Genomic DNA, 115,343 nt, shown 5'->3' with positions numbered 1-115,343 from the left:
GCGATGCGAGCACCGTCTTGAAATGGCACCGGACCCAGCTCAACCTTGCCGCCGTTTTCTCGCGCTGAGGCCACCGCCGCATCAGCATCCCCAACCTCGATGTATCCCATCCAGAAGCTCGGGAGCTTCATCTCCTGGAATTTTCTGGGCATTTCGAAAATGCCAGCAGCTTCACCAACCCTGCTTTCAGCTACGGCATAGTCAGAGCCATCTGGCAGCTGGTTGACCGAATAGTCCCAACCAAAAAGGTCTCGATAAAAATGCCTGGTTGTCTCAGGGCGCAAGGTGGACAGGTCACACCAAACAAAGTCTCCGACCGCCATCATTCCTCCAACTCTCACTTAGCCCGAGATGGGCGTTGTTATGGCTGGATGCAATGGCAGTGTTTATCCGGCTTTGGCTGCGCGCATCCGTTTCCGGAGATATTTGACAGCCGACCGGTAGTGGCTTGCACCGGCAGCTTCTGCAAAACGACCAGCGGCCCATTTGCTCCGGCTTCCCTTCATCGGCGCACCATAGAGCTCTTTGTCAGTCAGATTTTCGACAAGGGCCAGCAATTCAAAATGGTTGGCCTCAAGCAGTGTGCGGACAGAGACCCAAGAAAAGCCGGATTGACGCGCTCTCAAATCGGCATTGTAGCGCGGCGTTTCCGACCATTTGTAACCTTCAGCGGGGATGTGGACCGGGACGCCCGATTGACCATCCTGATACCATTTCAAGAACAACTCGATCCAGTGCGCACGGTGTCCCACGATATCCTTGGGGCTGATGCCGTCTTCATCCTTTTCCAGGCGCTGCATAGCCGGAAAGGCATCAAGCACATCCTTGAGTTTGCTCCATTCCTTTTCGGTGATCTCAAGAAGCTCTGATTTTGACCCTGCCGCCATCTTTGACCTGCGATACCAAACTGGATTTCCTCAAAACCTTACCGATCCTTATATCCGTACCACCAGTAGGCTCCTTGCAGATAGAGCTTGCGCAACGAAGGCAGCGGGAAACGTTTGAACGGTTGTTGCAGAGCGGCGGGCAGGTCTTCAGGGAGCACGGTGCCCAATATCAGACCAGCGGCTTTTTCTCCGGACAAGGAGGCCATGGCAATTCCGCTTCCATGCCAGCCCATTGCCGCATAAACACCGTCCATCCCGGGGATTTCACCGACAAACGGGGTCAGGTTGCGGGAAAGGCAGACGCGGCCGTACCACTGATATTCACTCTCAACATTCTTCCAGGCGGGAAACATCTGATCGAAATCCTGCCTTGCGCGCTTGTGCATGGCTTTGAGGGACGGATCGGTCTCGAATATTCCGCCGCGCGTTCCAAACAGGAACCTTCGGTCGGGCATCAGCCGGAAGTAATGCAGCAAAATACGGGAGTCCGACGCCATCGTCTGCGACGTCCAGCCTTGAGCGGACAACTCATCCTCGGACATTGGGCGCGTAACATGGATGGACGACATGACCGGGAGCGTTCGGCCGTGAAGCCATTTGGGCACGCTCTCCTTCGCATAACCGTTGCCGGCAAGCACGACACCTTTTGCGCGCACGAAGCCATGTTCGGTATCAAGCCGCCACCGGTCCCCATCGCGGCTCATACCATTCACCGGGGACTTTCCGTAGATCCGCCCCCCCTTCCTGCGCACTTGATCGGCAAGGCCAAAGAGATAGGCCATCGGATTGAGCGCAAACCCGTACGGGATGTGAAGACCGCCGTGAAAGCCGGGACCGCCGTAACCTTCTTCGTCCAGCGCTGCTTTGTCCAGCACCCGGGACTTGATCCCGAATTTCTCCTTCAGGTAGGCCGCTTCAGCCTTCAAACCGTCAAGGTCTTTTGGCCGGTGCGCCAGAGTGATTTCGCCTTTGGAATGGCAGTCGGCGTCAATCCCCCAAGTCTCCAGCCGCTGAGCGACCTGGTTGATGCCGGCGACTTGATAGGCAAGAAACTTGCGTGCTTCTTCCAAACCGAAACGCCGGACAAGCTGGTGCACACTCAGTTTGGTCCCACCCAAACAACAAAATCCACCGTTCCGGCCTGAGGCTCCGTAGCCGACATGCTCTGCTTCCAGGACGCAGACCGAAACACCAGCCGCTGCCAGTTTCATCGCAGCACTCAACCCGGCAAATCCGGCACCGATCACTGCAACATCAAACAACGCATTGCCCATCAGTTGACGGTCCGTGCGCACTGCGGGCCTGCTCGCCTCCCAATAGCTTCCCGCCAGTCGCCGCTGATCTTGTGTCTTTTGAAGCATTTTAGATGCCGAGCCGATCCCTCAGTGAGAACCATGTCATAGCTAGGACGAGCAGCGGAAAACGCAACTTGTCGCCCCCCGGGAACGCCGGAATATCAAGCCGTTCAAAGACATCAAAACGCCCTGCGGTTCCAGCAATGGCTTCGGCCAGAAGCAGCCCTCCAAGCGTTGCCATTGCAACGCCGTGTCCGGAATAGCCCGTCGCGGTCAGTATGTTGGGTTTGACGCGTGCGAAATAGGGCATCCGCTTTGGGGTGATGGCGAGAGTACCACCCCAGCCATAGTCGATTTCGACGTCCGTCAGCTGCGGATAAATCTCAGTCATCGGCCTGCGGACAAACGACTTGATGTCCTCCGGGAAGCGATAGCCATAGTTCTCGCCGCCGCCGAACAACAGACGCCGATCAGCAGACAGACGGAAGTAGTTGATCACGAACTTGCTGTCGGCGACTGCGACATTGTCGCGGATCAGGGCCCGGGCTTCGTCCTCAGAAAACGGCTTCGTCGCAACAATGAAGTTGTTGATCGGCATGACATGGGCTGCCGTTTCCCGATTGAGTTTGCCGAGATAGCCATTGCAGGCAAGGATAAGGTGACGGGCTTTCACAGTGCCGGTGTCCGCTGTGACCTGCACACCGCCGGAAGCATGCTCTTCTATGCCAGTCACCTTGGTTTCTTCAAAGATCTTTGCGCCCGCCTTATCTGCAGCAAGAGCCAGGCCCAGCGCGTAGTTCAGCGGATGGAGGTGTCCGGCACCCATATCCAGCGATCCGCCGAAATACTTCGGACTGCCGACCATGTCGCCGATCTCATCACCATCGACAAACCTGATTTGCTCGTAGCCATAGGTCAGCCGGAGATGTTCGACGTGGTCGCGGCTGTCTTCCACGTAAGACTTGCGATGATCGGCGTGAAGAATTCCAGGCGTGTAGTCGCAAGCAATCTCGTGTTTCGCGATCAGGTCTTTGACAAGCGCTTTGGAATCCTCGGCCAAATCCCAAAGAAGTTTTGCATGAGACTTGCCGTGACGGGTTTCCAGGACATCCTGTTCGACACGCTGACCGGACCCGACTTGTCCTCCGTTGCGTCCGGACGCGCCCCAACCGACGCGGTTGGCTTCAAGAAGAACAACGTCCAAGCCGCGCTCGGCGAGATGAAGTGCCGCGGAAAGCCCAGTATAACCGGCACCGACAATCACCACATCGGCAGCCCGTGGCCCGTCCAACGGTGCATAGGTCGTCTGCCACCGTGCTGTTGCAGCATAGTAGGAGGGCGGGTGTTGGCCCGGTGTGTCATTGGCGGTTAGAAGGTCAAGCGAGTTCAGCATGTCGCGGTGCCGGTATACATGAATGGTGTCATGATGCAGATGGCCTTTTCAGCATCGGCTAGCTTGATTACCCTGTTCTCTTGTGACCAATGTTGCAAGGCAAAAAGGCGTAGGCTGTTGGAATTTCACTTTGTTGCGCAACATCTTGACACCTTACCTTAAGGAAGCCCCGAAGCCAGTCATCGCCACTGATGGCGAAGAAGAAAGGCAAATTTGTGTTTGGTGGATTTGAACATCCCTGGCTGGATCCTCTCTGGAGGCGGATCCTGATCGTCGGCTTTTGTGCAGCCTGGACGGGCGTGGAATATTATAATGACAACCAAACCTGGGCGATCATCGTAGGGGCGATTACGGCTTATGCGTTCTATGGGTATCTCATCGCCTACAAAGGCTCGACAACGAAACCGCCTGAAGATCAGGAATGACGGGAGATGCCACACGTGTTGAGCCCCTATTTGGCACTCCTTAAAGGCACAACCTTCGGCAGGGTCAAACCCGCTCTGGCGTCGGTGGGGCTTGGCCTCCTGATTGTCAGTCCTGCGCAGGCGCAACACTCCCCTCAAACGCAGGTTCAGGATGTACTAAACAACCGCTGCGTGGTGTGTCACGGCTGCTATGATGCCCCCTGCCAACTCAAACTGTCTTCCCCCGATGGATGGGCCAGAGGGGCGAGCAAACAAAAGGTCTACGAATCTTCCCGCCTTGATGATGCACCAATGACGCGGTTGAGGATCGATGCGAAGACTGTTCCAGAATGGCGGCAAAAGGGATTCTTTCCGGTCACGGGAACATCAGAACAACCTTCGACGCTGGTACAATTGCTGCAGTCCGGGCGCGACAATCCGTTTATACTGGGCGCGGCATTGCCAGACGAAGTTGAGCTCGGATTGAACCGGGACACGTCGTGCCCTGCGCCAAATGAAACGGCAGACTATCTGAACGATCATCAGTTTGGCGGTATGCCTTACGGTATGGCTCCGCTTCCAGAAAGCGACTACCGGATTTTACTGGCCTGGGCCAAGGCCGGGGCGCCCGGCACCGTGGAGCCCGTTGATCTCCCACCAGGTGTCTCGGCGCAGGTGGCTGAAATTGAAGGGTTCTTCAATCAAACGGCGCTGAAATCGAAACTCGTTGCCCGCTACATCTACGAACATCTGTTCCTGGCGCATCTGCACCTTGAAGGCGATCATCCGGACCGCTTTTTCCGTTTGATCCGGTCTAGAACTGCACCGGGTGAACCGGCCGATGAAATTGCGTCGCGCCGCCCCTTTGATGATCCGGGCGGCCGTTTCTTCTACCGCCTGATCCCGTTGAACGAGACGATCCTGCACAAGCAGCACATCGTCTATGAAATCGGACAGAAGCGGCTTGCCCGCTACACAGAATTGTTCCTGAAACCCGACTGGTCGTTAGATGCACTGCCAGCCTACTCTACGACTGCTGGCGGCAATCCGCTCTCGACCTTCGCGGCAATCCCGGCCCGCGGCCGCTATCAATTCCTACTCGACAACGCTCTTTATTTTGTCCGCTCGTTCATTCGCGGACCGGTGTGTTATGGCCAGGTCGCGGTGAATGTGATCGAGGACCGCTTCTGGGTGTCGTTCCTCGACCCTGATGCCGACCTTTCTGTGACCGACCCTGATTATCTGCCACAGGCAACGCCCATTCTGGAACTGCCGGTCGCCGTCTCAGACAGCTCTATTTCGGGCCGAATGCGTAATTTTCTGACACTTGGCCCCATCAAGTATCAGGAATTTCGGCAGGCCCGCTACAGGCATGCTGCCCGGACAACCGGCGGCCTGAATTATCAGGACATCTGGGACGGGGATGGCAACAACCATGATGCCCGGTTGACCGTTTACCGGAACTTCTCATCCGCATCTGTGGTGCGCGGCTTTGCGGGGTCCATACCTGAAACCGCCTGGGTGATCGATTTCCCTCTGTTTGAACGGATCTATTACAATCTTGTTGCCGGGTTCGACGTCTTCGGAAATGTCGAACACCAGCTGACAACGCGTCTTTACATGGACAGCCTGCGCCGTGAAGGCGAACGCATGTTCCTGTCCTTTCTGCCTCCCAAAAGCCGGGATCCGCTCCACAGCTCCTGGTACCAGGGGACCCTCGTGTCCCTGGTCGACCGATGGAAAGAAGCGCCTCTCGATACCAAGACACCAACCGGCATAACGTTTCAGACACAAACACCGAAAGCGGAATTTCTGAAGGAGCTCCTTCAGATTGAGCCGGGCCTCTGGCCGAAAGTCGACCCGATCAACCGCTGTACCGGGGAAACTTGTGCCTCGCCTGAGACACCAGCCGGCCAGTTGCGTCCGCTGACGGTGAAACCCGCACCGTTTGCCAAGTTCATGCCCGATATCGCCGTGCTTGTTGTGAAGCGCGCGGAGAACGACGAGATCTACACGCTGGTGCACGACATGGCACACAGTAACGTTGCCTTCGTCTTCAACGAGGATTTGCGCCGCAAGCCGGAAGATGACGCGATGACGATTGTTCCGGGCCAATTCAGCAGCTACCCGAACTTTATCTTCCAAGTGAAAGAGGCTGCACTGCCCGAGTTTGTCGAGGCATTGAGCGCGGTTCGCAGTCAGACCGATTTTCAGGGCGTGGTGGAGACCTTCGGCATTCGCCGAACACATGCAGAGTTCTGGATGGTTTTTGATCAGGTTCAAGCTGCCTTGGACGCACAAGATGCTGTTGAAGCTGGTCTTTTGGACCTCAATCGCTACGTTGACCCGAAAGTGACAGATCCGATCGAGCGGCTGTTGGGTTTCACCTTCAATTTCAACTAAGCCCGCATTTCCCGGATCAGCCAGTCGCAAAAGGCCTGAGCCTCAGGGCTTAGGGCTTGGCGGGGTCCGGACGTCACCAAATAATAGCTGTGCCGGCTTGTGATGACCTTGTCCGTTGAGCGAATGAGCCGACCACTTTCCAGATAGGGTTTGGCGAGCGTTTCCAAAACGAGTGCATGGCCATGACCAAGGGCCGCCAGCTCGAGGGCAGACAGAGTTTGGTCTACCTGCAGCCCTGACCGCCCCGGAACTGCATATCCATAAAGACGGAAAAAGCTTTCCCAAGTGTCCAGAACCCCCATGATGTCGAGCCGGACAGCCTGACTAAGCTGTTCCACGTCGCTTTTCGTGCTGTCCAACGCAAGATCAGGATGGCAAACGGCGATCACCGGGTCGTTGACCAGGAACTCAACAGTGCCGTCACTCCAGGTTCCATCGCCAAACCGCACATCGATCTCAAAGAGATCCGGATTGAGGGTCTCAGCCCAGGCGGCGGAGATCATTTGAAGGTCGACACCGGGGTTCTCCGCCTGAAAAGCCGCAAGCCGATGGATCATCCAGAGGTGCCCGAAACTGGACAGGCAACGGAACCGGACCGGCTTGCGCTCCCGCCCGCCAAAGACCGAAACCGTTGCAATCGAGAGATCGGAAAACGCCTTTTCCACCGACGGCTGATAGGTCTGCCCCAGCCGGGTTAATTTCAACTCTCGGTGCAGGCGATCAAACAATGGATATCCGAGCTGCTGCTCCAGCTGGCGCACCTGATAGCTGACAGCGGCCGGCGTAATCAGGAGTTCTTCGGCGGCACGCGTGAAATTTCCGAGCCGGGCCGCTGCTTCGAACGCTCTCAACCACGGCAAGGGCGGAAGGTTATAGGCCATCCAAGGTTCTCAGCCGCTGGATTATGTTGAAGATCGCTCCATTTCTCATTGTGCGCCCGTTGCCTCTTTCAAATTTTTTCAATGTTACACCAAATGATTTTTCGCTTCAGGCTTTTTGCAAACTCATCGACAGTTACTGGAGCGATCAAATGACCGGAGCAGATCCGACCTTGCAAACAGCCGATTACATCATTGTGGGCGCCGGTTCGGCGGGCTGCATTCTGGCCGAACGTTTGAGTGCGGACCCCGGCACGACGGTGCTGCTTTTGGAAGCGGGAGGGGCCGACGGTTCACCGTGGGTCTCACTGCCACTTGGCTACGGCAAACTCTACGCCGATCCAAAACGCACTTGGCAATTCATGACCGAAGCTGACAACGGATTGAATGGCCGGTCGCTCTATTGGCCACGCGGAAAAATGCTTGGCGGTTCCGGGTCTATCAATGCCATGGTGTATTGCCGAGGCTTGCCGCAAGACTACGACGACTGGGAAAGCTCAGGCGCAAATGGATGGTCATGGTCCGCGGTGCGTGAAACCTTCGAGCGCCTGGAAACAAAGACCGGTGCGGATGGGAGTAAGCGTGGCAGCGGCCCGATCAACGTTCAGGACATCTCCCGCGAGATCCACACGCTGAACCGTCATTTCTTTGCTGCGATCACGGAAACCGGATTGCCTTTGTCGGAAGATTTCAACGGCGATCAGCCCGAAGGGGCCGGGATCTACCACATCAACACGAAAGCCGGACTTCGGTGCTCTTCGTCTCGCGCCTTTTTGCACCCCGCCCTCAAACGCCCAAATCTGACAGTGCGCACAGCCGCGCAGGCAAAGCGCATCCTCTTTGAGGGACAGCGCGCAACCGGCGTTCAATTGGTATCCGGCGAAGTTTTGACCGCCCGCCGGGAAGTTATCTTGTCTGCCGGTGCGATTGCCTCACCTCAACTGCTTCAGCTCTCTGGTGTTGGACCGGGGCAGATTCTGCAATCGCTTGGCCTTCCGGTCGTCCAAGCCAACGACAATGTGGGCGGAAACCTGCAGGATCACTTGGCTGCGAATTACACGTTTCAAGCCCGTGAACCAACGCTGAATGCGATTCTGCGGCCACTTATCGGGCAAATGCGCGCAGCGTTCCAATATGCCCTGTCGCGCAAAGGCCCCTTGGCCCTGTCGGTCAATCAGTGCGGTGGCTTCCTACGCTCGCGCAAGGAGCTCACCCAGCCGGATCAGCAAATCTATTTCAATCCGATCAGTTATCAGATGAAATCCTCCGGCGGTTCCTCCCGCTTTACCCTTGATCCCTTCAACGGCTTCATCATCTGCGCCCAGCCGGCGCGGCCGACCAGCCGGGGCCGGATTGATATCAAGAGCGCAGACTGTTCTGTCGCGCCATCCATTCAGCCGAACTCCCTGTCGACGGACGAAGACCGGGAAACGGTCATTTCCGGCGGCCGGCTGTGCCAGAAGATCATGGCGAGCAAGGCTTTACAGGCGATCGTCGCCCGGCCTACCGGACCAGACCTTTTGAAGCTGGACGATCAAGGCCTCCTGGAGGATTTCCGCTCCCGCGCTGGGACCGTCTATCATCCTGTGTCCACTTGCCGGATGGGATCCAGCGCGGAAACATCGGTTGTCGACAACCGTTTGAAAGTTCACGGTATAGAGCGTCTTCGTGTGGTAGACGCGTCGGCGTTCCCGAACATTACCTCCGGCAACACCAACGCCCCCACCATGATGCTTGCCCTCAAGGGCGCTGATATAATTCTGGAAGATCACAAAAGAGCCTCCGCATGACCGTTCAAGACCTTGCCGCCAACTACCTTTCCACAGGACGCATTGATGGCCTCCCGGATGGCCATTTCATCGGCGGGCGGTTCACTTCCGCCTCCGACCGGAAGATGGAAAGCTTCGATCCAGCCCGTGCCGAGGCCTTTGCCGAGTTTTCGCTCGGCACCGAGGCCGATATGGACACGGCAATCGAGGCGGCCGAAAAAGCCGCCAAAGACTGGGCAAGAGCGCTGCCGTCCGAACGCTGCCGCGTTCTGAACAACGTCGCCCGTGTCTTCCGTGAAAACGCAGACCGCCTCGCGGTCCTGGAAGTCCTCGACAGCGGCAAGACGCTGGCAGAGGCCCAAGGCGATGTACAAGGTTCTGCGCGGCTGTTTGAGTATTATGCAGGCGCTGCCGACAAGCTGGACGGCCGGTCGGTGAACCTTGGCCCGGACTTGACCGCCTTTACGGTTCGCGAGCCGGTGGGTGTCACCGGCCACATCATTCCCTGGAACTATCCAACGTCCACATTTGCGCGTGGCGTTGCCCCTGCCCTTGCCGCTGGCTGTTCTGTTGTTGCCAAGCCCGCAGAGACGACACCCTTCACCGCACTTGTGATGGCCGAGCTCCTCAGCGAGGCCGGCGTTTCGGACGGGCTGGTCAACGTTGTGACCGGCCTCGGGAGTGATGTCGGTGCCAAATTGGCCCGCGATCCCCGGATCAAGCAGCTGACTTTCACGGGCTCCGTCACCACCGGCGTCAATGTCGCGCAAATGGCGGCCCCGAACGTCACCCGCCTCACCTTGGAACTCGGCGGTAAGTCCCCGTTGGTGGCCTTCGAAGATGCGGATCCTGAAAAGGTTGCGGATGGCGCCTATTGGGCGATTTTCTCCAACTCCGGTCAGATCTGTTCGGCGGGTTCCCGGCTCATCCTGCACAAGTCCTTACGTGATGAAGTCCTCGCCATCCTCACGGAACGCGCAAGCAACCTGAAAGTGGGTCATGGCCTAAAGAACCCGGATATGGGGGCGATCAACTCTGATCTGCACCTTGGCCGGGTCAAGGCCCATGTCGATGCAGCCAAGGCGCGCGGCGCCAACATCCTGACCGGCGGCGATGTGACCACTGATCCGGAAACCGGTAAAGGTTGGTTTTTCCAGCCCACCATTATCGCGGATTTGCGGGCCAACGACCCCGCCGTTCAGGACGAAATCTTCGGGCCTGTCCTGTCAGTGCAGAATTTCGAAACCGAAGACGAAGCCGTCGAGCTGGCGAACGGCACGGAGTTCGGCTTGATGGCAAGTGTCTACACGCGCGACACCGGTCGCGCGATGCGGGTTGCCCATGCGCTCGACAGCGGTCAGGTTTCGGTCAACGATTATTGGGCGGGCGGTCTGGAACTGCCCTTTGGCGGCAATAAGAAATCCGGCTATGGCCGAGAAAAGGGCTGGGAAGGCCTTGATGCCTACACCAAAGTCAAAGCCATCACGATCAGCAACGCCAGCTAAAGCGGTTCGACATGAAACTTAGCGATATCGAGACCTTCGTCGTTGGCAACCCGCCGCCCCGCCACGGAGGGCGGTACTTCATCTTCGTCAAGCTGGTGACTGAGTGCGGCATCACGGGCTACGGCGAGATCTACAATGCCACCTTTGGGCCGAAGCTGGTGGCACAGATGGCAGTCGATGTCTTCGAGCGCCAGTTTGCTGGCGAAGACCCGCATCATATCGAAAAGCTGTGGCACAAGACCTACGGTGCCGGATATACGCAGCGTCCGGATGTGACCGTCATGGGCGTGCTGTCGGGTCTGGAAATGGCCTGCTGGGACATCATCGGCAAGGCGGCGGGCAAACCCGCCTATGAGCTGCTCGGCGGCAAGGTGCATGAGCGGCTGCGTTCCTACACGTATCTTTATCCAGCCGATGGCGATGTTTATCCGGACCCGGATAAACCCAACGTCTATAACGACGCGGATATGGCCGCTGAAGCAGCGGCTAAGGCCGTCGACCAAGGCTTTACAGCGGTTAAATTCGACCCGGCCGGCGCCTACACCATCTATGACGGTCACCAACCGAGCCTTGAGGATCTGGAGCGCTCCGAGGCGTTCTGCAAACAGATCCGCGCAGCGGTCGGCACAAAAGCCGATCTATTGTTCGGCACCCATGGCCAGTTCACGGTGTCTGGTGCCAAGCGCCTCGCCCGGCGGCTGGAAGCGTACGACCCGCTCTGGTTCGAAGAGCCGATCCCGCCTGAAAAGCCGGAGGATATGGCGCAAGTGGCCCGCTTCACCTCCATTCCGGTAGCAACCGGCGAGCGGCTTTGCACAAAGTACGAATTCTCGCGTGTTCTGGAGACGGGAGCCGCCAGCATTTTGCAGATGAACCTTGGCCGGGTCGGTGGACTGCTGGAGGCCAAGAAGATCGCGGCGATGGCGGAATGCCATTCGGCGCAAGTCGCTCCGCACCTTTATTGCGGGCCTTTGGTGGCGCTCGCCAATATCCAGCTTGCGACCTGCAGCCCGAATTTCCTGGTGCTGGAATCAATCCGCACCTTTGACGGGTTCTTCGCAGATCTTCTCAACACACCGATCCGGTGGGAGAACGGCTACATCATCCCGTCAGAGGAACCGGGCCTTGGGCATGACCTCAACGAAGATGTTGCCCGCGCCAATCCCTACACCGGCACCGAGCTCCATTTGGGTTTTCAGAAAACGCCAGCACTACCGCTTTAGGAAATACCATAGGGCTGGTCAGTTTGTGGCTGCATCAAGCGCATCGTGCCTGGCCCGGACATCTTCGGGCCAGCTTGCCTTGATGAAAGACAACACAGCAATGATCTCATCGTCCGTTAGCACGCCCTCATAAGCGGGCATGGCTGATTGGTAATTTTCAAGATTTGCAGCCTCGGCAACGCCGTACTTGGTCATGTCGAACAACAGTTTCGAGGAATGGTGCCAAGTGTGACCAGAGACGTCATGAGGCGGCGCCGGCAGGAGGCCATCCGCTTTTGGCGTTTGCCAATCCGCCTCCCCTTCCAGATTCGCCCCGTGGCAAGCCGCGCAGGTCTCGTCGTAGATGTCCTTCCCGCGCGCAACCACGTCGGCATTTTCAGGCTTAAGCAAACCGGTGTTTTCGTTGCCTGGAATCACAAACAGAGCGGCGGCGCCGAGGCCCGCAATCAGAGCCCCGGCAATCGCCAGATAATGTAATGGTTTCCCCACGACCTAGATAACGACGATCTGGGACCCCACCGGCACACGGCCATAAAGGTCGATGATGTCCTGGTTCATCACACGGACACAGCCGCTGGAAACAGCGGACCCAATCGTCCAATATTCGGCTGTGCCGTGGATCCGGTAGAGCGTGTCGACGTTTCCCTGATAAATATAGAGCGCACGCGCACCCAGCGGGTTTTCCAGACCCGGATCCATGCCGCCGTTCTTCCAGCTCCACTGCTCAAGCTCCGGCTCGCGCTGGATCATTTCCTCCGGCGGGACCCATCTTGGCCATGGCGCTTTTCGGGCAATTCGGGCGCGGCCCGACCATTCGAATCCGGCTCGGCCAAGACCAACACCGTAGCGCATGGCCATGCCGTTTTCCTGGACCAGATAGAGATAATAGTTGGAGGTATCGACGATCAGCGTGCCGACACGCTCGGGCGTGTTATACCGCACTTGCTTGCGGTAATAACGCTCCGGAACCTTGTTCAGATTGATCGCCGGGATCGGAAACCGTTCTTCCGGCATCGCCCGGTACATGGATAGATACGGTGAGACCGGCGGCGCAGCCGGCGGTGTCGTCGTCGACACGCAGCCGGAGACGGCGAGCCCTGTCAGGCTCGCCGAACCGGCAAGAAATGATCTTCTTGTCAGCAAAGACACGTTACTTTACCTCGCCCATTTTCATATAAACGCGTGGTGTTGCACCAGGTTCCATCGGCAAGGCGTGTACCAGATATTGAGCCGCGGGATCGTAGTCCATTCCGAGCGACCCCGTCGGCATCCCGGCAACTGCCAGCCCGCGAATGTCGGGGCGCTCACTCATCAGTTTATCCATTGCTTGCAAAGGGACATGACCCTCCAGCACGTACTTGCGCTCATCGCCAAGCACAGCCGTGTGGCAGGCCTGCAAATCGCCCGGAACGCCGGCCTGCTTCTTGATGGAGGTCAGATCTTCCATGTCGCGGATCTCGACCTTGTAGCCGGCCTTGGCAACCTCTTCCGCCCAGATGTGGCAGCACCCACACCAAGGGGTCTTGAACACTGTGACCGTGCGTTCCTCATCCGCCATCGCCGGAGCGGCCAACAGCGCTGCCGCAAGGGCGCCTGTGCGGACCAGTTTGTGATTAAGCATTGGATTTGTCTCCGTGTGTGCGGTTGTCACCGCTTCTTTGGTGGACACATCCCCCCATGAAGCGATGCATGATCAAATGCATCGCCAAACAACCGGCAAGCGGCAAAACGGGCCAGAAGCGATCGGCAAACGACGCACTGGCTGGCGCACTTGCAAGAACAATAGCCATTCCTGCGGCCATCATGAGGCAGCACACCAGCATGAAGAGCGAACGGGGACTGGCACTCTGCCGCAACCGATCAAAAGCGAACCGGCTGCGCAGCGGCGAAACGTTATGTGAGGCGAGCATCTTGCTCCCTTTCTGTCTGAGTAACTTGGGCCGGCAAGCGCCGGCAGTTCCGGTCTCAGACAGATTGGGGCGGGTGGTCTGCGACGGCGGGCGCTGCCATCGTGAGCGTCTTCCCAGTGTTTTCGTGAACCCGGACGGAGCCAGGTAACACCAAACCGGGCGGCATGGGCAAAACGGAGGCGCAGTCACTTGAGCATTTGCTGCCGGCATGCTGCGCAGCATCGCTGACTTCCTGGCCACAGCAGACCATGACTTCCTTCAAGTCCGCCGTCTGCACAGGCATATCGACGTTGTTCATGTCCTCAAGCACGGCCGCTACAGAAAACGATCCCACTTGGCCTTTCCAATCGGACACGTTGAATGCCGCCGCCGGCACACCATGCACCGCAGTGAAAAGAATCAGCAAAAGGACCGTCAAAAACGAACGCATGGGATCGCCCTATCGCAGTTGTTTCTGAAAAGCCAGTCCCGGCTGGATGAAAATCACTCACTTCATCGAGAGCGGACGGGCACAGCTTTAAAAAGGACCATTTCGATGGGCCCGGCCGGTTCTCAAGCAACTCTGGCGGGCAGAAGCTGGAGAGCAGGTTTTACAGCTGGCTTTGACATGGCAGATTTGGTTTCTGTTTCTGAAGCCTCTTGCGGCTGCTTGGCCCCGCTGTTGATACGATGGCGAACCTCGGAAGCCGGCATGGGTTTTCCAAAATAAAAGCCTTGAACCTCTTTACAGCCGTGATGCTTCAAAAGCCGCAAATGTTCCTCGGTTTCGGCACCTTCAGCAAGCACCGGGATATTCAGGCTTTCACTCAAGATGATGGTTGCCCGGACAATTGCTTCGGATTGCGCATTCGTGCCGAGGTCCTTGATGAATTCCCGGTCGATCTTGATCTTGTCGAACGGGAAGGCTTGCAAGGTGGCCAGAGAGGAGTAACCCGTCCCGAAGTCATCCATTGCAATGCGGACGCCCAGCCGTTTCAGTTGCTGGATCACCTGCAGCGCGTGGTTCGTATCTTCAATAATACCGGTTTCCGTGATTTCCAGTTCCAGGCGAGACGGATCCAGACCGCTTTCCTTCAAGGCATTCGCGACCACATCCGGGAAATTCGCGTCAGACAGCTGGATCGGGGCAACATTCACAGCAATCCGGATTGGCTTGGACCAGCCAGCTGCTTCCTTGCACGCTGTCCGGACGATCCATGCTCCAATTTCCAGGATCTGGCCGGTTTCCTCAGCTATCGGAATGAAGGCGAACGGGGGAACCAATCCACGTACCGGATGATTCCAGCGCAGGAGCACTTCGGTCCCCGTTACGTCATGGGTCTGGACATCATTTTGCAATTGATAGTGTAGAACGAACTCATTGTTCCGCAGTGCCTTGCGCAAATCGATCGCAAGCGCACTTTGGTCTTTTACCTTGTCGTCTTTTGCCGGGTCATAACACTGAGCTGCGTTTCCACCTTCAGAGCGGGCCCGGTGCATGGCGCGTTCGGCGGCGGAAAACAGTTCCTCAGCATTTTGCGCATGTTCCGGAAACAGTGCATAGCCAACTGCGCTGTCTACATGAACAGCGTCATCACCGGCTCCGAAAGGCATAGCAACGATCTTCTGAATGCGCTTGCACAAATCAAGCAAATAGCCGCGATAATAAACCGGCTTGCCGACAATAACGAATTCGTCACCGGCAACACGGGCGACATATTCATCCTGATCCAGATGGGTCGACAGATTGCGGGCAATGTGGCGGAGAAGCGCATCTCCGGTCGTGTGGCCCAAGGCTTCGTTGACCGCCTTGAACCGCGACAGGTTGCAGGTCACAACAACAACGCGGGCATTGTCGAGGGCAACACGTGATATCAAGCCGTCCGTAAAGAGCTCGACCCCCTTGCGGTTCGGCAGACCTGTTAACGGGTCCTGGTGCGCGATCTGCGTGATTTGATTGTTCGTCACTTCAGCATTGGCCGTGTCGATCGAGTAGGTGATCATCGCGCTTAACAATAGGACGCTCATCGTGAAAGCGACACCCATCCCAACCAACTGATTGGAGACAAGATCAAGCCCCTCCGCATCCAGCCGGAGCGGAAGTATGTTCATCCCGGCCATCGCGGTAAAATGCATACTGCCGACAGCAAGAATGAAGGCAAGTGCTGCGCCATACTTGCAGTAACGCGTCACGGGCCGCGCGATCCGGCTGGTGGAGATCATGCCGAAGACAGCTGCCAACACGACGGAAACGACCACAAACAGCGTATCAAGTTGGGAAACCCCGGAGACACGCATGGCGTGGATGCCGGTGAAATGCATGGCTGCGATCGACAGTCCAAATACGGCACCGCCAACCTCGATCAAGGCAGATCGCTGTGTCAGGCTACCCAACCAAAGGCCAAACGTGGTTCCAAGGATCGCGATAACAAGAGATGCCGCTGTGAGCGTCACATCATAACCGAGGATCAACGGGCTTTCGTACGCCAGCATGGAGACGAAGTGTGTGCTCCAGATGGTTCCGCCTGCAATCATGCCAGACAGAAACAACCACATGTATTTCAAGCTGCCTTGCGTTCTGCGGACCCGCGCGTAGAGACGCATCGTCAGGACAGCCCCCACGACAAGGATTGCAACAGCAAGCCCGAGCGAAAAGGGGTCATGGTCAAAGGCGATGCAAGACAGGACAGTTAGCATTTAGATCTCCAAGTCCGGATATCCTAGCGGGAACCAGAGATCTCTGTGTAAATGTACGTATCAGACTGAAAGTTTGAATAACAACTTCTTAAAACCCCTACTGCGTTGATCTAATTGTATTTTCTTTTATCAACACAACAGTGTAAAACAGTTTCCACTGCTCAGAAAAGGTGAGGCGTTAACGATAGACAGGCCAAATGTGCTGCCGGTTCGTTTAAATTTAATTCAATATCCAAAATAAAACCCCCGCCCGGCATTCGGGCGAGGGTTTCTGATCTTCAGAGTTGCCGGTCAATCAAGCGGCCGCTTTGGCCTTGAACTCGATCCGGCGGCGGTGAAGAACCGGCTCCGTATAGCCGTTCGGCTGTTTCGTACCTTCCAGAACAAGCTCGAGTGCTGCCTGGAACGCAACGGACCCGTCAAAGTCATCTGCCATCGGCCGGTACAGCGGGTCGCCTGCGTTCTGCCCGTCCACCACCTTGGCCATCTTTTTCATCGTCTCGATGACCTGCGCTTCGGAACACACGCCGTGACGCAGCCAGTTCGCGATGTGCTGCGAGGAGATCCGCAAGGTTGCGCGGTCTTCCATCAGGCCAACGTTGTTGATGTCCGGCACCTTGGAACAGCCAACGCCCTGCTCGACCCAGCGGACCACGTAGCCCAAAATGCCCTGTGCGTTGTTGTCTAGTTCGGCCTGAATGTCCTCCGGCGCCCAATTCGGACGTTCGGCAACCGGGATTGACAGGATGTCGTCCAGTTTCGCGGCATCGCGCGATTTTAGCTCAGCCTGACGGCCAGCAACGGACACCTTGTAGTAGTGCAGCGCATGAAGCGTTGCAGCCGTCGGAGACGGAACCCACGCCGTGTTTGCGCCCGACATCGGGTGACCGATCTTCTGATCCAGCATGGCATTCATGAGATCAGGCATCGCCCACATGCCCTTGCCGATCTGGGCATGTCCAGGAAGACCGCAGGCAAGGCCAACATCAACGTTGTTGTTTTCATAGGCACCAATCCAGGTCGACGCTTTCATGTCGCCTTTGCGGATCATCGGGCCAGCTTCCATGGAGGTGTGCATTTCATCACCGGTCCTGTCCAGGAAGCCGGTGTTGATGAAGAACACGCGGTCCTTTGCCTGACGGATGCACTCCTTGAGATTCACCGTGGTGCGGCGCTCCTCATCCATGATGCCCATTTTCATCGTGTTGCGCGCCATGCCCAGCGCGTCTTCAACACGATTGAAGATTTCGCAGGCGAAAGCCACTTCTTCCGGGCCGTGCATCTTCGGCTTTACGATGTAGATGGAGCCCGCGCGGCTGTTGGTGTTCCGGCCGTTCGGTCCAACATCATGCAGGCCGATCAGTGCGGTGATCATGCCATCCAGAAGCCCTTCTGGAACTTCGTTGCCATCCTTGTCCAGAACCGCGTCGATGGTCATCAGGTGGCCCACATTGCGCACCAACAACAAGGACCGACCATGAAGGGACAGAGCGGTGCCGTCGGGAGCGGTGTACTGACGATCCCCATTCATGCGGCGGGTGACGGTCTCGCCGCCCTTCTGGAAGGTTTCTTCCAGATCGCCTTTCATCAGTCCAAGCCAGTTGGTGTAAACGACCACCTTGTCTTCAGCATCGACGGCCGCAACGGAGTCTTCGCAATCCATGATGGTCGACATGGCCGATTCCAGAACGACATCCGAAATGTGCGCCTTGTCGGTCTTCCCGATCGGGTGCTGACCGTCAACGTTGATCTCAAGATGCAGACCGTTCTTGACGAGCAAGACCTTGTACGGGGATGCAACATCGCCGGAATAACCTGCGAATTGAGACGGATCCTGCAAGCCGATCGCTCCACTGTCCGTCGCGGCCGATAGAGTGCCGTTTTCAATCGAAAGGCCGGTAATGTCCGCCCAACTACCTGCAGCCAGCGGAGCTGCATCATCAAGAACCTTGCGGGCGTAGGCGATCACCTCAGCGCCGCGCGCCTCGTCATAGCCGCCAGCTTGCGGCTTGGAGCCCATGGCATCGGTGCCGTAAAGCGCGTCATAAAGCGATCCCCACCGGGCATTGGCGGCGTTCAGCGCATACCGTGCGTTCATCACCGGAACCACAAGCTGCGGGCCTGCAACAGATCCGATTTCGGGATCAATGTTCTGGGTGCCGACCTCGAACGCTTCGCCTTCCGGAACGAGATAGCCGATTTCTTCAAGGAACGTTTTGTAAGTCGCCATCTCTGGCGTGCCGGGGTTGGCCCGATGCCAAGCATCCAGCTTTTCCTGGAGCGTGTCGCGTTTGGCCAGCAGGTCGCGGTTTTTCGGGGCAAGGTTATCAACAAGCGCTGACAGGCTTTTCCAGAAATGCTCCTGATCAACACCGGTGTCAGGCAAGGCCTTGTCGTTCACAAACTCAAAGAGTTCTTTCGCCACTTGCAATCCGTGGGCGTCGACCCGTTCTGTCATAATTTTCTCCAAACGCTTTTGCGGCATTATGTTGATCTTTGTGAGTGTTTTAGCTGTCAAACGCTCCGGGTCAATTGCCAGCGAGCCTTCATGACTTTTTCCTTTTCCGAAATAATCCGCACCATCATCGCTGCAGAACGAACAATTCGGCGTCTCCAAGGCCTTTCCGAAACGCCAACAATCCGCTACCGCTCTAGACCAACGCCCCTCCCCGGCTGCCAAATTGGCAGGAAAGAAGACACCTTATGAGTTCGTTTGCCGGACGTATCGGAACCATGGCTTATGGCAATGCCATCCTGTTGTTGATGGCAACCACGCTTCTGTGGGGCGGCAACACTGTGGCCGGACGGCTTGCTGCGGGGGAGGTTTCCCCGATGGTCGTGGTCTTTCTGCGCTGGATCATTGTTGCGGGCCTGCTTGTTCCCTTTTTATGGCCGCGGATCCGGTCCGAATGGCCAGTCATGCGCGGCTCGTTCCTCCGCATGGTGCTGATGGCCGCCTTCGGCTTTGTGGGTTTCAACACGCTGTTTTACATCGCAGCGACAGAGACAACGGCGGTCAATCTCGGGATTATCCAGGGATCCATGCCGATCCTGGTCCTCATTGGATCTGTTATCGCATTCGGCTCCAAAGTACGGCTGCTTCAGGTCGTCGGTATTTTGGCGACATTGCTGGGCGTGACCTTGATTGCGGCACAAGGAAGTCTCGACGTTCTCTTGAGCCTTGCGGTCAATCCCGGCGACGGTGTCATGCTGATCGCCTGCGTGCTCTATTCAGGCTACACGCTGGCGCTGCGCAACCGGCCACAGGTTTCAGGGCTGGTCTTTTTTGCCGTTTTATCCGCCATCTCCGTGTTCGCCTCGCTTCCCGGTCTTGCCTACGAGATGGCGACGGACACGGCTCTCTGGCCCGACATGAAAGGCTGGCTGATTGTACTCTACATAGCGCTCGGCCCTTCTTGCCTCAGCCAGATCTTTTTCATGCGCGGCGTGGAACTGATCGGCCCGGCCCGAGCGGGCGTTTTCATCAACCTCGTCCCGATCTTTGCAGCCGTCCTTGCTGTCAGCATCCTCGGCGAGCCGTTCAAATGGCACCACGGGCTGGCCTTGTTGCTGGTTTTGGGCGGGATCTGGTTGTCGGAACGCAAGGCAGGCAGTTGATGTGGCGGCGGAGTATTTGCAGCTGGTGACTTTAGCGAGTTTGAATTTGCCATAATCAGAGGGCACATTGGCGTCATGGAAACTCCAATGATTACGGGCGCCTTTGCGCTTTTGTTGCTTACAATTGCCCTGCTGCAACCGCTGGCCCGCCGGTTCGGTGTGGCTCCCAGTGTGCTGCTTGCCATGGTCGGCACCCTGATCGGGATCATTGCCACATATCTTCTTTATACGCCGCGTACCGACGCCTTTAACACTATTGCAAATGTCTTTGTGAATCCGCCTCTGGATTCAGAAATGATCCTCTACATTTTCCTGCCGTTGCTCTTGTTTCAAACCTCATTGACCCTCGACGTGCGGCGTTTGTTTGAGGACTGGGCGCCGGTTCTGGTCATGGCGGTTGTTGCCGTTTTCGTAGCAACAGCCTTTATCGGCGCTGCGCTCTACCCGTTGGCCGGCGTTCCGTTGGTGGCCTGCCTGTTGCTCGGCGCAATCGTTGCAACAACTGATCCGGTTGCCGTCGTGGCGATTTTCCGCGACATCGGAGCACCAGCCCGCCTTGGGCGCATCGTTGAGGGTGAAAGCCTCTTGAACGATGCGGCCGCTATCGTGATCTTCGTTCTGCTTCTTGGCATTCTGACGGGAGATCAGGCTCTCACTGGCAGCGAAGTGGCCATTGCCTTCGCCCGGTCGTTTGTCGGGGGCGTCATTGTGGGCGCGGTTCTAGCGCGCATTGCCGTCAGTCTCCTGCATTTGATGCGCGACCTACCGCTCGCCCAAGTAACCCTCAGCCTCGCTCTGCCCTACGGCATCTATGTGCTCAGTGATCAGTTTGCCGACGTGTCGGCGGTTGTTGCCGTTGTTGCCGCCGGGATCATCTTCAATCTCTACGGTCCGGCCCGGATCCAGCCGGCCAACTGGAACTTTCTGCATTCGGTCTGGGACCAGATGTCCTTCTGGGCCGCATCGCTCATCTTTCTGCTCGCCGCAATTCTTATCCCGCGGCTGGTCGACGGGTTTGCCCCACTCGACATTCTGTTGCTTCTGATCGTGATCGTCGCAGCCCTCGCGGCCCGTGCTGTCGTGATTTACGGATTGCTGCCCGTCCTCAGCTTCATGAAAGCCGGAGAGGCAGTGAACGACAAATACAAGGCTGTCATGCTCTGGGGCGGCATGCGCGGCGCAGTGACGCTTACCCTGGCCCTCAGTGTGTCCGAGCACGCGGCACTGTCGCCCGAGATCTCAACGTTTGTCACAAAGCTCGCCACCGGCTTCGTGCTGTTCACCTTGCTGGTGTATGGAACCAGCCTGAAGCCGCTGATCAAACTCCTCGGGCTCGACCAGCTAAACGCACGGGACGAAGCCCTCCGCACTCAGTATCTGGCCCTAACCCTGTCCGACATCCGGTCCGAGCTTGGGGAGGCTGCCAAAGCCTATCATGTGGCACCGCATGTCGCCTCCGTTGTTCTCGACGACTATGAAAAACGCGCCGCCTCTGCCGCTGCAGAGACCAACATGCTGGAAGAGTTGAAAGACAAGGATCGGGTCAATATTGGCCTGATTGCGCTCGCGGACCGGGAACAACAACTCGTCCTGGAACACTTCCACCACAAAACAATCTCCGGACGCGCTGTCGCTGGTTTTCTCGCCATTACAGGCCGGACAAGTGATCTTGCTCGCAGTGAAGGACGGAGCGGCTATCGTCAGGCAAGCCGGGAACCTCTGAAGTTCGGGTTCGGTTTCCGCTTCGCACAGACTTTGCAACGCCGGTTCAAGATCAACCGGCCTCTGGCACGCCAACTCGCGGCAAGGTTCGAATTCTTACTCGTTTACCGGATCCTCGAAGACGAACTGCTCGTTTTCAATGAACGCCGTATCCGCCCGCTCTTGGGCGAACGCGTCGCTGACATTTTGAAAGAGACCCTAAGCAACCGGCAAGCTGAGACCATCCAGGCTATTGAGGCTTTGCGTTTGCAGTACCCGGATTATGCCGATGCGCTTGAGAACAAATTCTTGCGCATGAGCGGTGTTCGTCTTGAAGAGACCGCATACGACGAAGCCCGGGATCAGATGTTGGTGGGCACCGAATTGCATCAGGACCTCCTCAGAGACGTGGAGAAGGTGCGGCGCGCTTGCGACTTCCGGCCGAAGCTGGACCTCGGGATGAAGACCAAAGAGCTGGTCCAAGCCCATCCCTTGTTTGAGGGACTGCCAAAAAAACAGCAGAAAGCCATCATGAAAATGATGCGCCCGCAATTCGCGACACCGGGGGAAACCTTGATCCGGACGGGCGAACGCGGCGATGCCGCCTACTTCATCGCATCCGGTGCGGTCGAGGTTTGTACGCCAATTACCACCATCCGCCTCGGCCGCGGTGATGTGTTCGGGGAAATCTCTCTCATGACCGGCGGGCGGCGCAGCGCCGATGTTGTTGCGATTGGTTATTGCCATTTGCTGAGCCTGCGGGCGCAAGACTTCCGGTTGCTCATGGATAAACATCCAGATCTGAAGGCCCATGTGGAAAGCCTGTCAGCTCAGCGCTTGAAGATGAACTCGAAGGCCCAGGAAGCCGAAACCGAAGATCCGGTCGTTCCCCAGTTCAAGGAAAATTCCGACACTGCAGAGGAGTTGGGGTCCGAACACAAGACAGAACCAACTGAGGACAGCAAGACGCCTTCAAAAGAGGCAGACGATCCTCCGGAGGCCACTCCCAACAGAACTCCAGAAGTGGCGACTTGAGAGCGCAGGCCGGTTCTTTGGTTGGCAGAGAGCAAAGGCCGGGCAAAAAAATGGACCGGCGATTAGGGGCCGGTCCGGTCTGAGGTGCGAGCATCGCTTGCTCGAGGGGAGGTTCATCACATCCAAAATCTGATTTACATAGTAAGTCATGCGAACGGTTTTTTGCCAGCCCTTTGTTCAAGTAAACGCACCTATGGTGTTGATAAGTTTTAGATGAAGATCTGTTTTTAGAAGGTGGGTGTATGAAATTTTTAACTTCCATTGACCGTTCATTTGCATTATTACCTACGGCATTCCATGCAAAATGAAGACACTACACAGATTAACTTTAGGTGATCCTAAGTTAATGCGGAACATCAACAACCTGATCTGACCTATTGATTTTGGTGGAGTTTAGGGCGCAGACAAAAACACCGCGCTTAACACGCGTGTTCCAAGAATTACCCTCACACCTAATGTCCGACGATGGCGAGCTTAACTGCGCGGAGCCGCTGCCCGTCTCAAGCGGTCATTAATCGCCTCGCCAAGGCCAGTATTGGGGATATCTTGCACCTGAATCGTCTTTGCACCGGACGAATCAAGGGTCCGCATGGCCTGAAACAACTGCGCAGCGGCCTCTACGAGATCCCCGGACGGACTAAGATTCGCCTCCGCCAAGGCTGATTCTCGCCCTTCAATCGGATCCACACCAAACGACAACAAGGCCTCGTTTGGCGCAACGGCTCGTGCATGAAGACGCATCTGTGCATTTGGTGCGTAGTGGGAGGTGAGCATTCCGGGCGCCGCGGGAGCCTCCGGTTGTTTGTTTGAAGCTGGTGTCCGGACTTTTGTCTGCAGCACATTCTCGATTTCTTCGCGTGCCAGACCACCGGGGCGCAACAGCGTCACGTGTTCGTCCGTCAAACTGATGATTGTGGATTCAATACCAACCTCACACGGTCCGGCGTCAATGACGAAATCGAGCGCGTGCCCGAGATCGGCAATCACATCCTCCGCCCGGGTAGGGCTGATTTTGCCGGACTGGTTCGCGCTTGGGGCTGCCAGCGGCCGACCCGTTTTTTCCGAAAGATATCGCATGATCGGCCCGGACGGGACCCGCAGCGCGACCGTGGACAGACCTGCCGTCGCCAGATCTGAAATTTCTGAGGCCTCAGTCTTCGGCACAACAAGGGTCAGCGGGCCCGGCCAAAATGCCTCTGCAAGCTTCAGGGCGCGGTCATCAAAGACACCATGATGGCGAGCGGCCTCCAGGTTGGGCAGATGCGAAATGAGTGGGTTGAAACTCGGCCGACCTTTGGCCTGGAAAATCCGCGCGCAGGCAGTGCCGCTCGTCGCATCGGCCGCCAGGCCATAAACGGTTTCGGTCGGCACAGCGACCAGACCGCCGTCAATCACGCTGCGGCAGACGGCATCGGCTTCCACATCCAATTGCCAGTCACTTGAGCTCAGATTGACGTTCCAGCGCTGCATTCATTTCGTTCCGTTGCTTGCCATTCTGAAAGACTGACCAAAAAGATAAGGACATGCCGCAGCGAAATGGGTTGACGTTTACGTCAACACGGCTACTGTTTGCGTCAATCGGCTGCCAGTAGCGCCTTTTGCGGGCAACCCCGTGTTCCGTCAAGCTTTGGACGGCTGAAAGAAGAGATTTGGCCAAGATAGGCCACCGGTTCTTGGGAGGACCAATCATGTATCGTGCACCGGTCGATGAGATCGCCTTCACCCTCAAACACGTCTGCGGCCTGTCAGACCTGCAGGAGGTCGGACAGCATGCCGAACTCGGCGATGATCTGGTGGATGCCATTTTGAACGAAGCCGGCCGCTTCGCCGCCGAAGAAATTGCCCCGCTCAACAGCGTCGCCGACAAGCACGGAACTCCGCTTGCCAACCGGGAAGTCACAACTCCTCCCGGCTGGCGCGAGCTTTACCATGGCTGGATCGAAGGCGGCTGGAACGGCCTTTCTGCCAGCGAGGACGCCGGCGGTCAGGGGTTGCCACAAATGCTGTCAGCCGCTGCGCTGGAGATGTGGAACTCCGGTTCCATGGCCTTCGCCATCGGCCCGACGCTGACAATGGGCGCTGTGGAGGCCATCGAAAAGCACGCAACGGAAGAGTTGCGGGCAACCTACCTGGAAAAGCTGGTCACCGGTGAATGGATGGGCACCATGAACCTGACCGAGCCACAGGCCGGGTCTGATCTCAATGCGTTGAAAGCGCGGGCCGAACGCAATGACGACGGCACGTACCGGATCTACGGCCAGAAGATCTTCATCACCTACGGCGAGCACGATCTGACCGACAACATCATCCATCTGGTGCTTGCCCGCCTTCCGGACGCGCCCGCTGGAACCCGCGGCATCTCGCTGTTCCTTGTCCCCAAATTCCTGGTCAACGAAGACGGCTCGCTCGGCGCGCGGAACGATGTCCACTGTGCAGGCGTAGAGCATAAGCTCGGCATTCATGGTTCCCCGACCTGCACCATGGTCTACGGCGATGAAGGTGGTGCCACGGGCTGGCTGATCGGCGAGGAAAACAAAGGCCTTGCCTGCATGTTCACGATGATGAACAACGCTCGGCTCGCCGTCGGCATTCAAGGGCTGGGTGTTGCGGAACGCGCCTGTCAGGACGCCCATGCCTACGCGCTGGAGCGCAAACAAGGCAACGTCCCCGGTAAGAAGGGCGACGGCATGGTCGCCATTGCCCATCACCCTGATATCAAACGCTCTTTGCTGGGCATGCGGACCCGAACCCAGGTCGCCCGCGCGATCTGTTATTCCTGCGCCCATGCCATCGATATGGCCAACACGGCCACCGATCCGGATCAGAAGAAGCACTGGTCGGAACGCGCAGGCCTGCTCACGCCGATTGCCAAGGCGCTGTCGACCGATTTCGGCGTCGAAGTCGCCTCCATCGGCGTTCAGATCCACGGCGGAATGGGCTACGTGGAAGAAACCGGCGTTGCGCAGCACCTGCGCGATGCCCGGATTGCGCCGATCTATGAAGGCACCAACGGCATTCAGTCGATCGACCTTGTGATGCGCAAGCTGCCCCTGTCGGGCGGGGATCACATTCGTGGCTTCCTGACCGAGTTGCGTGAGATTGCCCGGGAAGTTTCCCAATCCAACCGGCCCGAGTTTGGTGACACGGCCGAACGCCTGCGCCGGGCCCTCGATGATCTGGAAGAAGCGACTGACTGGATGCTGGCGGTCCAGGCCGATGGACGGGTCGAAGAGGCCCTTTCCGGCGCAACACCCTACCTGCGACTGGCGGGCCTTGCCTATGGTGGTGTTCTGCTGGCGAAAGGCGCCCTGAAATCAGGCATGGAAAACCGGGCTCTGCGGACCCAGCGCACCATCATGGCGAGAAGCTACGCCATGACGCTTCTCTGCGACACGGCAAGTCTGAAGGAAGACATCGTCGGCTCGTCGGACAGCATCCTGGAGTTCGACCCGGAAGCCATGACCTCTTAAACGCCCCGGCCTTATAGGCGAATACTGAAAGGAATTTCCTCATGATCACGCAGTCTCTCGAAGACGGCGTCAGGACTTTGCGTCTTGATCGTCCGGAAAAGAAGAACGCCTTGACCGGCCAGATGTACACGGATCTGGCGGAAGCGCTGGAAACCGGAAACACGGACGACAATGTGCGCTGCCACCTCATTTGCGGCCAGCCGGAAGCCTTCACGTCCGGCAATGACATCGGTGATTTCCTTCAATTCGCCGGCAAGATGCAGATGTCGGAAACGCCGGTTTACCGCTTTCTGTGCGCGCTTGTTGGGAACAAGAAGCCATTAGTCGCCTCCATCGACGGGATTGCAGTTGGTGTTGGCGCAACGCTCCTCATGCATTGCGACATGGTGTTTGCCAGCCCGCGCACCGTCATCCGCACCCCGTTCATCGACCTGGGTCTCGTCCCAGAGGCTGGGTCGAGCCTGCTCGGTCCGAAAATCATGGGCCATGCCCGCGCATTTGAAATGCTGTGCCTCGGCCGTCCATTCAGCGCCGAACGGGCCTGTCAGGCCGGTCTCATCAATGAAGTCGTCTCTGAGAATGTCGATGATGTGGCTTTGGCCTGCGCCCGGGAAATTGCTGCAAAACCGCCGGAAGCAATGGCGCTTTCCCGCCAGTTCCTTTGGCAGGAAAGCCAGGACCTCAGCGACCGGGTCGATGAGGAAGCCAAGGTGTTCTCCTCCCGCTTGACGTCGCCGGAGGCCATCTCCGCGTTCCAGGCCTTCATGACCAAGAAGTCGAAATCCTGAACAGCCACACAGTAGCTTCCTTGAAGGAGAACACCATGTCCTTGAACGGCAAAACACTCTTCATCACCGGCGCTTCGCGCGGGATCGGTAAAGCCATTGCATTGCGTGCTGCGCGGGAAGGCGCGAATGTCGCCGTTGCTGCCAAGACCGCAGAACCGCATCCGAAACTGGAGGGCACGATTTTTTCAGCTGCCGAGGAAATCGAAGCGGCTGGCGGCAAGGCCCTGCCGATCGTGCTCGATGTTCGCGATGATGAAGCGGTTCAAGCAGCCATCGACAAGACGGCGGATCACTTTGGCGGTTTGGACATCCTCGTCAACAACGCCAGCGCGATCCAACTGACACCGCTGCAGCAGACGGACATGAAGAAGTTTGATCTGATGCACCAGATCAACACGAGGGGCACGATGGCCTGCGCGAAACACGCCATCGCGCATTTGAAGAAATCAGAAAACCCGCACATCCTGATGCTGTCCCCGCCGCTGGATATGCATGAAAAGTGGTTTGCGCCGTTCACGCCCTACTCGATCGCCAAATACGGCATGAGCCTTGTTGTTCTGGGCCTTGCCGGTGAACTGCGCTCCAAGGGAATTGCGGTGAATGCGCTTTGGCCGCGCACCACGATCGCGACAGCGGCGATCAAGAACATCATCGGCGGCGACAAGATGATGCAAACAAGCCGGACGCCGGACATCCTTGCAGATGCTGCCTATGAAATCTTCACGACACCGTCGAAGGAATTGACCGGTCAGTTCCTGATAGACGACACCTTCCTTCAGAGCCGCGGCGTAACCGACTTTGATCAGTACCGTGTGGATCCAACCCAGTCGCTCACCCCGGATTTCTTTGTCCCGGACGACAGCCCGGCCCCGGCCAGCATGAAACCTGCTACCACCTGAGAAATTTACCAAGGCGGGCTTGCATTTTCAGGCCCGTCCCGGCAATGTCCGCGAGCCGATGAGGGCGGCACCCGGATCCGCGGACAGCGAAAGCACCCTGACACATACAATTGATGCCGGTTTTTCACCTGCGCCCGACACAAGCGGATCGTCCGGGCACGCTAACAGGAGAAAAGCCTTGTCTTCCAAGACGCTTACCTCACTCGATCACTTCCGCAAGGATGCCAGACGCCTCAAGAAGGCGATTGCCAGTGGCGACCGCTTAGCTCTTGCGCGCGCGCATAAATTTGTTTCTGCCGATAAGCCGCTCAAGCACGCCGATTGCCTCCATGTAATCGCGCGTGAAGCCGGACACACCAGCTGGCCACAACTGAAGTTTGCCGTCGAAAGTGCTGCCATGACCCGTGCGGAACGGGCGGAGCGGTTGAAAACGGCACTCTTTGCCGGTCAGCATTGGGTCACCAATAAGCTGCTGGATGATGATCCTGGGCTCAAAGACGACAACCTCGGCCTGCAAATCGCACTCTACGACCTAACCTCGGTGCGCGAAGCGGTCGAGGCCGATCCCAAGCGAGCGCTCGACCCGATTGGTGTTCGATCCCCCCTACTTCATCTCGCCTTTTCGAAAGAAATACACCGATCTCCCTCGAAACATGCGGACATGCTCGCCCTGGCAGAGCTCCTTCTGTCCCATGGCGCAGATGTCAATGACGGCTTTCCCGCGGATGCAAACACTGATCACAAACTCTCAGCGCTGTACGGCGCGTTGTGCCACGCCGACAATTACGAACTTGGAGAATTACTGCTCCGCCATGGCGCAGATCCGAATGACAATGAAAGCCTTTATCATGCCACGGAGCTCGCCCACGCTCGCGCCCTGAAGCTGCTTCTAGAATACGGTGCCAAACCGGATGGCACCAACGCTCTACCGCGTGCGCTTGATTTCAATGACCTCGACAAAGTTCGCATGCTGCTGGAGGCCGGAGCCGATCCGAACCTGCTTGAAGACAATCACCCGAGCGGACAACCGGTGAATACCATCCCTGCGCTACACCAGGCAGCGCGCCGTGGATGTTCCGGAGAGGTTGTTTCGCTGCTTGTGTCGTCTGGGGCGGCCCTCGATGCCCGATGGCAGGGCCATTCTGCCTATGCGCTTGCTAGGATCCACGGCCATACAGAAGCGGCAAGCGCGCTGTCGGACCTTGGGTGCGACACACGTCTCACCCCGGATGAGCAGGCTCTCGCGGCGTGTGCCACTGGCGAGGCTTCTGCAAAGAGGCTCAATCTAAAGGCGCTGACTGATGAAGACAGACGGCTGTTGGTGAGGCTTGCCTCAGAACCCGGACGTCTTCCGCAAATCAAGGCTCTCGTTGCCGCCGGGCTGGACCCGAATGCCACCGATGAGATGGGTTTATCGCCCCTTCATGCAGCTGGCTGGCTTGGGCTACCAGAGGAAACTGCATATTTCCTGAGTCTGAAGCCGGATCTTTCCAAAAAGAACGGCTTCGGAGGTGACGCGCTCGACACGGTACTTCACGGCGCAGAGTTCGCACCGGAAAAACCTGGAGCTGACCATATCAAATGCGCGCGGCTTTTGCTGGAAAACGGCAGTCGGATCTATCCCGACTTCATCAAGGGATGTGGTGACGAGGACATGGCTGCCTTTCTAGAGACCTGGATCAGCGCCTATCCGGAGAGCCTTGCCCAACGGGTCTGATCCGACAAAAAGCGAGATTTGCCACAGGCTTACTTGCTTGTGGCAAATCATTCCGCTACGACATTTTGACAAGTAGGGTGACACGTCAGCTATCGGGGAGACCGTCGATGAACGGCACAATGGAACAGGTAACCGTCTACATGCCTCTGGTGATCAATGCGGCAAAAGCACTGATCGTTCTGATCATTGGCTGGCTGCTTGCCGGTGCCCTGTCGAGCTTCGTCCGAAAGCGGATCGTCTCTCACGAACGGATCGACGATACGATCGGCGGCTTCGCGGCCTCGATCGTCCGCTGGCTTGTCCTTCTCGTAACATTCATTGCGGTTCTGCAGCTGTTTGGCATTCAGGCGACCAGTTTGGTAGCCGTCCTCGGCGCCGGTACCCTTGCGATCGGCCTTGCCCTGCAGGGCACCTTGAGTGACATCGCGGCCGGAGTGATGCTCATCATCTTCCGCCCCTACAAGATCGGACAACATGTGTCCATCGGCGGGACCTCCGGAACGGTGAAGGACCTCAACATCTTCGTCACAGAGTTGGTGACCCCGGACAATGTTCAGATCATCATGCCCAACGGCCAGGCATGGGGCACGGTCATCACCAATTTTTCAGCGCACCAGACTCGCCGGCTCGACCTGACTTTCGGCATCGACTACGGCGATGACGCGGACAAGGCGATCCAGATCATTCTCGACACCGCCACTGCGGATGCGCGCGTCCACAAAGACCCTGAGCCCTGGGTGCGTGTTACAAATCTCGGTGACAGCTCCGTGGATCTAGGTGTGCGGCTTTGGTGCGACGCGGGCGACTATTGGGAACTGAAATTCCACATGCTGAAGTCTGTGAAAGAGGCTTTCGACGCGGGCGGAATTTCCATTCCCTACCCGCACCAGGTGGAAATTCAGAAAGCCGGATAGACCGGCCTGGAATAAGCTGCCGGAATTGAGATGGCTCATTGACAGATCTGAAGACCACGGATCTGATGGCGGACAACTATAAATTCATACCTTATGGAAACGCCCGCCGTGTCAACACTCCTACTGCATCACCCGACCTACCTGGATCATTTGACCCCGGTGGGTCATCCGGAGCGCCCGGATCGCATTCGTGCCATTGACCGTATTCTGGAACATGAAAAGTTTCAGTCGGTTGAGCGCGATCTCGCACCCGTTGGCGCGCTGGAGGATATCGCACGGGCTCATCCGATGGCGTATATCGACCAACTTCACCGGCTGTCCCCGGACGAGGGTGTCGCGCGTGTCGATGCAGACACGACCATGTCGCCCGGCACCTGGGAAGCGGCGCTGCGCGGTGTGGGCGGAGCCTGCCGGGCGGTTGACGAAGTCCTGACAAAGAAAGTCAACAACGCCTTTTCTGCCTCCCGCCCCCCTGGGCACCATGCGGAAAAAGACCGGGCGATGGGCTTTTGCTTCTTCAACAACGCAGCCGTTGCAGCCCGGTACGCTCAGGAGAAATACGGGATAGACCGGGTCGCGATCATCGATTTCGATGTGCATCACGGCAACGGCACCCAGGATATTTTCTGGGATGATGCAAACGTGATGTATTGTTCGACGCACCAGATGCCCCTCTATCCTGGTTCCGGCGATGCCTCGGAAACCGGGGAGGCCAACACGATCGTCAATGTCCCGCTGCCGCCGGGCGAAAATGGCGCGGGCTTCAAGGAGGCGTTCGAAGTTGTTCTGCTTCCTCGGCTCGATGGCTTCGCACCGGAATTGGTCATAATATCAGCCGGGTTCGATGCCCATGCGCGTGACCCGCTCGGCGGCCTGAATCTCGTGGAGGCTGACTTTGCCTGGGCTACGCGGGCCCTGATGGACGTGGCAGACAAACACAGTGACGGCCGCGTGGTCTCGGTTCTGGAAGGCGGCTATGACCTTGAAGGCCTCGCCCGCTCAACCGCTGCTCATGTCATGACGTTGATGACCGGCTGAAGTCTAACACCAAGAATTCTCCAGTTGGCGGTGGACGGTATCGCCTATCCACCCGCGGCCTCTTGACCTTTGGCGCAGGTCTCGCAAATGTGCCGGTCTGTAGGGAATTCATTCAGGAAAATCGCATGTCTGATGCTGCCAAGGAAATTGCCGATCTGTCTTTCGAAGACGCGCTCAAGCAGCTTGAGACAATCGTGCGCGAACTCGAGCAGGGAAACGTTCCGCTGGAGCGCAGCATCGAAATGTACGAGCGCGGCGATGCATTGCGCCAGCATTGCGATACATTGCTGAAGGCGGCTGAGGCCAAAGTTGAAAAAATCCAGCTTGGGCAAAATGGCGAACCAACTGGCACGACCGAGCTTGACCCGCAAAACGGCTAGACTGCTCAGCCGGTAGCGCCAGCAATGGCTCATGCAGCCAAATAACCTCCGACAAACGTAACCCGAACCGTTTGCGAGGGCTGGTCTCTGCAAAGAACCAATCTCAGGAGCACCGAGATTGACGCACCCACAGGTAGAGAAAGCTCAAATCATCTACCAAAACTTATAAATCAATTGCAGAACGTTATTGCCTGAACCTTTACTTTATTTCTGGCAAATTGACGATCTCATTAATTTTTTCAGATCCCTGACTATTTTGCAGTGTTATCCTTGCGCTCATCTTGTAATATTTAAGGACATCTATCGAGCGACCGGAAATGCCCAATTTAAGCAAAGACGCTGAACTGGACCTTTTGGAAGACGCCTTAGGCAATATTACGACCCATACGGACTGGCTGCCTTTCCTAGACAAAGTCAGTGGGGTCTTTGAAAGCAAAGCCTGCGCGGCAGAATATCTCAACGACGGATTTGCAACAGGCCGGTTTACGGGTCCGGCGCACGCAGAAGCCTTCAGAGACTTTTTGAATTCTGCTTCCTACCACGCCGGAGTATCAGCGTTTAAGTATTTGCTTGAGTTGGCGGAACCGGATGCTGTGTACCGTATTCACCAAGGTCACATTTCAAAGCTCGATGCTGCTGCCACATCTCTTGTGAATGGAAATGAACTCTCGTCCCAATCGGCGATAATCATCATTACACGGGATAGCACAGGCTTGACCGTGATATTCGGCCTGCTCTTTGATGACGCATCGTCGGTGGAAACGACTTCGGCAGAAACCGTTCTTGCCTTCTCCAAAATCGCCAAGATCCTGAAGACCTGCTTTGGTGCACTCACAAACATCGACATGCTTAAAACGCAAAGCCGCATTCAGCGGGCCTTTGCGAACCATTGCGCGGTTCCTTCTGTTCTCATCAACAAACAACGTCTCGTTATAGCAGAGCATGAAAACGGGCTATCAGCTCTGGCAGATCTGGACGTCGGTCATATGGCCGGGGAGAAACTGCAGATCCGGAACAGGGAGATGGAGATGCTTCTGTCAGAGATATCGTCAGCTCCCACCTCTGCAAAAGACCCGCATCAAACAGGTTACATAAAAGATGCCAGGTCAGACAGCTCTCTTTCCCGGTCCGGTTTTTGTCTTCGTGACCGGTCGGGAAACTTAAACCGGGTCACGATCGAGGCAGTATCGGGAGACACACATGACCCTTGGGTTCTTATCCGCGTTTGCCAGCCAGCCAACATACCTGAAGCCATTGAGACCATCCTGCAGGAGGAACTCGGCCTCTCACAGTCTGAAGCGCACCTTGCCCGGTCTTTGGCGGAAACCGGTTCCGTTTCTGCGACCACCGATTTGCTAAACATTACCCGGAACACCATGAAAACTCATTTGCGCCGGATATTCGACAAGACAGCAGTGCGCACACAACTGGAGTTGGTGCAATTGGTGTATCGGCTATCCGGTCTGGTGTGACAAAAGAGCCCAAGGATAGGCAATGAGCCGGCAAATATTTTAAAGAATAACCGCGTCTAAAAAGTCAAAAAACTGGGGTCGCGCAATTACGACCCCAAGTTGATCACTGTGCACGTGGCCCCATCGACCACACTTAAAGGTTTAATACATATTAATAATGTATGCATCACCCAAATGGGTGACATTGCATGGATTTCGACGAAAATTTAGCGCTATAAGTGCATAAATTCCCGCATACACCCGTTATCTCAATGCATGTTCACCAAGGTGTCACATTTCAAGGTGTGCCCCCCTGATCGTACAGCGTTTGCGCCATACATAAGGTTGGTGTATGGCTGCCCGCCATGTTTTCTATTCCGGAGCATTCCCCAGCGTGACTGCAGATTCAAAAACGCCCTTGCTCGATAAGGTGTCCTCTCCGGCCGATTTGCGCCAGCTCGATGAAACCGAGCTCGGCCAACTGGCCGACGAGTTGCGCACCGAAACCATTGATACGGTTTCCATAACCGGAGGGCATTTGGGCGCCGGTCTGGGTGTCGTAGAGCTAACGGTCGCGCTGCATTATGTCTTCAACACGCCGGACGACAGGATCATTTGGGACGTTGGACACCAAAGCTATCCGCACAAGATTCTTACCGAACGTCGGGACAGAATTCGGACCCTGCGCCAACCAGGGGGCCTGTCGGGTTTCACCAAGCGCTCTGAAAGCATCTATGACCCCTTCGGAACGGCGCATTCGTCGACATCCATTTCGGCCGGCCTTGGCATGGCAGCGGCTCGTGATCTGAAGGATGGCGACAACAACGTCATCGCAGTGATCGGTGACGGAGCAATGTCCGCAGGCATGGCTTACGAGGCGATGAACAACGCGGGGCACCTCGGCTCCCGGCTTGTGGTTATCCTGAACGACAATGACATGTCGATCGCCCCGCCGGTGGGCGCAATGTCTGCCTACCTCGCCAAGCTAGTCTCAGGCCCGACTTACCAGTCGCTGCGCGGTGCCGCGAAGAACATCGTCAAGAATTTCCCGAAGCAGCTGGCTGAAAAAGCGGCTCGGGCGGAAGAGTATGCTCGAGGCTTCTGGACCGGCGGCACCTTGTTTGAAGAGCTGGGTTTTTATTACGTCGGCCCGGTCGACGGGCATAACCTTGAGCATCTCCTGCCGATCCTGAAAAACGTCCGCGATACGCACAATGGTCCAGTCCTGATCCATGCTGTCACCCAGAAGGGCAAGGGCTACGCGCCGGCAGAAGGCGCGAAAGACAAGTATCACGGCGTTGCCAAGTTCGACGTGGTCACGGGAAAACAGTCCAAACCGAAGGCCAATGCGCCGAGCTACACTAATGTGTTCGCAACTTCGCTGATCAAGGAAGCTGAAGACGATGAAAAGGTGGTCGCCATCACAGCGGCCATGCCCGACGGCACCGGCCTGAACCTCTTCGGCGAAGCCTTCCCGGAGCGCACCTATGATGTCGGCATTGCCGAACAGCATGCAGTCACCTTTGCGGCTGGAATGGCGACCGAAGGCTACAAGCCGTTTGCCGCGATCTATTCGACGTTCCTGCAGCGCGCCTATGATCAAGTGATACATGACGTCGCTCTCCAGGGACTGCCCGTTCGGTTTCCGATCGACCGTGCAGGTCTCGTCGGCGCTGATGGGGCCACCCATGCCGGTGCGTTTGATACCGCGTATCTTTCTTGCCTGCCGGGATTTGTGGTGATGGCGGCCTCTGACGAAGCCGAACTCCGGCACATGGTGGCAACAGCTGTTGCCTATGATGAGGGCCCGATCTCCTTCCGCTATCCACGCGGCGAAGGTGTTGGGCTAGAGATGCCGGAACGCGGCACTGTTCTGGAAATCGGCAAAGGCATTGTCCGCCGCGAAGGCACCAAGGTGGCGCTTCTCTCCTTCGGCGGACGGATGGCCGAATGCTTGAAAGCCGCTGATGAATTGGATGCCGCCGGTCTTTCCACAACTGTTGCAGATGCCCGGTTTGCCAAACCGCTCGACATGGATCTCATCCGGCGACTTGCGCGCGAACACGAAGTGCTTGTGACAATCGAAGAAGGATCCATCGGCGGTTTCGGCAGCCATGTCCTGAGCGCACTGGCTCAAGAAGGCGCGCTGGATGCCGGCCTTAAGATCCGCACCTTGACCCTTCCGGACACGTATCAGGACCATGACAAACCGGCATCCATGTACGCGTCTGCCGGTCTCGATAAGGACGGTATTCTCAAAACAGTCTTTGCAGCGCTTGGCACCGAATTCATGAGCGGATCTCAGCGCGCATAAGCCTTGTGCCAGGGCTCGGCGAATTTGAGCCACGCCGCGCCGGAAAATGCGGATTGACAGGCCGGGCGCAGGAAGATTATGGCTGGAGAAATATAAAAAACCGCGCCGGCATCTTGCCGGCGCTTTTGTTTTTCGCCCGATTTGAACGTTCCGGACGCTGAACGAAACGCTCAGGAGGCTGCCATGGCACAGACGCTACTCTCGGTTTCCGCACTCTTGTTGTCGGTTGCTCTGCTCATTTTTGGCCACGGCCTGCAGACAACGCTGCTGCCGCTCGCTGCGGACCGATTCTATTTCTCAGATTTCGAGATTGGTGCGATCTCGTCCGCTTACTTTGTGGGAATGGTCATCGGATGCTTCGGCGCTCCGCTCTTGATTATGCGGGCTGGCCATATCCGGGCCTTCGCCGCGCTCGTTTCCATGATGTCAGCGGCTGCCATCCTCCATCCCGTCGTCGTGGATCCGGTCTTCTGGGTCGTGATCCGTATCGTCTCGGGTTTTTGTCTCGCCGGTTTTTACATGATCGTCGAGAGCTGGCTGAACGAGAGCGCCACCAACGAAAACCGCGGCACGATCATGTCCGTTTACATCGTGATCCTATTCGGCGCGCTGATGCTTGGCCAGGTGTCCATCGCAACGATGAGCATTGCGTCTTTCATTCCGTTCGTGATTGCCTCAGTCACGGTCAGCCTGGCGGTCATGCCGGTCTCGTTGACGACCTCTGCACAACCTGCGCCGATCACACTTGTCCGGTTCCGACCGGTTCAGCTCTACAAGAACTCACCGGCTGCCTTTGTCGGGGTGTTTTTCATCGGCATTTCTCAAGGCGCACTTTTGACGCTGACGCCGCTCTATGGATCTCAGATCGGATTGAGCACCAACCAGTCCGCGTTCTATGCGGCCGCGATCATCGGTGGCGGTCTGATTGCCCAATGGCCGGTCGGCCGTTTGTCCGACCGGATGGACCGGCGTCTCGTGATAATCATTCTGGGACTTGCGACCGCGGCGGCCTCGACAGCGATCGTTGTCTTCTCACCGAACGCGTTCCTGATTGCTGCCGGCACGGCTGTTCTCGTCGGCATGTTCTCGCAGCCGCTCTACGCGATTGCCGTGGCGCACGCGTTTGACCACGCAGCGCAGGAAGACTTCGTTGAAACCTCATCCGGCATGCTTCTGTCCTTTGGGATCGGCTCGATCGTCGGACCTCTGGTCGCCTCAGTCTTGATGGGCCAGATGGGCCCGTCCGGTCTCTACGTGATGGTGATCGCGTTCAATGTCTTAATGGCCGCATTCATCTTCACCCGCGTCCTGACCCGCGAAGCGCTGACAGCCGAAGAAAAGACAGACTTCGAGTACGCTGCAACGGCGCAGGTCGGCACCGTTATTTCGACCGAAGAGCTGAACGCCGAAGACGAAGAGTATGTCATCCCGCCGGAAGAGTTCCCGGCTTATGAAGATGACATCTACAACTTCGATACCGAAGCTTCTGGCGATCCGGAAAAAGACGAGACCGAGGTTGGTTCCGCCGATGATACAAGTGGCACTGACACATCACTCAAGGACGGTGCCCCAGAAGGCAAGCCTTCCGAGACTTTGTCAGAGGCACCAGCAAAGCCGGCAGACAAAACCTGACGTGTTGGAGGCCTTTTGAGCGGACAATCGAACTTCTGCGCTGTTTCGCCGCTCGACAGAAGTCCGCAATCAGCTTATAGCCGCCCCATGGAATGGCGCATGAGCACACTCAGGATCTTGCGGCAAGAGCGGACACCACTGGTGGCGCTCACTGGGCTTGCGTTTGCCGTCCGGCTGATCCTGATCACACTCGGCACTGCCCTCGCACCCACCGGCTCGATTGCTGGTGACGGGCTTGCGAGCCTCTGCCTCACAACAGATCTTGACCCTTCCACCCAAGGTGCGCATGACCCGATCACCTGCACCTGCGCAACGAGCTGTCCGCATGGCTGTGCAGCTGGCCCGTGCCTTGCTCCGGCGCAGATTGAGCGCTTGTCGGCCAATGATCCGATAGGCCTCAACACGCCCCACCACGCGCAACGCGCACCTCATCTTTCCATCGGCAAAAGCGGGCCAATCCGTGCACCGCCTGTTCTTCGTGTCTGACCCGAACCAAACCTACAGAACACGAGGAATTCACAAATGAAACTCTGGACTTCCGTTGCAGCCGCAGCTGCACTTTCGCTCGTCTCTATGACAGCCATAGCAGCCGATTATTCTGCCGGCTCTCTTGAGCTGTCGAACGCCTGGACCCGGGCAACACCTCCGAAAGCCAAGGCAGGCGGTGGCTTTATCGAAATCGTGAACACAGGAACAGAGGCTGATCGCCTTGTCGCGGCCAGCTCCGATGTCTCCAAGAAAGTCGAGTTGCATGAAATGGCCGTCACCGACGGCGTGATGAAAATGCGCGAGATGGAAAACGGCATTGAGATCCCGGCTGGCGAAACTGTGTCCTTGAAGCCGGGCGGCTTGCACATCATGTTCATGGGGCTGAACCAGTCGTTTGAAGAGGGCACGTCCGTTCCAGTCGTTTTGACGTTCGAAAAAGCTGGTGATGTCGCCGTCGAACTGCCGGTCGCCAAGATGGGCGCGAAAGCCATGGACCACGGCAAAATGGATCACAGTGGCCATGACCACAGTAGCGATGATCACAGTGGTCACGACCACAGCAAGACCAACTAACACCAAAGGACCCAGGGAGAGCCAACCATGTCAGGTTTGAAACTCTTCCGGTACGTGGCTTGGGCGGCAGTTGCCGTCCTTGCCTGCGTGGCCGGCGCGCTTGTCTATCTGCAAACCACTTCCAGCAACAATTCCGGGGCCTTGATCGAGCCACTGGCTGCCATTGGTGGCCCGTTCGAACTGGTCAGTGGCAACGGCGAAACCGTGACCGACCAGACGCTGGCCGGAAAACCGACAGTCATGTTCTTCGGTTTCACTTATTGCCCGGACGTGTGCCCCACCACCTTGTCGGAACTGCAGGGCTGGATCGAAGCTCTGGGCCCGGATGCAGACAAACTCAACTACGCCTTTGTCAGCGTTGATCCGGAGCGGGATACTCCAGACGTTATGCGCGATTATGTCGGTGCATTCGATGACCGCATCCTGGCCCTGACCGGGTCCCGCGAGAACATCGATTCAATGCTGAAGGCCTATCGGGTCTATGCAAAGCGGGTTCCGCTTGACGACGGCGACTATACGATGGACCATTCCGCGGCCGTCTATCTGATGAATGCAGACAACAAGTTCGTCGGCACCATTGCTTATGGCGAAGTGGAAGAAACAGCACTGGCCAAACTCAAGCGGCTGATCGAAAATGCCCCGGCGTCCTCCTGACGAATTGCGACAGGATTGCGTCGGATAGTTTGGTTGAAAGGATAAGGGCGGAATGCAAACGTCGCTTTATTTCGGACTGGCGCTTGGCGCGACAAGCCTTGTCGCGTTGTCCGCAATGCTGTGGCTCTACGCAGGCGAGCGGGTCTATGTCGACCGTCTCATCTCCGCAATTGCCGGGTGTTTTTGACAACCCACCGCCCCCTTCCTTTCTGATTAGCCCGTTCTGATGTCCAAACAGCGTCTTGATCAGCACCTTGTCGACACCGGTCACTTTCCCTCCCGAGCCCGTGCCCGGGATGCGATCTTGCGCGGCACGGTTTCGGTGAACGGCGCGGTCTGTGGCAAACCAGCTCAAAAAGTCGCCGCAGATGTTGTTATTGCCGTGGAAGATCCGGCGGCAGCCTACGTCTCCCGCGCCGCGCTGAAACTGATCGAAGGATTGCGCGCCTTTGATGTTTCGGCGGTAGACAAGATTTGCCTTGATATCGGCGCGTCGACCGGCGGCTTCACACAGGTTCTGCTGCAAAACGGGGCAACAAAAGTCCATGCCATAGACGTCGGGCATGACCAACTGCACGACAGCGTGCGCAGCGATCCCAGAGTTTTGGCACAAGACGGATTGAATGCGCGCGAGCTGACCCTTGAGCACCTCACCGGCGATCAGCCGGAATTGCTGGTCTCCGATGTCAGCTTCATTTCTCTGAAACTCGCTCTCCCTCCTGCCCTCGACCTTGCATCCCCGGGGGCGGACGGCATCTTTCTGGTGAAGCCGCAATTCGAGGCCGGTAAGGACAACATCGGCAAAGGCGGACTGGTGGACCCGGAGATTGCCGAGACAACAGCCAAACACCTACAAAACTGGCTTGGGACCGTGCCGGGCTGGACCGCCGGGGACTTGATACCCTCTCCGGTCAAAGGCGGCGACGGCAACGCCGAATGGCTGCTTTACGGGAAGAAAGCGGCCTAAAGCCGACCTATTGCTTGCCCCGACCTGCGTTCGCCTGTATCGCTCGGCCATGACTGAGACGCGACTAGAAATCACCGAGCTGGGCCATCGGGGAGATGGCATTGCTATCACCGATACCGGGCCTGTTTATGTGGCCGGAGGCCTGCCAGGCGAGACTGTTGAGGCCAAGGTCCAGAATGGGCGGGCGCAGAACCCAGCCTATCTGACCCAATCGCCAGACCGTATTGAGCCGGTGTGCCGGCACTACGCGGCCTGTGGCGGCTGCTCGGTGCAGCACCTGGCCGAAGCGCCCTATCTGTCGTGGAAACGGAGCCTTGTCGAAAAGGCGCTCAAAACCCAGGGCATAGACGCTGACGTGACGCAGACCATCGCAGCGACCCAAGGTGGCCGGCGACGGGCGGTCTTTACGGCGACCCGGGCCGGGCGGGCTGTTCTTCTCGGCTATCATGAAAAAGCCAGCCACAAGCTGGTCGATATCTCTGAATGCCCGGTGCTCGACCCAAGCATCACCAGCGCACTCAAGGGCCTGAAATCCCTGGCCGCTGATCTGGTGCCGAAGAAGGGCGAACTCCGGATAACCGTGCTCAGCACCACCTCCGGTCTGGATGTCGCCTTTGAAAAGGCCGACAAGGCTTATGACCGCAAGATCCCGGCGTTGAGCCAGAAGACCGTGGAGCTGGATCTGGCGCGCCTCAGTGTGAACGGCGAAATCCTTCTGGAAGTGCGCCCGCCCTTGCTCGACATGGGCGGCACCGGCCTCGTCCCGCCACCGGGCGGCTTTACGCAGGCAACGCATGCCGCTGAAGAGGCGCTCTCAGAACTTGTTGCCGCAGGTGTTGGCAAGGCCAAGACCGTGGCCGATCTGTTTTCCGGTGTCGGCACCTTTGCACTCAGGCTTGCCCGCGCAGCCAACGTCCATGCGGTTGAGGGCGACCCGGCCGCGATTGCCGCGCTCGACCGGTCCTTGCGCAAGCCGCAGGGCTTGAAGAAGGTGACCTTCGAAAAGCGGGATCTTTTCCGCCGCCCGCTGGTGCCGGAAGAGCTGGATCCATTTGCCGCTGTTGTTTTCGACCCGCCGCGTGCCGGCGCTCAAGCTCAGGCCGAGATGCTGGCCAAATCGAAAGTGAAGACGATCGTCGCCGTCTCCTGCAATCCGGCAACGCTGGCCCGGGACTTGAGGATCCTGATCGACGGCGGCTATGCGCTTCACTCTGTCACCCCGGTAGACCAGTTCCACTTCTCGCCCCATATTGAGGCGGTGGCAGTTTTAAAACGGGAGTGAACCATGGCTGCGGTGACGGATCAGAATGTGTCTGACAAAGAGGGCTTGCGCCGGTCACCGCCCCCGATTGCCAAAGTTGCCCGCAGGCTCCGCTATGCGGCCCATCAGGGCAGTCGTGTAGCGCTCTACACATTACATTCCGAAGCTATGCGCCGCATGAACCTGCGGCTTCAAAAGGACCTGCCCGAAACGCCGAAAGTCACCCCGGAAGGCCCGGTCCCGAGCCAGCGGCGCATGCTCACCGACATCGTCAGGTTGTTTGCCGAGGACATGAAGGCGGTTGAAGATGGCATCTATCCGATGCCTTCAGACGGCACCCTGAGCCCAAGGGAGCTTTTGCAGACCAGCCAGGCCTTTTTCAAGGATGTGCCCAAAGTGGCGCGGCGGCGGGCCGAAAACACCCATCAGGAAGTCAACCAGGACGGCCCGGCCTTTGCCGATGCGCTTCCACGTTATTATCGCCAGAACTTCCATTTCCAGACAGATGGCTGGCTGTCGGAAGACAGCGCACGGCTTTATGATTTCCAAGTGGATGTCCTGTTTTCCGGGGCAACAGCCGCCATGCGGCGCAAGGCCCTCCTCCCGTTCGCGGAAATCCTGAAACGCAAGGACCAGCGCAAGATCGCCTATGTCGACATTGCGTGCGGCACGGGCGGCCTGCTCCGCCCCGCGCTCAATGCCTTTCCGCGCCTGTCCGGGATCGGACTGGACCTTTCAGAACCGTATCTCAACGTTGCGCGGGACCGGTTCAAAAGTCCGCGCGCCAGATATGTGACCGCGATGGCCGAAGAGCTGCCCTTCGCGGACAACTCGCTCGATGTTGTTTCGTGCGTGTTCCTGTTTCACGAACTGCCCCCGAAAATCCGGCGCCAGGTTTTAAGCGAGGTGGCCCGGGTCCTGAAACCACGCGGTTCGTTTCTATTCGTCGACAGCCTGCAAACCGGCGATGTGCCGGATTACGACGGACTTTTGACGATTTTTCCGCAGCTGTTCCACGAGCCATACTATACCTCTTATTTGAAAGAGGACTTCACGAGCCTGTGCGCGGATGTGGGGCTTGATGAACGCTGGATGCGGCCCGCCTTTGTGTCCCGGGCTGCGGGATTTGTGAAAACCGCCTGACCTTTCAGTATTACTGAAATTTTTCTGCATCTTGTCTTGTGACTGAAAGCCGAAGGGCGTATATCCGGTCTTATGAGATTGGATCATTGGCTCTTGCAAACAGGGGAAAGCCGCAGCGCCTTCGCGCGCCGGGCAAACCTGTCCCCTGCCTCCGTTACCGCCCTGTGCAACGACCCGAATGTCTGGGTGTCGCGCGATATGGCCCGCAAGATCGCCATCGCCACGAATGGCGAAGTCACTCCAAACGACTTTCTCGGACTAGCTACAACCAAGGAGCATCCCGTGTCCCAGGCCCGTGTCGCAGAAGCAATCCGCGCATTCGAACGTGGAGAAATGGTGGTCGTGACCGACGATGACGACCGCGAAAACGAAGGCGATCTGATTGTCGCCGCCTCCAAGGTCACGCCTGAACAAATGGCGTTCATGGTCCGGCACACATCCGGGATCATCTGCGCGCCGATGACTGTGGCCCATGCGCGGCGGTTGCGCCTCGACCCGATGGTTGCGGAAAACGATGCGCCGCTCGCAACCGCCTTCACCATTTCGGTCGACTACCGCCAGGGCCTGACCACCGGGATCTCGGCTGAAGAGCGTTGCTCAACCGTCCGTGCGCTGGCCAACCCGAATGTTGGCGCAGACGATTTTGTCCGTCCCGGCCACATCTTCCCACTGGTTGCCAAGGAAGGCGGCGTCATGATCCGCTCCGGGCATACGGAAGCCGCTGTCGATCTGTGCCGCCTGGCCGGCCTTGAACAGGTTGGCGTGATCAGTGAACTGGTCAATGACGACGGCACGGTCAAACGCGGAGCGCAGGTTGCCGAATTTGCCGCCGAATATGATCTGAAGATGGTGTCGGTCTCCGACCTGATCGCCTGGCGCCAGCGAACGGAACGCATGGTCGAGCGGGTCAACGAGCAGCCGGTTGAGACAATTGCAGGCCCGGCTTACGCCATGACCTATTCCACGCCCTACGACCCGATGCACCACGTTGCCATCGTTTATGGTGATATTCTGGATGGCCGCAGCGTGCCAGTTCGCCTGCAACTGGAATCCGTGCTGGACGACACGTTCGGGGATGCCCGCCCGCTTGACACCATCATGAGGCATTTCGCCGACCGGGGACGCGGCGTTGTTGTCTATCTGCGCGAGGGATCTGTGGGGGTTGCCCGTCAGTCCACCCGGCCAAGATCGGATTTCGAAGCTGCGGAAACCGAAGACCACAGCTCCGCGCAAGCTAGACAGGAACAATGGCGGGAAGTCGGACTGGGTGCTCAAATTCTGAAAGATCTGGGTGTCAGCTCCATTCGTCTGCTGGCCTCCCGTGAGCGGCACTACGTTGGGCTGGAGGGGTTTGACATCAAGATCGACGAAACAGAGATCCTCGACTTGTGAGGTCAACAGATTGGATAATGCTGCATGAAAGAACAGGTGGTCGACAAGGAAGCCGAGAGCAAGGGATCTGAAAAGCCAGCTCCCGCGCCGTTCACAATCGGCTACGACCGACGGAACAGCGAGGCCATCGTCTATGGCTGTATGCTGCTTGCAGGTCTCTTCGCAGTCGTGAGCATCGTGTCCGGCATGTACCTGTTGCTGTTCGCAGCGCTCGGTCCAGCGGTCATCGCCTATTGGCATTTTCCAATGCTTGAGAAAAAGCGCCCGCAACTGGGCGCGAATGAGGATGGACTTTTTATCGACCGGATCGGCTTTATCGATTGGGGAGCCATCCGGATGATCGATCTGACCCGCACGAGCGTCCGCAGCATCGAGTTGATCAAACTGAACGTGCTTCTAACCCGCCCATTGGAAGATGCCGTCACTCAAGGCCAACACACACCCTTATGGAAGCGGTTCACAATGCGCAACTGGAAGCGCAGCAAACGCGAACACGGCCGGGAGCTGATTTCCGTCAACCTGCACACCCTTGTCGGCGACCCGGACGAAGTTCTGACCCGCATCCGGACGTTCAAGTTTGTCTAAACCTTCGGTCGTTCAGTCTTAGCCGACCTGGCCGCGGTGGCGGATCATGTGGTCGGCCAAAACGCAGGCCATCATGGCCTCGCCTACCGGAACGGCGCGGATGCCGACGCACGGATCGTGGCGGCCTTTGGTCATCACATCGACTTCTTCGCCCTGACGTGTAATGGACTTGCGTTCTGTCAGGATCGACGATGTCGGTTTGACCGCAAAGCGCACCACCAGCGGATCACCGTTGGAGATCCCGCCGAGCACCCCGCCGGCATTGTTCGTTAGGAACACCGGCCGGCCGACATCATCCACGCGGATTTCATCGGCGTTTTCTTCACCGGTTAAGGTCGCGGACTCAAAGCCGTTGCCGACTTCAACGCCCTTTACTGCGTTGATGGACATCATCGCTGCGGTCAGGTCCGTATCCAGTTTGCCGTAGATAGGCGCGCCCCAACCAGCAGGGACACCTTCCGCCACGATTTCAATCACCGCGCCGACGGAGGATCCCGCCTTGCGCACCCCGTCCAAATACTCCGCCCACTGGGCAGCGGCTGCTGGGTCGGGACAGAAAAACGGGTTGTTGTTGACTTCCGCCCAGTCCCAATTGCCGCGATCAAGTTTATGCGGCCCAACCTGAACCAGAGCGCCGCGGATCGTGACACCCTGCAGAACCTTCCGCGCAACGGCACCAGCTGCGACACGCATTGCCGTTTCACGGGCAGAGGATCGCCCACCGCCGCGATAGTCGCGAATACCGTATTTCGCATCATAGGTGAAATCGGCGTGGCCCGGGCGGAACCGATCCTTGATTTCCGAGTAATCCTTGGACCGTTGATCCGTGTTCTCAACCATCAACGAAATCGGTGTGCCAGTTGTTTTCTGCACGCCGTCTTCATCAACCATGACGCCGGACAGTATCTTTACTTCATCAGGTTCACGCCGCTGGGTCGTGTACTTGGATTGGCCGGGCTTACGCTTTTCCATGAAGCCCTGAATGTCGGCTTCGGTCAGCGGAACGAGCGGCGGACAGCCATCAACAACACAGCCGATTGCAGGTCCGTGGCTTTCCCCCCAAGTGGTGACCCGAAACATGTGACCGAAACTGTTGTGCGACATCCGTGGCTTTCCCAAAAAGCAGCGTGAACCAAGACTGCGAGCGATAAGCCATCCGCCCTTGAAGCTCAAGCCCATGAGGCGTTGGAGCGGTCTTCTATTTCGACGCATGTCAAAATGACAGAAAACAAGAAAATCGCTGATTGATCAAAAACAGATCACCTATACGTGTGAAACGGCGATAGACCCGTTTTTATAAAACCGGATTTGCCAATCGTTAAACACCAATCTTTATCGTGCCTTCCCAAGTTGAGGTCAGCGGGATTCTATCGTGCGCATTCGTGGTTGGCTAACAGGTCTGATCATTTTCTTGCTGGCGCCCAGCCTGCTCTTTGCCTCGCTTTGGTTTTACGGGAATTTCGAAAGTGTCCGCGCGATTGACCGCAGTTTGAAGGGCGTTGGCCTGCTTCAAGCGCTGGGACCACTGACGGAGGAAAAGTCGCGTGGCATCCCTTCACTTGAGATCCCAGACGACTACCGCAACCAGCTTATACGCTTCGGTGGCCCCGATTATGCGGACTATCTGGACACCCAACTGACAGAGTTTGCGACGGAAGAAGATGTCTCCAAATCGCTGAGACATGCCAGAAGTCTGGCACTTTCGATCGCAGCCCTTGCCAAGATCTCATCATCCAGTCCGTACGAGACAACAAAACTCCCTCATTTGCTGACTGAAATTCTGCCCTCCGTCATTATCGAAACGTCGAAAATGCGCGAGAATGCCGAACTCCTGTCGGCAAAGGACACCATCAACGTCTGGGACAAGATGATGGTTCCGGTTCAGGGCGGGCAATTCAAGGTGGCCGCCGATGGCGCGGCACGTGACACCGTATTGCTGTTCACCGATCTCGTAGGCCCGGCAGCAGATGACCTGCGTCTCATGGCTAGACAGTACCGCGAGGCGAACGTTGCCTTTCAGACCCAAGGAGCCAAGTTTCTGACGTCGACGATACAGGCCGAAACAGGTACCGATATCGTCGCAGAACCCGTAATCACTGCGGAGCCTTTGCTGATCGAAGCCACATACACTCTGTGGCAAGAAACCCTGGATTACTTGCGCGCTGCATTGATCGAAGAAAAGCAGGACACACTTCAGGCAGTCTCCTTAGCCGGCGCTGTTGCGACGGCTGTGATCTTCATCGCCTTTGGGATCGGTGCTGTTCTTGTTAGGGCACTGGCAGACCGGACGCAAAAGGAGTTTGAAAAGCTCGGGTTCCACGATCCATTGACAGGCCTGCCGAACCGCCGAGCTCTTCTGGAAGCACTCCGAACCGTCCGCCCGTCCAGCTCAAATGGCACATCTGGGCTTGTCGTGTTCGACATCCGCCAGTTCCGCAAGATCAATCATCGTTTTGGGGACGAATCTGGCGACATGATCTTGCGGGCCATTGCGAGTGACCTCACGGCGATCGCAGGCCCAAAAGACTTCCTATGCCGGACAGGCGGCAGTGAGTTCGCCCTACTCCGCAGGGACGCCAACAGCATCGCAGCCTTTGAATCGTTCGCCCGGAAAGTCTTGAAAAAGATATGCTCGGTCAAAGTCGTGGAAGGCCAGGAAACGGTAATCGATGCGAACGCCGGGGTTTCCTTTCACAAAGCAAACACGGCACTCAGCGAAAACATCCTGACGGATGCAACACTTGCCTTGCGCGCGGCCAAACAAAAGGGATCCAAAGAGCTCGAAGTATTCTCGCCAATGATGCGCGCGATTTTTGAGAGCAATGCGGAAACCGCGAAGGAAGTCCTATCGGCCCTGGAACATGGCAACATTGTTCCCTGGTACCAGCCGCAGGTGGACATCCACACTGGACAGATCATCGGCGCGGAAGCCCTCGCCCGCTGGATAGATGGAGATCAGGTCCGCTTTCCAGGCGCCTTCCTGCCCGCCGCAGAAGATGCCGGATATATGGAACTTATCGAAACAGCGGTTCGCGAGAACGTACTGTCGTTGGCAACGACGCTCGAAACCCGGGACATGCATGGCATTCATCTCGGACTGAACGTGTCAGCAAGCTTTCTGGAACAGGAAAATGTGGCTGAAGAGATCTACGCCAAGATCGTCAGCCTCGGTCTCAAGCCTTCCAACTTCAACCTCGAAATCCTTGAAGCTGTCATGATCGACGAGATCGCAGCCATGCCGGTCAAAGCCAACATTGCGCGCCTGTCAGAACTTGGCTTTTTCATTGAACTCGATGATTTCGGCACCGGCCATTCCAGCATTTCAAGTCTACGGGACCTCAAGGTGGATCGCGTGAAGATCGACCGCAGCTTTGTCACCGGAGTTGACACCAATCCGGGTCTGCAGAAATTCACAAGCGCCTTGATCAATCTCGCCAAGAGCCTCGACATCAGCGTTTTGGCGGAAGGCGTTGAAACCGAGGGCGAACGGCTCTGGTTGCAACAAAATGGCTGCGATTACATCCAGGGCTTTTTGGTCTCAAAGGCCGTACCGGCAGATCAAATCCTGAATATGATCCAGCGGCAGTCGGTCCTGAATGCGGACGGCAAGATGTACGCCGTAACCGCGTGAGCCTCTGACTTTCGGCTTTCAGCGGCGGATCAATTGGTGATCTGAGAAATTGCGACCCGGTCTGCGAGTCTCTTCTTGAAATCGATGGCAGCCAAAGACAGGCCGCCATTGGCCCCGTCCACAAAGTGGATGTGCTGGTTGTTGGACACATCCTGCACGAAACAGGTCATCAGGGCACTATCAGACACATGGAGCCCGTAAACCAGTTGGTCCGCTTTTGATTGGCTTTCCAGATACGTTTTCACCGCGCTCAGCTGATCCGGAGTCAGATCGAGGACAAGCTGCAAACTGTCCCCGAGCTTCCTGTGATCGGTATTGAGACTAAGCTCTTTAATATATTTCTTGGGCTCGAAGGGCCCAACCCGGCGCCCAGTGTAGTACCCGTACATGAAGAACAGGCTCTCCACGATCCCCATGAGATAGCCTTTCAGCCAGCGGCCCGGCGAACCGAAACTTGCTTCCAGCGACAGGGTGCGCGGCGGAAACCGGAACTTCAGACGCGGTCCCTCTGCCAAACGGAGCTTTTCGTCGTCCGTCAGCGGATTAAAACCAAGTCCACCGGCCAATCCTTCGATAATCTGCGGCAAACTCTCGTCCGTCGCCGGTTTCAAGATGACGGAAACGATGTACCCATTTTGGGCATCCAACGGTTCCCATCTGCAGGACAACCCGCTCAAAACGGGATCATCGGAAGATGCCGCCAAAGCATAGGCCTTCACGGCCTCGGGGTCTTTGAGGATCCTGTCCGCGATCAGCAAGCCGTCGCCGATGATCATGGCAAGATGATTTCCCGGGCTGAGGCAGTATTTGCGGACCTTGATGTCGCCGCCCCTTTTCCGGATGTCCGCAACCGGAATGGATGCAGCCCGCAATTCCAGATCCACAACATCCCGTGCGAGCGCAACAACGCCGGCAATCGCTTCCTCTGCGAGTTTTCTGTCGGCCTCTGGCACCACCACAACAGCCCCATCGCCGCCGAAGACAAAGGGCACGCGCTCTCGGTCAATCTTGTTCAGGACAGCGGCTATGACGGCCGCACCGACCATGTTGACGTGCTTATAGCGTCCCGCGTTGATGGCGTCGCGGGATCGAACGATGTCGGCAGTCAGGACGACCCAGTCTTCCGGAACGGGAATGAAATCATTGCGTATGTTGTCCGACTTGAAATCTTGGCAGCTAGGAAGCTCGGAATAGAAGTCTTCTGCGGACATGTCTTTGTCTCCGTATGAGTACAGGTTCATACGGACTGAAGCTCGGTATCCGATGACCGGACCGCCCGCTTTCAGTTCACATATGCGTCAAGACACCGGCCCCGTAAGTGGCCGGGTTGCTCTCAGATTGTTTCAACAGCGGTCATCTGGCTGTCCCGCCAAACGAACACCTTGTCTTGCGGAACATCGTATTTCGGAACCTTGTCCGTATAACCACCTTCCAGAAGACCGCGCAGTACCCGAAAGACACCGCCATGGGACACTACGACCGAAGGACGGTCAACGGTCACAAGCCACCGTCCGATGCGATCCGCAAGCATCTCGTAGCTTTCCCCGCCCGGCGGCACGAAACGCCACTTGTCTGCGCGCCGTTGTTCGACGAGATCCGGATCATTTACGGCCAGCTCTTCAAGCGTGAAACCTTCCCAGTTACCAAAGGTGATTTCCTTCAATTGGTCTTCGAGCCTGAACGTATCCGGCGCAAGCCCCATTTCCGCCCTGACACGTTCCATCGTCGCCCGGGTCCGGCCGAGAGGAGACGCGACAAAATCCAGGGTATCCGGATCGATCTCCTCTTTCTCCAAATACCCCTTCAAGAGCGCCCCATTGTTCGTCGCCTGGCTTTCACCATGCGCGTTCAATGGAATGTCCTTCTGGCCCTGCATCCGGCTTTCGGCATTCCAATCGGTTTGGCCGTGGCGGATGAAAATCAGAAATCCGGGATCAAAAAGCTTCTGCAGATATTCTGGGGCTTGAGGCGCAGGTACAATCGTCATGAAGGTGTCCGGATATGAAAACGCTCCGGCAGGATATAAGCCGGAGCGCTGAAATTGGAATATCCTAGGCGGGGGCCCCGCCTGGGTTTGTTGCGCGCGCGTCAGTCTTTGACGACGGAAATATCCGGCGCATCGACGGCTTTCATGCCGACGATGTTGTAGCCGCAATCGACGTGCTGAATTTCGCCAGTGACACCACGGCCGAGATCGGACAGGAGGAACAGGGCGCTGTCACCAACTTCCTCAATTGTCACGGAACGGCGCAGCGGCGAATTGTATTCGTTCCATTTCAGAATGTAGCGGAAGTCGCCGATACCGGACGCCGCCAGCGTCTTGATCGGTCCGGCAGAGATCGCGTTGACGCGAATGTTTTGCGGTCCGAGATCCATCGCGAGGTATTTGACGCTGGTTTCCAGAGCCGCCTTGGCAACACCCATGACGTTGTAGTGCGGCATGACTTTCTCTGCACCATAGTAGGTCATGGTGAGGATCGACCCGCCGTCGGTCATCAGCTTTTCGGCGCGCTGGGTTACAGCGGTCAACGAGTAGCAGGAGATATCCATCGTGCGGGCAAAGTTATCGGCGGTCGTATCAACGAAACGGCCGGTCAGCTCGTTCTTGTCGGAGAATGCAACGGCATGAACCAGAAAGTCGATCTTGCCCCACTTTTCTTCAAGCGCCTTGAAGACGTCGTCGATGGACTGAGTGTCGGTTACATCGCAATGACCGGCCACAAACGCACCCAGTTCTTCCCCAAGCGGCTCCACGCGTTTCTTCAGAGCGTCGCCCTGGTATGTGAGGGCAAGCTCGGCACCGGCATCGGCAAGCGATTTGGCGATCCCCCAGGCAATTGACTTCTTGTTTGCCAAGCCCATGATCAAGCCACGTTTACCGTTCATCAGTCCGCGCGTTTCCGCCATCGTATTCTCCGATTAGGATTCCATTCACCACCCGAGCGGGCTGGCCTCCTATGGCACAAGGCATTTTCTCCTTCAAGTCAGACCGAGACGGAATGAAGCGTCGACGGGGGCCGGTTCAATCACTATGTTAGCCGCAAAATTTGATCACGGAACAGGACGAGAATCCCGACTATGGAGCCCTCCCCTCACGCTGAACGCTTCGCCGAAATGATCGGCGCAGCCAACGTATTGACGACCGCCGAAGACCAAGCCCCGTTCCTCACCGAGTGGCGTGACCTATATAAAGGTGTCACGCCAATGGTACTGCGGCCAGGGTCCACCGAAGAAGTCAGCGCGGTGGTGCGCTATGCCTGTGAGAACGATCTGAAGGTCGTCCCGCAAGGCGGCAACACCGGACTCGTCGGCGGTCAAATTCCGCAGGAATCCGGGGACGAAATCGTTCTTTCTCTCACCCGGATGAACAAAGTGCGGGCCGTCGATCCGGACGGTTTCACGCTGACCGTGGAGTCCGGCGTGATCCTTGAGACGGTGCAAAACGAGGCTGAAAAAGTCGACCGCCTGTTCCCGCTGTCACTCGGCGCGCAAGGCTCCTGTCAGATCGGCGGCAACATTTCGACCAACGCCGGCGGCACCGCCGTGCTGGCCTATGGCAACACCCGGGACCTGGTTCTCGGGCTCGAAGTTGTGCTGCCGACCGGTGAGATTTGGAACGGTCTGCGCACCCTTCGCAAGGACAATACCGGTTATGATTTGAAACAATTGTTTATCGGTGGAGAGGGCACCCTGGGGATTATTACGGCAGCCTCTTTAAAGCTGTTTCCAAAGCCGAAGAAACTGGAAGCTGCGTTTATCGGCCTCGCCAACCCGCATGCCGCGTTGAAGGTCTTTTCAATGGCCAAGGCGCAGGCCGGACCGCTGCTCACCGGTTTTGAAATCATGCCGCGTGTCGGCGTGCAATTCTGTCTCGATCATCTGGACGGGGCACGGGATCCCTTGGAGGGCGAACACGCCTGGTATGTGCTGATGGAGCTGTCCAGCGGCTCTGAAGTGTTCCCGGTCAGGGACCTTATGGAAGGCATTCTGGGCGAAGCTTTTGAAGCCGAGTTGGTTGAAGACGCAGCCTTCGCCCAGAACCTCACCCAGGTTCAGGACTTCTGGCACATTCGCCATGGCATGTCGGAAGTCCAAAAAGCCGAAGGCGGATCCATCAAACACGATGTTTCGGTCCCGGTTGCCTCCATTCCCGCCTTCCTTGATGAAGCGATTGCTGCCGTCGAAGCATTCGTTCCCGGGTGCCGGCCGGTGCCATTCGGCCACTTGGGCGACGGCAACATCCATTTCAATGTCAGCCAGCCGGTTGGCGCGGACAAGGAAGCCTACCTCGCAAAGTGGGACGAGATGAATGCGATCGTCCACGGCATTGTTGCGGATTTCAGCGGCAGCATTTCTGCCGAACACGGCATCGGGCGTTTGAAGAAGGATCTGCTGCGCGACGTCAAATCAGAGATCGAGCTCGATCTCATGCGCCGGATCAAATCGGCCTTCGATCCGAAAAACCTCATGAACCCGGGCCGGGTACTCTAAATATACTGAAATTGGGGAGGTGCCCGCCTCCCCTAACCGCTTTTCTGCCCAGACTACTATAGTGGTGTTTCAGGGCGGCACTTCAGCCTTGGAACACCCGTGTGCCGCGCCGGGCTCAACACGCAAAACTGCTGCTTTGAAAAATCAGCCACTTGGCAATATCCATCGGCTGCGCCAACTCCCCTTTGGAGTAAATGTCTATTTTTACTTCCAACAGTGAATGCTGTACTTGCCGGTTCGGTAAACGGCGTCAAAAGGTAGGCCAAACGGATTGGCGGAGCATTCCTGCTGAGACGTGCAATTGTCAAAATTACCATATTGCAGCGATTTATGCCCTGAACGGGGATGCACAGGCCAACCGACTTAGCGGCGATTGCTGACCCGATAATTTCACTCTGTGAAGTAAATGCCTGTTTAGACGAATTTTTTGATTCTGACCAAGTGGTCAAAAGACGGTTTACCCCGCCTCAGTCCTAAGTTCCTAAGGCCAGGTTTTTCCCACAAATCCACTGCCGAAAAGGCAAGTTTTCAGCAAAAATCGGGTCCATCCTGAATTCGGGCCGTTTTTTTGGCGAACACCACCTTGGGAAAATTCTCATTATTTCTCAGCGCGATCGCAGAATTCACATACAAAGAATTCCCAATTTTCGCGCTTACCTTTTGAAAACTCCTGGATAATTTTCGAAATAGTTAAAAATTTCCTAAAATCCAAACTTGCAACGGCAGAAACCAATAGCAGACCAAGGAGGAATACTGGGCTGGATCTAGCTCTCTGCTCGGCGGCGAGTAAAAGGGCAAGTCTCCTTCCCTAATCAACAGAATCGAAGACTGGGCATCTACAAAAATTACAATACAAAACGTCTATGACCCCATAAAAATTAGCTATTTGAAAATATGGTAAGCAAATAGTTAACGTTGTTCATAGGCAAGAATAAGCCAACCGGCCGTGAAGGCCAGAAAACAGCCAAAAGGCTGCGGCAAGAGCAATCGCAGCCAGGCAGGACAGTGCACGTGAAGAAGCGACGAGTGCGTTTCTTTGGATGGAGGCCACAATGCAGGTTCAGACTCTACAAGTGTCCGATCCTTGGGATCGGGTGAAGGCGGAACTGAAAAATGAACTGGGCGAAGACATTTTCTCCAACTGGTTCGGCAGGGTAAAACACGAAGAGACAAACGGAGATGCGGTTCGTTTGTCGGTCCCGACACCATTTCTCAAGAACTGGATCTTGAGCAATTACGAAAAGCAGCTGGTCAACCTGTGGCAGCGGCAGCACGACGACATCAGCCGGGTTGAGCTGACGGTTCGCGGCGCGCTCCGCCCGCGGCCGGCTGGCAACCAGTCACCAAAACCGATCAAGGCACGCCGCATCAGCGGCCGGGCCGCCCCATTTGCCACAAACCCTCAGTTCGGCTCGGTCAACACAGCTGCGTCCATCCCGTGCCTGGCGGACACGGGTGAGGATGCTGCAGCTGATTTCCTGAACGGCGCCGCGCTGAACCCGAAACTGACCTTCGATACCTTTGCCGAAGGAACGTCCAATAGCCTCGCCTGTGCAGCAGTGCGCCAAATGGCGGCCGGTCACGATGGTTCGCTCGGCCTGCTCTACATCCACTCTTCCACCGGCATCGGCAAAACGCACCTGCTCCAGGCTGCGGCCACCGAAGCACGGAAAGGTGGGCGCCGGGTGGCCTATTTGTCTGCTGAGTTCTTCATGTACCACCTGGTACCAGCCCTGCGCACACCAGCCTACCCGGTTCTGCGCCAGGCCATGAAGTCCATCGATCTGCTTTTGATCGATGATCTGCAGTTCCTGCACGGCAAACAAGGCCACGAAGAGTTCGGCAAAACTCTCGAAATGCTCATGGAATCGCCGATGAAGATCATCATGGCGGCAGACCGGGCTCCGGACGAAATGAGCACTTTGGGCACCACGGTCCGCCAACGCATCCAGACCGGTGAAGTTGTCACGATCCAGGCGACCGACTACGCGCTCCGTCACGATATCCTCAAGAAACGGATCTTCTCGGCGCGCCGGACCCATCCCGGCTTTACGGTTCCGGACGAAGTGATCGACTACATCGCCCGTTATGTGATTTCCTCCGCACGGGATCTGGAAGGCGCCTTGAACCGCCTGTTTGCACACAACCAGCTGACCAAACAGCCGGTTACCATGCAGCTTGCCGAAAAGACCTTGCATGATCTGGTCCGGATCGGTGAGCCGCGGTCCATCAAGGTCGAAGACATTCAAAACGTTGTCTGCAAGCACTTCAGCGTAACAAAGGCCGACTTGCTGTCTTCCTGCCGTGCCCGGACCCTAGTCCGTCCGCGCCAGATCGCGATGTACATCGCAAAGGTCATGACAGGGCGGTCCTTGCCGGAAATCGGACGCCGGTTCGGCAACAGGGACCACACCACGGTTCTCCATGCTGTGCGCAAGATCGAAAGCATGGTTGCGGGCGACGCAGCATTGGCCCAAGAGGTCGAACTCCTGAAGCGTCTCGTCCACGCGTGACACGATGCTGGCCTGATTAACGCAAGCTTCAAGCCAGCTTCACCCAATACCCTATTGATGTGGCAGACGTGATTGCCCTGCCATTTGATTGTGAAGCGTTGTGTACCTGAGTATCTACTCCTCCCTCCCTTGAAGCCGCCGCGAGCGGCTTTCTTTTTGCGCTCTTGATTTATTTAAACCGCGCGCTTACATGTCGCCTCGGTTTGAAGGGACCAGCCGTCCGCGGGCGACAAGCCTCGGTGAACACCTTCGCAGCCGCCTGGCTGCTTCAATCGTTCCTGACTAAGTTGTGCAGGCCGATGGCAATGCGGACCCCATCCGAACATGCCTGCCTTTCTTGGAAGGGTGCGTAATGACTTTACCTAATCTGACTGATCTAAAGTCTCAGGCGAAACGCCTCCGACTCGCGATATCAAATTCTGACAGTGCCGACATCAGCCACAGCAAATCGCTGGAACTGGTCGCCAAACAATATGGCTACCGGGACTGGAATACATTGCATGCGGCCACCCAGAGCAACGGCTTCCGCCCGTTCACTGTGGGGGACCGGGTGAACGGCACATATCTTGGCCAGTCTTTCGAAGGCGAAATTCTCGGCTTCGCAAAAACCTCGCAATCCGGGACCTACAGGGTGACCATCCAGTTTGACGCCCCTGTGGATGTGGTGACATTTGACAGCTTCTCCGCTTACCGGAGCCGCGTCACCTGCACCATTCGGGAAAACGGGGTTGCGATCAACCGGACGTCCGACGGGCGCCCGCATTTGGTCATGGACCTGGCTGCGTAGAGCAGCTTTGGGCGTCTGAAACAAAACGCCCGACGCTCTTTGCGGCGCTGTTACCGTTTCCGGGTCATCACGAGATGGCCCGGAACCGGCTCCCCTTCCTCCATCCGGACGGTAATCGGATCCATTGCCAGGATGTCGAACCCGAATTCCTCAAGCCTTTTTCGAACATAAGCTTCGCCTTGAGCAAACCGGCTCTTCGGCCCGACCATATAGTCCCGTCCATCCAGCACGGCATCCGGCAGGGTTTCGGTCGAAAAGGCGAGATACCCGCCCGCTACCAGCCGCTCGGACGCGCCTTTCAGAAAGGGTTCAATCGCGCCGAGATAGGGAAACACATCCGTTGCCGCGATAAAGTCCCATGACGAACGGCTGCCGTCTTCTTCCTCAAATTCTTCAAGAAACTCGACGGCTTCCCCGACATAGAGGTCATCATAGACCTCCCGATCATATGCCAGTTCAACTATCCGTTCAGACAGGTCAACGCCGGTCAGATGCTGGGCTGTCTCGGAGAACGCGAGGCCGGTCAATCCGGTGCCGCAGCCGAGATCCAGAAAACGGTCGAACGGTCCCAGCTCCAATCGCGCGACAAGGTCCTGGAGCAACAACGGGACACAATATCCAAGATCATCGACCAGGATTTCATCAAAGACGTCTGCATGCTGATCGAACAAAGTCGCCACATAAGCATCCGGCATCTTGCCGGGCGTCTCCGCCACGCCCATGGCTGCAAGCCGAATACTGACGCCGCCAGGATCGGACGGATCGAGTGCTAAGGCTTCCCGGTAAGATTCGGCCGCTGCGACGAGGTCACCTGCCTTTTCGAGTTTCAAACCCCGATTGTAAGCTTCAGCAAGCGCGTCGTTCTCGACGGTTGCTGCGGGCATGTCAGATACGTCGAAATTGGTTTGATCGTCGCTCATCAGGCTCTCATTTCTCGTTGAAGCCCTTTCCTATCGCGGCCTTGGTTACAATGCACGGCAAATGGTCGTTCTTGAACCAATTTCCAATGACAGCTTTGCAGGAGGAAACTTCCTATTCTTGCTGCTCCATCAAAGTCCGGTGTCATTGTGGGAAGTTGTCGTCGAGGCCGCTTCCAGATCGGCATTCAGACTCGCCGCCAAATCGAAAAACTGGCGTCGCACGGCCTCAGCGTAGGGATTGGTCTTCTCAATCGCATCAAAAACTTCCGGTGCATCGTACTGAACCATGGATATTGCCTCTGACAACAAGTCGAAGCTCTTTGTTGTCATGCGCGTTGGTAAAGGCCCCATTCTCAATAGCACTTTAGCGATGAGGTGTGTGAGCCCTTGAACAACTGCGGCTTCTTGGTCGTGATCTTCTGGTGTCGTTACAATGACTTTCAATCCAAGAGATTTTCGTAAAAACGCCGCCATCCGAACGTGTTGTTTTCCCCGAACGGGGCAAACCGCAATTTTCAGCCCTGTAACGCCTTTCTCAGCACTCTGAGGACCAAACAACGGGTGAGTGGCTACGATTTCTACACAGTTCGGTAGCAGCCGCTGCATGATTTCCGACGGAATTACTTTGACCGAGCCAACATCGACAATCAGCGCACCCGGCTTGCAAGTACGAGCGATTTCGCGAACGACCTGCTCGAAGGAAGAGACCGGTGCGGCAATTAGGATCACATCTGCCTGGGTCACTGAATGGAACGACGAGAGTGTCACCCCGAGTTGCTGTGCAACCTTCGCAAGGCTCGGGGATGGATCATACGCCGATATCTCGAAATGCTCGCCCAGATGAAGCGCAGCAAGTTGCCCGAAAGCACCAAAGCCTACGATGCCCAGTGACGTATGATGAATTCTTCTTTTGGTGTTCAATATCTCGACCTTTGTAATTGCCGCCCGGCAAAAGGTCGTTTTTATGGTGACCGCTGTCAGGGGCAGCGGAAAACCAATGATGAATGACCCGCAGCTATGTAAACTGCGGATAATAGTCCTGACATGGCGAACTCAAATTCATCATGTGGCTAGGTCTAATTCACCCAATCGAACAAAGTCAATGACCGCCGAATAGCGGTTGTAAACTGCGGCGCAGCAGTCTGGAAGTTTGGGCTCAAACCGGTCATTCCACTGGCTCGAAAACCATAGGTTCCTAGACGCTCAAAACAAATCCAACTGCCCACCGCCTGTTGCCGTCTTCTTTGGAGACCGGCTCGCCTTTTCCGGAGTATCCGTCTGCTCAAGCGAAACCTCGACTTGCAGATCCGGGTCATCGTTCACGACTTTGTTGACCCGCGTTGAGACGGGAACAGCTTTCAGATAATCGTCTTCGATTGGCAGCATCAGCTGTTTCACATCCCGAACGGGCACATTGCCGGTGTCCAGCCATGTCTCGAAACTCTCCGGCTTCAGAATCACCGGCATACGATGGTGGATCTCCGCCATCATCCGGTTGGATTGCGTGGTCAGCATCGCCCCGGAATCCATGTCGCCGCCGTCCGGGTCGGACCACGTTTCCCAAAGGCCCGCAAAGGCCATCAGGCCACCATCTGCGGGCGAAATATAGAAAGGTTGGTTGCCCTCGGGGGTTCGCCGCCACTCGTAAAAACCGGAGGCTGGAAACAGACACCGATGGTGTTTCATCGCCGACCGGAAAGATGGTTTTTCGGCAGCCGTCTCTGCGCGTGCATTGATCAGAAGCGTGAAACTTGCCGGATCCTTGACCCAGGACGGGATCAGGCCCCAGCGGACGAGTTGAAACCGCCGCTGGCCATGCGCATTGATCACTGTCGCCACCGGCTGGGTCGGTGCGATGTTGTAGCGTGCCGGAAAATTCGGTTGATCGATGTAGCCAAAAAGCGCCCGTACATCGTCCGATGTGGCTGTTAGGCTGTAACGTCCGCACATGTCTGGTTGTCCTTATTCACATGCCCGTTTGCGAATTATCAAGAAATGACGTGAAGTTAGGCAATTTGAAACGATAAAGCGCTAGCTTTTTCGAAAGTAACATAATCGGGGGTCGGGTATGGAATGTGTGGATCCAGTTTTGGGCGCCGGTGAGCTGGCCGCCGAACGGCTGGAGCAGGCCAATATCAATTCCCAGACCGGCCTGGCAACCGACTACCTAAACCATTTCAATGAAGTAATGATGCTGCTCGAAATGCTGCCGGCAATGCCCGACTGCGCGGCTGATGTTCTGGAATGGCAGCCGCTTGACTACGAAGGGCACTTTGAGAATTCATCCTTCAAGGACAAGAAACTGGCGATCCTTGCCTATCATGCCGCACCAGCCCACCTTCGCGAGCACCTTGAAGCCCGCGTCTCCGACATCAATGCGCTCGTGGCTCAAATCCAGGATCAGCTCCGCGAAACCGAAGACCCGTCAGTGATCGCTGCGGAGATCGCCGACTTCGCGACCCACGAGATCAAACCACTGATCTCGACTGCAAGTGGTGTGATCCACGGTCACGTCAAACCGGAAGCCGAGCAACCCGAAGGCGATGACGCACAGGCAGAGATCGACGCCCTGTTTGCCTGATCGACCTTTTATGTGACAGAGTTTGGGTATGTCCCGCCCCTTTCCTTCCGTCCCCATTCTCAGCGTCAGTGTGCTCTGCCACAAAGATGGCTCCGCGCTTCTCATCAAGCGCGGCAAAACGCCTTACAAGGACTATTGGAGCCTGCCGGGCGGCAAGGTGGAGTTCGGCGAAACACTTGCAGAGGCCGCGGCGCGGGAGCTGCGCGAGGAGACCGAGCTCACCGCAGAGCTTGCCGGACCCGTCGAGGTGTTTGACTCCATCCAACGTGATGAAACCGGGAACATCCTTTCTCATTTCGTTTTGGCAGTTTTTGTTGCGGCAAACCCGTCCGGGACCGTGATGGCCGGTGATGATGCCACCGCGGCCGAATGGGTGGCCCTAGAAGACCTGGACGGCCGCATCACGACACCTGGAACACCAGCGCGGATCCGGCGTCTGCTCTCCAAACTCTCCTGAGAAGCGAATACCTGGGGTCAACGCACCATAGCTGTTGCAGGATGCGATCGCCCGGCGCATGATCGCCCTATGTTCGGAAACACGATACAACCTGGGTTTCCCGCCGCCGCCTTTTTGGCGGCGTTTCTTGTCGTATCCGGACCTCCAACCGCTTCTGCTCAGGACACACCAAGCGTCAGCGCTCCGCCCTATGAACCGCAGCTGATGCGGCTGTCTGAAATCTTCGGAGCGTTGCATTACCTGCGTCCGCTGTGCGGAGAAGACGACACGCCAACCTGGCGGGATCGTATGGAGGAATTCCTCGACGCTGAAACCCGGGATGAAAACCGGCGGCGGCGATTCATCGAGCGATTCAATCAGGGTTATCGCGGTTTTTCAGTCGCTTATCAGGACTGCACGGATGCCGCACGTCTCGCCATGGCACAGTATTTGGGCCAAGGCGAAACGATCATATCCGACGTGACCAGCCGTTACGGGCGCTGAACCCGGCAGATTTTTCCATTTCGTTATCAGTTCGTAAACTTTTTGCATCAAATTTGTGGGTGGCCGTTAAGTTTGTGTTCACGGTTGCTTATCAGCGCGATTCACCGTGCTAGGATCAGTTCATGAGATTCGGGGATGGGACACGCTGGGGTTGATACCAAGCGCGTCGGGAAAGACCGGTAAGGGAACGAATGATCAACGACGATTACGCCGAAGCGGCAATGGAAGCCGAATTTGCCGAAGACGAGGATATTCGGCGCGCTGCATTGGGCTTCATTTCAGAAGCCTGGTCAGAAGCTATTGCCAATGGTGTCGACGCGGATGCTGTCGCACATGCCGCAATGTTCACCGCCCTCGCCGACCTCGTTGCGGCCTATGGCGAAGATGCAGTTGCCAAACTGGCCGAAGGTTTGCCGGACCGAATCCAGCGCGGCGACTACACGGTCAACCGGGTTCTGCAGTAGCATCAGCTTGGCAAGTACTGTTATTTGGAGAGGCCGGTTCGTCCGGCCTTTTTGAGTTCTGTTTCGCGCAAAGCCTAGGGTCAGCGGATCAGATCGTAGGCAAGCTTCAGGTAGATCAGCCCGCCAAAGATCATCAAAATGGCACCGGCAATATGATTGGCCCGGTCGAGCCAGGCATCGTCGATGCGGGATCTGAAATGGGTCACTGTCGCGGAGATGAAGACCCACCAGGAACACGCGCCGGCCGTGACACCGGCGACCATCATCAGCGACCCGAAGTAGTTGTCGTGGTCCGGGCGCCAGTCCCCTAAGCTACCGAAAATCGCGATAAAGGCCAGAATTGTTCCCGGGTTTGTGATGGCCATGAAGAACGCCGCCGTTGCATCGCCCCAGAACCCATGCTCCTTGCCGTCATCCCCGCCGTTCAAGTGCGGATGGCTGTTCCAGATTTTCAAACCGAAAATAATCAGAAGCGCTCCGCCGACGATCTCAATCAGATCGAATTGGCCTTCGATGAACCGCGTGACGGCGGAGACTCCAAATATCGCGGCGGTCGCATAGAGCGTGTCTGCGACAACAGCCCCAAGTCCAACGAACACCCCATGGCGAAACCCGCTGCGTACGGCATGCTGGATGGCCATGACGTTGACAGGTCCGACCGGCGCCGTGGTGATGATACCGATGAAGAAGCCGATAACGGCATATTCCAAAAAGGTCACAGGCCAGCCTTAGGTGTGTTGTCGTCGCCCAAGCGGGAGGGAATACCTTCGATAGCGCTGCAGCCCATGCACCACAAGCATCTCAACGCCGTTTCTTATTGTTTTCACATTGCCATGAACTGATTAAAGAAGAACGGCTGACGGTAAGGCGATTCTAAAGGAGAAAGACCCATGAAATGGCACACCCTCGGGGCATGCATTGCCTTTCTCTTGTGTGTTGGGAACGCTCCAGCCAAAACGGTCACTGTCGAGACGATTGAAGTGTCGCCCGCCCAAGGTAAAGACAGTCCTGCGGCCTCCCCGGAAACGATCCCACTCGGAGATCTGCCCGGCACCTTGGAAAGTGCTGATGAGGTGATTGGTGACGTTCCGGACGTCCTCCAGGATCGTCCGCAAATCCTTTACAACAAGTCCTATCTGCCCAAACCCGTCGCCCGCATGCATTCCCAGATGATGGAGGCCGCTCAGTCCGGCGATATCAACCGGATGCGTATCATTCTGGAAAGCAACGAGGTCATGCCGACCTTGTCGTTCGGAAAAATTGAAGATCCGATCGATTTCCTGAAAGAAAGCTCCGGCGACGGGGAAGGCTACGAGATACTGGCTATCCTCGCAGACATACTGGACGCCGGTTTCGTACATGTAGACACCGGTACACCGCAGGAAATGTATGTCTGGCCGTATTTCTCCCGCTATCCGATCCAGGATCTAACGCCGGAGCAAAAGGTTGAGCTCTTCCGCATCGTGACCTCCGGGGACTTTGCAGAAATGGAGCAATACGGCGCCTGGAATTTCTACCGGGTCGGCATCGGCCCGGATGGCACCCTGCATTACTTTGTCGCCGGCGATTGATCCGGAAAGATCACGGTTTGCGGAGGTCCGCCATAACGGCATAGCCGCGATAGATCGGCTTGTAGGAACATGTGGCGCCGTTGTCCTGCGCCAATTTCTGCAGTTCCTCCTGCAGATCCGCGCGCGGTGTGACATGGAAAGAGGCCAGCCATTTCATTAGTAGCGCCTTGAACCACACTGGCAGCTCCTCCTGCTGGCCGAAGTCGACGATGTGAATTCGCCCTTGAGGAGCCAGATGCGCCAATCCAGCCGCCAGCGCCTCACGCCAAATCGGCATCATGGACAGGGTGTACGAGAAGAACACTCGCTCGAACTGGGAGATACCCAGAGGCTTTACCGCCGCCGGGTCTGAAGCATCTCCGCGAACAAGAATGATCCGGTCTGTGAGGCCTGCTTTTTCGATATTCGCGCGGGCCGTCTCCAGCATCTGTTCAGAAATGTCGAGGCCATAAAACCGCACGTTAGGATAACGCTTGGCCGCCGCGATCAGATTGCGCCCTGTGCCGCAGCCAAGCTCAAGAACATGACTGCCCTCCGACGGTGCCAAATTGCGGATAAGCCGGTCCCGGCCGAGCAAATAATATTTGCGGGTTAGATCGTAGATGTGGCGCTGGTTGCGGTAGACCGCATCCATCAGGCTTGCGGTGTCAGCTGTATGGCTCATGACGTTTTGCGGCGGTCGCCTATCCTTTGAAGACGTACAAGTGGAACCCGCCATAGATTGAGGATCGATCCTGGCGGCCGAGCTCAAGGCTCTCCTCAGCTTCATAGGTCCAGCGGTCTAGAATCTCGTCGGCAACACGGCCTGGCAAAAGGCTTGGTTCAGCGGCCGTCCGGAAGATCACCCTTGCGCCCGGACGCGCCGTCCGCGTGATCTCGCTCCAAAGTGCATTGAGCTGGTGATCCGTCATCCAGTCCTGCGCATCCAGCAGCACGTATGCGTCCAGCACATCTTCGCCAACGCTCTGCAGATGCTCCGTGAAGTTCCGGTTTAGGACCCGGACGCGCCCGGCGCGGTCACGGATATCTTCAAAATGATCGCGTTTGAGATACGGCGGCAGAGGTCCGGATTTACCCGTCGTTCCGCCATCTTGAGGCGCATAACCCCGGCCAAAGGCCTGCCACGCGAAGTAGTTGTCTGACATGGAGAAATCGCAAGCAAGTTTCTCCAGCCGCTCTTTGAGAACCGCAGACATGTCGCCGTCGGCATTGCCGGATACCAGCGCATCATACTGCGCCGGTGGAATGCCCAGACCATAAAGAGACATCTTCTTCGACGTCGCCCAGCGAACCAGGCGCTTGTCAAACAGTGGCGCCAGAGCCGTGTCGAAGAAGCTGCGCTGCTCTTCAAGAGACTTGGCCCGGACCATGTGCTTGGGGTCGATACCGTACAGGCGGGCGACCAAGTGCCCTGCGCCAATGCAGTAGCCCAGAAGGCCATGATGGTAGAGATCACGCGAGAACAGCGTTATGCGCTTGCGGCCCCAGTTGGCCAGGTCCCGGCCTTCCCAGTAGTGAATGGTTTCCGGATCAAGGTTGGCTTTGAGGAAACGCTCATACGCTGCGACGTTGGCCTTCTCGTCCGCCTCACCGAAGAACCGGTAAAATGTCTCATAGTTCGGGAAATGCTTTGCCGCAGCGAGTTTCAAACGGCCAAGAGCCACATGTGCCCGGTTCAAATCAACTGCGGTGATCTCTGCGGGATTGGCGGTCAGGTAAGACATCACGTTGCAGCCACCAGACGCAATCGTCACCATCCGGCTTTCCGGGGTCAGACGGAGCGCCCGCATGTCGACATCCGGGTCTTCCCAGATTTGTGGATAGACCAGGCCCTTGAATGCGAAGGTAAAGAGCCGTTCCAGCATTCCATCGCGGGACGCGGCATCCGAGCGGTGCACCGCGTTCTTCAGTCGTTTTTTGGATGCAGTTAACGTGCTCTGGGGCATCTCGCTCTCCCGGATCGCTGTTCGAAAGTTCCCTTGCGATACGGGAGAGTGACGACAGTTTGGTGACGTTCACGCCAGAATTGTGAGGTTATCCGGATAATAGTCTTGCGCCGGATTTCCGGCACAAGACGCTTGGCCAATCAGTCAGCGCGTGATCACAACGAAGTCTGTGCCAAGACCCGTGTTGCGTTGATAGCTGCGGTCCGTCACGGTCAATGATGTTCCCGGCGTCAGCATTTTCGAAAGGTCTTCGGCGACCTTTTGCGGGATCTCCAGTCGATCCAGGATTTCGTATGATGCGCCGCCGCGCTCGCCTTCTGCGGAGACGGCAATCCACTCGACAGACGGGTCGCCCTGTTTGAAATCAAGTGCGGTGAAGACATGGGTGCCGATGTCATCGCCGGCAGCCTTGATTGTGACAGGCGCGCTGTAAACATCGCGGAACTTGCGGCGGACCCGGAGTTTGGCGTTGTGCGGCTTTTCATATCCAGCCTCGCGGTAAATTCGCGCCACCAGACTGTCGGTGATGTTGCCGGTGATCGGCAGGTCGGCACCTTCTTGATAAAGCTCGATCGCTGCCCGGGTCTTCCGTCCGACCACGCCATCGACCGGCCCGGCATTGTATCCAAGCTCGTTCAAAAGCCGCTGCAGAACCTTGTTTTTGCTCGGCGGCTTTTGCGGCGTGATGATCATCCGAAGCGGTTGATCGAAATGAGGGTTTTCCGGTTCTGCAGCTGCTAAGGGCGTCTGCAGAACAGCTGGCTGGATCGCGCCGCGCAGCGCCGGATCCATGGCAATGTTCTGTGCAGACAAGCTCGCCACCTTGGTGGAGGGCGATAACGGCTGCGGCAGAGCGCTGTGCGTGACAGGCATTGGTGTTGCCGCAGCACGCGTTACGACCACGTGATTACCGCGCGCTGTCATGCCGAAAATAGACTTGGCAAAGCTGCGCGGCAGACGAATGCAGCCATGAGACGCCGGATAACCGGGGAGTTTGCCCTGATGAAGCGCAATGCCAGACCACGTCAGGCGCTGCATGAACGGCATCGGGGCGTTGTCATAAAGATTGGAGAAGTGCTTGCGCCGTTTTTCCAGAATAGAAAACACGCCCGTTGGGGTGCTGTTGCCACGTTTTCCGGACGAAATCGGCGATGTCTCGATCAGTTCAGAGCCACGATAAACATCAATACGTTGCTCATCGAGAGACACAAGAAAATGCAACGGGTCCTGTTTTTGGACCTCTTCAGGCGTGCCCTGAACTGCTTCGCTGGCAAGGCTGGTTGAGCCCGCTGCCAGGGTCAGAAAAGCCGCACAAGCGAGCTGCGAAAACCTACGCTCAGCGGCGCGCGATTTCGAAGGTCTTTCACTGTACTTCGTTACAAACATTCCCGAGCTCCCCAACGCAATACCCATAAGCCCTTAGAAAACCTTACAAGTGAGCCGTGTATTTTGGGTTAGGACATAAGGTTACCAAATGGTTTCCAAGCGTCCAGTCCCTCTCAGCGCACCTTTCCTCGCACACTAGCGGGGGGCTGGCTGTTATTCACATCACAAATTCGAAGAGTTTCCGGGTGTGTTTTTCAGGACACATTCTTTCTGGCCGGCGCGGCACACCAGTTACCGAGTTTCGCTGAAGGGTTCAGCCGCATTGTCCGGGCGCGATCTCGGGCCGATACCTTGTCTGTGTACACGAAAGGGCTTATCTGCCGTCCAAGGCCGCGTCTGGCAGAACTTCAAGGAGCGTTTTCCCGTGTCATCCCCCAAAATCGCACCGCTTCATGATCGTGCCCTGATCCGCGTCTCTGGCCCGGATGCCGAGCACTTTTTGCAAAACCTCGTAACGGCCGACATCGATGAGCTGGCGGACCCGGGCGCAACTCTTTCCGCGCTGCTGACACCCCAAGGCAAGATCCTCTTCGATTTCCTCATTTACAAACAGAACGGCGGCTACCTGATTGATGCGCCAAAAGAAACATCCGCGGATCTTTTGAAGCGCCTGACATTCTACCGCTTGCGGGCAAAGGTGGACCTGGAAGCTGCCGGCGAAGATGTCTGCCTGTTTGCCGTTTGGGGGGACCACCTCACAGACACAAACGGCGCCGAACTTGGTGTGACGGATCCGCGTCTTGCAGCGCTCGGTCAGAGGATTGTCGGACCTGCCGGTTTTGCTGAAGGCTCTGGAGCGACGGTCATGGACCTTGAAGCCTATGACGCCCATCGTGTCGCCCTTGGAGTTCCGGAGGGTCTGAAGGATTTCGCATACTCCGATATTTTTCCGCACGACGCGGATATGGATCAGCTCGGCGGCGTTTCCTTCAAAAAGGGCTGCTATGTCGGACAGGAAGTGGTTTCGCGTGTCCACCACCGGGGTACGGCCCGCAAACGGTTTATCCAAATCGAGGCAGCGAGCGCGCTTCCGGACAAGGGCACAGCTGTCATCGCCAACGACAAAAGCGTCGGCGAACTCGGCTCGTCCACAATGATCGACGGCCAAGCCTTTGGCGTTGCCCTGCTGCGCCTTGACAAGGTGCACCAAGCCATTGAAAACGACGTCCCGCTGACCTGCGGAGATGTGGCCATCACCGTCAAGCTGCCGGACTGGGCAGGTTTCGGCTGGCCGGATGCCAAGGCAGCGGAGTAACGTTCCACCCACCGACAGGGGTCCAATGTCTGCTTCCCGTTCTGATGAGCCGCCCCGCGCCTGGCAACGCATGTTGTCCGGCCGCCGGCTGAACCTTCTAGACCCCTCGCCGCTCGATGTTGAGATTTCAGACATCGCCCATGGTCTTGCCCGTGTCGCCCGCTGGAACGGTCAGACCTATGGCGACCATGCGTTCTCCGTTGCAGAACATTCGCTGATCGTGGAAGACATCGCTCTCAGCTTGAAACCAGATATCTCGCCGGACTGGCGGCTTGCAATCCTCCTCCACGATGCCCCGGAATATGTGATCGGCGACATGATTTCGCCGTTCAAAACGGTGATCGGTGAAGCCTATAAGGCCGTTGAGCACCGGCTGCAAGGCGCTATCCATTTGCGCTTTGGCTTGCCTGCGGACATGCCTCAGACAATCAAGAAACTTTGCAAACGGGCGGACATCATTTGCGCCTATTTTGAAGCCGTGGAACTTGCTGGCTTCGATGACAAGGAAGCCGCCAAAATCTTCGGCCGTCCCCGCGGCTATCCCGCCGATGAGGATGGCAGGTTGCGGTATGGTTTGAAACCTTTGCCCGTCGCGAAAGCAGAAACCTTGTTTATGGAGCGGTTTGAGCTGATCGAAGCCCTGCGGGAAGCTGGGAAAAAACCGCAAACCGGACGCGCAAGCAGGTGACCTGACCGGCGAATAGCCCTACCTTCACCCTTACGCCCCTACGGCACTGAATTTTCGTTCTGGAACCTGAATGCTGCACGTGTGCTCCCTGTCCCGGCTGAGCGAAACGGTTGAAAAAACCGGCGCCAAGTCACTCGTTACCCTGATCAATGCCGAGATGCCGGTTCCAACACCGCCCAGCATTTCTGCAGAGCGTCATCTGAACCTTTCGTTCAATGATATCCCGGCGCCGGTCAAGGGGCTGACACCGCCCGGTGAAAGCCATGTTGAGCAGCTTCTGGCATTTGTCCGGGCATGGGACCGGACATCGCCTATGGTCATTCATTGCTGGGCCGGGATCAGCCGCTCCACCGCGGGCGCTTATGTGACGGCTTGCGCGCTCAATCCAGAGGCAGACGAATATACTGTGGCCGCAACGCTGCGCCGCCAATCGCCCTCCGCAACGCCAAACCCGCGAATTGTCGCGATGGCGGACAAAATCCTCAATCGTGATGGCCGGATGATTGACGCCATCCGGGGCATCGGGCGCGGTGCCAACGCGTTCGAGGGTGCCCCCTTCGAGATGCCCATATACGATTAACGAGGAGCCTTCATGCCGCACCGGCACGCCAGCATTGAAATTGGTCTGAATGCGGTCATCGTGTCGGTCGCGGGTGGCATGCCGCAAATCGTGCATGTGGAAGAGCCGGAAAAGGATATGGCCGACAGCCTGCCCTTTGGTCCTTTCGACCCTCTGCATCACCGGACCTTTGAGATCGGGCTGCGCGCCTGGGTGGAAAACCAGACCGCACTCCGGCTGGGCTACATCGAACAGCTCTACACGTTTGGAGACCGGGGACGGCACAGAGTGTCGGGAGATGAGGGCCCGCATGTGGTGTCTGTCGGATATCTTGCTCTAACGCGTCAGACCCCGGACTCAGAAGAGACGCTGTCCCGCCATCATTCCGCATGGCGGTCCTGGTACGACTACTTCCCATGGGAAGACTGGCGTGCCGGACGCCCGGGCTTGCTGGATACCGATATGCTGCCCGCTCTGGAGAGCTGGGCCGAGGAGCCACCTGAGGAAGGTGAGCCTCCGCGCGCCCTTGCCCGGAGCGAACGGGTCCGCCTGGCCTTTGGAACCGGTGGAACCGACTGGGACGAAGAACGGGCCTTGGAACGTTTTGAGCTCCTCTACGAGGCAGGCCTTGTCGCCGAGGCCAAAAGGGACGGGCGTCCGGCGGCCCTGAAGCGGGATCAGATCCCGCCGTTTGGTATCTCGATGGAGTTTGACCACCGCCGTGTCCTTGCGACCGCGATATCAAGGCTGCGCGGCAAGCTCAAATACCGGCCGGTGATCTTTGAGCTCATGCCCTCGGCCTTCACCCTCACCGATCTCCAAAACTCGGTCGAAGCCATCTCAGGCCGGCACCTTCACAAACAGAACTTCCGGCGCCTCGTTGAAAACGCCGACCTGGTGGAACCGACCGGTGCGACATCAACGGCGACCGGTGGCCGGCCAGCTGCCCTCTTCCGATTCAAGCATCAACTCTTGAGCGAACGGCCGGCGCCTGGCCTGCGTGTAGGCGGCCGGTAACACCCCGAGATCATCTGCCCTTGCAACAAGGCCACAGGCTGTCAATTCATCCTGATTTTTCTCAGCGGTATTAACCATAAGCCGCTGATTATTTCCGCATACCTCAAGAAATTCTGCCAATTTCAAGCTTATTAACGGTCTTTCAAGGTTAAGCAGACATCTTGTCTTTCAGAGCGGACGTTTACACAACGTTAGCGATGATTGATCCGGCGTATTCGGACAGCGTGTATTGAGTTGGAGTTGGCTGCGTATGTCTGGCCTTAAGTCCCGCGAAGTAAAGCGGTTTTCTACTCGCAAAAACCAAGGTTGCCGCAAGATGGGTGCGCGTCTTCGACAGATGTCGCGTGTGCTTCTGGCAAGTCCGTTGCTGTTCTTCGGTCTCCAGGGCCAGGTCGGCAATCAGGACATTTTTGCCCTGATCAATGCAAAACATCAGGAAACACCGCGCTGGATGCTGGCGTTGGAACCGGCAAACTTCACGTCCCGCATCGCACCGATGCTGGATCTTGCGACCCCGGCGGTTCCGGACCATACGTCCGCACCACTTCTGACGCTGACATCCGCCGACAAGGACTTCGACGCCAAACCGATCCTCGGATTGGAGGACATCGCCCGCAGCGTTCGCCCCGATACGGTTCCGGACGGCATCAAGACAAATGTGTCGGCCAAAGGAAACCGGAAGATCACCATGGCACCGGACCGCCACATGGTGGATCAGGCCGCTGGTAATCTCTACGCCATGTCCAGTCTCATTTCGACCGAGAAGAAGCATGAAGACCTGCCGCGGGTGGCCTTCGTAAAGCCCGAACCACTGGATGAAAAATCCAGTTCCGACGAATTCGAGCCCGGTGCTCCGATTGATCTTCAAAAGGTCATGATGGCCCGCAACGCAGCCGCGGCCAGCTTCTCTCTCGTATCCGCCTATGCACCAGATTCCGTGAAAGAAACTAAAGAGCCGTTCGATGCCCTCTTCGGCGCTGCAAAGTACGAACAGGACTTGCCGCCAGCGGAAGATCCGGACAACCCGCATTGGTGGGCCCAGGTCCCGCTTCCCCTTTCTGTCGGCAGCCGCAAAGAACAAAAGTGTCTCGCAGAAGCGATCTACTTCGAGGCACGCGGCGAGTCCGAAGAGGGTCAAATCGCAGTTGCACAGGTGGTCTTGAACCGGGTCAAGAACCCGTCTTATCCGGATTCCATCTGCGGTGTCGTTTATCAGAACAAGCACAAGCGCAACCGCTGCCAGTTTTCCTTTGCCTGTGATGGCATCCGCGACCGGATCGCAAGCCCAGGCGCCTGGAAGAAGGCTGAGCGTATCGCCCGTGATGTCACCGACGGCAAGGAATTCCTGAAGATGGTCGATGCGTCGACCCACTACCACGCCGACTATGTCAATCCGCGGTGGGCCAAGTCTATGGCGAAGCGCGGTAAGATCGGCCTGCACATCTTCTACAAAACCTACGCCGGCGGCTGGAACTGATCCAGCCGTCTTCCGGCACCCTCCCCTCGTTTCAGCAATCATTGTTGCCGGGGTCGGCCTTTCGCCTGCCGATCCTCGATCGGACTCTTGCCGTGCAAGCTCTTGTAACGCTTTGCAAAATGTGAAGCATTGGCGAACCCGCAAGCCACCGCAATTTCAATGATCGGCATGGCCGTCCGGCAGACCAGCCGCTGAGCAATATCGAGCCTGATTTTGCTGTAGTAGGCGAGCGGCGAACATTCGAAATAGTGCTGAAAATCGCGTTGGAGCTGCCGTGGGCTGACATTGAGCCGCGCCGCCAGCTCGTTCTGGGACAGGGTTTCTCCGACGTTTTCCGTCATCAGTTCAATGCACCGGCGCAGACGCGGCGGGATCAGGTAGAGCTCATCACGCATCAGCGTGTTCTGCCGTTCACTGCCCGATCTCATATCTTGGTGCAGGGCGATGCTGGCGACATCACTGGCAACCGCTCCGCCATGCAGATCGGCGATATAGCCAATCATCAGATCCAGCGCCGTCGTTCCGCCAGCACAGGTTAGATAATGATCGTCGGTCTGGATCAGGCTGTCGATAAGTCTGGCCTTCGGGAAGCGCTCCTTGAAGAGATCGGCATATTCCCAATGGATCGTGCATTGCCGCCCCTCGAGCAACCCAAGATCCGCAAGCACATAGGCACCGGTGCAAATGCCCGCGATCCGGGTTTTCTGGTGCGCAAAGCGGCGGATCCGGTTTTTGTGCGCAGGGCTCAGGCTGTTCAGTTCGACATCATCGCTGCTGCAAATCGCCAGAAGATCCGCCGACTTGACATCATCCAACGCGCAATCCGCCCGCATAATCCCACCGGAGCTCGCCAGGGCGTCGTTGCCGTCCAACGTGCAACACACATACTCGAACGCCTTGCGCTTCATGATCTTGTTGGCAATGCGCAAGGGTTCGATGGCGGATGAAAAGGACAGCAGCGAGAAATTGTCCAGAAGCAGGAAACAGATGCCGGTGACCCCGGATGCCGCCCGTGCGGCACCGCTCAGTTCGGCCGTTTGGAGTATCGCTTCGGAGTTATCATCAAGTTGCGGCATTTCAATACCAGTGTCTCAAGGGGCAGCGCTTGTGCACTATCTTTCATTTGATTCAAAGACATTGGTCACAACATAGGTGGCCAGCAAGATCAAATGAAAGCCAAACAAGGCGGCCACTTGCAGCGCCGTTGCCTGGGAGTACTCCAAAAGCTCGCTGAGAACATGGATCGAGGAGATGATGATGATCGTGGAGACGATCCGATGTTTCATCCGACGGTAGGCCATCTGGCCCTGCAAAATGTAGTCTTCTCCATGGGCCGAGGCCCGGATCCGATAGCTGTTGTAGGTGTTGGTTGCCACCATGATCACCAGATTGGCAATGAACACCATGTCCAGCAGATTGAGGATCAGCAGGATGGTCTTCTTGCGATCCATGAATTCAAAAGTCCGGACTGCATCCAGAATATCGACAAAGAAGGTGACCAGAAACAGCATCATGCCGATGGCAAGCCCGATCAGAAGCGGGATCTGAGCCCATCGGGTCAAGCGCGTGACCACATCCATTTCTTTTTCGGTGTCGTCCGCGCTGTCGCTCATTCATTCCTTCCTGCCAGTTCAAACCGATGCTTCTGGACAAAGACCCTCTGCGGATCATTCAGCGCAATTTCTTCCGGCAACGCATTGTTCAAAATCAAGCTCGGTCGTTGAAAGTGGTCGCTAGTTTACATCCTGCGCACTTATGATCGAAAGACAATGGCTCACTGCTTCAGAGGCGCAGAGCAGCACTCAATCAAAACAAAATGCCTTCGTATTTTATCTGATTTTTCAAAGGCAAAAGAATCAGCCATAACCGCGACGGGTTACCCAAAACCCGCATGTCAGGTGCGACCCACTCCGGGGCACCCGAAAGACCAAATAAAGGATCACACATGAGTATTCGTTTTGCCGCCGCCGCGCTGCTTGTGGCTGTTTCGGCCTCTCCCGCATTCGCCCACCTGGACCCGGCAGAGCATGGCTCCTTTGCCGCCGGCTTCACGCACCCGGTGTTCGGCCTTGATCATGTTCTTGCGATGATCGCGGTTGGTTTGTGGGCGGCGCTTGTCGGCGGCCGCGCAATCTGGTTGCTCCCGACTGTCTTTGTCGGTGCAATGCTGACTGGCTTTGGCTTGTCCCTCGCCGGAGTTCCCATTCCATATGTTGAACCGGTCATTCTTGCGTCCGTGATCATTCTTGGTTTGATCGTGGCAGCAGCCGTCAACCTGCCGAGCTGGCTCAGCGTTGCCCTGGTCGCTGTCTTTGGAATGTGCCACGGACATGCGCATGGCGGCGAGATGGGGGATGCCGGCTGGCTCGGTTATGCCGCAGGTTTCGCGTTCGCAACGGCCATTCTTCACGCAGCGGGTGTGCTGATCGGCCATGGTGCGAATGTGGCAGCCGGCCGGGATGGCCCGGTTGCCAAAACGATCATCCGCGCCATCGGCGCTATAACGGCGGCGGGCGGCGTTCTGCTTGTCGTGAGCTAAAACTGATTAGCTGATTTCGATATCAAGTCCGAGATCGAGAACCGGGGCCGAATGGGTGATCCAGCCTGACGAAATCAGGTCGACCCCGGCCTCGGCAACAGCCTGGACTGTGTCCAGCTCGATCCCGCCGGAGGCTTCCAAAAGCGCTTTTCCACCGGTGATTTCGACCGCTTTTTCAAGCGTTTCGGGCGGCATGTTGTCGAGCATGATCACATCGGGCCCTGCTCCAATGGCCTGACGAAGTTGCTCCAGCGTGTCCACTTCAACTTCGATCTTTACCAGATGCCCGGCATAGGACTTGGCCGCAGAGATTGCCTCTACTGCACCGCCGGCAACGGCAATATGATTGTCCTTGATCAGGATCGCATCATCCAGACCGAAGCGGTGATTGGACCCGCCCCCGCATTTCACTGCATATTTTTCAAATCCGCGCAGACCCGGAGTGGTTTTGCGGGTGCAGACGATCGACGCCTTGGTGTGGGCAATCCGGTCGGCGAAGAGTGCCGTTGCGCTGGCAATCCCGGAAAGGTGGCCGAGGAAGTTCAGGGCCACCCTTTCGGCCGACAGCAGCGCGCGCGCCGGTCCGGAAATCCGGGCGACAATATCACCGGGTTCAAGCCGGTCGCCATCTTGTTTGTCAGCTGCGAAAGACAGGCTCGCGTCCGTCTGCCGGAACGCGCTTTCTGCAAGTGCAATGCCTGACAGCGCCCCCGGTTTGCGCGCTGCGATGACAGCCTCGGCGCGGGCGGTTGCCGGGATGGTTGCCTGGCTGGTGATGTCTCCGGCGCGGCCCCAGTCTTCCAGAAGGGCCGCCTTAACGGCATCGTCCACCATCAGACGCGGCAGGTCCGGCAGATGTCTCGGCATGGAAATACTCGCAATCAGATCGCAGTTTCAAGGCTCTCGGCGACAAGCGCGTCGACCTCTTTTAAGGTCGTGTAAGACCGCTTGGCCATCGCCGGGTTTTCATCCGGGAAATCGGTACGGAAATGGCCGCCGCGGCTTTCTTCGCGCATGAGGGCAGCAGCGGCAATCAGCTTTCCGGTCACCATCATGTTCTGAATGGACTGGCGCACACAGACGCTTTCGGCCTTTTGGATATCCGCCAGCGCCTTTCTAAGGCCTTCCTGGCTACGCAGAACACCGACATTTTCGGACAGTGTGCTCCGCAGGACCGTGATCGCATCGCGCTCTTCGATGTTCCGCTGGCTTGGCAGACCCGGCGCTGCGTCCATCTCGTCCCAAAAAGCGCTGCGCGGCGTCGGCATCAGGCCTTGGATATCTTCCGCAATGCGCGCGGCAAACACCACGGCTTCCAAAAGGGAATTGGAGGCCAGCCGATTGGCGCCGTGCGCGCCAGTGCTGGCCACCTCGCCTGCAGCCCAAAGATTGTCGAGGGATGTCCGGCCGTTGGCATCGGTCAGGACACCGCCCATGTGGTAATGCTCGGCCGGTGCGACCGGCAGCAGATCTTTTACCGGGTCGAGGCCAGCGCTTTGCGCGGCGGCAAACACGGTTGGAAAGTCGTCTTTAAAGCGGGCGCCAATCGCGTCCCGGCAATCGAGAAAAGCACCGCGGCCTTCGAGGATCTCCCGGTGAATGGCCCTGGCGACGATGTCACGGGGCGCGAGTTCAAGATCGGCATGGATGCCTTCCATGAACCGCTCGCCGACTTTATTGACAAGGATCGCGCCTTCGCCGCGCAAGGCCTCGGTTGCCAGGGGAGCGGGATCAGAGCCCACATCCAGGGCCGTTGGGTGGAACTGAACGAATTCGGCATCCGAAATGACCGCACCGGCGCGGGCGGCCATCGCCAATCCATGGCCATTGGCTTCGCCGGGATTGGTCGTCATGGCATAAAGGTGTCCGATGCCGCCAGACGCCAGAACAACCGCCTTTGCCGGGAAGGCCATTCGTTCCAAACCGCCACGGCGCCGGGCAAGAACACCGGTGACATACCGGCCTTCACCGATGAAGCTTTCGCCCATATAGCCTTCAAGCACCCGGATCGAAGGGGTTCGGCGAACAGCTGCAATCAGCGCGTCCATGATCGCCTTGCCGGCCATGTCGCCACGAACACGGACGACCCGGCTGTGCGAGTGCGCCGCTTCCCGGGACAACTGAAGGCGGCCTTCCAGATCCTGATCAAACGGCACGCCATAAGACAGAAGATCCCGAACGCGTTCGCTGCCTTCGCGGGTCATCTGATCGACGATGTTTTCTTCGCAAATGCCGCAGCCGGCCGCCAACGTATCGTCGCGGTGTTTTTCGACCGAGTCCTTTTCAGAAATCGCAGCAGCAATACCGCCTTGGGCCCAGGCGGACGACGCGCCCTGCCCGATCGGTGCGTTGGAGATGATCGTAACGGGCCGTGGGCTCAACTTCAGTGCACAGAAGAGGCCGGCCAAACCACCGCCCAAAATGACAACGTCATCGACATCCTTGCCCGGATAGGCAGGTACAAAATCATCGGTCGAGATGGCCATGGGACCTTCCTGGATGGAACTGGGCGATGCCCAAAAAGAGCTTCCGGACCCAAGCCCGGAAGATATTCATTTGAAGATGTGTGACCTAACCTTGAGCGGTCAAATTTTCAAGTTGATCATCCGCTCAACCGCCACCCGCGCCTTGTCGGCAATCACCGGATCGACAACCACCTCGTCCTTCATCTCAAGAAGGGTATCGAGGATCTTGTCCAAAGTAATCCGTTTCATGTGTGGGCACAGGTTGCACGGACGGATGAAGTTCACTTCCGGGGTCTCGCTGGCGACATTGTCTGCCATGGAGCATTCGGTGATCATCATCACCTTCTCCGGCTGTTTGGTCTTCACCCAATCGATCATGTGCGCGGTGGAGCCGGCAAAGTCAGCTTCCGCGACCACTTCGGGCGGGCATTCCGGATGCGCGATGATTTTCACTTCCGGTTCGATCTTGCGATAATCCCGCAGCTCCTGTGCGGTGAACCGCTCGTGAACCTCACAGGCGCCATCCCAGATCAGGACTTCGACTTCGGTCTTGTTGCCGACGTTCGCTGCCAGATACTTGTCCGGAATCAGGAACACCTTGTCGACGCCGAAGCTCTCAACGACTTGCAAGGCGTTGGACGACGTGCAGCAGATATCGCATTCCGCCTTCACGTCCGCAGACGTGTTCACATAGGTGATGATCGGGATGCCTGGGTTGCGCTCGCGCAAGGCCCGTACATCCGCGCCGGTGATGGACTCGGCCAAGGAACAGCCGGCCTTCATGTCCGGAATCAAAACGGTCTTTTCCGGGCTCAGGATCTTGGAGGTTTCCGCCATGAAGTGCACGCCGCACTGGACGATGACTTCCGCATCGGTGCGGGTCGCCTCGATCGCAAGCTGCAAGCTGTCACCCACGATATCGGCCACGCCATGAAAAATGTCCGGAGTCATGTAATTGTGCGCCAGGATGACCGCATTCCGCTCTTTTTTCAGCTTGTTGATCGCGTGGATTGTCGGGGCCAGGGCGGGCCACTCGATCTCCGGAATGATGTGTTTGACCTTCTGGTAGATCGGGGCCGTCGCTTCAGCAACTTCGGCGGTGTAGCTCAGATCTGGACGGTTCAATTTGCCATAGCGATCCAGGGCCGACAGGCCGTCCTTGATCGGTGTGCCGACCGGTACGGTTGTTTGGGCAATGGTCATGGCGACCTCCCTCATTTTGGCTCGAACACCGGTGTTTTGGTCCGATGCACACTTATACTCATTTTGAGCATATTAAGTTCAAAAGAAAACGGGCTTGCGCCCAACTCTTTTGCTCGTTCGGAGTTTATATAAGAGGCTTTCGCGGCAAAATCTATTACTTTCTGGCAATTAATACAAAAACAGTTCGCAAGCGATTGATATTCCTTGACAAAATATACCGTTTCCAACGCCGGCTAACCAAAGGGCATTTTGGGCCTGCAGGAGTTCGTCCGCACTTAGGGACGGTCCGGCCTTCCGTTGACCTCAACCGGCAATTCATTCTCAAGATTGATGGACACATCACAAATACACGTTTGGCCGTTTTGGCGGACGGGAGTATCTTATCGGCAATTCACGATGAGAGGTTCTGATGTCAACTGCACCCACATCGCGGCGCGATGGCCCCAACATTCCCCTGGTGATCGCCTGCGGTTGTCTGATCGCGCTGATTTCCTTCGGGCCCCGCTCCGCCATGGGCCTCTTCTTCCAGCCGATGACAGAAGCCCGCGACTGGAGCCGGGAGATCTTCGCGCTGGCGATTGCCATCCAGAACCTCATGTGGGGGATCGGCCAGCCGATTGCGGGGATGTTCGCCGACCGGTTCGGCACCTGGAAAGCGATGGCCATTGGTGCGGCGCTTTATGCAGCAGGCCTCTTCCTGATGGTCGATGCCCAAAGCGCGGTGGCGCTGCATCTCTCGGCAGGTGTCCTCATCGGCCTCGGCGTCGCCTTCTCATCGTTTTCACTTGTTCTGGCTTCGTTTGGCCGGACAGTGTCGCCGGAGCAACGGTCTCTCGCTTTCGGCATTGGAACGGCCTCCGGGTCTCTCGGGCAGTTCCTGTTTGCCCCACTGGGCGGTGCGCTGATTGCCGGCATTGGCTGGCAGCAGACTCTGATCGTTTTCATGGGGCTGATCGCCCTGATCCCGCTTTTGGCGATTGCTCTGAAAGGCAAGGCAGCTCCGCCCTCTTCCGATCAGGCTGTTGCGGACCAGAGCTTGACGAGCGCGATGGCCGAGGCGTTTGGCACCCGCGGGTTTGTTCTGCTGACCATTGGCTTTTTCGTCTGCGGATTCCACGTGGCCTTCATCACCGTTCACCTGCCGCCCTACATAGCTGATCTCGGGCTTGATCCGTCATGGGGTGCGACCTCGATTGCGCTGATCGGCCTGTTCAACATCGTCGGCTCCCTCGCCTCTGGATACATCGGCGGACGCTATTCCAAACCGATCTTCCTGGCGCTGATCTATCTTGCCCGGGCCGTGGTCATTTTCGGCTTTATCATGCTGCCGGTGACCCCGGTTTCCGTGCTTGTGTTCTCCGCGCTCATGGGCCTGTTGTGGCTATCCACCGTGCCACCAACGTCAGGGCTGGTCGCCGTCATGTTCGGGCCGCGATACATGGCAACCCTGTTTGGTTTTGTGTTCCTATCGCACCAGATCGGCTCGTTCCTGGGTGTGTGGCTCGGCGGCAAACTTTACGATGAAACCGGCTCTTACGACGCCATCTGGTGGATGGGCATTGCCCTTGGCATCGCCGCGGCCATCATCCACTGGCCGATCCAGGAAAAGCCCGTGGACCGCCTCGCCCAGCAGGCGGCGGAGTGACGAGCTACATTGGCTCGGAGAACACTGAGAAGACCGTAGACAACATTTGCATGTTGATGCGGTCAGCCATCAAAGCCTTGATGTAGACGGCAAAGAATTCGTCAGCCGGCTCATTCAGCCGCACGCGATTCAATTCAAGAAAAACAAGCGCAGACTGAAACGCGATGCGCTTGTTTCCGTCAACCAACGCATGCGCCTTGCCAACGCCATAAATGTACTCAGAGGCGAGCATGTAAAGGTTGGTTTCGCTGGCATAATGAAATCTGTTCGCAGGACGTAGCAAGGCAGCGGCCAATTCTGCCGGCCGAACCAACTCGACGCGATGGCGCGGATATAATTCGCCGACCACGTCGATAATTTCTGTCACCTGACCGAAAGTCAGCCAAGTCGGTTCGGCCAAAACCCTACTCGCCCAGAGACTTCATTGTCGCGGCAAAACGCTTATTATTGTCAATCACCATGTCGCGGATGGAGCGGTGCGGTATTTGAGACTGCGCCTGATCAGACACAGCCAAGCCTTTGACAATGTGGTCACGGCCAGTTGCATTGTCTGGTGCACCGTCTGTCTTGCACTTGGCTTTTGTATCCATTGTCGTGTCTCTCGCACCTCAATCCTCTCACTGAATATAACGAAGAACGGCAAAATCTCCAAAAGCACGGCTCAAAAAAAGTCCACCAGATGGGCTCCCCATCCGGTGGATTCAATTTCACCACATCGGGTCATAGTGTTCCGCGAGAACCTTCTAAACCCTTCAGGCTTTCCCGGGTTTCGCCGATCATGAGGGCGGCTTGCGCGGCTTCCCGGCCTTTTTCGACGAAGTGGTCCTTGTAGATGCCGATGTGGTGCTCGGTCGGCTGGAAGTGATGCGGGGTCAGAGACACCGACAGGACCGGCACATTGCTGTCCAGACCCGCCTGCATCAGGCCGCTGACAACGGCCTGGGCCACAAAGTCATGCCGGTAGATCCCGCCATCGACCACCAGAGCCGCCGCAGCGACGGCAGCATATTTGCCGCTGTTGGCCAGATCGCGCGCGAGCAACGGCATTTCGAAGGCGCCGGGCACGGTGAAGACATCGACCTGATCTGCCGGGATCACTTCACAAAACCCATCCAGAGCGCGGTCCACGATGTCGGCATGCCAGTTGGCCTTGATGAAGGCATAGCGGGTTGGTGCTGCAGTCACGGCTGACTCCTATAAGCAACAGAATAAGTGGAACGAGCCTCATCGGATGAGGCCCAGATCTGTGAGTTAACCGGCGACTTTGGAGAAATCGGCAACCACGTGGGTGGCGTCGCGGATTTCGGCGAGCAGCTGCAAGCGGTTCATTCGAAGGGCCGGATCATCGGCATTAACCAGAATGTCCTCGAAGAACTTGTCGACCGGCGCGCGCAGTTTGGACAGCGCCTCCATGGCCCCTTCAAAGTCTTCCGATTTCACAGCCTCGGCGGCCTCCGCACGGGCCGTGCCGATGCTTGCGGCCAGATCAATCTCGGCCTGCTCGGACAGGTGATCCGCATGCGGCTTGCCGGTGACCGGTGTGCCGTCCTTTTTCTCTTCCGCCTTCAAGATGTTCACCGCCCGCTTGTAGCCGGCTGCCAGGTTGGTGCCGTCGTCGGAGGAGACGAATTTCTGCAAGGCTTCAACGCGCTTCACGACCATCAGAAGATCGTCCTGACCGTCGAGCGCGAACACGGCGTCAATCAGATCATGCCGCATGCCCTCGTCCTTCAGGTGGACCTTCAGGCGGTCGGCGAAGAAGGAGAGAAGGTCGGCGACCAGAGCCGCTTCATCGTCAGCGATTGCAGACTGCGCTTTCAGTGCCGAGAGTATCAGCTCGCCCAGCTTCAGGCGCAGATTGTTATCCAGAACAATCCGGATGACACCCAGAGCAGCGCGGCGCAGGGCATAGGGATCCTTGGAGCCGGTCGGCTTTTCGTCAATCGCCCAGAAGCCGACAAGAAGATCGAGCTTTTCGGCCAAGGCCACGGCAATCGCGACCGGATCGGCCGGCACGTTGTCGCTCGGGCCCTGCGGCTTGTAATGCTCTTCAATCGCCGTTGCCACGGACGCGTCCTCACCTTGGGCCGTCGCGTAGTAGCGGCCCATCAGGCCCTGCAGTTCCGGGAACTCGAAGACCATCGCGGAGACAAGATCGGCCTTGGCAAGTTCCGCGCCGCGTTTGGCCTTGGTTGCGTCCGCGCCGACCAGCGGAGCCAGCTCCGCGGAGAGCGCGATCAGGCGCTGAACCCGTTCGCCGACGCTGCCGAGCTTTTCGTGGAACTTCACGTCATTGAGCTTCGGCAGATTGTCAGTGAGGTTCGTTTTCAGATCGCTGGTCCAGAAGAACTGCGCATCCGACAGACGCGCGCGGATCACCTTCTCGTTGCCGGCGATGATCAGCTTGCCGTCATCGGGTGCAACAATATTGGAGATCAGAACGAACTTGTTGGCGAGCTTGCCCGTCTTCGGGTCCTTCAGCACAAAGCACTTCTGGTTGACCTTGATGGTCAGCTGAATGCACTCGTCCGGGATTTCCAGAAACGCCTCGTCAAACGAGCCGGTCAGAACGACCGGCCATTCGACCAGACCGGCAACCTCTTCCAGAAGCCCCGGATCTTCGACAAGCTCAAGCCCAAGCGCCAGTGCCCGGTCTTTTGCGTCGGCAAGGATGATCTCCTTGCGGCGGTCCGCATCGAGCACGACCTTGTGCTTTTCAAGGGCCGGGGCATAGTCGTCGAAACGGCGGACATCGAAGGCGACATCTGCCAGGAACCGGTGACCCCGGGTGGTCTTGCCGGACGTGATGCCGTCAAACTCGAACGGCACGACATCCGGCTCTTCGGTTTCCGGACCGAAGGTTGCGATGATGGAATGCAGCGGGCGGACCCAGCGGGTCGTCGTTGTGCCCCAACGCATGGATTTTGGCCACGGGAAGTTACGAAGGATGCCCGGCATGAATTCGGCAATGATGTCGATAGCGGACCGGCCCGGCTTCTCGATCACGGCCACATAAAAGTCGCCCTTCTTCGGATCGGTCTGGATCGTCGCCTCGTCAATAGAGGCAAGCCCGGCCCCGCGCAAAAACCCCTCAACGGCCTTTTCCGGCGCGCCGACGCGTGGACCCTTCCGCTCTTCACGGGTCGCGGCAGAGCCAGCCGGCACACCGGCAACATGAAGGGCGAGCCGGCGCGGCGTTGCAAAGGCTTTGGCCCCCTCATAGGGCAAACCGGCATCCACCAAGGCATTGGTCACAAGCGTTTTCAGGTCTTCGGCCGCCTTGCGCTGCATACGGGCCGGGATTTCTTCGCTGAACAGCTCAAGCAGAAGATCGGGCATAGGGTCTAAAGCCTTCGGGTCTGGGTGGAAACCACCGGAAATGCGTTGGCCGTCCGTTACCAAGTCAGCCGCGGCTTGTCACCCCCTTTGGCAAGCACATACGCGCGAAGGCACTTCAAAGACACACGTGATCGCGCGCTAGTTCCCCAGAAACAGAACGATAATCACCGCGTTGGCGAGATCGACGAAGAAAGCGGAGACGAGCGGCAGGATCAGGAATGCCTGCATGGCCGGGCCGTATTGCTTGGTCACTGCCGTCATGTTGGCAATGGCCGTTGGGGTCGCGCCCAGCGCAAAACCGGCGAACCCCGCTCCAAGCACCGAGGCGTTGTAGTCCCGCCCCATCACAGGGAAGAGCACGAAAATGATGAACAGCCCTGCTCCAACAATCTGAGCGGCCAAGATCAGCATCATCGGCCCGGCGAGACCAGCAATGGTCCAGAGTTGCAGGCTCATCAGCGACATGGTCAGGAAGATCCCAAGCGCAAGATCCGAGATCACAGCAAGTGAGCGTGACCGAGCCGGCCAGATGATGTTCTTGAAAATGACAGGCACGGTGTTCGACAGGATGATGCCGCAGAACAGGCAGCAGACGAAGATCGGCAGATCGAGATTGAAGCCGTATACCAGAGCCTCCTGTAGCGCGACACCGAGCGCAATGGCGATGTTCAACACGAGGATCGCCCGCATCAGGCCAGTATGGGTCACACTCGTATCGGCCTCGTCCTCGGTCTCGATCCCGATCACCGGACCTTCATCCGGCCGGTTCGGGTCCGGCTTGCCGCCCTTTACCTGGATCAGATAGTTGCCGATCGGGCCACCCAGCAAACTCGCCGCGATCAGGCCAAGAGTTGCGGTTGCTGCGCCGATTTCAACGGCACCGACAACACCGTATTGCTCGACCAGACGTGGTCCCCAGGCAATCGCTGTGCCGTGACCACCCACCAGCGAGATCGTTCCGCCCAAAAGACCAAAGCCGACAGGCAATCCCATGGCGACGGCGATCCCCGTGCCGATGACGTTCTGGAACAGCATATAGCCGACCGTCAGCATCAACAGGATCAACAGCGGCTTGCCACCCTTGGCAAGATCCGAGAAGCGGGCGTTCAAACCAATGGCGGTAAAAAAGCAGTAGAGCAGGTAATCACGCGCGCCCAGCGAAAAGCTGATTTCCTTGTCGAAGACCCCGTAGGCAACAAGCGCGAGTGTTGCCACCATCAAACCGCCGGAGACCGGCTCTGGAATGTTGTAGTGGCGCAGGAACGCGAACTGCTTGTTCAGGCGAACGCCCAGAAAATAAACAAGTATAGCAATATTGAAGCTGAGAAACTCATCCAGCGTCAGCACTTCGCCGCTCATATCAAACCTGCCCCTTTTTAGCCCGAAGCGACCCTAGCGAAGAATGACGAGGTTTACCAGTTCAGCGCCGAGCCAGCGCGGCCGGCTACCAATCTTCCCCGCTCGCTATTCTGCAGATTATTAGAAGCATCGGAGCCGCCCCGGACATGATCCGGGGCCACCTCGCCCGGTCCCGGCTCAGGGCCGGGACGGCGGCATCGGACCAGCCCCGCCAAGCCGTTCCGGCGCAGGGACGGCAAATATGGCGGGAATGGCTGCCTACCAGCCGCCGCCGCCGCCACCACCACCGCCGCCGCCGGATGACCCGCCACCGGACGAGCCAGAACTGGAGCTGGAAGACACCGGCAAGGAGGACTGGAACGATCCGGCCATGGCACTTGCTGTTGCACCAACGCTGCGCGAGATATCCCGGCTGTCGAAGTCGCGGCCGCTGTACCACCTCGGGCGGTATTCACGCGACTGTCCTGCATTGGCTGCACTCGAAAGCCAGGTTTCAAAATGCGTGGACCAGGGCTTTTCAACGCCCAGCGAAACCGCATAGGGCAGCAGCTTTTCAAAATGGAGGACACTCATGTCCGGCGCATCCGTCATGTTCAGACGGTCTTTTTCGGCGACCGACAAATAAAGCTTCAGGCCCTCGATCTCGTCCATGACCACCCGGCCATGGGTGGTCGGAATGTCGATGACATTGGCGTAGACAATGAACATCAGAACAATCCCGATCACAAATGCGGGCAGCAGGGGAATTTCCGGCGGGATTTGAAGGATAAACGCGGTGAGATGCATAACAAGGTAGACAGCGCCAGCAAAAATCACCGCAAAAACCAGCCAGAATGCCAGCGCCTTGGAGCTGCGCCCTGTCGTTTTGTCAAACAGGCTTTGAACCAGAATTGTCAGGCCGACGGAGCCCGCAATTCCGAAGATGGTGAAAAAGCCGAACAGAAAGGACTGCTCGAACTGCGCATCGCTCAAATTGCCGAAATAAAACAGCGAGAAGATCGTCACAACACTGACCCCAAGACCGGGCAGTAGATAAAATCCATTGTGCTTGAAATAGACCCCGCTGTATTCGCGGTTGATCGCTGAAACGAACTTGTCTCCCAGCGCGCTGATCGCCTTGCCGTTCTTGTCATTCAAGGCGAGCGGTGTTCCCCGGCCCCGGATGTAACTCTCGATAACGGCCTCGCCTTTCGGCAGCGGCTCATCATTTGCCGGTGTGCCCTCCTCGGGCATTTCCAGAACAAGATCCTTGTCGTCTTTTGAGAGTTTGAGACGCCCCTTGGTGGCAAGACTCAAACAGGCCGCGGCCAACGCAACCCAGCGCTGCCCTTCGATCCCGCGATTGGTGATGTAGTTGGCCATCGCCGGAGAAACGCCATCCGGTCCCTTGAAGCGCGGGAAGATAACACCGCGGGCCGGATCCCGGCCAACGCGCCACCAGGAAATCAAGTAATAAAGAACAAGGATCAGAACCGCGGGCGCCCCGATCGCAAAGACCCTCTGGTCCTGGAGCCACATATCCCATTTTTCAGACTCGCTTGGCTCCGCGACAAAGCCCTTCGGGAATCCGACAGCGACCGTCAGGCCCTCGTAAGCGCCGAGCGGCTGCGTGGTCTCGAAGACCACCTGCCCCGTTGCCGGGTCGACGGAGGCCTCATAATCGGTCGCATCAGAGCCGAATGCGCCGGTGTAGGCAGCATATTGCGTAGCGTCGGCCCCGGCAGGCAAGCGGACCCTCGCAACGGCTTCATCGATCGGGAAGATCCACTCGTTGCCGGTCACGTTCCAATAGACTTCATCATAGCCGTCAAAAAAACGAACTTGGCGCCACATGCGGTATTTGATCGTGTAGGTGTAAACGCCGGGATCCAGAAACACATCTTCGCGGCCAATGTAGATCCGGACACCGCGCCCGTTTTCCCGTGTGAACTTGTTTTCGCGCTGCCCGTCCCGCAAGACCTCCAGCAACTCAAACGGCACATCATGCTCCCAGCCATTGGCGTCTTTCGCACGCAAGGGAATGTCGCGGAAGATGCCACGCTTGATCTCATCGCCTTCGGCCCGGACCCGGATGGTTTCCGTCACAATTAAGGATCCATCCTCCTGAACGTCGATGTCGGAGACATAGGTGAGGATGCGTTCTTCCGAGACCGCACCGCTGACTGTTACGAGCCATAAGACAGCCGCCAGGACTGCCATCAGACCTTGATGGAACCGCATGATCGGATCTCCCGGAAACTTCTTAAAATTCAACCTTCGGAACAGCGCGCTCGGCTGCGTCCTCGATCTCGAAATACTCTGCTTTTTGAAAACCGAACTGGCCCGCGATCAGGTTGGACGGGAAGCTTTCTACGGCAACGTTGAGGCCGCGCACTGCGCCGTTGTAATAGCGCCGGGCCATCTGGATTGCGTTTTCGATTTCATCAAGGGAATTGTGCAGATCTGCGAAATTCTGGCTGGCCTTGAGGTCTGGATAATCTTCGGCGACGGCAAACAAACGGCCCAGCGCCTGGGTCAATGCGCCTTCCACCTTGGCCCGGCCAGCTATGTCCGAACCCGAAACAGCGGCGGCATCCGTGCGCAGCCGGGTTACGTTCTCCAGCGCTTCTTTCTCATGGGACGCGTAGGCCTTCACCGTCTCAACCAGGTTCGGGATCAGGTTGGCGCGGCGCTTCAGCTGGACATCAATCCCGCTCCAACCTTCCTCAACCATCTGCCGCTTTTTCACCAGCGCGTTGTAAAGAAGGATCGCTAAAACCGAGAGCGCGATCAAAAGAGCGAGAATAAACCAAGTGGCCATCAAAACCTCCGAACCATTTGTAGCGGAGGCTAGCCGGACTTTCAGTGGATGTCATCGCCCGGCCACGGAGGAAACAGCCAAAACGGGAAAAGTGTAATCCAGACCACACTTTTGACGGTCCGAGACGAGTTTACCGGGGTTAAGCTGATGTTATTACAGCCACCGTTCGTCATCCCGGGCGGGCGCAGCCGAGACCCGGGATCTACTCGCTTGCAGAGGGTTGGTTATTTCGCTTCAAACGCTTCGGCACGTGGAGCTGCGAGTGGGCCCCGGATCGCACCACTGCTGCGTCCGGGGTGACCAAGTCAGGATTATTGCTGGAGCCCGGCGTTATTCAGCGGCCTGATTGTGATAGCCGACACCGCCGGCTTCCGTTTCCAGGAACGCTGTGCCGCAGGCTTTGGCAAGTTCACGAACCCGCAGGATGTAGCTCTGGCGCTCGGTCACGGAGATCACGCCGCGGGCATCAAGCAGATTGAAGGCATGAGAGGCCTTGATGCACTGGTCATAGGCCGGCAGCACCACCTGATGAACCGACAGACCGTTGTCGTCGCGCGCCTTGGCCCCGGCCTCCAGAATGGCGCGGCATTCGGCTTCCGCATCCTTGAAGTGCTGGAACAAGGTTTCGGTGTTGGCGTGCTCGAAATTGTAGCGGGAGTATTCCTGCTCGGCCTGCAGGAAGACATCGCCATAGGTGACTTTATCGGCGCCTTCCATGCCGTTGTAATTTAGGTCATAGACGTTATCGACGCCCTGAATGTACATCGCCAGGCGCTCCAGGCCATAGGTCAGCTCGCCGGAAACCGGTGAGCATTCAAAGCCTGCGACCTGCTGGAAATAGGTAAACTGCGACACTTCCATGCCATCGCACCAGCATTCCCAGCCAAGGCCCCAGGCCCCCAGCGTCGGGCTTTCCCAGTCGTCTTCCACGAAGCGGATGTCGTGCACCCTCGGGTCGAGCCCGATGGCGTAGAGCGAATTGAGATAAAGCTCTTGAAGGTTGGACGGAGACGGCTTCAACAGTACTTGGAACTGATAGTAGTGCTGCAGGCGGTTCGGGTTCTCGCCATAACGGCCATCGGTCGGGCGGCGGGACGGCTGCACGTAGGCCGCTTTCCACGGACGAGGCCCAAGCGAGCGCAAGGTTGTTGCCGGGTGGAACGTTCCGGCCCCGACTTCCATGTCATAGGGCTGCAGAACCACGCAGCCCTGATCGGCCCAGTAGCGTTGCAGCGTCAGGATCAGGCCTTGGAAGGAGTTTTCAGGGCGCATGTGCGCCGGGACGTCGCTCGACATGTTTTCGTGTTCCTGAGAACGGGGACCAATTGCTTGCGGCAAGGGTTCCCCCTCGCCTGTTGGCGCGACAGGTGCCACGGTGGACGGGAGAGGTCAAGGGTTCGGCCAAAGGAAGCTATGGGGCGACTTGGTTTTGAGCCCTTTTTGCTTCTCCAACGCTGTGCCGGCCGTTCACTTTCCTGACACTTGCGCGTTCTTGTCGGAGACCCGGATTGGGTGCAGCCCCCAACTGATGGCCCCAGTCCATATCACGGCTTAAAAGTTCAGAGCGAGATCAGGGGTTGTCCGGCAAGCGCCTGTACAAAAAGCAAGAGTGTCGCAGCCGTATAGACAACTGTGCCGGACACTACCCATACCGGCCGATGAGAAATTGCCCAGCGGTCGAGAAGATATCCGAACAGCGGCAGAACCTGCATGGCATGCAGCGCGAGGAAATGGGCAGGCCGCAAGTCGCCAACCTCGGTAGACCACCCCAAAAACGGCAAGGTGGAATGGTTGGTGCCAACGGTCCCAATCAGTGAGCTTTCCTGACCTCCAATGTAACCGGCAACAAAAAGTGTGAGCAGGAAAGAAACACCGAAGCCCAAGGCGGTGCCGATACGCAAAGCCGGTGTCAGGTCGGCTTGCCTGTCCGCCCAGGCCGCATATCCAAAGACCCCAATACCGGCAACCAGAAGGACTGCTCCAAAGGCCATCACGACCGTATACATGAAGTGATTGAACGGGGTCGACAGATTGAAATGGGAGGCCTGCCCAAGACCTGCCTGCATCATGATGTATCCCATTTCCGCGATCAGGCAGACGGCCATGATGGCCATTGTGCCGCGCAGCAGCCACCCCGTTCGCCAAGGCTGGGAAAGTCGTGTCTCCAGCCAAGCGATGGTTCCAAAGAGAACCACAAAGGACAGGGCGAACTTTGCAGGCTTGTTCCAGACCGGCACCCCGTCCAGTAGCCGTGGATCAACGATGCCGGCAGCCAGGGAGACGAGCAACAATGCCAATGAGAAGCCAGTCAGGACCACAGACATCGAAGGCCCTCTGGCAGGATTGCATGCTACTGCGTCATAATACCCGGACATGGGCGAGCCCTCTCGTGTTGAAGGAAACAAAGCGCACGCTCCCTTCCATGCACAGCGCCAAAATGACACCGACAGGGCCGAAGAACAGCGTTGCGGCCAACACAGGCAGTTGCAGCAGTCGGCCGATACCCACTCTATCGAGCCGGTCGGCGAGATAAGCGCCAATCATCAGGTCGAAGGCCAGATAATGGATCCAGCCCGCCAGAAGAAGTTCGTCGAGTGTAAAGAGCTGGCGCACGTCCGCGAGGCTGTCATAGCTTCCGCCAGATTCCGCAAAGAATGCAAAAATGTAGGCGGCATAAAACAGGCTTAGAACCGCCGGCAGAACAAGTCGGGGAAGTGCGTTGAGCACGGGCCAGCGCCGGGGGGCCACGGCCAGGATAACCCAGCCTGCCATGGCGATCGTGCCGGTGATTGAGAATACCTGATCCAGTGTCATTCGATCTCCGCCAGTGTCGCTCAAATTCTCAACAGATACGAATGTTATAAGCATTAACTTCCGAACTGGATCACATCAATGGGCAGTTCGGCGGCAAGACCATCTAAGCAACATCTCCCACAGGAAGGGCAAAAGACCCTGCGCTCGCTTTCTGTCTGGTCCGTAAATTCCACCACATACGTCCCAATTGCGGGTTTTGCGCGCCTCTCCGGGCTTTAAGAATTGGTCTCCAGCTGGCGATGGAAGCGCCTCTTCACTTAATGGACCGAAGCGCGACCAATGGTGGTGAGCAAGTTCCCGGTTATTCCGGACAAGCCACCGGTTCAAAGAGCAACAGGGTTGCCAATTCTCTCCATTTGGCCATATTTCGAGCCTAATCGAGGCGATACGGACCAAAATCGATTCGTCGCTGGAATCCCGACGTAAACAGGAACCCGTTTTGAACTGGATGCGGATCCAAAAACAATCGGAATGGCAGAGGCTCCTGGCAGGGCTTCTCTGCCTCTGCCTGTGCGTCTGGACGACGGTGCCCGCGGCGTCTCATACGCCGAAGTATCTCGATACGGTGCAAGATCATCTTGAGATGATTGAAGACCACGGCCATTCGCATGGGTTTGAACTTGATCTGCTGTGGGCCATGCACGGCCACCAGCACGACCTGGGTGACCATGACCACAACTCCGCACTGCTTGTGAAACCCGCGCCGAAATCCCCTCATGTCTTTGACACGTCATCCTGGCGGCTGCCAGTCAGCGATGCGACGTCTGCCTTTGTTTTTCCCCCGGAGCGCCCTCCAAGGACCTGACAGATTGCCCGGTTCGGGCTCATCAGAAATCTGTTATACACTTGGAAGGACCTTATGAAGCCTACTTCTATTCATGGGCAGTCATGGCTGACTCACGCCTTTGTTTTTGCCCTGTCACTCTCATTTCTCTTCTACGCCGCTGGCGTTCAAACCGCCGCCGCGCATGATGTCACGCCCGGCGATGCGGGATACATCCAGGAAATCTGGGGGGTTCACATCATCCCCTTCATCTATCTCGGGGCCAAACACATGGTCACGGGATACGACCACATCCTCTTCCTGCTAGGAGTCGTCTTCTTCCTCTACCGGATGAAGGATGTGGCCATCTATGTGAGCCTGTTTGCGCTTGGTCACTCCCTCACCATGCTTCTTGGTGTCTGGTACGGCTGGGGCATCAACGCCTACATCATCGATGCAATCATCGGCCTGTCCGTGGTCTACAAGGCGCTGGACAACCTTGGCGTCTTTCAAAGAGTTTTGGGGTTTCAGCCGAACACAAAGGCCGCAACGCTTATCTTCGGCCTGTTCCATGGGACAGGTTTGGCCTCCAAAATCCTGGAGTACAACATCTCCCCGGATGGCCTCCTCGCCAATCTTCTGGCGTTCAATGTAGGGGTCGAGATCGGACAGCTTCTGGCATTGTTTGTGATCCTCATCGTCATGGGATACTGGCGCAAAAGCCCGAATTTCATGCGCCAGGCCACAATCGCCAACATCATCATGGTATTCCTTGGCGTCTTGCTGACCTACCAGCAAATCGCCGGTTACGTCGCCAGCACCTCATGATCGGAGACAGCAATGTACAACGCACCCCAGCCGAAACTTGAAGATCTGCCGAGCAATCGGCAACTGGGCAGCATGTCCGTCGTTGCCGCCATTGGAGCTGCGGCCATTGGCGTGATGGTCTACCTGCCTGCTGAGTACGGCATCGATCCGACAGGTTTCGGCAGTGTGCTCGGCCTCACCGAGATGGGCGAGATCAAGCAACAACTGGCGAAGGAAGCGGCAGAGGACGAAAAACTTCATAACAGCCAGGACTCATCGTCGCTGATCGACGGCGTGTTGGGGCTTTTCATATCCTCCGCTCAGGCGCAAGACGCCTGGAAAGACGTCGTGACCTTCACCCTTGAACCCGGTGCCTACACCGAGATCAAGGCCACCATGGAGAAAGGCGCCACGCTGACATATGCCTGGATGGCTGACGGCGGACGGATCAACTTTGATCTCCATGCTCATGCTGGCGGAGAAAACGTGACCTATGAAAAGGGCCGCGGCGAAACCTCGGGCGAAGGAAGCTTTGAGACCCCGTTCGCAGGGGATCACGGCTGGTTCTGGCGGAACCGCGATAAGTCAGCCGTAACAGTCACCCTGCAATTGCGCGGAGACTACTCCGGCCTGGTCCGCAGCGACTAAACTGTCAGCCACGCGCCCTCGTCAAAGGGCGCGTGGCACCCAATAAACCCATTACTTAGCCGACTAAATTAATTGAGACGACATTCCAATCTGCGAGCCGCCGCTGCTCCAAACACCTAACGTTGACCTTCGCTCAAGAGACGTTTTGCCGATTGGCCCGCAGCAACGCGCACTTCCTTCGCCAGCGTTGAATCCGGTAGCGCACGGGAAAGAACCATTCCGCCGACGCACAGCGCAGCGATCGCCTGAGCCCACTGCCGGTTGGTGCTGTCGTCGGAGGACATATTAGTCTCAAATAGAGAGACCATCGCCTCCAGCAGGGTCTGAAAAGACTTCTGGGCCTCTACCCCACCTCTCGCAATATCCGAAGGCAATGCGATCATCGGGCACTGCCCATCAAGATCATTTAAGTGTTCTGGCGACAGATATGCGTTGATCATTTGGTGGGCCATTTCGGGCCGCAAGTTGCTGACATCGACACCGGCATCTTCCCGCCACTCTGCGCCGCGCCCCATCAGAAAGCTCATCACCGCCTCGCTGAAGAGCTCTTCCTTGTTCTTGAAATGATTGTAAAAACCGCCGCGGGTCAGTCCGGCTTCCTGCATCACCATGTCGATCGACACGCCGTTGAAGCCATGCCGATTGAACAGGACACGGGCTGTCTCCACAATCTTCTTTCGCGTTTTGTCCTTATGCTCAGCGCTGTAGGGCATCGCTTCCTCCGATACGAGGTGTACTTAGCACCGCCTTTAAAAATGTTCTTTATCATATTTTGATTTGTGCCAATCGTTCTCCCCTTGATTGAAACAAGGAAAGTTCAACATGCCCAAATTTTTGCTGGTTTATCACGGGAAGCCTGACATCCAGAGCCGGGAGGATGGTGTCAACCACATGCAGGCGTGGAAAGCCTGGAGCGCCTCCATCGCTGAGGCTGTCATTGATCCAGGCCTTCCGGTCGGGCCGTCGAAAACCATCACGCCAGATGGTGTCGAGGATCACGGGGGAGCCAATCCAGCGAGCGGCATGACCGTTCTGCAAGCCGACACTATGGAAGATGCGATTGCCTTGGCCAAAGGCTGTCCTCATCTCAGCGGGACTGGCACCATTGAGATCGCAGAAGCTTTGGACATGGACATGTAAGCCTGAAAGACCTGCCCACTGACATAGACACCGGGCTCGTCTGGAGCCTAGTTGGAAACCAAGCAGCTCGCCCCTTCGATCAGTAAGACGCCTCGATCGATGCCACCCTTTTATCGAAAACAATTGATCGGCGATGCTCGCTTTGTTGTCATCAACGGAGCCTGCATCGCCGATGGAAATCAAAGGCGACAACCAATGACCCAAGCCCTGCTGCCCGTCACAATTACTTTTACAAGCCTGCTCGCTATTTCACTAATCCCTCTGACCGGCTGGATCGGTCTGCGCCGCGAAAAAATCGGTGGTGTCTTTCGAGGCGACGGCGATGATGCGACGCTTTTCAAACGCATCCGGATTCACGGAAACCTGATGGAGAATGCGCCAGTCTTCATCCTGGTTCTGGGAGCATCCGAATTGGCTGGGCTTGGACAAAAGTGGCTGTGGTTGGCTGTTGCCGTGTTTCTCATTGGGCGTGTCTTGCACTTCATTCTCTTTGACAGCAGCAAACGGGGCTTTGCCATGCTGATCACCTTGCTTCCCGGGATGTTGATGGGCTTGTGGCTTCTTCTGCAGACTTGGCTTTGAACTATACTTGGACCAAATCTCCAATCCGGCTTCAGAAAAACCAAGTTGCCCGCCGGCCCGTCGGTCCTACCTCTCCAAGAACAGGAGACAGATCATGGACGCAAGTTCGGTACGCACAGAAACACAGACTTCAAAAGCCCTTTGCGCGGAGCGGGATCTCAGCGTTTACATGATGCTGGTGGATGACCGGCTCAACATCTTTTCGGTGTTCGACGACCTGCGCTACGACCGCTCAGATGCGGATATCATGAGCCCGGGCATGCGCACGCATGCCGTTCAGCAGCTCAAACCCCACGGGTTTAAGCAAACGTCCGGGTCCGTCCTGCACAACAAGGCCGATGATGTGTTCTGCTATATTCCAAAACCCCAAGTGCTTGGGGCATCCCCGTTCGATGTTCTGCGCTACACGCCGAAGCGCGCGCAGGACTATTACATCCTTACGCCCACACAAACGGCCTGCCAGATCATTGACACCTATTCCTTTGATGACGCTTTGGAAAAAGTGTCAGCGCTCATTCAGAAGCAGCCGATCAATCTCTACCGGCTGATGGATTATCTGGAGCGCAAACCGGTCCATGATACGATCCGCGAAGCGCTCGGGCACTTCAAGTTCATTCAGCGCAAGGCTGTGCAGTCCGAACCGTTGAAACGCCGGAAAGCCTTAGGGTCTGGCCTCTTCGGTTAGAGATCGAGAATAGGTGTTGTCGCAGCAGGCCCGTCAATGCAAGCTCAGTAAGACTTCTATGTCCCGCAAGGTGAGCGGCGATAGCAGCGCCCGGTCGTCGTTGTTGAGGTTTGTGCCTGCATCAACTTGCTGCTTGATCTGCAGTGCGATTTGGCTGGTTGGCTGGTAGTACAGGTCCGGGTTCGATCGGCTCAGGTCTTCAAGCAAACGCGTAATGAGTTTCTTTCGCTTTTCAGCGTCCAAATCGCCGTGCTTCTCCTGCAACATGGCTCTCAATCCTTTTTGAGTTCAATATCTTGTGTCAGGAAAAATAGCGCACGGCGTCCTTTGGTCGAGCCACCGCATCAAGGTTTCTGGACGACGCTGAAAACCGTTTCAGCTCTGGGGCCGGTACTTCCCGCTGACAGGATCCAGTACAAGCTTTTCGCCGCGCCCGGCCGGATCGGCCTTTGCCGCCGCCTTGGAGATCTGCGCTTCGACATCCGCCATCTTGCGCTTGATCCGTTGGACAATCCAATATCCGCCGACCGCCAACGCAGCGGCCCCAATCAACTCGGTCATCTTATATCCCCTGTTGCTGACCTAGCTCACACCCTCAATACGTTTTTTTAAAGACCAAAGCGCTGCCACATGAGCCGCTCCTCGGCAGCCGAAATCAGTTCATTGCCAAGGCCTGCGGTCAGGGCTCCGGCCTCCAGATTGACGCCGACGCCCCCTTTGCGGCCGAACAGGCCGCGCGGTGCCGAAATCAACTTGGCTTCCGCCTTGTCGCCGTAACGCTTTTTCAAGACACCGCGCAGATCGCCAAGGGAATCCACAAGCCCAAGATTGACCGCGCTCGATCCCGTCCAGAACTTGCCCGTGAAAAGGTCCGGATCATCCGACAGGACATCCGCCCGGCGGGACTTCACCATGTCGATGAAGGTGTCATGGATCTCTTGCTGCAGGGTTTTCAGGTATTCGATGTCTTCGGGCACTTCCGGCTGGAACGGATCGAGCGTGACTTTCTTCTTGCCCGCCGTATAGACCCGGCGTTCAACACCGATTTTTCCAATCAACTCCGTGAAGCCGAAGCCGGCCGCGACAACGCCAATCGAGCCGACAACGGAAGACGGATCGACGATGATCTCATCGCCCGCAAGCGCAATCATGTAGCCGCCACTGGCCGCAACATCCTCAACAAAGACCAGAACGTCCTTTTCGTTCTCCTTGGCCAGATCCCGGATCCGCTGGAAAATCAGCCGCGATTGCACCGGCGAGCCCCCGGGAGAATTCACGATAAGCGCCACAGCCGGCGCTTTCTTCATGGAAAAGGCGCGCTCCAGAGGCAGGGCTGCGGTTGCCAACGACAGGCCTGGCCGCAACGGGCTGGACATGCCAATAGGCCCCTGCAGGCGCACGACTGGAATGATGGGGGCGTCATTTTTCAAAAAACCGGGCAAAAACCGGCGCAAGGAAGACAGCACGAAGAGGTAATCCTGACTAATTTGTTGTTTCAGGAGATATAGGTGCTGGTTTGGAAGATACCACTGCGCGATCGTAACAAGGCAGCGGGTTTATCGGGCCGGGATAATGTGAGGTTGTTTCACCAGGGTCTTTTTGCGGCTGCCATTGGCACCGGCTTTTTCGGCCAAGCTTGGCGGTCGGATCGTCTTGGCCGCCATAAACTCGGTCTTCCCGCTGAACTGCCAGTTCATTTTAACACCCGCGTAGCCGTTGGCGCGCCAGACGATGCTGCCGCCAACAGGCAGATCCATGCCCGGGATCCGCAAAGCAATGGTGTCCGGCAGATCGTCCAGCTGATTGCAGAAAAAGCGGCATCCGGACAGGCTGGCATCCACGATCTGACAACTCACCGGAGGCATTCCGTGTCCTGGAAGAACCGAGGCCGCGATGGAAACCGTGCGGCGCTTTTCCTTGCGCTTTTCCCGTTTCGTATCGTCTTCGAACAAGAATGAAACCCGGACCTCTTCTTCCAGGATATCCCGGATCTTGCCCTTGACCATTTTGTCCAGACCGGACAGGCGCAGACCGATCAGTTTGTTTTTTTCCGAGTGGGAGGTGTCCCGGATCCGGCATCCGGATCGGGTGATATCTGTCGCGATCGCCTCCTCGCAATCAAGGGTCTCGAAGTCGAGAACCAGGACCATGATGTTGGAGCCGCCGGAATATCGGTCAAAGATTTCCTTCACATCCAATCTCCAGCTGACAGCGGTTAAAGACCACTTCCAGTTGGGGAAAGACCATAGCCCTCAAAGCGCAAAAATATTGTTAATTCTACCGGTGACTCTAGGATGTGTTTGAAGTGACTTTTATGCAATACTTCCCACAAGTATGTTTTCCCGTTTTCTTACAGCCCTTTACAACATATCCGCACAACTTTCTCTGCTATCCAGAATGCAAATATTTGAGCTTGTGTTTGAGTAGCGGCTGCATTTTCTTGAACAAATTGACCGAACGGTCAGCTTGCAATCTGTGCCTTGCGCCGCCCCAGTTCGTCGATCAGCCCAACTCGGACAGCTTGGATTTCACGCTTAGAAAATCGCGCCAGGACAGCCGCTTCTCAAGCGGGCTGCGCAACAGGTAGGCCGGATGGTACGTGGCCAGAGCTGCGACCTGACGCCCAGCGACTGGATAGGTCATCCAGCGGCCACGCATTTTCCGGATACCGTCCTGCACTCCAAGCAGCGTCTTCGCAGAGGCTGCGCCTAGGAACACAACCACATCCGGGTTCACCAACTCGATCTGGCGCTGGATGAACGGGCGGCAGATCTCTGTCTCCTGCGGTGTCGGCGTGCGGTTTCCCGGCGGCCTCCAGGGGACGGTGTTCGCGATATAGACTTGGGATCTGTCGAGGCCAATTGCCTTCAGCATCCGGTCAAGCAGCTGACCCGACCGACCGACGAAGGGTTTGCCCTGCAGATCCTCATCGCGGCCCGGCGCCTCACCAATAAACATAACTCTTGCATTCGGGTTGCCATCGGCAAACACGAGTGACTTGGCCGTGCGTTTCAAGTTGCAGCCGTCGAAAGCCTCAAGACAGGCCCGCAGATCAGCCAGAGACCCGGTGCTGGAGGCTTGTTCACGCGCCATGGAAATGACCGCCTGATCCGGGATTGCTCCGTGATCGGTGGGGCTGCGGGGACCGGCTCCAACGACCGGCGCGGCCGGGGCTGGTCCGGGCTGAGAGGGGGATTGGTGCTGCTGCGGCATCTGCCGAACTTGTTGGGAGGAGCCCTGCCCCGGAGCAACTGGCTGAGCCCCAGCCTGCGGTGTGGCAATTTGCTGGCGTGCTTTTGCCTGAACTTCGGAGAGCTGAAACCAATCAACGACCTCTTCACCCAGCGATGCATCAACGCCTGATGCCAGATAGAAATCCAGCAGGGCTTCCAGATGCCGCATATCAGACGGGCTTTGTTGCAAACGAACTCTCCAACGGGGCCGAGCGGCCAGAGACTGACCGCAGATGCAGTCATCAGTTGAACCGGTAAACTAAGCTAAGAGGTCATGCCTGCCAAGGCGGCACCACGCAGCCGCAAATATCCTCCCACACCCTTTGCGTAAAGAGTTGCGCACACAAACAGGAAGACACCGCATCGACAGGTAGGCATAATTACGTTTACGTAAGCGTCACTTTTGCACTTGACGCCCGAGCCGAGCTTTGGTCTATCTGGCCCCAAATAGGAGCATTCGGCAACCGGCTTCGCATTTTCATATGCAAAATGTCGCGAATTGCCTGTCATTGAACGGCAAATCGCGCGAAACCGGCACTGCGAACCTTGCGGAGGGAGACATTTCATGAGCGAACAGGACGCGCTCGGCGAACGCGAAAGCATGGACGTGGATGTGGTGATCGTCGGCGCTGGCCCGGCCGGTCTGGCCGCCGCGATCCGTTTGAAACAAATCGCCAACGAAAAAGGCGAAGACATTAGCATCGTGGTCTTGGAGAAAGGCTCCGAGGTTGGTGCGCACATCTTGTCTGGCGCCGTGATTGATCCGGTTGCCCTCGACAAGCTGCTGCCGGAGTGGCGCGAGGAAGACACGCCGCTGAAAACCCCTGTCACGGACGACCAGTTCATTGTGCTTGGGCCAGCGGGCTCGATGCGCCTGCCGAACATGTTCATGCCGAAGCTCATGAACAACCATGGCAATTACATCGTGTCGCTTGGCAATGTCTGCCGTTGGCTTGCGGAAAAGGCGGAAGCGCTCGGCGTCGAGATCTATCCGGGCTTTGCTGCAGCCGAGATCCTTTATGACGACAACGGCAATGTCACGGGTGTTGCGACCGGGGACATGGGCATCGGCCGCGATGGCAAGCCAAACGCAATGTTCACCCGCGGCATGGAGCTGCGCGGCAAATACACCCTGATCGGCGAAGGCGCGCGCGGATCTCTTGCCAAAGAACTGATCGAGAAGTTCGAGCTCGACAAAGACAGCGATGTTCCGAAGTTCGGTATCGGCATCAAGGAACTCTGGCAGATTGACCCGGCAAAGCACAATCAGGGCCTGGTCCAGCACTCCTTCGGCTGGCCGCTAGACGGCAAGACAGGCGGCGGCTCCTTCCTGTATCATCTGGAAGACAACCAGGTCGCTGTCGGCTTCGTGGTGCACCTGAACTACGAAAACCCGTGGCTGTCGCCATTCGACGAGTTCCAGCGCTTCAAGACGCACCCGGCCGTCCGCGAAACGTTCGAAGGCGGCAAGCGCCTGGCCTACGGCGCGCGTGCCATTACAGAAGGCGGGTATCAGTCCGTGCCGAAACTGTCCTTCCCGGGCGGTTTGCTGATGGGCTGCTCCGCGGGCTTCGTCAACGTGCCGCGGATCAAGGGATCGCACAACGCGATGCTCTCCGGCATGCTGGCGGCAGAAGAAGTCATGGCCGCGATCGGCCGCGGCGAGGCCAATACAGAGCTGGCCGCCTATGATCAGGCGTGGCGCGACAGCGAGATTGGCAAGGATCTTTGGAAGGTCCGCAACGCCAAACCGCTCTGGTCGAAGTTCGGTACGGTGCTGGGCGTTGCCCTCGGAGGTCTCGACATGTGGACCAACGAACTGTTCGGCTTCTCCTTCTTCGGCACCATGAAACACGGCAAGCGGGACTCTGAAACGCTGAAGCCGGCCAAGGATTGCAAGAAGATCGACTATCCGAAGCCGGATGGGGTGATTTCCTTCGACAAGTTGTCATCGGTCTTCCTGTCGAACACAAACCATGAGGAAGATCAGCCGATCCACCTCAAGGTCGCTGACGAGACACTGCAGAAGATGTCCGAGCACGATATTTACGCAGGGCCCTCCAACCGTTATTGCCCGGCCGGCGTTTACGAGTGGGTGGAAGAAGGCGAAGACGCACCGCGTTTCCAGATCAACTCGCAGAACTGCGTGCACTGCAAGACCTGCGACATCAAGGATCCGAACCGTAACATCACGTGGACGGTGCCGGAAGGCGCTGGCGGACCGAACTACCCGAACATGTGATCTGTTCGTTGACAGAAAAAACCAGAAAGCCGGGACGTCCAATTGGACGCCCCGGCTTTTTCTTATTTTCAACGTGTTGAGGCCGCTCAGAACTTACCGTTGTCGTGCGCCATCTCTGCTGGAATCGGGGACACGACGTCCCAGTGCTCAACGATCTTGCCGGCCTCGACCCGCCACAGATCAAAAAACGCCCAGGGCTCACCGCCCATAACCGCATCAGAGGCAACGAACACGAAGTTACCTTCGGCAACGATGATTTGCGGCTCAAACTTCGTGATCACCTGCCCTTGGGCCGCAAACTCTTCCATAGCCTTCATAAGGCCGTCGAGCCCGTCACCGATGAGCGGATTGTGCTGCATGTAAACCGCCGGATCCATGTACTGGGTCACGTTCTGCGGCGCGGCACCGCCAAGAACGTCCCGGACGAAACCCACAACCAGTTCCTTGTTTTCCTGTGTGCGATCATGATCGGTCACCTCGACAGGGCCATCGGTCATTGACCGCCCGGAGACCGTTGCCTCGGGCGGTGCCTGGAGATTGTCCCAATGCTCGGCAACAACACCATCTTCAACCCGAAACACATCAAAAGCGACTAGGCTCGGCGCCCCAAAGGCATCTGCATTTTCATAGGTGTTGTGCAAGACGACATAATCACCTTCCGAGATCACACGGTGAGTCGTGACGGTCAAACCGGAGTCTTGCACAATGGGGATCGCGCCCAGCAATCCGTCCGCGCCGGTCGGGATCGCCGGATTGTGTTGAATGTAACCGGGCGCCAACAACGGTTTGGCAGCCTCTGGATCGTGATCCACGAAAGCTGCGGTCAAAAGAGCAAGTACCAATTCCTTCGGCGACATGTTTGTATCCTCTGCTTGTGTCGTCGCCATAGTAAGTATTCATTCTGCACCTGCAGTCAATTACGCACTAATTTGTCACAAGGTATGCTCCAGGATACCTGTTGTTTTGCCATGTGTTCTGACACATAATCCAAGTTTGATATCTGTCACTGGTTCCCTATGCATACCGAGACATCCCATGCTCCCAATTGGTGTTGAAACCAAGGCTGAAGCCTCGAACTGTCCGATCCGATCCGTTCTCTCCAATGTCACCGGCAAATGGCGCATGATCATTGTTCTGGCGCTGGAAGATGGACCGATGCGTTTTGGCGAGATCAAACGCTGTATCGGAGATGTCACGCAGCGGGTGCTGACGGAAAATCTGCGCGGACTGCAGCGGGACGGCTATCTCACCCGCACGGTCGATCCAGGCCCGCCGGTCGCTGTGTCCTATGAACTCACGCCACTCGGCAAAAGCCTGGTTGCCACTTTGAAGCCTCTGGTGTTTTGGTCCGGCGAGCAGATGGAGCAGGTTAAAACAGCGCGCCTGGAGTATGATCGGGCCCATCCGAAATAAGCCCATCCTTTGGACTGACATGACTGAGTGGACGTGCAGACTTGAAACGTAACGTCGACCGGACACGTGGCATCAGTCCTTACTGGTGCTGGAGACCGGCTGAGGATTGAGGCTCCTAAAACCAGAGCGGGTTAAACATAAACAAAAGTTATGGCTTAAAAGATCCATCAAATACATAGACTTACCATTAAACCCAACGTTGCTGGCGCTCACTCTTCCGAATGCAAAACACACCACACAACCTTGGACTGCATGATTCTCAAGGATTCGGCGCTTTTGCGAGCATCTTCAGCCGAATTATCGATTTTCAATCCACAGCCTCGGGGCAAAATTTGACGATATAATCATTTTTTATGGGGTAATAGATAAAGAAAATACAATGAACAATTCATTGATGTTTAAGGTTTTCCGGATTTCACACAGCTAGAGACTTCGTTCAGGACTTACGCAACACAACCTGAACATTCCACAGCAAACCTCAGTTAAAATATTGATTTTTATCGGCTTTATACGTTTAAAACCACGATTGGCGCAGTCTAGGTTGTATTTGCACTTTGCAAATGATTAACCTAAATTCACTTGCATCGGAAAGATAATAATAAAGTCTTATAAGATTAGAGTGGGCTTGCACCTGCGGACACCGAGTCTCGCTTAGCGTTAAAACGCAAAGGCAGAAATGGTGTCTTGTGGACCAGGAGCAGAGGGCAAAATGAGAGACGCGGCGGTCTCGCACTTTTGGCTCGATGTGACAAATGACTACTCAGCGCGGATTGACTGCACTGACCCCATCGACCACAGGACACCGCACCGGGAAGGCCACTTCCCGGTGCTTTTGTTTTCAGCGTCTGATACTTGGCAAACGCTCGATTATGCCGCGTTCTTGCGCGTCTGAGGGCGACGGCGGCGGTTCTTGGCAAACCGGCGACCGTTGTCGTTGTCGCCAGCACCTGCTCCGGCAGGCTTTTGGAACCGTGGCTTGCCACCACCACCGGACTTGTTGTTTTTCGCGCGCTTGGCAGCCTTTGCAGCGGACATCGGCGGCACTTCACCACTGACGACCTCAATATCGATGCCAATCAGCTTCTCGATCTGACGGAAGAGACCGATTTCTTCCGGAGCACAAAGTGCAACCGCATCGCCATCCGCACCAGCACGGGCAGTCCGGCCGATCCGGTGCACATAAGCTTCGGCGACTTCAGGCAATTCAAAATTATAGACATGGCTGACGCCCGGAATGTCGATACCGCGCGCTGCAACGTCTGTTGCGACCAGAACCTTGATCGCGCCGGAGCGAAGTTCCTTAATCGCGCGCTCGCGCTGGTTCTGGCTCTTGTTGCCATGGATCGATCCGGCAGCGATGCCTGCCTGCGCCATTTTGCGCATCAGGCGCTCCGCACCGTGTTTCGTCCGGCAAAATACCAGCGACATGTCGTCCGGCTGATCCGACAACACATCGATCAGGAATCCGGTCTTCGCCTTGGCGTCCATGAAGTGAACCTTCTGGCGGATCTTGTCGGCCGTCCGGCCAGCAGGAGACACTTCAACACGTGCCGGATTCGTCAGATAGGATTGCGCCAGCTCGTTAATCTGCTTCGGCATGGTTGCCGAGAAGAGAAGCGTTTGGCGCTCCTTGGCCACAAGACCGGCAATACGGCGCAGTGCATGAATGAAGCCGAGATCCAGCATTTGATCAGCCTCATCAAGCACCAGATACGATGCCGAGCCGAGATCAACCGCATTGCGGTCCACGAGGTCCAGCAGCCGGCCCGGTGTTGCCACCAGAATATCGGTGCCTTTCGACAACCGCTTGATCTGCCCGTTGATGGACACACCGCCAACCACAGAGGTCACCCGCAAAGGGGTAGTCTTTAGGAAGGAAATCAGGTTCTTGGCAATCTGGTTCACCAGTTCGCGGGTCGGCGCCAGGATCAGCGCACGGGTTCCTTTGGGTGCCGCCCGTTGCGGCTCGGCCAGAAGACGCTCGATGAGGGGCAGTCCGAATGCGGCGGTTTTGCCGGTCCCGGTCTGCGCCAGACCCATCAGGTCCTGTCCGTCAAGAATAAGCGGGATTGCTTTCTGCTGAATAGGGGTCGGAGCCTCATAGCCATTGTCTTTGATGGCGCTCAGCAGAGAGCTGGAAAGCCCCAGGCTTTCAAAGTTGGTCAAATCAAATATCCTTTGTCAGGCGGACGAGGTCGCGCCTGCGTGACCGCCTGTTGATCGCGGTCCTGTTGCGGTTGCGGCTGCAGAGGCTATCTCGCCATCTACACAAGCCGTCAGCCCCCGCGTGAACTGGGTACTGGGAATATGTCCGGCTAATTTGGACATGAGCCTGTCATGCCTGGCACATTCAATCGGAGCATCTGCTCCCGGCCGCTCGGGCCTGTGCTTGCTGCTCACGCGGCAGCGGCAATGACGTGGGGTGTATCTGCCTTTCTGATGGTTTTGTCAAGCAGAGGCTCTTGCATCCCACGAAAAATCAAGAACTTCTGCTTGTTCCAATCAACGATCAAAGCGATGGATCGGCGGTCACGGCTACGGGCGCAGCCGGATCAATTTCCCGTCATCACTGTCGGTCAGCACATAGATGAACCCGTCCGGCCCCTGGCGCACGTCCCGGATACGCTCTCGCAAGTCCGACAGCAGTTGTTCTTGAGACACGACTTCTTCGCCGTTCAGGGTGAGTTTGGCCAAATGCTGTCCGCGAAGGGCGCCGACCAGCAGATCACCCGACCAATCGGGGTATTTGTCGCTGGTCACAAAGGCCATTCCAGAGGGGGCGATCGACGGATCCCAATAGAAGATCGGCTGCTCCATCCCGGCCTTTTCGGTCCCCTCGCCGATTTTGCCACCGGAATAGTGGCGGCCATAGGAAATGACCGGCCAGCCATAGTTCTTGCCAGCCTCCGGAATGTTGATCTCGTCCCCGCCTCTCGCGCCATGCTCCACGGTCCACAAGGCCCCAGTTTCCGGGTGAACGGCCGCGCTTTGCGGGTTCCGGTGGCCGATCGACCAAATCTCCGGCTGGTAGGCCGGGTTGTCCAGGAACGGGTTGCCCGGTGCCGGAGCGCCATCGGGGGTCAGACGCAGCACAGAGCCCGTGTGATCGGATGTGTCCTGAGACCGGGGGCCATCCCCGCGATCGCCAAGCGTCATGTAGATGTTGCCATCGCCGTCAAATGCCAGGCGGGAGCCAAAGTGGCGTCCGCCAAAGGCCTTGTTGTTGCCGGCGAAGATCGTGTCCCCTTCAACCAGCGTGTAGCCAGAGCCATTCGACCCATCGAGCGTTGCCTTGAAGAGTGATGTTCCAGCGCCCTCCGGCGATCCTTGAGAGAAGGTGAGATAGACCGTCTGATCCGCATCAAAAGAGGGACTCAGAACAACGTCCAAAAGACCGCCCTGCCCTTGCGCAAATACTTCCGGAGTACCGGCAACAACATCCTGGCGGCCGTCTTCGTGAACGACCTTCAGAACACCGTCACGCTCGGTGACCAGGTATCCGCCGTCCGGTAGAAAGGCGACGCTCCACGGATAGGACAAACCGGAGGCAACTGTTTCAGCGGTCACAGCAGTCTGCGCGTGCGCACTTTGATTGGGACTGCCCGCAAGGCCAAGGAACGTGATGCCGGCGACCAACACCGTCCACGCGTATCTCAACAATCCATGCCGTGAGCCCTGACGCCAATATGCGTGTTGCACATCACCCTCCCGAAAACCATCCATCCGATCCCGCGGCCTCTGGTGCCGGCGCGATTTCCAGATTTACAGATAGGGAGTGATTTTGGCAGGAACAGAGCTGGTGCGACGATTAATGTGCTGGTGCGGATTGTTCCCTCACGCGGCCGCTAATGAAACCAGCGACCTGTTTAGCCCTCATTTTTTTGCCAACCGAGCCGCGATCGTCCGCTTCTCATAGGCGACATTCCAGTCGATCAGAACCCGCCAGACCTGCTCGGCCTGATCGGCTTCCAAGCCCAATTCTTCGGCACGGTGTTTGAGCGCTGCCACCATGGTTTCGATCCGGTCGTGGTCAAAGGCCTCGTCAGGGTGCTGTTTCAGCTCCGCCATGCGCCGGACATAGCCCTGGCGCTGCGCAAAGAGCTTCAAGAGATCCTGATCCAACGCATCGATGGCTGTTCGGATGTCTGCCTTGGTCTGGCAGTCGACTGGGGCTTTTAGGTCGGTCATGCGCTCTTGTTTCGCAAACACGGAAAACCGGCCAGCGGTCACAAGGACGCACCGGCCGGAAATGCGGGGGGCCGTACAGCTTCGTTATGCGGACTGTTCTGGAGCCCTTGTTTGCGCTTCAACGCTCGCAAGCGCGGACATGTTGACCACGCCACGGGACGTCACCGACGGTGTCAGGATGTGAGCCGGTTTTGCCGTCCCGAGCAGGATCGGGCCAACATGCAGCGCATCCGTTGCGACCTTCAAAAGGTTGTGCGCAATGTTTGCGGAATCCAGGTTCGGGAACAGTAGAAGGTTTGCCTCACCCTTCAGCTTGCTGTTCGGCATGACACGTTCACGCAAGGCGACGCTCAAGGCCGAGTCCCCGTGCATTTCGCCATCTGCCTCCAGTTCGGGATGCCGCTCCCAGATCAGCTCCAGCGCTTCGCGCATCTTGCGGGACGAGGCTGTGTCGCGCGAACCGAAGTTCGACATGGAGAGCAGCGCGACCTTCGGCTCAATGCCAAACCGGCGGATTTCCTGCGCCGCCAGGATCGCCATCTCAGAGATTTCCTCAGCCGTCGGGTCTTCCGTGACGAACGTGTCGGACAGGAACATCGCGCCCCGGCTGTTGATCAAGAGCGACATGGCCGACAGATCGCGGGCCGTTTCACAAACGCCGATCACTTGGCGGATATCGCGCATGTGTTTGGTGAACCGGCCTTCCAGGCCGCAGATCAGGGCGTCCACTTCGCCGCGGCGCACGGCAATCGCTGAGATGACCGTCTGGTTTGTCCGCAACACGGTTCTTGCCGCCGTTGGCGGCATACCCAAGCGACCGACACACTCCAGATATTCATCGACATAATCGCGGTAGCGTGGATCGTCCTGCGGGTTCACAAACTCAAAATCCACATCCGGACGGATCTTCAGACCGAACCGTTCGCAGCGAGCTGTGAGAACATCCGGACGGCCGACCAGAACCGGTTTGGCAATGCCATCTTCAATCAGCACCTGCGCGGCGCGAAGTACCCGTTCGTCTTCGCCTTCCGCGTAGATGATCTTTTTCGGATCCTTGGCCGCGTTCTGGATGATCGGCTTCATGATCAGGCCGGAGCGGAAGACGAACCGGTTCAGCCGGTCTTGATACGCGTCGAAATCCTCGATCGGCCGGGTCGCAACACCGGTGTCCATCGCAGCTTTTGCAACAGCGGGTGCGATCCGCAGGATCAGGCGCTGGTCGAACGGCGACGGGATCAGGTAGTTCGGGCCAAAGGTCTCTGTCTTGCCGCCATAAGCGCGTGCGGCAACATCCGATGGTTCTTCCTGGGCGAGGCCAGCGATTGCCTCGACGGCCGCGCGCTTCATTTCCTCGTTGATGGTGGTTGCACCTACATCGAGCGCGCCGCGGAAAATATATGGGAAACACAGAACGTTGTTGACCTGGTTCGGGTAGTCGGAACGGCCGGTGCACATGACAACATCGTCGCGCACTGCCATGGCATCTTCCGGCATGATTTCCGGGTTCGGATTGGCGAGCGCCAGGATCAACGGGCCCTTGCCCATTCGCTCGACCATGTCGGGTTTCAGAACACCTGACGCCGACAACCCCAGGAAAACATCTGCGCCGTCGATCACTTCACCAAGTGTCCGCTTGTCGGTCTCTTGTGCAAACACCGCTTTCCACTGGTCCATCAAGGCTTGGCGCCCCTGGTAGACCACGCCTTCGATGTCGGTGACCCAGATGTTTTCGCGCTTGGCACCGAGCGAGACCAGCATGTTCAGGCATGCGAGGGACGCCGCCCCCGCGCCGGATGCGACAATCTTGGCGTCTTCGATTTTCTTGCCGGCGAGCTGCAGACCGTTGCGTACAGCCGCCCCGGCGATGATTGCGGTGCCATGCTGGTCGTCATGGAAGACCGGGATGTTCATGCGATCGCGCAAGGCTGCTTCGATCATGAAGCATTCCGGCGCCTTGATGTCTTCCAGATTGATGCCGCCGAAGGTCGGCTCAAGCGCGGCCACCGCATCAACGAACTTGTCGACATCCAGCTGATCGACCTCGATGTCGAACACGTCTATCCCGGCAAATTTCTTGAATAGAACCGCCTTCCCTTCCATCACCGGTTTTGAGGCGAGCGGCCCGATGTTGCCAAGCCCGAGCACTGCGGTGCCGTTGGAGATGACGGCAACCAGATTGCCGCGGGCGGTATAGTTGGCCGCCTTTGCCGGATCCTCGGCAATCTCAAGACAAGGTGCTGCGACGCCCGGCGAATAGGCGAGCGCGAGGTCGCGCTGGTTGCCGAGTGGCTTGGTCGCCTGGATTTCCAGCTTGCCGGGCTTTGGATGCTCGTGAAAGAACAGGGCGGCTTCGGTCAGGTCGCTTTCTGTTTTGTTATTATCGCTCATGACGTTCTTGTCTCCCTACCGCTTCTCGTAGTCACCTGAAACTGTAGTTCGTCTGAATTTCCAGCGTGTTCTGAACGAACTACAGGTTCATAGAGGTGACTAGCAAATTTTGTATCCGGTGTGGTTTCCGGAATTGAAATTTGTGCCCGTACTCGGTGCAAATATCAGACAAATTTCAATTCCACCACACTCGGTCATTGATCTGGTGCGTCTGTTTAAGCCGGCGATCCGATCCTGACCTTCGAAATTTCATGAATTGTCTTCGACCTTTACCCGGCGCGATGCAAAATGAGAACCCGTAACAGCCCAAACAGCACGGCAGCGTTCAAAATATGCCACAGGAAATGCGTGCCGAGGGCCAGCTGACTGCATACCGGACCATCCAGCGTCCGGAAAGTCAGCGAAACGGTAAACAGTATCCCGATGAGAAGCACTTGTTTGGCGAGCTTTTTGTCGTGCTGATAAAAGAACCCGCCCACAACGAAAATTGCCAGAAGTGCGGGCAGGTATCCGGCAGAGGACCCGATCAGCGGTGCCCAAACCTCGCCCACCATCGGTGAGAGCACGAAAAAGCCGATCACGATCGACACGCTGATCACCCAATGGAGGTTGAGGAAGCGCCGGAGCGCGAACAGCAAGAACCCGTGGATGAAGACAACAATCGGAATGACATCAGCCAGAAGCGCCCACCGTGTCGCGAATGTGTGGAACAGAAACGACCCGATCCCGGTCGCAAGCACGACACAAATCAGAAACAGCGCGACCCAATCATCCGGCGTCTTTCGCCGCCACAAGAGATAAGCGGCGAGAGCCGCCACAACAAAGGCGGCGTTGGTTATGGCGTTGACAGGTTCCGACCAGAACTCCGGACCGAGGCGTTCACAATAATTGTTGAGCTGATCCGTCAAATCCATCCTGCGCTGTCCCTTTGCTGCTTTTGATTCTGAACCTTATTACAGCGCGGGTGTGACAGTCTTCGAAATCAAGGCACCAAGACGGGAAATGCCCTCGGTGATCTTTTCTGGCGTCGTAGCTGAAAAGCTGAGTCTTAATGTGTTGCTACCGCTTCCATCTGCGAAAAACGCCTTGCCCGGAACAAAGGCGATCTTGGCCGTTTCGACGGCTTGTTTGAGCAGGCCTGCCGCGTCCGTGCCTTCCGGCAGCTCGACCCAGACGAACATGCCACCCTCAGGCCGGGTCCAACGGGTCCCTTCCGGCATATGGGTTTCAAGTGCGGCCAGCATGGCATCCCGGCGCGCCCGATAGGCAGCGCGCACCTTGTCGACTTGCGCGTCAAAGACGGTTTCGGCAACGCGCGCCATGGCTTCCTGATTAAGGCTTGAAGAGTGCAGATCGCCTGCCTGCTTCAAGAGCACCAGACGGGAGATCACATCTTTTGCAGCACAAACCCAGCCAAGCCGCAGACCGGGAGACAGTGTTTTTGAAAAGCTGCCACAATAGAGCGTCCGGGTGTTTTCAATACCGCCGGACCGGGCACAGTCTAGCGCGAGAACGGCAGGGACCGGCGTGCCGTCATACCGCAGGCTCTGATACGCGCCATCCTCGATGACCGCGCAGTCCAACTCGTCAGCAAGTCCAAGCAACCGCTGGCGGCCTGCTTCATCGAGCGTTTCCCCCGTCGGGTTGGCAAAGTCCGGCGACAGATACGCAAACTTGACCTTGCCACCGCGCTCCTCTGCGGTTTTTCGGTAGTCTTCTGAGTATCGGTTGGTCATCGGGTCCAGCCGGTCGTAATTCGGCTCGTAGGCATTGAAGGCCTGCAAGGCCCCCAGATAGGTCGGCCAGCCAACCAGGGCAGTGTCATTTGCAGACAAAAACAGTTTTCCGAGGAAATCGAGCGCCTGCTGCGAACCCGAAGTGATCAGGATGTTTTCCGGGCCGCATGAAACGCCAAGCTTTGCCATTTCTCCAACAAGCCACCGGCGCAGACGCAAACTGCCCTCGCTGACCGAATATTGCAGACCGGCAGCGGCCCCATCACCGCTCAGGGCATCCGCATAGGCCGTCCGGAACGCGTCCGCCGGAAACAGCGCCGGGTCGGGAATGCCGCCGGCAAAGGAGATGATATCCGGCTGGTCCAGGAGTTTCAGAAGCTCGCGGATTTCAGATGCACTCATGCGCTTTGCGCGCGTCGCCAATACGGCGTCCCAGGTCATCATGCTTGGCTCATTTGGTTTCTTGTGACGTGAATTAATTAAGTCAATAATACTGACCTATTTTGAATGCAAGTGTCTTAATCTTGTTATTTTTTGTAATTTTATTTCAAAAAATCTGCGAAGGGCTGATCTGCTCAAATCTGAATTATCTTCTGACCCCGATCTCCGCGCGCTTTCCGATCCGCTTACCTGCGGAAAGGCGAGTAGGCCCCGGGTCTCACAAGTTCGCCCGGGGTGACGTCAGGGTTGCCGAGTCACTTACCATCCACCAAAGATAGAGGATGTACTACGTTTACATCCTTGCAAGCCGATTGAACGGAACGCTTTATGTCGGCGTTACCAACGATCTCGCACGGCGTGTTTTTGAACACAAACAGGGAACTGGCTCCGGCTTCACCACTAAACACGCCGTAACGAGGCTCGTTTATGCTGCACAGTTCGAAAGCATCGACGAGGCAATCGCCCAGGAAAAGCGCCTAAAGAAATGGCGAAGGGCTTGGAAAATTCAGCTGATTGAAACAGAAAACCCCGGATGGAAAGACCTCTTGAATAGCCAATAATGTCACCCCGGGCGAGCACAGCGAGACCCGGGGCCTACTCTCAGGTCATCTTATTCCAGCCGATGTAATATTCGTGGAGGCGGGACGCAGCCGGTCCGTTCCTCTGGCACAGGCTTTGGTAATCACCTATGTCTTTCATCAAACAGGAGCCTAAAATGTCCCGTCTTGATGAAAGCCGTCCATTCATTCCGCTGAACATGGCCGTGTTGACCGTGTCCGACACGCGGAAGCCGGAGGACGACAGGTCCGGAAACACGCTGGTGGATCGGTTGGAAAAGGCAGGGCACACACTGGCCGACCGCAAGATCGTTCAAGACGACGTGCCCGCGATCCAGGCGATTGCCAAGGACTGGATTTCAAGGGACGGCGTCGACGTGATCATCTCCACCGGCGGTACGGGTTTTACCGGCCGGGACGTCACGCCCGAGGCGATGGAACCGCTCTTTGAGAAGAAAATGGACGGGTTCTCAGAGGTCTTTCACCGGATTTCCTATGACAAGATCGGCACGTCCACCATCCAGTCCCGGGCAACTGGCGGTGTGGCCGGAGCCACCTATATCTTCGTCCTGCCCGGCTCGCCCGGCGCCTGCAAGGACGCCTGGGACGGCATCTTGAAGTGGCAGCTCGACTACCGCCACATGCCGTGCAATTTCGTGGAAATCATGCCGCGGCTTGACGAGCATCTGAAGCGCGGCAAATTGCAGGAAGCCTGAGGCCACCGACTGCGACTGAAGCGCCGTTCTCAAGGCAACGGGGCGAATATCCACGATCTAGGGGCATGACCGGCCAGAGGTCCCGGCTCAAGGCCGGGACAGCAGCAGGTTTCAAGAAACAAGAATTCGCCCTTTGTCCACTCGGCCGCCCCTGCGCAGGCAGGGCCAAGTACCCACCGCCGCCAGCGCGGATATAACCGCAAAGCCCCCAGAATACTGTATCCCTGCCCACGCAGGGATGGCCAAGCTAGTTACCTTCGGGCTGTAACGGTTAGCGCTTGCCCGCGGAGGCCAAACGGATGTGACTTTGGGTTTCCGCCACCTCCGGCAAGGCCCGGATTTGGTCAAGAGTCTGATCGAGAATCTTCAGTGAGCGGACACGAAGCTCGGCGACCAAATCAAACGCACCGCTGAGCGTATGAATGTCGGTGATCGCATCGATCCGCCGGAGCGCGGCTTGCGTTGCCCGGCCATCGTCCGCCTTCAGCCGGATCAACGTGAAGGCGCTGATCTGGTGGTCCTCTTCCGATTGTCCGAGCTCAACGGTGAACCGGTGTATGACCTTCTGATGCAAGAGGCGGTCGATCCGGTTCTGCACCGTCCCTCGCGATACTTGAAGTGCTGCCGCCAAATCCGTGACAGAAGCTCTGGCATCGCGCGTCAAGAGATGAAGCAGGCGGTGATCCAGGTCATCCATGATTACTATCTCATTTGTTGTCTTCGGCCAGCATCAAGGGCCCGTCCATGTGCTGTCCCGGACACAGTGCAACGGAGATCCGGGACCAGAGCCGAAACGAAACCGGCACCGGCTCGTGGCCGGGGCGGCGCCTCGTCTCCAGTTATCATTTTGCCATAAAACTCCCGTTTTGTAAGATTTTTTGACATTTTGGTTGACACAGACTCACGGCTTAATGCGGTCCAACAGCTTCCTGGCGGGAAGCGGAATGTCGATTGCTGTGGTGACTGAACCGGTCCTGTCTGGGGAAACCAGTCATCAGCCAAGGGGGAAATTCATGAAGAAAATAGCAGTGCTCGGATTGGGTAAGGTCGGCGCTTTGGCGGCTCGGCTGTTGCACGACTCCGGCTTCGAGGTTCATGCCTATGACCAGCATGCGCCCCGCGAAGACCTGCCGTTTTCAGTACAGTCTGCAGACTTGAAAGCCTATGATGGCCTGCTGCAGATGTTCAAGGGCGTCGATGCCGTCCTCTCCTGCCTGCCCTATCAGCTCAATGTCGGTGTGGCCACGGCAGCTCATGCGACCGGGATCCATTATTTTGATCTGACGGAGGATGTGCCAACCACCAAGGCGATCATCGAGATGAGCGAAACCGCCAAGGGTCTCATGGCCCCGCAATGCGGTCTGGCGCCCGGGTTTGTTGGCATTGTTGGCGCGAAACAGATAGGCGACTTCGACGACTGCCGGTCTTGCCGGATGCGCGTCGGCGCGCTGCCGCAAAACCCGACCGGGCTGATGGGCTATGCCTTCAACTGGTCCCCGGATGGGGTCGTTAACGAGTACCTCAACGACTGTGAGGTGATCGAGGATGGCGTACGCAAGTGGGTCTCGCCGATGGAGTGGCTGGAAACGATCTACATCGACGGCATGAAGCTGGAAGCCTTCACCACCTCCGGCGGACTTGGCACCATGTGCGAGACCTATTTGGGCAAGGTCGCCAACATCGACTACAAGACCATGCGCTATCCTGGCCATGCCGAACTGATGAACTTCTTCTTCCACGAGCTCCTCATGCGTGAGCGCCGTCAGGAAGCCGGAGAAATTCTGGTGCACGCCAAACCACCAACCGACAATGATGTCGTCTATGTGCATGTGGCCTCGGAAGGCACCATCGACGGCCGCCCGCGCCGGGAGGAATTCGTGCGGGCTTACAAGCCGATTGAGATCGGCGGCCAGATCCGCACGGCGATTGCCTGGACCACATCAGCCTCTGTCGTTGCAGTCATCGAGATGGTCCGGGACGGCGCCTTGCCGGCAACCGGTTTCCTGAAGCAGGAAGACATTCCGCTGGATGCGTTTCTGAAAACCCGCACCGGTTCGCTCTACGCGGCGTAAGTCTACCCAGACCAAAGCCCTTCTTCAACGTGGCCGCCCCTGCGCAGGCAGGGGCCCAGTAATCACCACCGCCAGCGCAGAAAAAACCTTAGGCCGCAGAATACTGGATCCCTGCTTTCGCAGGGATGGCAACATTTGTCTGCTTTCTACTGTGTTAGGAAACCTTGCTTCACTGTAATCAGAACTGCAACGCGATCGAGGTGCCTTCCCGTACGAAGCAACGCGGAGATCCGGGATCAAACACGAAGCATCTTCGCTCCCGGTTCGGGGACCGGGACGGCGCCGATGTTATAGTGGAATTCGCAAGTCTGAAGCGAACTGCACTGGCTGCCGACTACCCGTGCAGCTTGACCGCAAGGCTTGTTGGAACACGAAGGGTACCGACGGCAAAGCGCGCCAGAGCCTGACGCAGGCCGGTGGCATAGCCAGCTGCGCCCGGCTCACCCGCGGATACGGCTGCCGCGCGCAAAAACACCATCCGGCTGCGACCGATGCGTTTTGCAAGGTCAAGATCTTCCATTTCCGGCAACGGCCGGTGGCCACCAAGCTTTTCGTAGAACTGGCGGGAGATCAGAAGGCCCTGATTGCCGTAGGGCATGCCAAGCAGCTGGCTGCGCACAGAAGCTGCCTTTTCCGACAATCTGGGACCAAGCCCGAAAGCCTCGTACCGCAAGCGGAAAGCTGCAGCCGTCTTTGGCCCTTTCGGAGTGCGCCCCGCCCGCTCGATGAACGCCTGCGCTTCGTGATGCCAACCGCTTTCCAGAAGAGTTTCAGGCTGCAGGAACAACAGCCAGTCGCCGCGTTTGGCAACACTTGCGCCATATGCGAGGCGCTCGCTGCGGGGCCCTTTGCGCGTCACAAACGTGCAGCCTGCCGCATCGGCGACCATCGCCGTGTTATCGGTCGATCCGCCGTCCACAACGACAACTTCCCGAACAACGCCCTCGGCGGCGGCCGGCACCAAGGCAGCCAGTGCGTGAACAAGGTCGAGTTCTGCGTTTTCAGTCGGAATTATGACACTAATCATGACCCTTTCTATGACATGAAATTTTCGAAAGTGCGAGAGAAGGGGCTTGTTCGGCGCCCGATTCTAGATAATGTTCTTGTATTGTTCTCATAAAGAGTCGGCAGTCTATGACACTTGCACCCCCAAATTCTTCTGGTTCTGCTCAATTGGCGCCCGATACGGCGGATCTGAGCCATATGGCGGCCGACCGGCGCCGGGGGCGTGCGGCCGCAACGAACCGCTCGGGGCGGTTCGAACCCTTATCGAAAGAAGCCTTTGACGACGGTTGGGACAGCCTCGATCAATTGCCACCTCTCAAGACAGAGGTGCAGGAAGAACGCGCGCGGACGATCATCACCCGCAACGAGTCACCGGACATCTCCTTCGATCGCTCGATCAATCCTTATCGCGGCTGCGAGCATGGCTGCATCTACTGTTTTGCGAGGCCCAGCCACGCGTTTATGGGCCTCTCACCCGGGCTGGACTTTGAAACCCGGCTTTTTGCCAAACCCAACGCCGCCGCGCTTCTTGAGCGGGAGCTCTCCAAGCCGGGGTATCAGCCCAAGGTCATCGCCATCGGTACCAACACCGATCCCTACCAGCCGATGGAACGCAGCTACAAGCTGATGCCGGAGATCCTGGACGTGCTGGAGGCCTGCGGCCACCCGGTCGCCATCGTCACCAAGTCGGCGCTCGTAACTCGGGACATCGACATTCTGTCGCGGATGGCCGAGCGCAATCTGGTCAAGGTGGCCTTGTCGATCACGACGCTCGACAAAAAGCTGTGCCGCGCCATGGAACCCCGCGCATCCGCGCCGCACAAGCGTCTCGCAGCGGTCAAAGCCTTGAACGAGGCTGGCATTCCGACCTCCGTCATGATGGCCCCCATCATACCTGCGCTGACAGACAGTGAAATTGAGACCCTTTTGGAGGCAGCTGCTGAGCACGGGGCCAGCGAAGCGGCCTTTATTCTGCTGCGCCTGCCTCTGGAAGTGTCAGAGCTCTTTCGCGATTGGCTTTTGCGCGAACGCCCGGATCGCTACCGCCATGTGATGAACCTGATCCGCTCCATGCGCGGCGGCAAGGACTACGACGCCAAATGGGGCGAGCGCATGCGCGGGCGTGGCCCCTATGCCGACCAGATTGCCAAACGCTTCTCGTTGGCGGCCAAACGGTTGGGCCTGAATTTGCGCAGGAAAAAGCTGTCCACCGAGCATTTTATCCAGCCGCAGAAAGGCGGGGTGCAGCTGGACTTGTTCTGAGGGGATAAAAGGAGGCCCAGCTCTCTGCTGTCATCCCGGCCTCCGAGCCGGGATCTACTCACCGCTCCACGCGCCGCTGCTTCGTTAGACTCTTTCAAATGCTCTAGAAACGATTGGATCCCCGATCTCCGCATTGCTGCGTCGGGGATGACAGCAGTGAAGCAGGCATGGAACCCAGAAGCTGGATTTCCCCGCCCTCTGTAGCCGCCCAATAGATAGGCTTGGGCAAAGCTTGCTTGATTTGTTGGATTTGGCCCCACATTCTGCGCCCATGAACAAAACACCCTCCCTTTTCGACCTCAGCTTCTCGGACAGTCCCGACCTCAGAACCGAGATAAAACACGCCAGGTTCTTTGGCGGTTTGTTGTGCGGGGTTGATGAGGCCGGTCGCGGGCCTTGGGCGGGTCCTGTGGTAACGGCGGCGGTTATCCTGGACTACAAAAATGTGCCGGCCGGACTGAACGATTCAAAAAAGCTGACTGAGGCCAAACGAGAATCATTGTTCGTTGAAATCCTCAAAACCAGCTGGGTTTGCGCGGCGAGTGCCTCCCCTGCCACCATTGACCGATTGAACATCCGGACGGCGACGCTGAGCGCCATGGTGCGGGCGGTGAACGGACTACCGAAAGTGCCGCAATACGTTCTCATCGACGGCCGCGACATCCCCCCTGGCCTCACGCAGCCTGGGCAGGCGCTGATCAAGGGCGATG

At 57.2% G+C, this 115,343-nt stretch carries 109 protein-coding genes (2 of these 109 running past the window's edge); 56 read left to right on the top strand and 53 right to left on the bottom strand.

Translation table 11 applies throughout. The features are described 5' to 3' along the window. The 4 genes from RBB44_RS04425 to RBB44_RS04410 all read right to left on the bottom strand — a co-directional run. Positions 1-323: the start of a VOC family protein gene (locus tag RBB44_RS04425; protein WP_306149524.1), read on the bottom strand. The gene continues 700 nt to the left of window position 1, outside the view; only the first 323 of its 1,023 coding nucleotides appear in the window; it begins with the start codon at positions 321-323; the stop codon falls past the left edge of the window. A 63-nt stretch (positions 324-386) separates the two neighbouring features. Further along, positions 387-887, bottom strand: coding sequence for a ClbS/DfsB family four-helix bundle protein (locus RBB44_RS04420; protein ID WP_306149525.1), 501 nt, complete (start codon positions 885-887; stop codon positions 387-389). Positions 888-925: 38 nt separating this feature from the next. Next, positions 926-2,248, bottom strand: coding sequence for an FAD-binding oxidoreductase (locus RBB44_RS04415; RefSeq protein WP_306149526.1), 1,323 nt, complete (start codon positions 2,246-2,248; stop codon positions 926-928). A 1-nt stretch (position 2,249) separates the two neighbouring features. Next, on the bottom strand, positions 2,250-3,575 hold the full coding sequence (locus RBB44_RS04410) for an FAD-binding oxidoreductase (RefSeq protein ID WP_306149527.1): 1,326 nt from the start codon (positions 3,573-3,575) through the stop codon (positions 2,250-2,252). A gap of 191 nt (positions 3,576-3,766) precedes the next feature. Here RBB44_RS04410 and RBB44_RS04405 point away from each other — a divergent pair, with 191 nt between their 5' ends. Then, positions 3,767-4,000 carry a hypothetical protein gene (locus RBB44_RS04405; RefSeq protein WP_209172849.1) on the top strand — a complete coding sequence of 78 codons (234 nt, stop codon included), beginning with the start codon at positions 3,767-3,769 and terminating at the stop codon, positions 3,998-4,000. A 291-nt stretch (positions 4,001-4,291) separates the two neighbouring features. After that, positions 4,292-6,382 (top strand): fatty acid cis/trans isomerase, encoded by a 2,091-nt coding sequence (locus RBB44_RS04400; RefSeq protein WP_306149528.1) that lies wholly within the window; start codon positions 4,292-4,294, stop codon positions 6,380-6,382. Here RBB44_RS04400 and RBB44_RS04395 read toward each other — a convergent pair. Then, the gene (locus RBB44_RS04395) at positions 6,379-7,263 is read right to left on the bottom strand and encodes a LysR substrate-binding domain-containing protein (RefSeq protein WP_306149529.1); all 885 of its coding nucleotides are present in this window, start codon (positions 7,261-7,263) and stop codon (positions 6,379-6,381) included. The genes RBB44_RS04400 and RBB44_RS04395 overlap by 4 nt on opposite strands. A gap of 149 nt (positions 7,264-7,412) precedes the next feature. Here RBB44_RS04395 and RBB44_RS04390 point away from each other — a divergent pair, with 149 nt between their 5' ends. From RBB44_RS04390 to RBB44_RS04380, 3 genes are read left to right on the top strand one after another with little or no spacing between them, the layout of a single operon-like run. Beyond that, positions 7,413-9,050, top strand: a complete 1,638-nt coding sequence (locus RBB44_RS04390) for a GMC family oxidoreductase (RefSeq protein WP_306149530.1) — start codon at positions 7,413-7,415, stop codon at positions 9,048-9,050. Next, on the top strand, positions 9,047-10,534 hold the full coding sequence (locus RBB44_RS04385; RefSeq protein WP_306149531.1) for an aldehyde dehydrogenase family protein: 1,488 nt from the start codon (positions 9,047-9,049) through the stop codon (positions 10,532-10,534). Before RBB44_RS04390 ends, RBB44_RS04385 begins: the two co-directional genes overlap by 4 nt. 11 nt (positions 10,535-10,545) lie before the next feature. Further along, positions 10,546-11,757 carry a mandelate racemase/muconate lactonizing enzyme family protein gene (locus RBB44_RS04380; protein ID WP_306149532.1) on the top strand — a complete coding sequence of 404 codons (1,212 nt, stop codon included), beginning with the start codon at positions 10,546-10,548 and terminating at the stop codon, positions 11,755-11,757. A gap of 18 nt (positions 11,758-11,775) precedes the next feature. Here the strand turns inward: RBB44_RS04380 and RBB44_RS04375 are convergent, their stop codons facing one another. From RBB44_RS04375 to RBB44_RS04350, 6 genes are all read right to left on the bottom strand, one after another. Then, entirely contained in the window at positions 11,776-12,246 is a 471-nt protein-coding gene (locus tag RBB44_RS04375) for a c-type cytochrome (protein WP_306149533.1), read from the bottom strand. Between the two features lie 3 nt (positions 12,247-12,249). Continuing rightward, complete coding sequence (locus RBB44_RS04370; RefSeq protein ID WP_133948116.1) at positions 12,250-12,906, bottom strand: L,D-transpeptidase; 657 nt, start codon at positions 12,904-12,906, stop codon at positions 12,250-12,252. Position 12,907: 1 nt separating this feature from the next. Then, positions 12,908-13,378, bottom strand: coding sequence for a DUF411 domain-containing protein (locus tag RBB44_RS04365; protein ID WP_306149534.1), 471 nt, complete (start codon positions 13,376-13,378; stop codon positions 12,908-12,910). Between the two features lie 344 nt (positions 13,379-13,722). Next, complete coding sequence (locus RBB44_RS04360; protein WP_306149535.1) at positions 13,723-14,097, bottom strand: hypothetical protein; 375 nt, start codon at positions 14,095-14,097, stop codon at positions 13,723-13,725. Positions 14,098-14,219: 122 nt separating this feature from the next. Then, positions 14,220-16,343 carry a bifunctional diguanylate cyclase/phosphodiesterase gene (locus RBB44_RS04355; RefSeq protein WP_306149536.1) on the bottom strand — a complete coding sequence of 708 codons (2,124 nt, stop codon included), beginning with the start codon at positions 16,341-16,343 and terminating at the stop codon, positions 14,220-14,222. 295 nt (positions 16,344-16,638) lie between these two features. Next, entirely contained in the window at positions 16,639-18,801 is a 2,163-nt protein-coding gene (locus RBB44_RS04350) for a malate synthase G (RefSeq protein WP_306149537.1), read from the bottom strand. Between the two features lie 245 nt (positions 18,802-19,046). Between RBB44_RS04350 and RBB44_RS04345 the strand changes: the two genes are divergently transcribed. Next, positions 19,047-19,961, top strand: coding sequence for a DMT family transporter (locus RBB44_RS04345; protein ID WP_306149538.1), 915 nt, complete (start codon positions 19,047-19,049; stop codon positions 19,959-19,961). A gap of 87 nt (positions 19,962-20,048) precedes the next feature. Further along, positions 20,049-22,697 (top strand): cation:proton antiporter, encoded by a 2,649-nt coding sequence (locus RBB44_RS04340; RefSeq protein WP_306149539.1) that lies wholly within the window; start codon positions 20,049-20,051, stop codon positions 22,695-22,697. A gap of 474 nt (positions 22,698-23,171) precedes the next feature. Here the strand turns inward: RBB44_RS04340 and RBB44_RS04335 are convergent, their stop codons facing one another. Then, positions 23,172-24,167, bottom strand: a complete 996-nt coding sequence (locus RBB44_RS04335; protein WP_306149540.1) for an L-threonylcarbamoyladenylate synthase — start codon at positions 24,165-24,167, stop codon at positions 23,172-23,174. Positions 24,168-24,385: 218 nt separating this feature from the next. On the opposite strand from RBB44_RS04335, the gene RBB44_RS04330 reads away from it, so the two are divergent. The 19 genes from RBB44_RS04330 (at position 24,386) to RBB44_RS04240 (ending at position 44,364) form a co-directional block, all read left to right on the top strand. Then, positions 24,386-26,167 carry an acyl-CoA dehydrogenase gene (locus RBB44_RS04330; RefSeq protein ID WP_306149541.1) on the top strand — a complete coding sequence of 594 codons (1,782 nt, stop codon included), beginning with the start codon at positions 24,386-24,388 and terminating at the stop codon, positions 26,165-26,167. Between the two features lie 41 nt (positions 26,168-26,208). Next, positions 26,209-26,955, top strand: coding sequence for a crotonase/enoyl-CoA hydratase family protein (locus RBB44_RS04325; RefSeq protein WP_306149542.1), 747 nt, complete (start codon positions 26,209-26,211; stop codon positions 26,953-26,955). Positions 26,956-26,990: 35 nt separating this feature from the next. Further along, positions 26,991-27,854, top strand: coding sequence for an NAD(P)-dependent oxidoreductase (locus RBB44_RS04320; RefSeq protein ID WP_306149543.1), 864 nt, complete (start codon positions 26,991-26,993; stop codon positions 27,852-27,854). Between the two features lie 178 nt (positions 27,855-28,032). Continuing rightward, positions 28,033-29,571: an ankyrin repeat domain-containing protein gene (locus RBB44_RS04315; RefSeq protein WP_306149544.1), complete on the top strand. Its 1,539-nt coding sequence runs from the start codon at positions 28,033-28,035 to the stop codon at positions 29,569-29,571. A gap of 107 nt (positions 29,572-29,678) precedes the next feature. Further along, entirely contained in the window at positions 29,679-30,485 is an 807-nt protein-coding gene (locus RBB44_RS04310) for a mechanosensitive ion channel family protein (RefSeq protein WP_306149545.1), read from the top strand. A gap of 108 nt (positions 30,486-30,593) precedes the next feature. Continuing rightward, positions 30,594-31,523: a histone deacetylase family protein gene (locus RBB44_RS04305; RefSeq protein WP_306149546.1), complete on the top strand. Its 930-nt coding sequence runs from the start codon at positions 30,594-30,596 to the stop codon at positions 31,521-31,523. Between the two features lie 125 nt (positions 31,524-31,648). Continuing rightward, entirely contained in the window at positions 31,649-31,903 is a 255-nt protein-coding gene (locus tag RBB44_RS04300) for an exodeoxyribonuclease VII small subunit (RefSeq protein WP_306149547.1), read from the top strand. Between the two features lie 317 nt (positions 31,904-32,220). Further along, a complete protein-coding gene (locus RBB44_RS04295) occupies positions 32,221-33,375 on the top strand; it encodes a hypothetical protein (RefSeq protein WP_306149548.1) in 1,155 nt (384 codons plus the stop codon). A 331-nt stretch (positions 33,376-33,706) separates the two neighbouring features. Then, the gene (dxs, locus tag RBB44_RS04290; RefSeq protein WP_306149549.1) at positions 33,707-35,668 is read left to right on the top strand and encodes a 1-deoxy-D-xylulose-5-phosphate synthase; all 1,962 of its coding nucleotides are present in this window, start codon (positions 33,707-33,709) and stop codon (positions 35,666-35,668) included. Positions 35,669-35,851: 183 nt separating this feature from the next. Further along, positions 35,852-37,300 (top strand): MFS transporter, encoded by a 1,449-nt coding sequence (locus tag RBB44_RS04285; protein WP_306149550.1) that lies wholly within the window; start codon positions 35,852-35,854, stop codon positions 37,298-37,300. 99 nt (positions 37,301-37,399) lie between these two features. Next, on the top strand, positions 37,400-37,786 hold the full coding sequence (locus RBB44_RS04280; protein ID WP_306149551.1) for a hypothetical protein: 387 nt from the start codon (positions 37,400-37,402) through the stop codon (positions 37,784-37,786). A gap of 36 nt (positions 37,787-37,822) precedes the next feature. Next, complete coding sequence (locus RBB44_RS04275) at positions 37,823-38,362, top strand: copper chaperone PCu(A)C (RefSeq protein WP_306149552.1); 540 nt, start codon at positions 37,823-37,825, stop codon at positions 38,360-38,362. Positions 38,363-38,389: 27 nt separating this feature from the next. After that, positions 38,390-39,016: an SCO family protein gene (locus RBB44_RS04270; protein WP_286189729.1), complete on the top strand. Its 627-nt coding sequence runs from the start codon at positions 38,390-38,392 to the stop codon at positions 39,014-39,016. 52 nt (positions 39,017-39,068) lie between these two features. Next, positions 39,069-39,203 carry a hypothetical protein gene (locus RBB44_RS04265; protein WP_286189728.1) on the top strand — a complete coding sequence of 45 codons (135 nt, stop codon included), beginning with the start codon at positions 39,069-39,071 and terminating at the stop codon, positions 39,201-39,203. A 39-nt stretch (positions 39,204-39,242) separates the two neighbouring features. Continuing rightward, positions 39,243-39,983: a TlyA family RNA methyltransferase gene (locus tag RBB44_RS04260; RefSeq protein WP_306149553.1), complete on the top strand. Its 741-nt coding sequence runs from the start codon at positions 39,243-39,245 to the stop codon at positions 39,981-39,983. A 49-nt stretch (positions 39,984-40,032) separates the two neighbouring features. Beyond that, positions 40,033-41,265 (top strand): class I SAM-dependent RNA methyltransferase, encoded by a 1,233-nt coding sequence (locus RBB44_RS04255; RefSeq protein WP_306149554.1) that lies wholly within the window; start codon positions 40,033-40,035, stop codon positions 41,263-41,265. A gap of 3 nt (positions 41,266-41,268) precedes the next feature. Then, on the top strand, positions 41,269-42,387 hold the full coding sequence (locus tag RBB44_RS04250; RefSeq protein ID WP_306149555.1) for a class I SAM-dependent methyltransferase: 1,119 nt from the start codon (positions 41,269-41,271) through the stop codon (positions 42,385-42,387). 72 nt (positions 42,388-42,459) lie between these two features. Next, positions 42,460-43,779, top strand: a complete 1,320-nt coding sequence (gene ribB, locus RBB44_RS04245; protein ID WP_306149556.1) for a 3,4-dihydroxy-2-butanone-4-phosphate synthase — start codon at positions 42,460-42,462, stop codon at positions 43,777-43,779. A gap of 24 nt (positions 43,780-43,803) precedes the next feature. Further along, positions 43,804-44,364 (top strand): hypothetical protein, encoded by a 561-nt coding sequence (locus tag RBB44_RS04240; RefSeq protein WP_306149557.1) that lies wholly within the window; start codon positions 43,804-43,806, stop codon positions 44,362-44,364. 18 nt (positions 44,365-44,382) lie between these two features. Here RBB44_RS04240 and aroC read toward each other — a convergent pair whose 3' ends face one another. Continuing rightward, positions 44,383-45,468 carry a chorismate synthase gene (aroC, locus tag RBB44_RS04235; RefSeq protein WP_133948158.1) on the bottom strand — a complete coding sequence of 362 codons (1,086 nt, stop codon included), beginning with the start codon at positions 45,466-45,468 and terminating at the stop codon, positions 44,383-44,385. Between the two features lie 268 nt (positions 45,469-45,736). On the opposite strand from aroC, the gene RBB44_RS04230 reads away from it, so the two are divergent. Next, positions 45,737-47,995, top strand: coding sequence for a bifunctional diguanylate cyclase/phosphodiesterase (locus tag RBB44_RS04230; protein WP_306149558.1), 2,259 nt, complete (start codon positions 45,737-45,739; stop codon positions 47,993-47,995). A 29-nt stretch (positions 47,996-48,024) separates the two neighbouring features. Here the strand turns inward: RBB44_RS04230 and RBB44_RS04225 are convergent, their stop codons facing one another. From RBB44_RS04225 to fabI, 3 genes are all read right to left on the bottom strand, one after another. Continuing rightward, a complete protein-coding gene (locus RBB44_RS04225; protein WP_306149559.1) occupies positions 48,025-49,206 on the bottom strand; it encodes a DUF3095 family protein in 1,182 nt (393 codons plus the stop codon). A 122-nt stretch (positions 49,207-49,328) separates the two neighbouring features. Further along, positions 49,329-49,982, bottom strand: coding sequence for a histidine phosphatase family protein (locus RBB44_RS04220; RefSeq protein ID WP_306149560.1), 654 nt, complete (start codon positions 49,980-49,982; stop codon positions 49,329-49,331). A 101-nt stretch (positions 49,983-50,083) separates the two neighbouring features. Then, positions 50,084-50,902: an enoyl-ACP reductase FabI gene (gene fabI / locus RBB44_RS04215; protein ID WP_008191954.1), complete on the bottom strand. Its 819-nt coding sequence runs from the start codon at positions 50,900-50,902 to the stop codon at positions 50,084-50,086. A 171-nt stretch (positions 50,903-51,073) separates the two neighbouring features. Between fabI and RBB44_RS04210 the strand changes: the two genes are divergently transcribed. The 3 genes from RBB44_RS04210 (at position 51,074) to RBB44_RS04200 (ending at position 55,786) form a co-directional block, all read left to right on the top strand. Then, on the top strand, positions 51,074-52,486 hold the full coding sequence (locus RBB44_RS04210) for an FAD-binding oxidoreductase (protein WP_306149561.1): 1,413 nt from the start codon (positions 51,074-51,076) through the stop codon (positions 52,484-52,486). A 1,052-nt stretch (positions 52,487-53,538) separates the two neighbouring features. Continuing rightward, entirely contained in the window at positions 53,539-54,999 is a 1,461-nt protein-coding gene (dnaA, locus tag RBB44_RS04205) for a chromosomal replication initiator protein DnaA (RefSeq protein ID WP_306149562.1), read from the top strand. Positions 55,000-55,351: 352 nt separating this feature from the next. After that, positions 55,352-55,786, top strand: a complete 435-nt coding sequence (locus tag RBB44_RS04200) for a glyoxalase superfamily protein (RefSeq protein WP_133948170.1) — start codon at positions 55,352-55,354, stop codon at positions 55,784-55,786. A 50-nt stretch (positions 55,787-55,836) separates the two neighbouring features. Here RBB44_RS04200 and RBB44_RS04195 read toward each other — a convergent pair whose 3' ends face one another. The 3 genes from RBB44_RS04195 to RBB44_RS04185 all read right to left on the bottom strand — a co-directional run bounded on the left by RBB44_RS04195 (position 55,837) and on the right by RBB44_RS04185 (position 58,656). Then, positions 55,837-56,706: a methyltransferase gene (locus tag RBB44_RS04195; RefSeq protein WP_306149563.1), complete on the bottom strand. Its 870-nt coding sequence runs from the start codon at positions 56,704-56,706 to the stop codon at positions 55,837-55,839. Positions 56,707-56,835: 129 nt separating this feature from the next. After that, the gene (locus RBB44_RS04190; protein ID WP_306149564.1) at positions 56,836-57,627 is read right to left on the bottom strand and encodes a prephenate dehydrogenase; all 792 of its coding nucleotides are present in this window, start codon (positions 57,625-57,627) and stop codon (positions 56,836-56,838) included. 282 nt (positions 57,628-57,909) lie between these two features. Further along, entirely contained in the window at positions 57,910-58,656 is a 747-nt protein-coding gene (locus RBB44_RS04185; protein ID WP_306149565.1) for an SOS response-associated peptidase, read from the bottom strand. 118 nt (positions 58,657-58,774) lie between these two features. Here RBB44_RS04185 and RBB44_RS04180 point away from each other — a divergent pair, with 118 nt between their 5' ends. The 4 genes from RBB44_RS04180 to RBB44_RS04165 all read left to right on the top strand — a co-directional run bounded on the left by RBB44_RS04180 (position 58,775) and on the right by RBB44_RS04165 (position 60,691). Next, positions 58,775-59,287, top strand: a complete 513-nt coding sequence (locus tag RBB44_RS04180) for a hypothetical protein (RefSeq protein WP_209172812.1) — start codon at positions 58,775-58,777, stop codon at positions 59,285-59,287. A 28-nt stretch (positions 59,288-59,315) separates the two neighbouring features. After that, a complete protein-coding gene (locus RBB44_RS04175; protein ID WP_306149566.1) occupies positions 59,316-59,744 on the top strand; it encodes an NUDIX hydrolase in 429 nt (142 codons plus the stop codon). 69 nt (positions 59,745-59,813) lie between these two features. Beyond that, positions 59,814-60,227 carry a TIGR02301 family protein gene (locus RBB44_RS04170; RefSeq protein ID WP_209176904.1) on the top strand — a complete coding sequence of 138 codons (414 nt, stop codon included), beginning with the start codon at positions 59,814-59,816 and terminating at the stop codon, positions 60,225-60,227. Positions 60,228-60,418: 191 nt separating this feature from the next. Next, positions 60,419-60,691, top strand: a complete 273-nt coding sequence (locus RBB44_RS04165; protein ID WP_008193146.1) for a hypothetical protein — start codon at positions 60,419-60,421, stop codon at positions 60,689-60,691. A gap of 80 nt (positions 60,692-60,771) precedes the next feature. Here the strand turns inward: RBB44_RS04165 and RBB44_RS04160 are convergent, their stop codons facing one another. After that, on the bottom strand, positions 60,772-61,410 hold the full coding sequence (locus RBB44_RS04160; RefSeq protein ID WP_209172809.1) for a LysE family translocator: 639 nt from the start codon (positions 61,408-61,410) through the stop codon (positions 60,772-60,774). A 171-nt stretch (positions 61,411-61,581) separates the two neighbouring features. Between RBB44_RS04160 and RBB44_RS04155 the strand changes: the two genes are divergently transcribed. Then, positions 61,582-62,262 carry a hypothetical protein gene (locus RBB44_RS04155; RefSeq protein ID WP_306149567.1) on the top strand — a complete coding sequence of 227 codons (681 nt, stop codon included), beginning with the start codon at positions 61,582-61,584 and terminating at the stop codon, positions 62,260-62,262. 10 nt (positions 62,263-62,272) lie between these two features. On the opposite strand, the gene RBB44_RS04150 is transcribed toward RBB44_RS04155, so the two are convergent. The 3 genes from RBB44_RS04150 to RBB44_RS04140 all read right to left on the bottom strand — a co-directional run bounded on the left by RBB44_RS04150 (position 62,273) and on the right by RBB44_RS04140 (position 65,594). After that, entirely contained in the window at positions 62,273-62,926 is a 654-nt protein-coding gene (locus RBB44_RS04150) for a class I SAM-dependent methyltransferase (protein ID WP_306149568.1), read from the bottom strand. A 19-nt stretch (positions 62,927-62,945) separates the two neighbouring features. Then, on the bottom strand, positions 62,946-64,208 hold the full coding sequence (locus tag RBB44_RS04145) for a DUF3419 family protein (RefSeq protein WP_306149569.1): 1,263 nt from the start codon (positions 64,206-64,208) through the stop codon (positions 62,946-62,948). A 144-nt stretch (positions 64,209-64,352) separates the two neighbouring features. Next, positions 64,353-65,594, bottom strand: a complete 1,242-nt coding sequence (locus RBB44_RS04140) for a L,D-transpeptidase (RefSeq protein WP_306149570.1) — start codon at positions 65,592-65,594, stop codon at positions 64,353-64,355. 364 nt (positions 65,595-65,958) lie between these two features. On the opposite strand from RBB44_RS04140, the gene RBB44_RS04135 reads away from it, so the two are divergent. From RBB44_RS04135 to RBB44_RS04115, 5 genes are all read left to right on the top strand, one after another. Then, positions 65,959-66,849, top strand: coding sequence for a folate-binding protein YgfZ (locus RBB44_RS04135; RefSeq protein WP_306149571.1), 891 nt, complete (start codon positions 65,959-65,961; stop codon positions 66,847-66,849). A 25-nt stretch (positions 66,850-66,874) separates the two neighbouring features. After that, a complete protein-coding gene (locus tag RBB44_RS04130) occupies positions 66,875-67,537 on the top strand; it encodes an HD family hydrolase (RefSeq protein ID WP_306149572.1) in 663 nt (220 codons plus the stop codon). Between the two features lie 70 nt (positions 67,538-67,607). Continuing rightward, positions 67,608-68,117, top strand: coding sequence for a tyrosine phosphatase family protein (locus tag RBB44_RS04125; RefSeq protein WP_306149573.1), 510 nt, complete (start codon positions 67,608-67,610; stop codon positions 68,115-68,117). Positions 68,118-68,129: 12 nt separating this feature from the next. Beyond that, on the top strand, positions 68,130-69,113 hold the full coding sequence (locus RBB44_RS04120; RefSeq protein WP_209172801.1) for an NAD regulator: 984 nt from the start codon (positions 68,130-68,132) through the stop codon (positions 69,111-69,113). Between the two features lie 250 nt (positions 69,114-69,363). Next, positions 69,364-70,590, top strand: a complete 1,227-nt coding sequence (locus RBB44_RS04115) for a cell wall hydrolase (protein ID WP_306149574.1) — start codon at positions 69,364-69,366, stop codon at positions 70,588-70,590. A gap of 38 nt (positions 70,591-70,628) precedes the next feature. On the opposite strand, the gene RBB44_RS04110 is transcribed toward RBB44_RS04115, so the two are convergent. Both RBB44_RS04110 and RBB44_RS04105 read right to left on the bottom strand, forming a co-directional pair. Then, complete coding sequence (locus RBB44_RS04110) at positions 70,629-71,666, bottom strand: GlxA family transcriptional regulator (RefSeq protein WP_306149575.1); 1,038 nt, start codon at positions 71,664-71,666, stop codon at positions 70,629-70,631. Positions 71,667-71,702: 36 nt separating this feature from the next. After that, positions 71,703-72,203: a YqhA family protein gene (locus RBB44_RS04105; protein ID WP_306149576.1), complete on the bottom strand. Its 501-nt coding sequence runs from the start codon at positions 72,201-72,203 to the stop codon at positions 71,703-71,705. A gap of 332 nt (positions 72,204-72,535) precedes the next feature. On the opposite strand from RBB44_RS04105, the gene RBB44_RS04100 reads away from it, so the two are divergent. Then, on the top strand, positions 72,536-73,129 hold the full coding sequence (locus RBB44_RS04100; RefSeq protein ID WP_306149577.1) for a HupE/UreJ family protein: 594 nt from the start codon (positions 72,536-72,538) through the stop codon (positions 73,127-73,129). 6 nt (positions 73,130-73,135) lie between these two features. Here the strand turns inward: RBB44_RS04100 and nadC are convergent, their stop codons facing one another. The 3 genes from nadC to nadA all read right to left on the bottom strand — a co-directional run bounded on the left by nadC (position 73,136) and on the right by nadA (position 76,797). After that, positions 73,136-73,996, bottom strand: coding sequence for a carboxylating nicotinate-nucleotide diphosphorylase (nadC, locus tag RBB44_RS04095; protein ID WP_306149578.1), 861 nt, complete (start codon positions 73,994-73,996; stop codon positions 73,136-73,138). Positions 73,997-74,010: 14 nt separating this feature from the next. Then, positions 74,011-75,615: an L-aspartate oxidase gene (locus tag RBB44_RS04090; RefSeq protein WP_371932299.1), complete on the bottom strand. Its 1,605-nt coding sequence runs from the start codon at positions 75,613-75,615 to the stop codon at positions 74,011-74,013. 99 nt (positions 75,616-75,714) lie between these two features. Continuing rightward, a complete protein-coding gene (gene nadA / locus RBB44_RS04085; RefSeq protein ID WP_306149579.1) occupies positions 75,715-76,797 on the bottom strand; it encodes a quinolinate synthase NadA in 1,083 nt (360 codons plus the stop codon). Between the two features lie 409 nt (positions 76,798-77,206). Between nadA and RBB44_RS04080 the strand changes: the two genes are divergently transcribed. After that, positions 77,207-78,442, top strand: coding sequence for an MFS transporter (locus tag RBB44_RS04080; protein WP_306149580.1), 1,236 nt, complete (start codon positions 77,207-77,209; stop codon positions 78,440-78,442). A gap of 4 nt (positions 78,443-78,446) precedes the next feature. On the opposite strand, the gene RBB44_RS04075 is transcribed toward RBB44_RS04080, so the two are convergent. The 10 genes from RBB44_RS04075 to RBB44_RS04030 all read right to left on the bottom strand — a co-directional run bounded on the left by RBB44_RS04075 (position 78,447) and on the right by RBB44_RS04030 (position 88,754). Then, the gene (locus RBB44_RS04075) at positions 78,447-78,842 is read right to left on the bottom strand and encodes a type II toxin-antitoxin system death-on-curing family toxin (RefSeq protein WP_306149581.1); all 396 of its coding nucleotides are present in this window, start codon (positions 78,840-78,842) and stop codon (positions 78,447-78,449) included. 4 nt (positions 78,843-78,846) lie between these two features. Further along, positions 78,847-79,032: a hypothetical protein gene (locus RBB44_RS04070; RefSeq protein WP_306149582.1), complete on the bottom strand. Its 186-nt coding sequence runs from the start codon at positions 79,030-79,032 to the stop codon at positions 78,847-78,849. Between the two features lie 130 nt (positions 79,033-79,162). Then, a complete protein-coding gene (locus RBB44_RS04065; RefSeq protein ID WP_306149583.1) occupies positions 79,163-79,627 on the bottom strand; it encodes a 6,7-dimethyl-8-ribityllumazine synthase in 465 nt (154 codons plus the stop codon). 66 nt (positions 79,628-79,693) lie between these two features. Continuing rightward, a complete protein-coding gene (glyS, locus tag RBB44_RS04060) occupies positions 79,694-81,781 on the bottom strand; it encodes a glycine--tRNA ligase subunit beta (RefSeq protein ID WP_306149584.1) in 2,088 nt (695 codons plus the stop codon). Positions 81,782-81,919: 138 nt separating this feature from the next. Further along, the gene (gene gltS / locus RBB44_RS04055) at positions 81,920-83,140 is read right to left on the bottom strand and encodes a sodium/glutamate symporter (protein ID WP_306149585.1); all 1,221 of its coding nucleotides are present in this window, start codon (positions 83,138-83,140) and stop codon (positions 81,920-81,922) included. A gap of 258 nt (positions 83,141-83,398) precedes the next feature. Next, positions 83,399-85,360, bottom strand: a complete 1,962-nt coding sequence (locus RBB44_RS04050) for a DUF2207 domain-containing protein (protein WP_306156104.1) — start codon at positions 85,358-85,360, stop codon at positions 83,399-83,401. 22 nt (positions 85,361-85,382) lie between these two features. Then, positions 85,383-85,940, bottom strand: a complete 558-nt coding sequence (locus RBB44_RS04045) for a LemA family protein (protein WP_306149971.1) — start codon at positions 85,938-85,940, stop codon at positions 85,383-85,385. 330 nt (positions 85,941-86,270) lie between these two features. Then, on the bottom strand, positions 86,271-87,236 hold the full coding sequence (locus RBB44_RS04040) for a glycine--tRNA ligase subunit alpha (protein ID WP_306149970.1): 966 nt from the start codon (positions 87,234-87,236) through the stop codon (positions 86,271-86,273). A 263-nt stretch (positions 87,237-87,499) separates the two neighbouring features. Continuing rightward, entirely contained in the window at positions 87,500-88,264 is a 765-nt protein-coding gene (locus tag RBB44_RS04035; RefSeq protein WP_306149969.1) for a hypothetical protein, read from the bottom strand. Positions 88,265-88,298: 34 nt separating this feature from the next. Further along, positions 88,299-88,754 carry an ABA4-like family protein gene (locus tag RBB44_RS04030; RefSeq protein WP_306149968.1) on the bottom strand — a complete coding sequence of 152 codons (456 nt, stop codon included), beginning with the start codon at positions 88,752-88,754 and terminating at the stop codon, positions 88,299-88,301. A gap of 439 nt (positions 88,755-89,193) precedes the next feature. Here RBB44_RS04030 and RBB44_RS04025 point away from each other — a divergent pair, with 439 nt between their 5' ends. The 3 genes from RBB44_RS04025 to RBB44_RS04015 are packed head-to-tail and all read left to right on the top strand — an operon-like array spanning position 89,194 to position 90,972. Beyond that, complete coding sequence (locus tag RBB44_RS04025; protein ID WP_306156102.1) at positions 89,194-89,559, top strand: hypothetical protein; 366 nt, start codon at positions 89,194-89,196, stop codon at positions 89,557-89,559. Between the two features lie 54 nt (positions 89,560-89,613). Then, positions 89,614-90,345 (top strand): HupE/UreJ family protein, encoded by a 732-nt coding sequence (locus RBB44_RS04020; RefSeq protein WP_306149966.1) that lies wholly within the window; start codon positions 89,614-89,616, stop codon positions 90,343-90,345. Positions 90,346-90,357: 12 nt separating this feature from the next. Further along, positions 90,358-90,972 (top strand): transmembrane anchor protein, encoded by a 615-nt coding sequence (locus RBB44_RS04015; RefSeq protein ID WP_306149965.1) that lies wholly within the window; start codon positions 90,358-90,360, stop codon positions 90,970-90,972. 116 nt (positions 90,973-91,088) lie between these two features. Here RBB44_RS04015 and RBB44_RS04010 read toward each other — a convergent pair whose 3' ends face one another. After that, positions 91,089-91,685, bottom strand: a complete 597-nt coding sequence (locus RBB44_RS04010; protein WP_306149964.1) for a TetR/AcrR family transcriptional regulator — start codon at positions 91,683-91,685, stop codon at positions 91,089-91,091. A 109-nt stretch (positions 91,686-91,794) separates the two neighbouring features. Here RBB44_RS04010 and RBB44_RS04005 point away from each other — a divergent pair, with 109 nt between their 5' ends. From RBB44_RS04005 to RBB44_RS03995, 3 genes are all read left to right on the top strand, one after another. Further along, positions 91,795-92,112: a hypothetical protein gene (locus RBB44_RS04005; protein ID WP_306149963.1), complete on the top strand. Its 318-nt coding sequence runs from the start codon at positions 91,795-91,797 to the stop codon at positions 92,110-92,112. A 51-nt stretch (positions 92,113-92,163) separates the two neighbouring features. Then, on the top strand, positions 92,164-92,694 hold the full coding sequence (locus RBB44_RS04000; protein ID WP_306149962.1) for an MAPEG family protein: 531 nt from the start codon (positions 92,164-92,166) through the stop codon (positions 92,692-92,694). 94 nt (positions 92,695-92,788) lie between these two features. Further along, positions 92,789-93,379: a hypothetical protein gene (locus tag RBB44_RS03995; RefSeq protein WP_306149961.1), complete on the top strand. Its 591-nt coding sequence runs from the start codon at positions 92,789-92,791 to the stop codon at positions 93,377-93,379. 33 nt (positions 93,380-93,412) lie between these two features. Here RBB44_RS03995 and RBB44_RS03990 read toward each other — a convergent pair whose 3' ends face one another. The 5 genes from RBB44_RS03990 to RBB44_RS03970 all read right to left on the bottom strand — a co-directional run bounded on the left by RBB44_RS03990 (position 93,413) and on the right by RBB44_RS03970 (position 96,781). Further along, positions 93,413-93,646 (bottom strand): hypothetical protein, encoded by a 234-nt coding sequence (locus RBB44_RS03990; RefSeq protein ID WP_306149960.1) that lies wholly within the window; start codon positions 93,644-93,646, stop codon positions 93,413-93,415. A gap of 108 nt (positions 93,647-93,754) precedes the next feature. Beyond that, positions 93,755-93,940: a hypothetical protein gene (locus RBB44_RS03985; protein ID WP_133948232.1), complete on the bottom strand. Its 186-nt coding sequence runs from the start codon at positions 93,938-93,940 to the stop codon at positions 93,755-93,757. A 47-nt stretch (positions 93,941-93,987) separates the two neighbouring features. Further along, the gene (locus tag RBB44_RS03980) at positions 93,988-94,845 is read right to left on the bottom strand and encodes a S49 family peptidase (RefSeq protein WP_306156100.1); all 858 of its coding nucleotides are present in this window, start codon (positions 94,843-94,845) and stop codon (positions 93,988-93,990) included. A gap of 90 nt (positions 94,846-94,935) precedes the next feature. After that, on the bottom strand, positions 94,936-95,571 hold the full coding sequence (locus RBB44_RS03975; RefSeq protein ID WP_306149958.1) for a PilZ domain-containing protein: 636 nt from the start codon (positions 95,569-95,571) through the stop codon (positions 94,936-94,938). Between the two features lie 310 nt (positions 95,572-95,881). After that, the gene (locus RBB44_RS03970) at positions 95,882-96,781 is read right to left on the bottom strand and encodes a uracil-DNA glycosylase family protein (protein ID WP_306149980.1); all 900 of its coding nucleotides are present in this window, start codon (positions 96,779-96,781) and stop codon (positions 95,882-95,884) included. A gap of 396 nt (positions 96,782-97,177) precedes the next feature. Between RBB44_RS03970 and RBB44_RS03965 the strand changes: the two genes are divergently transcribed. After that, on the top strand, positions 97,178-98,854 hold the full coding sequence (locus RBB44_RS03965) for an electron transfer flavoprotein-ubiquinone oxidoreductase (protein ID WP_209176820.1): 1,677 nt from the start codon (positions 97,178-97,180) through the stop codon (positions 98,852-98,854). 86 nt (positions 98,855-98,940) lie between these two features. Here RBB44_RS03965 and RBB44_RS03960 read toward each other — a convergent pair whose 3' ends face one another. Beyond that, positions 98,941-99,741, bottom strand: a complete 801-nt coding sequence (locus RBB44_RS03960) for a nuclear transport factor 2 family protein (protein ID WP_306149957.1) — start codon at positions 99,739-99,741, stop codon at positions 98,941-98,943. Positions 99,742-99,889: 148 nt separating this feature from the next. Between RBB44_RS03960 and RBB44_RS03955 the strand changes: the two genes are divergently transcribed. Both RBB44_RS03955 and RBB44_RS03950 read left to right on the top strand, forming a co-directional pair. Next, positions 99,890-100,267 (top strand): helix-turn-helix domain-containing protein, encoded by a 378-nt coding sequence (locus tag RBB44_RS03955; RefSeq protein WP_306149956.1) that lies wholly within the window; start codon positions 99,890-99,892, stop codon positions 100,265-100,267. Between the two features lie 709 nt (positions 100,268-100,976). After that, the gene (locus RBB44_RS03950; RefSeq protein ID WP_306149955.1) at positions 100,977-101,159 is read left to right on the top strand and encodes a hypothetical protein; all 183 of its coding nucleotides are present in this window, start codon (positions 100,977-100,979) and stop codon (positions 101,157-101,159) included. Here the strand turns inward: RBB44_RS03950 and RBB44_RS03945 are convergent. The 6 genes from RBB44_RS03945 to RBB44_RS03920 form a co-directional block, all read right to left on the bottom strand. Then, positions 101,135-102,433, bottom strand: coding sequence for a DEAD/DEAH box helicase (locus tag RBB44_RS03945; protein WP_306149954.1), 1,299 nt, complete (start codon positions 102,431-102,433; stop codon positions 101,135-101,137). The two genes, RBB44_RS03950 and RBB44_RS03945, sit on opposite strands and share 25 nt — an antisense overlap. Positions 102,434-102,802: 369 nt before the next feature. Continuing rightward, the gene (locus RBB44_RS03940) at positions 102,803-103,966 is read right to left on the bottom strand and encodes a PQQ-dependent sugar dehydrogenase (protein ID WP_306149953.1); all 1,164 of its coding nucleotides are present in this window, start codon (positions 103,964-103,966) and stop codon (positions 102,803-102,805) included. Between the two features lie 174 nt (positions 103,967-104,140). Further along, positions 104,141-104,455 (bottom strand): chorismate mutase, encoded by a 315-nt coding sequence (locus RBB44_RS03935; protein WP_133948247.1) that lies wholly within the window; start codon positions 104,453-104,455, stop codon positions 104,141-104,143. Between the two features lie 84 nt (positions 104,456-104,539). Further along, the gene (locus RBB44_RS03930; protein WP_306149952.1) at positions 104,540-106,843 is read right to left on the bottom strand and encodes an NADP-dependent malic enzyme; all 2,304 of its coding nucleotides are present in this window, start codon (positions 106,841-106,843) and stop codon (positions 104,540-104,542) included. Between the two features lie 269 nt (positions 106,844-107,112). Further along, positions 107,113-107,757: a ceramidase domain-containing protein gene (locus tag RBB44_RS03925; RefSeq protein WP_306149951.1), complete on the bottom strand. Its 645-nt coding sequence runs from the start codon at positions 107,755-107,757 to the stop codon at positions 107,113-107,115. Positions 107,758-107,796: 39 nt separating this feature from the next. Beyond that, on the bottom strand, positions 107,797-109,023 hold the full coding sequence (locus RBB44_RS03920) for a PLP-dependent aminotransferase family protein (RefSeq protein WP_306149950.1): 1,227 nt from the start codon (positions 109,021-109,023) through the stop codon (positions 107,797-107,799). Positions 109,024-109,301: 278 nt separating this feature from the next. On the opposite strand from RBB44_RS03920, the gene RBB44_RS03915 reads away from it, so the two are divergent. Continuing rightward, positions 109,302-109,580, top strand: a complete 279-nt coding sequence (locus tag RBB44_RS03915; protein ID WP_306149949.1) for a GIY-YIG nuclease family protein — start codon at positions 109,302-109,304, stop codon at positions 109,578-109,580. Between the two features lie 155 nt (positions 109,581-109,735). Beyond that, positions 109,736-110,293, top strand: a complete 558-nt coding sequence (moaB, locus tag RBB44_RS03910) for a molybdenum cofactor biosynthesis protein B (protein WP_306149948.1) — start codon at positions 109,736-109,738, stop codon at positions 110,291-110,293. Between the two features lie 271 nt (positions 110,294-110,564). Here moaB and RBB44_RS03905 read toward each other — a convergent pair whose 3' ends face one another. Beyond that, positions 110,565-110,990, bottom strand: a complete 426-nt coding sequence (locus tag RBB44_RS03905; protein ID WP_133948258.1) for an Lrp/AsnC family transcriptional regulator — start codon at positions 110,988-110,990, stop codon at positions 110,565-110,567. Between the two features lie 316 nt (positions 110,991-111,306). On the opposite strand from RBB44_RS03905, the gene RBB44_RS03900 reads away from it, so the two are divergent. Next, positions 111,307-112,365, top strand: coding sequence for a saccharopine dehydrogenase family protein (locus RBB44_RS03900; protein ID WP_306149947.1), 1,059 nt, complete (start codon positions 111,307-111,309; stop codon positions 112,363-112,365). A 334-nt stretch (positions 112,366-112,699) separates the two neighbouring features. Here RBB44_RS03900 and RBB44_RS03895 read toward each other — a convergent pair whose 3' ends face one another. Continuing rightward, positions 112,700-113,392: a glycosyltransferase gene (locus tag RBB44_RS03895; RefSeq protein WP_306149946.1), complete on the bottom strand. Its 693-nt coding sequence runs from the start codon at positions 113,390-113,392 to the stop codon at positions 112,700-112,702. Positions 113,393-113,568: 176 nt separating this feature from the next. Between RBB44_RS03895 and RBB44_RS03890 the strand changes: the two genes are divergently transcribed. Together RBB44_RS03890 and RBB44_RS03885 are read left to right on the top strand one after the other, a co-directional pair. Continuing rightward, positions 113,569-114,633 (top strand): PA0069 family radical SAM protein, encoded by a 1,065-nt coding sequence (locus RBB44_RS03890; protein ID WP_306149979.1) that lies wholly within the window; start codon positions 113,569-113,571, stop codon positions 114,631-114,633. A gap of 250 nt (positions 114,634-114,883) precedes the next feature. Next, on the top strand, positions 114,884-115,343 hold the 5' portion of the coding sequence (locus RBB44_RS03885) for a ribonuclease HII (protein WP_371932324.1). It continues 218 nt past the right edge of the window; only the first 460 of its 678 coding nucleotides appear in the window; it begins with the start codon at positions 114,884-114,886; its stop codon lies beyond the right edge, outside the window.

It is taken from the genome of Roseibium sp. MMSF_3247, assembly GCF_030733765.1.
Taxonomy (GTDB): domain Bacteria; phylum Pseudomonadota; class Alphaproteobacteria; order Rhizobiales; family Stappiaceae; genus Roseibium.
Note: the sequence above shows the minus strand (reverse complement) of the source record. Positions and strands in the feature narration are given on the sequence as shown.

Bases quoted from the DNA above. Each gene is read 5' to 3' on its own strand.
- ribB (WP_306149556.1), top strand. From the start codon at position 42,460: ATGAGATTGGATCATTGGCTCTTGCAAACAGGGGAAAGCCGCAGCGCC.
- RBB44_RS04330 (WP_306149541.1), top strand. From the start codon at position 24,386: ATGTATCGTGCACCGGTCGATGAGATCGCCTTCACCCTCAAACACGTC.
- RBB44_RS03935 (WP_133948247.1), bottom strand. From the start codon at position 104,455: ATGACCGACCTAAAAGCCCCAGTCGACTGCCAGACCAAGGCAGACATC.
- RBB44_RS04295 (WP_306149548.1), top strand. From the start codon at position 32,221: ATGCCCAATTTAAGCAAAGACGCTGAACTGGACCTTTTGGAAGACGCC.
- RBB44_RS04125 (WP_306149573.1), top strand. From the start codon at position 67,608: ATGCTGCACGTGTGCTCCCTGTCCCGGCTGAGCGAAACGGTTGAAAAA.
- RBB44_RS04220 (WP_306149560.1), bottom strand. From the start codon at position 49,982: ATGACGATTGTACCTGCGCCTCAAGCCCCAGAATATCTGCAGAAGCTT.
- RBB44_RS04250 (WP_306149555.1), top strand. From the start codon at position 41,269: ATGGCTGCGGTGACGGATCAGAATGTGTCTGACAAAGAGGGCTTGCGC.
- RBB44_RS04100 (WP_306149577.1), top strand. From the start codon at position 72,536: ATGAGTATTCGTTTTGCCGCCGCCGCGCTGCTTGTGGCTGTTTCGGCC.
- RBB44_RS04140 (WP_306149570.1), bottom strand. From the start codon at position 65,594: ATGTTTGTAACGAAGTACAGTGAAAGACCTTCGAAATCGCGCGCCGCT.
- RBB44_RS04345 (WP_306149538.1), top strand. From the start codon at position 19,047: ATGAGTTCGTTTGCCGGACGTATCGGAACCATGGCTTATGGCAATGCC.
- RBB44_RS04410 (WP_306149527.1), bottom strand. From the start codon at position 3,575: ATGCTGAACTCGCTTGACCTTCTAACCGCCAATGACACACCGGGCCAA.
- RBB44_RS04020 (WP_306149966.1), top strand. From the start codon at position 89,614: ATGAAGCCTACTTCTATTCATGGGCAGTCATGGCTGACTCACGCCTTT.
- RBB44_RS03970 (WP_306149980.1), bottom strand. From the start codon at position 96,781: ATGCGGCATCTGGAAGCCCTGCTGGATTTCTATCTGGCATCAGGCGTT.
- RBB44_RS04115 (WP_306149574.1), top strand. From the start codon at position 69,364: ATGTCTGGCCTTAAGTCCCGCGAAGTAAAGCGGTTTTCTACTCGCAAA.
- RBB44_RS04275 (WP_306149552.1), top strand. From the start codon at position 37,823: ATGAAACTCTGGACTTCCGTTGCAGCCGCAGCTGCACTTTCGCTCGTC.
- RBB44_RS03895 (WP_306149946.1), bottom strand. From the start codon at position 113,392: ATGATTAGTGTCATAATTCCGACTGAAAACGCAGAACTCGACCTTGTT.
- RBB44_RS04310 (WP_306149545.1), top strand. From the start codon at position 29,679: ATGAACGGCACAATGGAACAGGTAACCGTCTACATGCCTCTGGTGATC.
- RBB44_RS04110 (WP_306149575.1), bottom strand. From the start codon at position 71,666: ATGCCGCAACTTGATGATAACTCCGAAGCGATACTCCAAACGGCCGAA.
- RBB44_RS04050 (WP_306156104.1), bottom strand. From the start codon at position 85,360: ATGCGGTTCCATCAAGGTCTGATGGCAGTCCTGGCGGCTGTCTTATGG.
- fabI (WP_008191954.1), bottom strand. From the start codon at position 50,902: ATGGCGGAAACGCGCGGACTGATGAACGGTAAACGTGGCTTGATCATG.
- RBB44_RS04150 (WP_306149568.1), bottom strand. From the start codon at position 62,926: ATGAGCCATACAGCTGACACCGCAAGCCTGATGGATGCGGTCTACCGC.
- RBB44_RS03995 (WP_306149961.1), top strand. From the start codon at position 92,789: ATGGACGCAAGTTCGGTACGCACAGAAACACAGACTTCAAAAGCCCTT.
- RBB44_RS03915 (WP_306149949.1), top strand. From the start codon at position 109,302: ATGTACTACGTTTACATCCTTGCAAGCCGATTGAACGGAACGCTTTAT.
- RBB44_RS04175 (WP_306149566.1), top strand. From the start codon at position 59,316: ATGTCCCGCCCCTTTCCTTCCGTCCCCATTCTCAGCGTCAGTGTGCTC.
- RBB44_RS04010 (WP_306149964.1), bottom strand. From the start codon at position 91,685: ATGCCCTACAGCGCTGAGCATAAGGACAAAACGCGAAAGAAGATTGTG.
- RBB44_RS03920 (WP_306149950.1), bottom strand. From the start codon at position 109,023: ATGATGACCTGGGACGCCGTATTGGCGACGCGCGCAAAGCGCATGAGT.
- RBB44_RS04005 (WP_306149963.1), top strand. From the start codon at position 91,795: ATGCCCAAATTTTTGCTGGTTTATCACGGGAAGCCTGACATCCAGAGC.
- RBB44_RS04420 (WP_306149525.1), bottom strand. From the start codon at position 887: ATGGCGGCAGGGTCAAAATCAGAGCTTCTTGAGATCACCGAAAAGGAA.
- RBB44_RS04265 (WP_286189728.1), top strand. From the start codon at position 39,069: ATGCAAACGTCGCTTTATTTCGGACTGGCGCTTGGCGCGACAAGCCTT.
- RBB44_RS04335 (WP_306149540.1), bottom strand. From the start codon at position 24,167: ATGCAGCGCTGGAACGTCAATCTGAGCTCAAGTGACTGGCAATTGGAT.
- RBB44_RS04070 (WP_306149582.1), bottom strand. From the start codon at position 79,032: ATGGATACAAAAGCCAAGTGCAAGACAGACGGTGCACCAGACAATGCA.
- RBB44_RS04395 (WP_306149529.1), bottom strand. From the start codon at position 7,263: ATGGCCTATAACCTTCCGCCCTTGCCGTGGTTGAGAGCGTTCGAAGCA.
- nadC (WP_306149578.1), bottom strand. From the start codon at position 73,996: ATGCCGAGACATCTGCCGGACCTGCCGCGTCTGATGGTGGACGATGCC.
- RBB44_RS04300 (WP_306149547.1), top strand. From the start codon at position 31,649: ATGTCTGATGCTGCCAAGGAAATTGCCGATCTGTCTTTCGAAGACGCG.
- RBB44_RS04170 (WP_209176904.1), top strand. From the start codon at position 59,814: ATGTTCGGAAACACGATACAACCTGGGTTTCCCGCCGCCGCCTTTTTG.
- glyS (WP_306149584.1), bottom strand. From the start codon at position 81,781: ATGCCCGATCTTCTGCTTGAGCTGTTCAGCGAAGAAATCCCGGCCCGT.
- RBB44_RS03905 (WP_133948258.1), bottom strand. From the start codon at position 110,990: ATGGATGACCTGGATCACCGCCTGCTTCATCTCTTGACGCGCGATGCC.
- RBB44_RS04130 (WP_306149572.1), top strand. From the start codon at position 66,875: ATGTCTGCTTCCCGTTCTGATGAGCCGCCCCGCGCCTGGCAACGCATG.
- RBB44_RS03960 (WP_306149957.1), bottom strand. From the start codon at position 99,741: ATGGCGACGACACAAGCAGAGGATACAAACATGTCGCCGAAGGAATTG.
- nadA (WP_306149579.1), bottom strand. From the start codon at position 76,797: ATGACCATTGCCCAAACAACCGTACCGGTCGGCACACCGATCAAGGAC.
- moaB (WP_306149948.1), top strand. From the start codon at position 109,736: ATGTCCCGTCTTGATGAAAGCCGTCCATTCATTCCGCTGAACATGGCC.
- RBB44_RS04080 (WP_306149580.1), top strand. From the start codon at position 77,207: ATGTCAACTGCACCCACATCGCGGCGCGATGGCCCCAACATTCCCCTG.
- RBB44_RS04280 (WP_306149551.1), top strand. From the start codon at position 37,400: ATGAGCACACTCAGGATCTTGCGGCAAGAGCGGACACCACTGGTGGCG.
- RBB44_RS04145 (WP_306149569.1), bottom strand. From the start codon at position 64,208: ATGCCCCAGAGCACGTTAACTGCATCCAAAAAACGACTGAAGAACGCG.
- aroC (WP_133948158.1), bottom strand. From the start codon at position 45,468: ATGTCGCACAACAGTTTCGGTCACATGTTTCGGGTCACCACTTGGGGG.
- RBB44_RS03890 (WP_306149979.1), top strand. From the start codon at position 113,569: ATGGCGGCCGACCGGCGCCGGGGGCGTGCGGCCGCAACGAACCGCTCG.
- gltS (WP_306149585.1), bottom strand. From the start codon at position 83,140: ATGAGCGGCGAAGTGCTGACGCTGGATGAGTTTCTCAGCTTCAATATT.
- RBB44_RS04225 (WP_306149559.1), bottom strand. From the start codon at position 49,206: ATGTCCGCAGAAGACTTCTATTCCGAGCTTCCTAGCTGCCAAGATTTC.
- RBB44_RS04325 (WP_306149542.1), top strand. From the start codon at position 26,209: ATGATCACGCAGTCTCTCGAAGACGGCGTCAGGACTTTGCGTCTTGAT.
- RBB44_RS04200 (WP_133948170.1), top strand. From the start codon at position 55,352: ATGACTTTACCTAATCTGACTGATCTAAAGTCTCAGGCGAAACGCCTC.
- RBB44_RS04155 (WP_306149567.1), top strand. From the start codon at position 61,582: ATGAAATGGCACACCCTCGGGGCATGCATTGCCTTTCTCTTGTGTGTT.
- RBB44_RS04340 (WP_306149539.1), top strand. From the start codon at position 20,049: ATGATTACGGGCGCCTTTGCGCTTTTGTTGCTTACAATTGCCCTGCTG.
- RBB44_RS03985 (WP_133948232.1), bottom strand. From the start codon at position 93,940: ATGACCGAGTTGATTGGGGCCGCTGCGTTGGCGGTCGGCGGATATTGG.
- RBB44_RS04255 (WP_306149554.1), top strand. From the start codon at position 40,033: ATGACTGAGACGCGACTAGAAATCACCGAGCTGGGCCATCGGGGAGAT.
- RBB44_RS04285 (WP_306149550.1), top strand. From the start codon at position 35,852: ATGGCACAGACGCTACTCTCGGTTTCCGCACTCTTGTTGTCGGTTGCT.
- RBB44_RS04090 (WP_371932299.1), bottom strand. From the start codon at position 75,615: ATGGCCATCTCGACCGATGATTTTGTACCTGCCTATCCGGGCAAGGAT.
- RBB44_RS04045 (WP_306149971.1), bottom strand. From the start codon at position 85,940: ATGGCCACTTGGTTTATTCTCGCTCTTTTGATCGCGCTCTCGGTTTTA.
- RBB44_RS04260 (WP_306149553.1), top strand. From the start codon at position 39,243: ATGTCCAAACAGCGTCTTGATCAGCACCTTGTCGACACCGGTCACTTT.
- RBB44_RS03990 (WP_306149960.1), bottom strand. From the start codon at position 93,646: ATGTTGCAGGAGAAGCACGGCGATTTGGACGCTGAAAAGCGAAAGAAA.
- RBB44_RS04380 (WP_306149532.1), top strand. From the start codon at position 10,546: ATGAAACTTAGCGATATCGAGACCTTCGTCGTTGGCAACCCGCCGCCC.
- RBB44_RS04415 (WP_306149526.1), bottom strand. From the start codon at position 2,248: ATGCTTCAAAAGACACAAGATCAGCGGCGACTGGCGGGAAGCTATTGG.
- RBB44_RS04355 (WP_306149536.1), bottom strand. From the start codon at position 16,343: ATGCTAACTGTCCTGTCTTGCATCGCCTTTGACCATGACCCCTTTTCG.
- RBB44_RS04195 (WP_306149563.1), bottom strand. From the start codon at position 56,706: ATGAGCGACGATCAAACCAATTTCGACGTATCTGACATGCCCGCAGCA.
- RBB44_RS04240 (WP_306149557.1), top strand. From the start codon at position 43,804: ATGAAAGAACAGGTGGTCGACAAGGAAGCCGAGAGCAAGGGATCTGAA.
- RBB44_RS04390 (WP_306149530.1), top strand. From the start codon at position 7,413: ATGACCGGAGCAGATCCGACCTTGCAAACAGCCGATTACATCATTGTG.
- RBB44_RS04180 (WP_209172812.1), top strand. From the start codon at position 58,775: ATGGAATGTGTGGATCCAGTTTTGGGCGCCGGTGAGCTGGCCGCCGAA.
- RBB44_RS04105 (WP_306149576.1), bottom strand. From the start codon at position 72,203: ATGAGCGACAGCGCGGACGACACCGAAAAAGAAATGGATGTGGTCACG.
- RBB44_RS04040 (WP_306149970.1), bottom strand. From the start codon at position 87,236: ATGTCGAGCGACGTCCCGGCGCACATGCGCCCTGAAAACTCCTTCCAA.
- RBB44_RS03925 (WP_306149951.1), bottom strand. From the start codon at position 107,757: ATGGATTTGACGGATCAGCTCAACAATTATTGTGAACGCCTCGGTCCG.
- RBB44_RS04365 (WP_306149534.1), bottom strand. From the start codon at position 13,378: ATGCTTAATCACAAACTGGTCCGCACAGGCGCCCTTGCGGCAGCGCTG.
- RBB44_RS04165 (WP_008193146.1), top strand. From the start codon at position 60,419: ATGATCAACGACGATTACGCCGAAGCGGCAATGGAAGCCGAATTTGCC.
- RBB44_RS04210 (WP_306149561.1), top strand. From the start codon at position 51,074: ATGGAGCCCTCCCCTCACGCTGAACGCTTCGCCGAAATGATCGGCGCA.
- RBB44_RS04400 (WP_306149528.1), top strand. From the start codon at position 4,292: ATGACGCGGTTGAGGATCGATGCGAAGACTGTTCCAGAATGGCGGCAA.
- RBB44_RS04320 (WP_306149543.1), top strand. From the start codon at position 26,991: ATGTCCTTGAACGGCAAAACACTCTTCATCACCGGCGCTTCGCGCGGG.
- RBB44_RS03955 (WP_306149956.1), top strand. From the start codon at position 99,890: ATGCTCCCAATTGGTGTTGAAACCAAGGCTGAAGCCTCGAACTGTCCG.
- RBB44_RS04015 (WP_306149965.1), top strand. From the start codon at position 90,358: ATGTACAACGCACCCCAGCCGAAACTTGAAGATCTGCCGAGCAATCGG.
- RBB44_RS03965 (WP_209176820.1), top strand. From the start codon at position 97,178: ATGAGCGAACAGGACGCGCTCGGCGAACGCGAAAGCATGGACGTGGAT.
- RBB44_RS03930 (WP_306149952.1), bottom strand. From the start codon at position 106,843: ATGAGCGATAATAACAAAACAGAAAGCGACCTGACCGAAGCCGCCCTG.
- RBB44_RS04185 (WP_306149565.1), bottom strand. From the start codon at position 58,656: ATGTGCGGACGTTACAGCCTAACAGCCACATCGGACGATGTACGGGCG.
- RBB44_RS04035 (WP_306149969.1), bottom strand. From the start codon at position 88,264: ATGTCTGTGGTCCTGACTGGCTTCTCATTGGCATTGTTGCTCGTCTCC.
- RBB44_RS04360 (WP_306149535.1), bottom strand. From the start codon at position 14,097: ATGCGTTCGTTTTTGACGGTCCTTTTGCTGATTCTTTTCACTGCGGTG.
- RBB44_RS04350 (WP_306149537.1), bottom strand. From the start codon at position 18,801: ATGACAGAACGGGTCGACGCCCACGGATTGCAAGTGGCGAAAGAACTC.
- RBB44_RS04405 (WP_209172849.1), top strand. From the start codon at position 3,767: ATGGCGAAGAAGAAAGGCAAATTTGTGTTTGGTGGATTTGAACATCCC.
- RBB44_RS04270 (WP_286189729.1), top strand. From the start codon at position 38,390: ATGTCAGGTTTGAAACTCTTCCGGTACGTGGCTTGGGCGGCAGTTGCC.
- RBB44_RS03950 (WP_306149955.1), top strand. From the start codon at position 100,977: ATGAGAGACGCGGCGGTCTCGCACTTTTGGCTCGATGTGACAAATGAC.
- RBB44_RS03900 (WP_306149947.1), top strand. From the start codon at position 111,307: ATGAAGAAAATAGCAGTGCTCGGATTGGGTAAGGTCGGCGCTTTGGCG.
- RBB44_RS04385 (WP_306149531.1), top strand. From the start codon at position 9,047: ATGACCGTTCAAGACCTTGCCGCCAACTACCTTTCCACAGGACGCATT.
- RBB44_RS04030 (WP_306149968.1), bottom strand. From the start codon at position 88,754: ATGACACTGGATCAGGTATTCTCAATCACCGGCACGATCGCCATGGCA.
- RBB44_RS04120 (WP_209172801.1), top strand. From the start codon at position 68,130: ATGCCGCACCGGCACGCCAGCATTGAAATTGGTCTGAATGCGGTCATC.
- dnaA (WP_306149562.1), top strand. From the start codon at position 53,539: ATGCAGGTTCAGACTCTACAAGTGTCCGATCCTTGGGATCGGGTGAAG.
- dxs (WP_306149549.1), top strand. From the start codon at position 33,707: ATGGCTGCCCGCCATGTTTTCTATTCCGGAGCATTCCCCAGCGTGACT.